Source organism: Paraburkholderia ribeironis (genome assembly GCF_900019265.1).
In the GTDB taxonomy this organism is placed as follows: Bacteria; Pseudomonadota; Gammaproteobacteria; order Burkholderiales; family Burkholderiaceae; genus Paraburkholderia; species Paraburkholderia ribeironis.
Map to the genome: position 1 here is coordinate 57,821 of NZ_CYGX02000015.1, position 112,869 is coordinate 170,689.

Sequence of the window (112,869 nt, forward strand, 5' to 3'; positions counted from 1 at the left end):
CCGTGGCGTCGTTGCAGACGATCACGCACTCCTGCCCCGCGATCCGGCCAATGCCCGTGATCACGCCCGCGCCGGGCGCGTCGTTGTCGTACATGTCATACGCCGCGAGTTGCGAGAACTCGAGAAACGGCGTGCCCGGATCGAGCAGTTGCGCGATCCGCTCGCGCGGCAGCAATTTGCCGCGCCCCGTGTGTTTGTCGCGCGCCGCCTGGCCGCCGCCCAGTGCGAGCTGCTCGACCTTCGCGCGAAGATCGGCGACCAGCGCTTCGAGCGCCGCCGCGTTGGCGCGAAAATCGTCCGAGCGCGGATTCAGCTTTGATTCGATGATCGGCATGGCGTTGCTTCTCCTGTTCGCCGCATTTTTATGGAGGCCGGTGCTCGACGCGCCGCGAGGCGGCGCGTGGAATGCTCATGTTGATGCGCATGGAGCGCGTCAAGCGCATGAAGCGCCACGCGCCGCCATCACGAGCCGTCAGGCCGTTTCGGCGAACAGTTCGCGGCCGATCAGCATGCGACGGATCTCGCTCGTGCCCGCGCCGATTTCATAGAGCTTTGCGTCGCGCCACAAACGCCCGACCGGATACTCGTTGATATAGCCGTTGCCGCCGAGAATCTGGATCGCTTCGCCGGCCATCCACGTGGCTTTTTCCGCGGTGTAGAGAATCACGCCGGCGCAGTCCTTGCGCACCTGGCGCACGTGCTGTGCGCCGAGCGTATCGAGCTGACGGCCCACCGCGTACAGATACGCGCGGCACGCCTGCAGTGTGGTATAGAGATCGGCCACCTTGCCCTGAATCAGCTGGAACTCGCCGATCGACTGGCCGAACTGCTTGCGGTCGTGGATATACGGCACGACCGCGTCCATCACCGCGACCATGATGCCGGTCGGGCCGCCCGCGAGCACCGCGCGCTCGTAGTCGAGGCCGCTCATCAGCACCTTCGCGCCGCCGTTGAGCTGGCCGAGAATATTTTCTTCCGGCACTTCGACGTTCTCGAACACCAGCTCGCCGGTATGCGAGCCGCGCATGCCGAGCTTGTCGAGCTTCTGCGCAACCGAAAAACCCTTCATGCCCTTCTCGACGATAAACGCGGTAATGCCGCGCGAATTCGCCTCGGGATCAGTCTTCGCGTAGACCACCAGCGTGTCGCAATCCGGGCCGTTCGTGATCCACATCTTGGTGCCGTTGAGCACGTAGCGATCGCCCTTTTTATCGGCACGCAGCTTCATGCTGACCACGTCCGAACCGGCGTTCGGCTCGCTCATCGCGAGCGCGCCGACGTGCTCGCCCGACACGAGTTTGGGCAGGTATTGGCGCTTTTGCGCGTCCGTGCCGTTGCGGTGAATCTGGTTGACGCACAGATTCGAATGCGCGCCGTAAGAGAGGCCGACCGACGCCGACGCACGCGAGATCTCTTCCATTGCGATCATGTGCGCGGTGTAGCCCATGTTCGCGCCGCCGTATTCCTCGGACACCGTCATGCCGAGCACGCCGAGATCGCCGAACTTGCGCCACAGGTCCATCGGGAACTGATCCGTGCGATCGATTTCCGCGGCGCGCGGGGCGATTTCTTTGGCAGCGAATCCCGCGATGCTGTCACGCAGCATTTCGATCTCTTCGCCGAGCGGGAACTGCAAACCGGGCAGGTTGCGCATTGCTGTGTCTCCAGAGTTCGTTGGCGTCCGGTCGGCCTGGATGGCGCCGGGCGGTCCTATCGGCTCGGGTGCGGGGTCGGCGCGGCCACCTCGGCCACCCACGATCCCGCACATGCACGATAGTTTCAACGCGCATTTCACGCCAGATTGACGTAAGCGTCAACAATTATTTTTGAGTATTACTCAGAATTTACACTTAGGCGCTCCAGACAGGCCGTTCCGTGATAGCATCGCCGACATCAGGCTCGACAAGCCCGATTCGCGTCACAAATCTGAACTGGACTCATATGACGGTTGCCGTGAAGGCCGGGTTACCTGTCTCGCGCCGCCAGCCGGCCGGGCGCAAGTCGCAGCAACGCGTGAGGGAGATTCTTCAGGCGGGCCGCGACGTCTTCTCCGAGAAGGGCTACGAGCGCGCGACCACCGCGGAGATCGCGCAACGCCTTGGCATTTCCGAGGCGACCGTGTTCAGCTATTTCCGCGGCAAGCGCGAGCTCTGCGCGCGCGTGATCGGCGACTGGTACGACGAGATCATCGAAGCCATCGAGTCCGGCTTGCCGCGCGATGGCAGCGTGCGCCAGCAGTTTGCGTTCATCGTGCGCACGCATTTGCGCTTGATGCTGGTGAACGGCACGGATCTGTGCGCGCTGGTGCTGTCCGAAGGCCGCGCCCGTCATCATGAGTTGAGCGAGGCGCTGACCGAACTGCAGCGGCGCTACACCGCACCATTGATGCGCGTGCTGGCGCAAGGCCAGCAAAGCGGCCAGATTCGCACCGACATGCCACTGCGCCTGTTGCGCTCGATGGTGTTCGGGCCCATGGAGCATGTGCTGTGGGACGCCACGCTGACCAACCGGCAGATCGACATCGACGCCACCGCGGACCAGTTGATCGACGTGTTGTGGACTGCACTCACACCGCCGGATCTGTCGGTGGCTGCGCTGCAGCAGTTCAGAGCGGAAGTGGCCGAGGCGAACCGGCGTTTCGAGCAAGCCGCGCGCCGCGCGCCGGGTCCGCTGAGCGACGAATAGCGAGCCGCGGCTCACCAGCGACGCACCCGCGGCTCACGATTGTGCGCGCCGCGATTCGGCTTTGCAGAACTCGATATATGTCGGGGCACCGCCGTGCGCCGCCAGGTGGCCCCCGGCGCATCTGCCTGCCGCTGCCTGCCGCCCGAAAAGAAGCTAATCTACGGCTTCCCCGACGCAGCCAGCAGGAGACTCCACGTGCCCGAAGCGAAACAGGCGAACCGCGCGACACCAGCGAAACTAGCGAAACCCGCGAAGTCCACTCCATCCACGAACCTGCGCATCGGCATCGGCGGCTGGACCTATGCGCCCTGGCGCGGCACCTTCTACCCGTCGGACCTTACCCAGAGCCGCGAACTCGAATACGCGAGCCGGCACCTCACGTCGATAGAAATCAACGGCACGTTTTACGGTTTGCAAAAACCGGCGAGCTACGAGAAGTGGTATCAGGAAACCCCGGAAGATTTCGTCTTCTCGCTGAAAGCGCCGCGCTATGCGACCAACAGAAAAGTGCTTGCCGATGCGGGCGAAACGATCGAACGCTTCTTCGCGAGCGGCGTGCTGCTGCTCAAACAGAAACTCGGCCCGATCAACTGGCAATTCGCGACCACCAAACAATTCGACCGTGAAGACTTCGAAGCCTTTCTGAAACTGCTGCCCGCCAGCATCGAAGGCCGGAAGCTCAGGCATGCGATCGAAGTTCGCCATGACACGTTCAGGAGCCCGGAATTCATCGCGCTTGCGCGGAAATACAAGGTTGCGGTCGTGCTGGCGGGCGACAGCGACTACCCGCAAATCGCCGACCTCACCGCGCCCTTCGTGTACGCGCGCATCATGGGCACCACCGACAAACAGGCCAAAGGCTATTCGACCAGCGCGCTCGACGCATGGGCCGCCCGCGTGCGCCAGCTCGCCGCGGGCACGACGCCGGACGACCTGGAAACGTCCGCCGCGCCACCTGCGAAAGCAACTGCGCGCGACGTCTACCTGTACGTGATCAGCGGCTTCAAGGAACGCAATCCGGCCGCCGCGATGGCGCTGATCGGAAGACTCTGACCTGCCGTACTGCCGACGGCGGCAGGGCGGTGTCATAATCGCGCCAACGCAGCGGCGCAACAATGACGCAACGAAGTGACGCAACGACGGCGCAAAAGTGACGCTACAGCAACTCAAAGGCGACGCAACAGCGCCCCCAACAGCAACCCAGAGTCCACGCGAAACCAGCGCAGCGGCACTCGCACATTCCAGGCGGCCAGGCCGCCTCATCATCCAGGTCCGGGAGAACATTTTGAGCGCCATCGACAATCCTTTGCACGATCAGGAAGTCGGCTCGGCCGACGCCACCCAGGACACCACGCGCATCGACGACGTTCGGATCGGCGCGGTGCGTCCGTTGATTTCCCCTGCGCTGCTGCAGGACGAATTGCCGGTGCCGCCCGCGGTGCAGACACTCGTCGAAAAAACGCGCGTGGAAATCGCCGACATTCTGCACGGCCGCGATGACCGGCTCGTGCTGATCGTCGGTCCGTGTTCGATTCACGACCACGACCAGGCGATCGAATACGCGCGCAAGCTGAAGGCCGCGGCCGATGCCCACAAGAACGATCTGCTGATCGTGATGCGCGTCTACTTCGAGAAGCCTCGCACCACGATCGGCTGGAAAGGTTATATCAACGACCCGCGTCTCGACGGCAGTTTCCGCATCAACGAAGGTCTGCGTCTCGCGCGGCAATTGCTGCTCGACATCAACGGTCTTGGTCTGCCCACGGCCACGGAATTCCTCGATCTGCTCAGCCCGCAATACATCGCCGATCTGATCGCATGGGGCGCCATCGGCGCACGCACGACAGAGAGTCAGAGCCATCGGCAACTCGCGTCGGGGCTGAGCTGCCCGATCGGTTTCAAGAACGGCACCGACGGCGGCGTGCAGATCGCCGCGGACGCGATTGTCGCCGCACGCGCGAGTCACGCGTTCATGGGCATGACGAAAATGGGCATGGCCGCGATCTTCGAAACGCGCGGCAACGACGACGCGCATGTGATCCTGCGCGGCGGCAAGAAGGGGCCGAACTATGACAGCGCGTCGGTGCAAGCCACCTGCGCGACGCTCGCATCAGCGGGTTTGCGCGAGCAGGTGATGATCGATTGTTCGCATGCGAACTCGGGCAAATCGCACTTGCGTCAACTGGAGGTGGTGCAGGATCTGGCGCAGCAACTCGCGCAGCGCGAGCGGCGCATTATCGGCGTGATGCTGGAGAGTCATCTGGAAGAAGGCCGACAGGACCTGAACGCCGGTGTGCCATTGCGTTATGGCGTCTCGATCACGGATGCCTGCGTGAGCTGGGCGCAAACCGAGCCGGCGCTCGACACCCTCGCCGACGCAACCCGCAAGCGTCGCGCGGGCTGAGCACGGCGCCGGTGCACACGCGCTGCACCAGCCGCCGATCAGCCTGGCTTACGGCGTTGCGGGGTTGGGCAGCGCGCGATTCTTCACGCCCGATGCATCGCTCGCCGTGCGCTTCGCAGCGCACCGTGGACGCTCCGGCGTGAAGCGCGTTGTCTTACGACGCGTTGACGGCTTCCTTGAAGGCCTTGCCGGCGGTGAACTTCACCGTCTTGGCTGCGGCGATCTGGATCTCGGCGCCCGTCGACGGATTGCGGCCCACGCGTGCTGCGCGCGCGCCGGTCGAGAAAGAACCGAAACCGACCAGTTGCACCGTATCGCCACCCACCACGGCCTTAGTCACCGCTTCGACGATCGCGTCGATGGTCTGGCCGGTGGCCGCTTTGCTTTCGCCCGTTGCTGCGGCGACTGCATCAATCAGTTCCTGTTTGTTCATAGCACTTCCCGTATGGTAATCATGGAACCGGCGCTACATCTGTCGCGCCGGGACCGACACACTAACGCATAGGCGCGCTTTCGCGCAAACCCCCGCTGCAAGGCTTGTATCACCCGCCCAGAGCCAATTTGACGATTTTTGGTAGCAAACTGCCAGCAGAATCGTGTGCTTACGCGTTTTACGCGCATTCGACGCGCTTGAGCCGGATCACAATCCGTTGCAATTTCATGCATTTAGCGTCGCGCCAAAGGCTGCCAGCCGGCTTTTTTACTATGTATGGCGGTTCGCGCGGCGGTCGCATGGCCGGTCCCAAGGCACGGCAAATTCAAAATCCGGGAGAGATAAAAAAATGAAATTTCGCCATATTGCAACAGGTGCACTGCTCGCCGCGCTGTCCTCGGCGGCCATGGCGGCCGAGGACGATAGCTGCGCCACCCTGGTCGGCGCGGCAAGTTCTGCTGCGCCGCAAGGCTTCCGGGTTCGCGATGGCGAACCGGTGGATCTGGTCAGTGGCGCGAAAAGCGACACGAAAACCGTGCATGGCAAGCTACTGGTATTCAGCGACGACGGCGTCTTTCGAGCCTACTGGCAGCCGGATAACAGCGCGGAAAAATACGTGCTGGCGAATGCGGGCGTCAATACGGTGCGCCTCGTGTCGACGCCCCCGCAAGGCACGCCGGCCACGAACGGCGAACCCGGCACGACGCTGCCGCCCCAGCACGTGCTCTCGTGCCCCGCGCTCTGAATCGATAAAGCACGCCGGATGCCACCTGCTGGCGCAGCACGACCGCTCCGTCATCCGTGTTGCCCGGTCGTACTTACCGATTCTTCGCCGCCCTATTCATTTCACGAAAAATCGATCTCAAGCTGCCACCAGCACAGCCGATATACAGAGTTACGCGTGCCGCGCAAACGTTGAAAGGAAGGGAATGGGTCGGCTAGCCAGATTGAGGGAAGGACTGTTGGTCGCGGAGGGCGATCCTGAACTGGTGCGCTCCAAGCTTCAGGCATTCAGCCGCCAGATACCCCTCCTCTATTTCATGCTGCTCGTCAACACGACGGCCGTCGCAATCACGCACCGGCACAGTGCGCCGGCGTGGTTGGCCTTGTATGTGCCCGCGGCGCTCTGCGCGCTGTGCATCGTGCGCTGCGTGCGATGGTGGCGCGTGCGCCAGCGCGTGCTGACCGACGACGATGCCGTGTCCGAGCTGCGCAAGCTGCTCTGGCTGGTCGGCGTCTTGGGCACCGCGTTCAGCCTCTGGTCGCGGCTGCTGTTCCCTTACGGCACCGTGTTCGAGCAGGCGCAGGTCGCGTTTTACATGGCGACCACGCTGGTCGGCTGCATGTTCTGCCTGATGCATATACGCGTGGCCGCCCTGCTTCTGCTTTCAATAGTTATCCTGAGTTTCTCCACTGTCCTCGTATTCACCCGTTGTCCGGTATTTATCGCGATGGCGATCGACATGACGCTGGTCGGTGTCGCGCTCGCCGTCATCATCCAGCTTTATTGCCAGACTTTTACCGGCGCGGTTGGCGCACAGCGCGAATTGCAGGCGAGCCAGCAGAATACGCAGCGGCTCAGCGACGACAACTTCCGGCTCGCGAACATCGACAGTCTCACCGACCTGCCGAACCGGCGCAGCTTCTTCGCGTCGCTGCGCGCGATGTCGGAACAGACGTTCGCGTCGAGCGGCGGCTTCAATGTCGGACTGATCGATCTCGACGGCTTCAAGCAGGTCAACGACATCTATGGCCACGCAAGCGGCGACCTCGTGCTTCAGGAAGTCGGCGCACGCCTGCTGGCGCTCGCCGAGCCGGGTCTGTTCTTCGCGCGTCTGGGCGGTGATGAATTCGGCGTGCTCGCGCAGCACAAATTCTCGAACGAAACGCTCGTCGAGTTGGGCGAGCGTATCTGCAATGCGCTCAGTCAACCGTACCTGGTGGCCGGTAATGTCGCCGAGCTGTCGGGAACGATCGGCTGGGCTGCGTTTCCCGACGCCGGCACGACGGTCACGCAACTGTTCGAACGCGCCGACGCCGCGTTGTACTTCGGCAAGGAGAGCCGCCGCGGCACGCCGGTAATCTTCTCGACGGAACATGAAACGCGTATCCGGCGCTCGAGTCTCGTGACCCAGGAACTGCGCCATGCCGATCTCGAAGCGGAGCTGTTCCTCGAGTTCCAGCCGATCTACGATCTGCTCACGCACCGCCCCATGGGCCTGGAAGCGCTCGGGCGCTGGCATAACCCGCGGCTCGGCATGGTCAGGCCGGAAGAATTCATTCGGATTGCTGAGCGTACCGAACTGATTCTGCGCATCACCGACGTGCTGCTGCGCAAGGCGCTCGACGAAGTTGCACGCTGGCCGAGCGAGCTGTTTCTGTCGTTCAATCTGCCCGCCATCGACATCTCCACGTCGGCGCGCGCCCGGCGGCTCATCGATATCGTGAGCGCGAGCGGTGTCCCGCCGCATCGCGTGTCGTTCGAGATCACCGAGACCGCCGTGACGCGCGATTTCGAACAGGCCCACAGCGCACTGACGATGATCAAGCAAGCCGGCTGCCGCGTTTCGCTCGACGACTTCGGCACCGGCTATTCGAGCCTGAGCTACGTGCATCGCCTGCCGTTCGATTCGATCAAGATCGACCGCAGCTTCGTGACCGACGTGGATTCGAACAGCGCGTCGAAGAAGATCGTCAAGTCGGTGCTCGACCTGTGCCGGAACCTCGGACTCGAATGCGTGGTGGAAGGGCTCGAAACGGCGCAGCAGGCCGAGGTCGTCAAGGCGCTCGGCGCACGCGCGGTGCAGGGCTATCTGTTCAGCCCGCCGCTGCGGGCAAACGCCGTCGATACCTATCTGCGGCCGGCGCCTGACCGGGGTCTTACGGTGGCTGAGGCGCAGGCGCAGTCGTAGCGCTACAGTGCGTGCGCGGCGCGGGTTCACGCCGCTGCGCCTGAACCGCCCCATCAGCCGCCCCATTAACCACCCCATCCACCGCCCCATCCACCGCCCCATCGTCCAGCACAGCGCGGCAACCGCCGGCTCAGCGCGGTGCCGCGCCGTATTCCAGCTTCGGGTACCAATCGCTGCCGCGGCCGCCGGGCGTCATGTCGAGCACGGTCCAGAGCGGCATCACATCGGGCGCGCCGCGCGGGTCCTGGCCAGGGTCGGCCGTCGACGGGCCCATTTCCGCGCCCCAGAAGTGCCGCACCGTGCCATCGCCACGCGTGAACACGTTGAACGCGGGTTGATCGTCGCCAGCGGGATCTTCACCTGCGTAGTCGCGATTGAACGTGTTGCCGCCCGACGAATACAGACGCAGATGCCGCCAGCCCCGCTCCTTGCCGAACGCCACGAGCCTGTCGATCGGAGAACGGCCGATCACCGCGAACGCCACGCGTTGCAGGATGTCGGGCATTTCGCCGTCGTAGGCGCTCAGCAGCGATGTGCACATCGGGCAGGGCCGTGCGCGTCGTGGGCCGAACATCCAGTTGTAGGTGACAAGCGTGTCGTGCTCGCCGAACATCTCCGATAGCGTCACCGGACCCGCCTCGCCGACGAAACGGTAATCCTCCGGCACCACGCCACCTGGCGGCAGCGCGCGACGCTGCTCGGCGACCCGTTCGATGTGACGGCGCAATTCGATTTCCTCGGCCAGCAGTTCGTTGCGCGAGCGCCGATAGGCGGCGCTTTCGCCGGGAAATCGTGACGGCAGATCGGCCAGTTGCCGGGCCGGTCTCAAGGTCTGGATGGATCCGTTGGCGTCAGTCATCAGCCGTCTCCTCTTGCGGAAAGGGAATTGGGAGAGCGCGTCGGCGCGCCTGACATCGCCGCGCTCCACATGCTCCATATAGCGACGACGAACGGGTCGGCGGCAAATCGACAGCGGCGGCGAAATTTTCTCTGCGCGCTCGCCAGCGTCTCACCGAACCCGAACCCGGCCACGCGAGCGCCGACGCCGACCACAACCGCAACCACAACCACAACCACCCGGCAAGGTATGCTTTCGCGTAACAGAACGCGCGCACCCGGCGCGCCAGAGCCATCGTCACGGCGCACCACGCGCCGTTCCTGGGGATGCAACATGCCGCTTCGTCTGCCACCTCTGCCCGCGCTTCGCTTCTTCGAAGCAGCCGGCAGGCATCAGAGCTTCAAACTCGCCGCCGAGGAACTGAACGTCACGCCGAGCGCGATCAGTCACGGCATCGTCGGCCTGGAACAGGCACTCGGTGTCGAGCTGTTCGTGCGCGAGCCGCGCGGCATTTCGCTGACCGCAACGGGCGCTGACTATCTCTCCTATGTCTCCGAAGCGTTTTCGCTGATCGCGATCGGCACGCAGCGCTTACCGAATCATCGCGCGGATCGCCCGATCGCGCTGAGTTGCGCGCCGACCCTCGCGTCGCGCTGGCTGCTACCGCGCCTCACCGGTTTTCGCACGCGCTGGCCGAAGGTGAACGTGAGCGTCGACACGTCGCATCGTCAGGTCGGCTTTCCGGTCGACGGTTTCGACTTCGCGATCCGTCTGAGCCGCGCGCCGGTTGCCGGCACCGCGTGGACGCGTCTGTTCGGCGAACGCCTCGTGCCGGTGTGCAGCCCTGCTTACCTGGCGAGTCTGCGCGACGAGCAGGGGAACATCGCGTTACGCCACGCGACGCTGATTCACGTGAATGCGGCGAGCGAGGACTGGCAGACATGGCTCGACGCGACCGGCGCCGACGGCATCGATACCGCCGGCGGCCTGCGCGTCGACACGATCCAGCTTGCGTTCGAGGCAGCCAGCTTGGGCCTTGGTGTCGCGCTCGGCCGACGGCCGCTGGTCGATGGCGATCTTTCGAGCGGCGCGCTCGTCGAGGCGTGCTCGGCGACAGTCGCCTCCGCCGGCGCGTATTGGCTGGTGAGTGCGGAAAGCTCGGACCGTCGACCGGAACTGATCGACTTCAAGCGCTGGCTCGTCAGCGAGGCCGAACCGTTCGACCTGCCATCCGAAACCACGTCGCCAGACTCACGGCGCGTCGAGTCGAGTTGAGTCGAGTTGAGTCGAGTTGAGTCGAGTTGAACCGCGTTGACTGGGGCAGCGCCGCATCGCGTTGCGCGGTCTGCGAAGCCACACAGATGAGCCGCGCTCACCTGTGCTCGAAATCTTTTCTTTTGCCGCTTCTGACGCTCGCTGCGACCATGGTGTCGAAGGAGATCAGAACCATGTCGACTGCCAACAGCAAACGCTTCACCCCCGCCTTCAACCCGAGCACGCTGATAATCCTCGCCGGCGCGCTGATTCTCAGCGCGGCGCTGGGCATTCGCCAGACCTTCGGGCTGTTCATCGGGCCGTTCTCGTTCGACCGCGGCTTGCCGGTCACACAAATCGCGTTCGCGATCGCGCTGCACAACCTGGTGTGGGGCTTCGCGCAACCGTTCGCGGGCGCCGCCGCGGATCGCTACGGTTCGGCTCCGGTGGTCGCGTTCGGCGCGACGACGTTCGCGGCCGGTCTCGGACTCGCGGCGGTCGCGCCCAACGGCGCGCTGCTGGTCGTCGGCATGGGACTGCTGGTCGGCATCGGCGTGAGCTGCACAACCTTCGGCGTGGTGTTGCCGGCAGTCGGGCGTACCGCGTCGCCGGAAAAACGCAGCGTCGCGATGGGGCTGGTGAGCGCGGGCGGATCGGCGGGTCAGGTGCTGATGGTTCCGCTCGTGCAAGGCATCCGGCTCAGCTCGGGCATCGTCGCGTCGCTCTTCGCGCTGGCTTTCCTGATGCTGTTGATCGCCCCGCTCGGCATCGTGCTCGACCGTCGCGGGCAGGCCGGCACGACCGTTGCACAGGCGGGCGCAGCGCCGCTTCGCCAGGTGCTTGCGCAGGCAAGCCGGCATCGCGGCTATCGGCTGCTGACGCTAGGCTTCTTCACGTGCGGGTTTCAGCTCGCCTTCATCGCGACGCACCTGCCCGAGTATCTGTCGCTCTGCCATATGCCGGTCGGGCTCGGCGCTACCGCGCTCGCGCTGATCGGCCTGTTCAACATGGCGGGCAGCTGGACATGCGGCTGGCTCGGCGGCCGGTTCCGGCAGCATCATGTGCTCGGCTGGCTCTATCTGATTCGCAGCGTGACGATCGGCGCGTTCTTCGTCTTGCCGAAAAGCGCGGCGTCAGTCGTGATGTTCGCGGCCGTGATGGGCCTCACGTGGCTCGGTACCGTGCCGCTCACGAGCGGACTGGTCGCGAAAGTGTTCGGTACGCGCCACCTCGGCACCCTGTTCGGCGTCTGCTTTCTGAGCCATCAGATCGGCTCGTTTCTCGGCGCATGGCTAGGCGGCCTGGTGTTCGATCTGACGGGATCGTATTCGTTGCTATGGGACGCCACAGTGGTCGCCGGGTTGATCGCCGCGATGCTGCATTTCCCGATCGATGACACCTCGGCGAACATGCCCGCGCTACGGTCCGAACCGGTGAATGCGTGAACATACGGTAGCGGGGAACGCGCGCTGACGCATTACATCGTCGCATTGCGTCCTCGCCTTGCATTCCTATGTCCGATTCGAACTGGTATGGAGCCCGAAATAATCTCCCATGATTATTCTATCGGCGCATCCGCCGCTGCTTTCGGCACACGTCCCATCAGATAGAACTCGTTGTTCGGACGCATCGAAATAACGTTGGCCATCCGGTTCGACAAGCCGAAAAACGCGGTAATCGCCGCGATATCCCAGATGTCCTCGTCGGTAAAGCCATGCTCGCGCAGGGTTTGAAAATCGTCGTCATCGACCGTGCCGGATGCGCGGCAAACTTTCAGCGCGAAGTCGAGCATGGCCTTCTGGCGCTCGGTGATATCCGCCTTACGATGATTGACCGCGACCTGATCGGCGAGCAACGGCGCCTTTTCGTAAATACGCAGAATCGCACCGTGCGCGACCACGCAATACAGGCAGTCGTTCACCGCGCTGGTGGCGACCACGATCATCTCGCGCTCGCCCTTGGTCAGGCCGCCCTCTTTCAGCATCAACGCGTCGTGATAGGCGAAGAATGCGCGGAATTCATCCGGACGATACGCGAGCGTCAGGAACACATTCGGAACGAAGCCTGCTTTCTCCTGCACCTCGAGGATGCGGGCACAGATGTCGTCCGGCCATTCGCTCGGCTCGGGCACAGGGTAGCGGCTGATGGGCTGAAGATTGGCCATGCTTTGCCTCCGTGATATCTGTATGCACACGACGCCGATTGTAGCAACAGGGCCAATACGCCGTGCGGCGAGCCCGTGGTCGCGACGCCAGTCACGTTGCAGTGCTCGCACCAGGCGCCGCAGCCGGTCTGCGGCAACTGACTGGCGGCAACCGGGCGAATGGACCCGCGCCGGCGGCGCTCGACAAGGTCCGATAGCGCCGCCACGATCGTCTAGACTTTCAGTCTCAGGGAGCGTGCGCCGAACCGTGGCGAGCGGCGTCAGCCGGATTGCAGAGAGCGGCGACCATGACAGGAGCGACTATGACAGACGTATTGCACGATGCGCGAGCACCCGTCATCAAGGTGCGCCCTGACCGGGAGATGGCGACGGCCCAGCGCTTGCCCTACTTCGTCGGCATTTCCGCCGGCACTGCGGGCGCGAGGGGTTTGTCGATGTACATGGTGGTGGTGCCGCCGGGCGGCCATGCCGAACCTCACTATCACGCCGACTACGAAACCGCGATCTACCAGCTCGAAGGCAGAATCGAGACGCGCTACGGTCCCGGTTTGCGCGAGTCGGTCATCACCGAGGCGGGCGACTTCCTGTTTATTCCGCCTGGCGTGCCGCATCAGCCATTCAATCTCGACGCGCTGAACGCCGCACGCGCCATCGTGGCGCGCAATCATGCGGACGAACACGAACGCGTAATCCCCTACGATCCGGCGACAGACGCATGAACTGACAGGGCGGGCGGCGCACCGCGCGGCGCCGCGCCACTAACAAGGACCATCGGACTCGAACCGACCGCGTAAGCCGCTTCGGCTTGCGCGCCACCACCCAATCCTGCGAGAATCCTCGCGCCCAGCGGGGCCCGCAGCGTCCGCGCGCCACCTGTGTTTAAATCCGCCTTCGCGCCAACGCGTGCGTGTGCGCCGGCCGACCTGCCGCCAACGTGATCCAGGTGCGGTCCAGGTGCGGAGCATGCGCCGCGTGTTCGCCGCGCGCCCGCTTGGCGCGAACCATTTCAATTCTCTTCATTGCATTCTCAGGAGCGCGGTTGTGTGGCATTTTCCGGTTGCGATTCCACCCTCGCTGAGCGTTTGGGCCGTTTTCATGAGCGTGCTCATCACACAGCTCGGTGTGCCGATTCCGGCCGCGCCGATGCTGGTTTTCGGTGGAACCATGGCCGCCATGGGACAAACCTCGTATGTCAATGTCGTATGCGCCGCGGTCGTCGCGACGCTGCTCGCCGACTCGTTGTGGTTCTTTACCGGACGCGCGTACGGCCGTCGTCTGCTGAACTATCTGGTGCGTTTCTCGCTGTCGCTGGACACCACCGTCCGCGTCGCACGCAATACCTACGAACGTTATGGCGCGCCGATTCTCACCGTCGCGAAGTTTCTGCCGGGCCTCGGTCTGATCTCTGCGCCGCTGCTCGGCACGACCGCGATCGGCGTCGGTGTGTTTCTGTGGTGGGATCTGGTCGGCGCGACGCTATGGGCTAGCGCATGGGTGATCGGCGGCGTGGCGTTGCACGATCAGATCGTGCAACTGGTGCTGCTCGTGCGGCAAAACGGCGGGACGATTTTCGATGCGTTCGCTGCGATCTTCATCGCCGCGCTGCTGTACCGCTGGGTGCGCCGTTTGCAGTTCCGGCGCTGGCTCGCGCATACGCGCATCACGCCGGATCAGCTCGACGCGTTGATGAAATCCAATGAGCCGCCGCTGATTCTCGATGCGCGGCCACACAGCGTGCGCGAAAAGGAGTCGCACCGCATTGCCGGCGCGCGGCCGCTGGATCTCGATTCACCCGAGCCGATTCATCCCGAACTGCTGAACCGGCCGATCGTCGTCTATTGCGTGTGTCCGAACGAAGCGACGGCCAAGCGTATCGTCAGTCAGTTGCATCGCAAGAATATTCACCATATCCGCGCGCTCAAAGGCGGCCTCGACGCGTGGGAGAAACGCGGCTATCCGGTCGAGCCGCTGCCGCCCGACTTCAATACGGCGATGGCGCACATGATCGAGGATCAAGGCAACGAAGGCGAATATACCGTGCGTGCGAGGCTGGCGAAACACGCGCGATGATCGGGCGACTTGCCGCGCTGTTCCTTCACGCTGTTCCTTCACGCTGTTCCTTCACGCTGTTCTTTTCGATAATGAGCAGACAGCGCGCGACTTTCTTTTAACAGATGTCTCAATGTCATACGCGCGACACAGACCAATGCTAATCGTTGCAATGCTGGAGCAATACCCAGCCGCGATGACCGGCTATGCATGCCGCAAAGATCTTCTTTTGATTGTCGCCGCATCGTTTTCGGGGAAGTTCGGCCCATCATTGTCGAAAATGATTTGACGGCGTTATTGGCTCGTATATGCTGCTCATAAGGCGGTCGTCGCGCCCGCGTCACGAGACATCACCGGTGTCTTGCCACGCGGCGAATTCAGTTCGCGCAGTTGCGAGACGATTCTCCTGACGTCCTGCTTCTTTAAGCGCCGCGTGCGGATTTTGAACAGGCCGTTCAATACGTTCAACGTTGCCAGTCGAGTGTAATCGTGAGAGTCCGATGCCCTTTGGTGAGATGGAATCGTAGTCAGGCGGGTTGTCCCCGCGCTGACGGCGTCATCACCGACGGCAGCAACGGCAGCCTTGCGTTCCGCCGCTTTCTGTCCGTCTTCACGATCCTGTCCCGCCGTTCAGTTCGACGTCACAACTCCATTTCCGCACGCGCCTTCATCGCGGTGCGTACAGACGAAGTCGCTTCGCTGCTGCCGTAGCGCCTCCTTCCTTTTCGCCGTTCGATTCGTCCGTTTGCGTGAGCGCGCCCTTGTGGGTCTGACACTGCGCAGGAGCGGTGCTGCCCGCCGTCGATGCGCTTCGTGCGGCCTGGATTGAGTCGCGCATCGCGGCGGATCGAACCGGACAGCGCACGCGATTGCGACGCGCGGCGAGTCCTTTCCGTCGACGACGACCGCCCGCATGACCCTGGCGGCCTGGCGCCTTGCGCCCGGCTGTGGAATCGTGCCGCGCCGTGTTCGACATGGTTCATACCGCGTCCCGCGGGGAACGCACCGAAGGAAGTTCCCTTGCGGGAACTTCGAAGGTAGTCCCTTCTGACCACCCACATCTATTCGTTATGCGAAATAAACCACTAGTCGGCATCAGCGCCGATAGAACGATGATCGGAGCCCACCCGTCGCACGTGGTGGGCGAGAAGTACATTGCCGCGATCGTGGACGGTTCGCAGGCGCTGGCCATGCTGCTGCCGGCACTCGGTGAACGCCAATCCGTCGAGGACGTGCTGGCGACGATCGACGGCCTGTTGTTGACCGGCAGCTATTCGAACGTCGAGCCGCATCGCTACGGCGGCAAGCCCAGTGCGCCAGACACCCCGCGCGACGCCGCACGCGATGCGACGACGCTGCCGCTTCTGCGCGCGGCAATCGTCGCCGGTGTGCCGGTGCTGGCCATATGCCGAGGCTTGCAGGAAATGAATGTTGTGTTCGGCGGGACATTGCATCAAAGCGTTCACGCGGTGGCAGGCCTGAACGACCATCGCGAGAACAGCCAGGACGACCTCGACGTGCAATACGCGCCGTCTCACGCGATCACGCTGACGCAAGGCGGCTTGTTGCAGCGCCTCGCAGGCGGCACGAATGAAGCGCGCGTGAATTCCCTGCATGGCCAGGGCATCGCGCGGCTGGGCGCGGGCCTCATGGCCGAAGCCATCGCGCCGGACGGCCTGATAGAAGCAGTCAGCGTGACGGGTGCGCGCGCTTTCGCGCTGGGTGTGCAGTGGCACCCGGAGTGGAAACATGCCGACGACGCGCTGTCCCGCGCGATCTTTCGCGCGTTCGGCGACGCCTGTCGCGTTCGGATGCGCGGCAAGCCAGGCTATGGCGCGGTATCCGCCGCTGTTACGCACGCCTGAGACGCTCACGCACCAAATCAGAGAGAACGACCATGCATGACATCGACGAATTTCTGAAGAAGCACCACATCACCGAAATCGAAGCGATCATTCCGGATATGGCCGGGATCGCACGCGGCAAGATCATTCCGCGCAGCAAGTTCGAATCCGGCGAGTCCATGCGCTTGCCGCAGGCGGTGATGATCCAGACCGTCACCGGCGACTATCCCGAGGACGGATCGCTGACCGGCGTCACCGACCCCGACATGATCTGCGTGCCCGATGCGAGCACGATCCGGATGATTCCGTGGGCAGTCGATCCGACCGCACAGGTGATTCACGATTGCGTTCACTTCGATGGCACGTCCGTCGAAATCTCGCCGCGCTTTGTATTGCGACGCGTGCTCGACCTCTATAAGGCCAAAGGCTGGAAGCCGGTCATCGCGCCCGAACTCGAGTTCTACCTGGTCGACATGAACCGCGACCCGGACCTGCCGCTGCAGCCGCCAATTGGTCGCACCGGTCGGGCTGAAACCGGACGTCAAGCGTACTCGATCGAAGCAGTCAACGAATTCGATCCGCTCTTCGAAGACATCTACGAGTACTGCGACGTGCAGGAACTGGAAGTCGACACGCTGATTCACGAAGTCGGCGCGGCGCAGATGGAAATCAACTTCATGCACGGCGATCCATTGAAGCTCGCCGACAGCGTATTCCTGTTCAAGCGGACGGTACGCGAAGCGGCGCTGCGCCACAAGATGTACGCGACCTTCATGGCCAAGCCGATGGAAGGCGAACCGGGCTCGGCGATGCACATGCATCAAAGCCTCATCGACGAAGAAACCGGCCGCAACATATTCACGGGTACGGACGGCAAGCCGACCTCGTTCTTCACGAGCCATATCGCCGGCCTGCAGAAATATACGCCGGCGCTGATGCCGATTTTCGCGCCGTACATCAACTCGTATCGCCGGTTATCGCGCTTCATGGCCGCGCCAATCAACGTCGCCTGGGGTTACGACAACCGCACGGTGGGTTTCCGCATTCCGCATTCAGGGCCGGCCGCGCGCCGCATCGAAAACCGCATTCCGGGCGTGGACTGCAATCCCTATCTGGCGATCGCCGCGACACTGGCCGCGGGCTATCTCGGCATGACGCAAAAACTCGATGCCACCGAGCCGCTGCTCAGCGACGGTTACGAATTGCCGTACCAGTTGCCGCGCAATCTTGAAGAAGGCCTGACGCTGATGAGCGCCTGCGAGCCGATCGCCGAGGTACTCGGCGAGAAGTTCGTCAAAGCTTACCTCGCGCTGAAAGAAACCGAATACGAGGCGTTTTTCCGCGTGATCAGTTCATGGGAACGCCGGCATTTGCTGCTGCACGTCTGAGAGCGCCGCCCGCAAACGCAGAACTATTGGAGGCAATATGAGCTACAGAACAGAAGAACTCGCTGATGCAAAACCGGCACTGCCCGCGCAACCGGCCGCAATCGCACTGGCCGCGCAGACAGCACCACGCAGCACCGCCGAATACCGCGCACTCGACGCCGCTCATCACATCCATCCGTTTTCGGATATGGGCTCGCTCAATCGCAGCGGCAGCCGCGTGATCGTGAAAGCTCAGGGCGTGTACCTGTGGGACTCGGAAGGCAACCAGATCGTCGACGGCATGGCGGGACTCTGGTGTGTGAACGTCGGCTACGGCCGCAAGGAACTCGCCGACGCCGCGTACCGGCAGATGCGGGAACTGCCCTACTACAACACTTTCTTCAAGACCACGCATCCGCCTGTGGTCGAACTGTCGGCGCTGCTAGCGGAGCTGGCGCCCGAGCCGTTCAATCACTTCTTCTATTGCAATAGCGGTTCCGAAGGCAACGACACAGTGCTGCGCATCGTCCATCGATACTGGGCGATACAGGGCAAGCCGGCGAAGAAAATCGTCATCTCGCGCAAAAACGGCTACCACGGTTCGACGATCGCGGGCGGCACACTGGGCGGCATGGGTTACATGCACGAACAGATGCCGTCGAAAGTCGAGAACATCGTGCATATCGACCAGCCGTATTTTTTTGGCGAAGCGCAACCCAATCAGACACCTGAAGAATTCGCGCTGGCTCGCGCGCAGCAACTGGAAGCGAAGATCCTCGAAATCGGCGCGCAGAATGTGGCCGCGTTCATCGGTGAGCCTTTCCAGGGAGCGGGCGGCGTGATCTTCCCGGCCTCGACCTACTGGCCGGAAATTCAACGCATCTGCCGCAAGTACGACATTCTGCTGGTCGCCGATGAAGTGATCGGCGGTTTCGGCCGCACCGGCGAATGGTTCGCGCATCAGCACTTTGGCTTCGAGCCGGATCTGATCACGCTCGCGAAGGGCCTCACGAGCGGCTATGTGCCGATGGGCGCGGTCGGCCTGCATGACCGCGTCGCCGAAGCGATCATCGAGAACGGCGACTTCAACCACGGCCTCACCTACTCGGGTCACCCGGTGGCGGCTGCCGTCGCGCTCGCCAACCTCAGGCTGTTGCGCGACGAAAAGATCGTCGAGCGCGTGAAGAACGACACTGGGCCGTACTTTCAGAAGACGTTGCGCGATACCTTCGCCAACCACCCGATCATCGGCGAGATCGCCGGCGCGGGGCTCGCGGCCGGTCTGCAACTCGCAGAAGACCCTCACACGCGCAAACGCTTCGCCAATAGCGACGTCGGCACGATCTGCCGCGACTTCTGCTTCAACGGCAACCTGATCATGCGCGCGAGCGGCGACCGGATGCTGCTGTCGCCGCCGCTCGTGATCAGCAGGCGGGAGATCGACGAAATCGTCTCGAAGGCGAAAATCGCCATCGACGCAACCGCACAGCAGCTCGGCATGTCGTGACGCCAGTCGATTTGCGACAACAATTCGCGACTGCTATCGGCGTTGCTTTGACGCCCCCCGTCGTCAGAGGCCATGCGCCTTGAGCCGCGCCGTGTACCAGTCGACGAACTGGTCGACATAGGTTTCCGTGAACTGAGAGTACGGTCCGGGAATGTAACCCGGGTCCTGCGCGCCGCGATGATTAACGGCAACGAGGCGAGCATCTTGCGCATTTGTGGCGACCCATACCTCAGTCAGTTTGTTGATGTCATAGTCCACTCCCTCGACCGCGTCAGCGTGAACGAGCCACTTCGTGCGCACCAACGTTTTTTCCGGGGTAAGCGGGATGATGTAGGAAATCATGGCGTGGTCACTCATCACATGGGTCCACGAGTTGTGAGTCCACATATGTGTGTCTCCCAGGTCACGCCGTGAAGAATTACCCAGCAGCTTTTGACACGCCACCCTGGTGTCCATGGTCTGGGATTCTCCGCATCCCGCAATGACCAGACGTTGAGTCCGGAAATGCGTAGCCACGTCCCCACTCAGTTCTTCCACCGGCGAGCACAGCAATCCCTCCTTTTCCCACCCATCCTGACTGGCAGCGTTGCGCTTGTGGTACTCGTCGAGGGCGCGCAGCGACTCTTCATTCATTTCGTCGGTGCTGAAGCCAAAATCCTCCGGCAGAAAAGATACCGTCAGTTCCGGGTGCCCCGCCTCGCAGTGATAGCACTCGCGATTGTTCTCCATGACGAGTTTCCAGTTACCGTCTTCGATAATCTCCGCTTCATACGCAATCCTCGTGTTCTGCAAATCGTACGGAGCAAAGCGCGGCGCCATCGTCGTTGCCAACTTCGCGATGTCAGCCGGCGGTTCGTCTGCGAGGCAGACAAAGACGTGTGTTCCAACGACCTTGATGTGAACCGGCAACAGGCTGCGGCACGTCGGGTCGAAATGCTTTCCCATGTGTTTCGTGTGACGCAGGCTTCCATCGAGGTCATACGTCCACTGATGATAGGGACATACGAGCATGCCAACCGTCGACTTTCCGGCCTCCTTCAATCGCGCTCCACGGTGACGACAGACGTTGCGATAGGCACGAATGTTTTCGCTGTCATCCCGCACGAGGATCACCGATGCTTTGCCGATATCGACAACGGAAACGTCGCCCGGTTCGGGTATGTCCGCGGTTACTCCGACCAGAATCCAGTGCTTGTGGAAGAAGATATCAACGTCCGTTTCGAAGACGTCTTGTCGGACAAAGGCCCCTCCGGGTAGTCCGCATCCTGGCTCACGGCTGCGGATAAGCTCACCAAGGGTCTTCAATGGAACTTCTGACATCGCTTTTCTCCAACGTTGACGGTGTACCGGGACTTCGAATGTTCCCGCGTTATCCCTGAGTATTGGATTGCTGAAAAACGGCGTCAATGCGCTTTATTTTCCCGGAAGTATTACTTTGAATCATGGGTGCGGCGCGTTGCCTGGAGGCACTACGAGGTGCATGAACGCGTGCTCGCTGCCGCGGGGGCGCGGCGTTTCATATGCTCAAGCCAACCGACGAGTATGACTACATGTTCAAGCAACACCCGCAGCGTTGCGGAGCAGTTCAATCAGCGTTTGAATCGTCGGGGACATGGTCTTACCGTGTGGCACGACGACGTAATAAGCGTCGCTCAGCGGTAGAGAAGCGCTTGTGAGACGAACAAGTTCGCCTGATGCCAGATGTTCGTGCAGCAGCCTTCCCCAACCAAGCGCGACTCCCTGACCAAGCCGTGCAGCCTGGATTGCATCTGTATAGAGACAGGTACGAACGCCATATTTGAGTTTGGTCGGACGTGCGCCAATGGCGCGAAACCATTCTTCCCAGGTCAACCAGCCCTCGGATGTCGGGTCATACGCAATGAGCGTCATGTTCGCCAATTCTTCCAGCGATCCCGGCGTGCCATACTCATTTTTCCAGCCAGGCGAGCAAACCGGAAACACCTGCTCATCAAACAGTAAGTACGATGTCCCATCACCCCACTTTCCGTTGCCCCAGCGAATCGCAGCGTCCACTTCGTTGTGACGAAGGTCCGCGGTGAACATCGTCGTCGTGAGTCGAAGGCGCAGATTGGGTTGAAGACGCGTGAGCCTCGCGAGACTGGGCATCAAGCGGAAATGCGAGAACGCCGCCGTCGTCGCGAGCACAAGCTCCTCGTCCTCAATTCCGGTCGACAGGCGGTCAAATACGCCGGCGATTTTCCCCATCGCCTCTGCAACGACCGCATACAACGCTTCGCCCTCGCGCGTCAGCGTGGTGGTACGGTGCAACCGGTCCAGCAGACGGACGTCGAGCATTTCCTCGAGAAGCCGAACCTGCCGACTAACCGCCGCCTGTGTGACGCCAAGCTCGGAGGCAGCTACCGTGAAGCTTCGTAGTCTCGCCACCGCTTCAAATTCGACCAACGCCGTTAGCGACGGAATGAGTCGACGGTAACCCTTCGCGCCATCAGTGACTGCTTTCATGGTGAGTTCGTGGAATTCTTTCGTACACGCTCCAAACACGGGCGGCAAGCAATACCGCCCGTTGGAGACTCGCCGCTCAAGCAGGAGCAGCGAGTCGAAACTGCTTCTGACCGCCTTTACAGCGACGCCTTGATTTTCTCCGCTGCGGCCGGCGTTACCCACTTGGTCCAGACATCCTGCTTCTCTTTGAGGAAGCGCTTTGCGCCATCCTCGCCGGTGGCCTGATTATCGGTCATCCAAACCATGACTTGCTGAAGGTCAGCGGTCTTGAACGTCCTCGTATTCAGATACTTCATGACATCTGGGCTCGCTTTGTCTGCAAACGGTTTTGCGAGCAACGTGTACAACCGTCCCACCGGCCACGCCGTTGGCTTCGGATCAGGGCAATTTGCCACCGTCGTGCACCGTTTCCATTCAGCCTCGTCGACAGGGACTCCAGCCTCGAGTCTCACCATCTTGTATTTGCCGAGAAGCGAGGTTGGAGACCAATAGACGCCTAGCCACCCCCGCTTGCGCTCATAGGCTTTCGCCATCGACCCGTCCAGACCTGCAGCGGAGCCTGTGTCGATAAGCCGGAACCCAGCCTGGTCAGCCTTGTACGCTTTGAACAGTGCTGCGGTAATGACCGTCACGCCCCATCCTTGCGGACCGTTATAAATCGCGCCTTTCCCCGGATTCTCCGGGTCGGGGAAAAGTTCCGGATGTTTCAGGGCATCGGGAATCGTCTTGATCTCAGGATGCGCATCCGCCACGTATTTGGGGATGAACCACCCAGAGATTGCACCTTCCTGAATGGTGTTTGCTCCCATGATGATTTTCTTCGAATCGATCCCCTGCTTTACGATTGCCGGCAGCAAATCGATGGCCCCCTCGGACACGATGTCGGGTTGGCCTTTGTTCACCATTGCGGTAATCGTCGGAACTGTATCGCCAATCACCATATTTACCTGACAGCCGTAACCCTCTCCAAGAATCACCTTGTCAACCGCGGATTCGAGCTCGGCACTCTGCCAGTTCATGCTCGCAATCGTCACGTTGCCGCAACCGGAGGCGTTGGCCTGTGTGCTGCCGCAGAAAATTCCAACTGCGACAACTGCCCCTAGAAATTTCAGTTTCATTGCAGTTCCTTAAAAGTTGCCGGAGCTTGCCCGGTATGCGTTGGCCTAAGACGCTCTTCACCTTCCGATTTGCATCGGATAACTAACTACATCATTGCGGTGACTACCCGCGATTTTTTGAGTCACCAGCTAAACAACCTCAAAACAACCGTCCATCTTTTCCGATAGCGAACTCCCAAAACTGGATACCGCATGGATAGTGCATCGACGGAATACTCGCTGCTGGCAAACGCTTCATACTTACCTCATGACTAGCCCGACACCTGTTGCGAACGGCTAGCGGTACACCGGGAAGCGCTTTGTCAGCTCCGAGACCTGAGCGCGCACACGTTCAATTGTGGCGACGTCCTCCGGGTTCTCAAGCACGTCAGCAATCAGATTGCCGACCAGTTCCGCTTCTTTCGTGCCAAAGCCGCGCGTGGTCATTGCCGGCGAGCCGAGGCGCACGCCGCTCGTGACGAACGGCTTCTCCGGGTCGTTCGGAATAGCATTCTTGTTGACCGTGATGTGTGCTGCGCCGAGTGCCGCTTCCGCTGCCTTGCCGGTGATCTTCTTCGCGCGCAGATCGACCAGCATCACGTGGCTTTCGGTGCGGCCCGAGACGATACGCAGACCGCGTTTGACCAGTGTTTCAGCCAGCACACGCGCGTTTTCGACAACCTGCTGCTGATACGCCTTGAATTCCGGCGACAGCGCTTCCTTGAAGGCGACGGCCTTGCCGGCGATCACGTGCATCAGCGGACCACCCTGGATGCCCGGGAAGATCGCCGAGTTGATCTGCTTTTCGAACTCGGCCTTCATCAGGATCACGCCGCCGCGCGGGCCGCGCAGGCTCTTGTGGGTCGTCGTGGTAACGAAGTCGGCGTGAGGCACCGGGTTCGGGTAGACGCCCGCGGCGATCAGACCGGCATAGTGCGCCATGTCGACCATGAAGTACGCACCAACACTCTTCGCAATCTTCGACAAGCGCTCGAAGTCGATTCGCAGGGCGAATGCCGACGCACCACCAATAATGAGCTTCGGTTTGTGCTCCCTGGCGAGCGCCTCGGTCTTCTCGTAGTCGATATCTTCCGCCTCGTTCAGCCCATAGCTGACGACGTTGAACCACTTGCCCGACATATTGACCGAAGAGCCGTGCGTCAGGTGACCACCTTCGGCGAGACTCATCCCCATGATCGTGTCGCCCGGCTTGAGCATCGCGAAGAACACGCCCTGGTTTGCCTGCGAGCCGGAGTTCGGCTGCACGTTGGCGGCTTCGGCGCCGAACAGTTGCTTGACGCGGTCGATTGCCAGCTGCTCGACGATATCCACGTACTCGCAGCCGCCGTAGTAGCGCTTGCCAGGGTAGCCTTCCGCGTACTTGTTTGTCAGTTGCGAACCTTGCGCTGCCATCACGGCGGGCGAGGTGTAGTTCTCCGACGCGATGAGCTCGATGTGCTCTTCCTGACGACGGTTTTCCTGTTTGATTGCCTTGAGCAAATCGGGGTCAACGGCTTCGAGAGTGTGTTCGATTCGGTTGAACATAACTATCCAGATTTTGAAAACGTCATTTATCCACGAGAAACGGCTACCGGAGCATCTACGCAAGCGCGCTCATCGGCTGACACACGAACCATGTCGCATCCTTCTTCGGTCGTAATCAGTGCACACGCCAACTGACGGAGACTCACGGTTCCAAGCGGCTGATTTCCTGCCCCAACAACAGTCAACTGATCGATTTCGGGGTTGCGTGTCAGCATCGAAATCGCTTCCTCATTTCCGTCGCGCAAAATGGCGATCTGGTCACCGAGTCGCAGTGCCTCATCCAGGTCGTGCGTAATGAAGACGATCGTCTTGCGGATTTCCTTCTGAAGGTCCAACAGGACTGTTTGCATATCCATACGGATCAGCGGATCAAGCGCCGAATACGCTTCGTCCATCAGAAGAACAGGCGCGTCCATCGCAAGAGCGCGTGCCAGACCCACACGTTGCTGCATGCCACCAGACAACTGATTTGGAAAGCGCTGCTCGAATCCCTTGAGGCCCACGCGCTCAATCCATCTCATCGCTGTCTCGACAGCGGCGTTGCGCGCGACACCGCAAATCTCGAGACCGTAGATGACGTTGTCGAGCACGTTGCGATGGGGAAGCAGCGCGAACTTCTGAAACACCATCGCGGTGTGGCGTCGGCGAAATTCGCGCAGGTCCTTTTCCTTCATCTTGCACACGTCGACGCCGCCAATCATCACCTCGCCGGCCGTCGGGTCGATCAATCGATTGATGTGCCGGATAAGCGTCGACTTGCCCGAGCCAGACAGTCCCATAATGACCTGGATGGAACCGGCAGGGATATCCAGATTGATGTCCCTCAATCCAAGCACGTGACCGTGCTGCTTGAGCAACTCGGCCTTGGACAGACCATTTTTGACGGCGCCAACATAGGATGCGGCTTTCGGCCCGAAAATCTTGTAGAGATTCTGGATTTTGATGCCGCCGGCTTTGATGTCAGCCATGGACCACCTCCTGGTGCTTTTGGAGCCGCTTGCCATATGCCTGACTGACGCGGTCAAAGATGACCGCGATGCCCACGATAGCAAGACCGTTGAAGATGCCGAGCGTGAAGTACTGGTTTGCGATGGCCTTCAGCACCGGTTGGCCGAGACCTTGAACGCCGATCATCGCAGCGACGACAACCATGGCCAGCGCCATCATGATGGTTTGGTTGACGCCTGCCATGATGGTCGGGAGCGCGAGCGGCAACTGGACTTTCACGAGTCGTTGCCAGCCCGAGGAACCGAAAGCGTCGGCGGCTTCAAGGATGTCCTTGTCAACCAGGCGGATGCCGAGATTGGTCAGTCGAATCATCGGCGGAATCGCGTAAATGACGACGGCGATAAGGCCGGGCACGCGTCCGATGCCAAGCAACATGACGACCGGAATCAGATAAACGAAGCTGGGCATGGTTTGCATCACGTCGAGTACCGGGTCGACCAGCCTGCGGACCCGGTCCGACTTTGCCATGAGAATGCCGATTGGCAAGCCGATGACGATTGACAGGAACGTGCAAACGAAAATCATCGACACGGTTCTCATCGTGTCCTGCCACATGTCGAGGTATCCAATCGCAGCAAGCGTGACGCAGCAGCCAACCACGATTTTCCAGTTCCTGCTTGCGGCCCACGCCACTGCAAGAATCAGCAGCATGATGATTGGCCACGGCGTGCGGGTCATGAAGTGCTCCGCTGCCGTCAGGAATTGCTGCAGCGGCTGGAACGCATTGTCGATGGGGTCGCCGTATGCTGCGGTGAAGGCGCGAAAGCTGTCATCGATTGAACGCTTCATGCCGAGAAGCGCGTCATCCTGCATATGTGGGAATCTTGTTAGCCAATCCATTTCTTCCTCCGTCATTCGGATGCTCGTCGGGAATCACTGCCGGTTTGCGCACGTGAAGATGCAGTTCCTTACTCCAAACCAGCCGACCATTCCTTGACGCTCAAATTCGCTGTTGCGCCTATCGTCAAGAAGGGCTGCGGCGGAAGTCGCTTAGGGGCGGCGAAGCCTCGAAAGACGTCTACCAACCATGAATCGACACCCAGTGCAGCCTCGGCGGCAGCAATCCCGGACGCGGTTGCCTTGGTGGCGCCGACTCCATTGCACGCAATTGCGGCGAAGATTCCGGGCTCAATCTCACCGAACGCCGGGACTCCATTCCATGTGAGTGCCATGGCGCCAGCCCATCGATATTGCATCTGCACACCCTTCAACATGGGAAAGCGTGCTTCAAACTTGCGGTCGTGTATCCGACCAGCCCGGGCAATCGCTCCATCACTCACCTGCATGCCCGGGTTGTAGGTATAGCGGGAGCGAATCAGAATCCGGTCGCCCGCCTCGCCCGGTACCCTGCGAACCGTTGTTCCCATCGGGAACGCAGGCGTTGCCGCCCACGAGCGGTGACCGCCCAGCCGCGCGGGGGTAAATGCCTCAGTCATCGACGCGTACGTATACACATGCAGGAGCACGCCCCGGAACAGACCAAAGCTCTGCGCCTGTCCGTTATTCGCAAGAATGATCTTTCCCGCGTTGATGACACCATTCGGCGTCTTGATACGCCACGATGTGCCCTGTCGCTCGAATGACAACGCCGGTGTATTCTCGAAAAGCTTGACCAGGTCGCCGAAAGAATCGGCCAGGCCTCTGATGTAAGCTGCGGGTTGGATGATGACGGTGCCGGGGGTATAAATCGCTGACGTGAACGAATTCGTCCCCGTTACGCTGGCAATCTCCTTTGCATCGAGAAGGCAATACTCCTCCCTTATCTTTTCCAACTGCTTTGCGTACGACACGACATGTTTGTCGCCTTGCGGACCCATCGCGACGTTGTACTTTCCGCAAGCGTCGAAGATGTCTTTGCCCCAGCCCTTTTCGGTGGCCAGCTCGCGTGCGAGAGCAATCGCCAAACGATGAACCTTGATATCGTGTCGCCGCTCGTCACCGTCCGAACCACTGTAGTCTTCGGATGAGACTTCGTGAGGCAAGTCGATAATGAAACCCGAGTTGCGCCCGGTGGCGCCCTCTGCAATTTCTCCGGCCTCCACGATGACAACTTTAAGTTTTGGGTCGAGTTGCGACAGACGCCGGGCTGCCGATAGTCCAGCGAAGCCCGCGCCAATGACGGCAATATCGGCGCTTATCGTGCCGTTCAACGACGGCCGCGGCGTCCGGGGAGGCAGCATGGCTACCCAACCTGATTGGCCAAGGTGCTGGGGAAGTTTGCTCGCTACGAACATGATATTTCGCCCAATTCCTTAAACCGCCAATCTTTCGCGCTCGACAAGGTCACCCAGGGCGTTCCTCAGGACGTCGATTTTCTGGGCCGACAGACGCGACAACGGACGTCGCGGATTTCCCGCTCCATAACCTGTCATTTCCGAAGCTGCGTACACCGACTGCACATAGTCCCCTTCCCAGATCAATGACATGGCGGGCTCCAGCAACCGCCAGATTTCTCTGGCGTCGTCCCACCAATGCGCCTGTGCAGCCGCGACGAGCTCGATGCATGTCTTCGGTGCAAAATTCGCTCCGCCCCAGATGAGGCCACGTGCGCCGGCATACATTGCGTACGGCACGAGCGGGTCCGCACCGTTCATCACGGGAAGGCCCGTTCGAACGAGAGCCGCTTGTCTGGACAAATCTCCACTACTGTCCTTTACAGCGAGGAACTCGGGAATCTCGCACAGTCGACGCAAAAGCGCTGGCGTGATTTCCACGCCGACAGCTTGCGGCACGTTGTAACCGATGATTGGCAGACCGGCGCGCGCAACAGCGGAATAGAATTCGAAGACACCGTCATCGTCCGTCGGTCCCTCGAAGAACGGCGGCAGCACCATCACAGCGCCCGCGCCACAGTCGGCCGCATGACGGGTTCGCTCCACGACATCTTCAACTAGCAGAGCGGACGTCTGGGCGACAATTCGGGCTCGCCCGTCAATAACCTTCGCCCCGAATGCCACCAGCGCTTTCGATTCCTCCTGCGACAGGTAGACGTGCATACCGGTGCCCGAGCTCAGCACGAAGCCGCGAACGCCCGCAGCAAGGTAACGCTCGATCAGCTGCTCCAGTCGATTGAAGTCCGGCTTACCGTGTTCATTGAAAGGAGTACTAATTGCCAGATTGATGCCAGTAAAAGAAAAGTCTTTCATGTCGTTACGCTTCTTCCATTTCGTTATCGTTCAGGTCGAGCCAGATAGTCTTCAGTTGCGTGTACTGGTCGTGCGCACTGAGAGAGTTATCGCGTCCACCGAAGCCCGATTGCTTGTATCCGCCAAACGGGGTGGTAATGTCACCTTCGCCAAACGAGTTCACCGTCACGGTGCCTGCCCGGATCGCACGCGCCGCACGCATCGCACGCTTGCCGTTGCCGGCGAACACGGAAGCAGCAAGGCCATAGTCGGTGTCGTTCGCGATGTCGATTGCCTCCTGCAGGCTGTCAACAGTGATCACCGACAGAATCGGTCCGAAGATTTCTTCTTGAGCATGCCTGGCGTCGTTGCTCCCCACGTCGATGATGGTCGGGTGAACGTAGCGCCCGTCGCTCGTCTGACCGCCATAGAGCACTGTGTTGTCGTCGGACAGATACGACTGCACCTTCTCGTAATGCTGTTGAGAAACCAGCGGCCCGATTCGGTGTGCGGGGTCAAGCGGGTCGCCGACGCGCCACTCCTCAGCGAGCGTCGTGATTTTGTCGAGCAGGGTCGCCTTGATATCGCGATGCACGATGAGCCTGGAAATGGCCGAGCAGTTTTCGCCCATGTTCCAGAACGCGCCGTTGACGATATGGCCGGCCACTGAGTCGACGTCGGTAATATCGGACATCACGATGCAAGGGTTCTTCCCGCCCATTTCGAGCACAATCTCCTTGAGATTGCTCTCGGCCGAATAGGAAAGGAATCGCCGCCCGGTATCAGTCGAACCGGTGAAAGACACCATGTCGATGTCGCGATGACGACCGATGGGTTCGCCGACCGAGGGTCCCGTACCCGTCACGACGTTGAAGATACCCGGAGGAATGCCTGCCTCGAGCGCAAGTTCAGCGACGCGCATGGTCGTCAATGAAGTTTCTTCAGCGGGCTTTACGACCAGCGAACAGCCTGCAGCAAGAGACGGTCCGATTTTCCATGCGAGCATCAGCAGCGGGAAGTTCCATGGCAACACCAGGCCGACGACGCCGACCGGCTCGCGCACAATCATCGCGATGTGGCTATCAGAAGCTGGCGATACCTGGTCGTAGATTTTGTCGATTGCCTCCGCGTGCCAGCGAAGTACGTTGATCGTTTCGGGAACGTCGACCGTCTGGCAGTCGAAGATGGTCTTGCCGCTGTCGAGGCTCTCCATGACCGACAGCTCGAGAGCATTCTTCTCGATGAGGTTTGCCAGCCGCAGAATCGCCTGCTTGCGCGCAGCGGGGTGCAGCCTGGACCAGCGTCCGTCAGCGAATGCGGCGCGTGCGCTGGCGACCGCAGCATCAACATCCTCCTGCGAGCAAGCCGGCACGTCTGCGAGGTGCTCGCCCGTTGCCGGATTGAACGTCGCGAACGTCTTGCCAGACGCTGCACCGCTAGCCTTGCCATCGATAATGGCGAGACTCGGCAGCTTCAACTCAAGAGCGATTTTTTTATATTCGCTTCTGGACAGCAAATCAGTCATATCAGTCTCTCATTGATGCGGGTTTTCATGAGGAACCGAACACGTCACTCGGTTCACGAAGCTAGAAGTCAATCGACACATTGACGCCTTCTGGTGTTACGTACGACGCCATGTTTCGCCGCGCCAGGTAAACATGCGCGCGCACGACTTCGCCAGCCGCTTCTGCGTCACGGCGCTGAATGGCATCGATGATGTCCTCATGCTGCTGAAGCGCTTGCGCGAGTTCAGCATCCATTCGCTCGTCGCGCGGCTGATAAAACGTCTTGCCTAACCGTGCATGGTCGATTAGCAGGCGGCACAAGCTTGGCAACAGATACGGGTTGTGAGCCATCTTGCCGATTGCAAGGTGAAACTGGTCGTTCTGCAAAACCCTCTCATCCACATCGACACCTTCCACCGCTGCGCGAAACCGCTCCTGGATTCGCTTCAGCCCGTCGATTTCCGCCTGTGTCGCGTGCGTTGCTGCGAGCTTGGTGGTCGCAACATAAATCAACGGAGCCGCCAGAAAATAGTTTCGCAGCGAGTCGTAGTTCATGGACGCAACGCGAGCGGCGCGATTCGCCTCGAGTTCGATATAGCCTTCAGCTGCCATCTGCCGCATGAGCTCCCGCACGGGTGGGCGGGACATCCCGAACTCCTCGCTCAGCGCGACCTCGTCCAGGGTCGAACCCGGCGCCAGTTCCATGCTGAGGATGCGGTGCCGTAAAGCCTGTCCCAAAGCTGCCTTGCGGTCCTGGGACGATGACTGTCCTTCCTCACGATCGATTTCAACGACGTTCGCTTTCATGTGTCCTCCGGTTGGAAATATCCTGTGTCTACAATTTGTCTTCGTCAAGAAGACAATGTGTCTAATAAGGGAAGTTACTGAGAAAAAGCCCCTTTGAGGCGGTGATATGTGGCCGTTGCCGACGATCCGCGCTGCGGCGAGGCATAGTAGTTTTATTTTATGAATTGTGCTCTTGCAAGATACTTACTACTCTTATTTTGCGATATAAGAGAATAAAACAAGTTAAAAACACCAGTGGCGGATTCGAAATAGTCCTTCCGCCAAACTTTCACCAGCGACGTGGGCGACAAAAAGCAGACCCAGGCGTCATGCACGCCAAATTGGCGGCGAGAACCTGAACCTCGTCAGAGCCAGCTGCGGCGTGCAGCTGTCCGCATGGACCACCTTCAACGAAGCGGAAGACTGCAACCATGTCGTCGTCATCGCTGCGCAAATCGGCAGCGTCGCGCAAGACGCCGGCTGGAATTCGTACGGCGCGTTTTCGCTAGCGCGCTCGACTTGTCATTCATCAGCGAGTCTGTATCAACTGGTTCCATTGTGAACCCTGAAGAGCTTGCGAGAAGACTTGCTATTTCCCCGCGCCAGGTCGACTCTGCGCGACGTATTACCCAATGTAATAGAGTCGGGAAAATAAAGCGCATTGACGCTGTCCTATCGCACACCAATACTCAAGGCACATCGAAGGCAGTCCGAACGAAGAGAGGCAACATCAGAAGAATGGAGTCCGGCATCGATGCTGAACGGCACTCTGCTTTCGCGACTCACGACAATGCACGTTGAGCAGTTCACGCGCTGGTAGGCAGCCGAATGAGCGCAAGGCGTCCCAACAGATTTGATGCTATGAACCTGGTAGAAAGAATGTTCGACCCTGCGCCGCAAGCAGAAGATAGACTTTCCAGCGCCGGCACATGGGAATGTGGTGGAACGCTTTGGGCGAGCAACGAGCAGCAGACTCTGACATGTTGCCGTGTGGTTGACGAGACCCACGATGTCAAAAGCTTCGAATTCCAGATTGGCGATGGCACTCCCGTCCGTTTCGAACCGGGTCAGTTCATGACCGTGTCGGCAAACGTGCAAGGGCAGTCGGTCGAGCGGTGCTACACGATTTCATCTCCACCGACGCGCCCCTATCTGCTGTCCATTACAGTCAAGCGAGTGCCGGGCGGCACCATGTCGAACTGGCTTCACGAGAACATGAAGCCCGGAAACCAGTTGCGCGCGTACGGCCCATCGGGCAGCTTCACCCCGGCATCTGGTCGCGCCGCAAAGTCGCTGTACCTATCCGCAGGCTCAGGAGTTACGCCGCTGATGTCGATGACGCGTGCAAGCATCGACCTCGGGTTGGATCGGGACATCGTGTTCGTTCATAGCGCGAGGACACCCGCAGATATCGTTTTCCGCAAAGAGCTGCAGAGACTCGTGGAGCTCTCTGGTGGCCTTCGCACGTTCTTCGTCTGTGAAGGCCTCGGAGATGAAGAGGATTGGTCGGGACCGACAGGCCGACTCAGTCTGCAACTGCTTTCCGAATGGGTGCCGGACTATGCCGAGCGCGAAGTCTTCACTTGCGGTCCCGCTGGCTACATGAGCGCAGTGCGCGAGTTGCTCCGCGAAGGCGGACATGACCCGGCACGCTACCACCAGGAAAGCTTTGATATCGCCGCCGGTGCCGCGCCAGAACCTGCTGCACCAGAGAACGACACCGCTCATGAGACCTTCACCGTGAAGCTCTCGCGCTCCTCGAAGACATTCACGACGCGTGCTTCGGAAACCGTGCTCTCCGCCGCAAGAAAAGCCGGCGTGCCTATCCCGTCGTCTTGCAGCCAGGGCATATGCGGTACATGCAAGACCAAGGTCCTCGAAGGCACGGTCGACATGAAGCACAACGGTGGGATTCGCGACAGAGAGGTCCAGAAGGGATTCCGACTGCTCTGCTGCAGCCGGCCGACGTCGGACCTGGTGCTGGAGCTATAGACCATTGGCAACGGCGCGCGACGCGCCCATCGAAAGCTTGCGCGCGGGCCCAGCGTCGATCAGCTACGCCAGGCCTCATTCGCTGCAAATTCACCACCCAAATATTCCCAGGAGCAGCAGTATGGCGGGCGACCAGCTCTTCGATACGGATAACGCAGTCGAACTGGATGGCAAAGATGTGATTTTGCGAGACGTACGGGCGTATCGGCTCGCGCGGGTGCAGCAGCAGTTACTCAGGCATAAGGTCCCGGCAATTCTGCTGTATGACCCGGTGAACATTCGCTATGCAACCGACACGTCCAACATGCAAGTGTGGGCCGGGCGCAATCCGTCGCGGTACGTGATGATTTTTGCCGACGGCCGTGTCGTCGCATGGGAGTTTCACAGCTGCGAGCATGTATGGGACGGCCTGGATCTCCATGTCGAACTACGCAGCGCCGTGAGCTGGACGTTCTTCAATGCCGGGCACGCGGCCGAGTCCCGCGCCGAAGTCTGGGGAGCGGAGGTGGTGGACGTGTTCAGGAAGCACGCGCCGAATGACTGCCGGTTGGCAGTCGACCGGCTCGACCCGATGGGGGCAGCGTATCTGCAGAAGAACGGACTGACTCTACTGGATGGGCAGGTCTTGATGGAAGAAGCCCGGGCCATCAAATCAGCCGGCGAACTCGTCCTGATCGGAGAATCGTTGCGCACGTGCGAGAAAGGCATCGAACGCATGCAACGCGAACTGCGTCCGGGCATAACCGAGCAGGACCTTTGGGCAAACCTTCATTTCGAGAACATCCGGCACGGCGGAGAGTGGATTGAAACAAGGCTTCTTGCTTCCGGAGACCGGACCAACCCGTGGATGCATGAATGCTCCGCGCGAACTTTGCAAGCCGGCGAGCTTCTGGCGTTCGACACAGATATGGTTGGGCCAAACGGCTACTGCTCAGACATTTCCCGCACCTGGCTCGTGGGTGGCGGTCGTCCGTCCGATGAGCAGCGCAGGCTCTATGAAACAGCCTATAAACAAGTCCATTTCAACATGGACCTTTTGCGGCCGGGCATGACATTCCGGGAGTTCTCCGATAAAGCTTGGAAGATTCCAGAGCAGTTCCTGAAAAACAGATATTGCTGCCTCGCCCACGGCATTGGAATGGTCGACGAATATCCGTCGATCGCTCACCAGGTAGATTGGGATAGCGCGGGCTACGACGGGCAATTCGAAACCGGAATGACGCTGTGCGTTGAAAGCTATATCGGTGCGGACGGAGGCACCCAAGGTGTCAAGCTCGAACAGCAAGTTGTGCTGACGGAGCACGGTTGCGTGCCACTCACCGCATGCAGCTTCGAGACCGACTGGCTGTGACACTTAGCGCATGGCCAGTTCCTGGTACAGATGACATGGCTTTGAAGCGCGTGGCCATGGCCACTCGGGTTCGCAAGTCGAGGCGCCGGCCGCCGTTTTGAACTCCCTGATGGAAATCAGGCGCGCTCCCGGCAAGATCGGCATCCCGGGCCTGTATGTGACTGATGACCCCAGCGCTGTCGATGCGGCTGCCAAACACGGAAGCCTCACCGTGCGCTTGGGCCTCGGCTGGTCGAAGTCACACGCTTTCATCACCGGCCAGACGCCGGTGATGAAGTACAACAAAAATCTCATGCAGGCGCAGCGCTGGCAGGAGTCAATGTAAAAAAGGCAGCCTTGGAGGGACCAAAGCTGCCTATGTTCGCTCACAGAATCGCCATCGATTCCGTCATGTTCTGTCTCATGTAATCGAGGAACCGCTTCTGGAACAGCATGGTGTGTTCGTGCGCGAGTCTCTCGGCGGCCTCAGCGTCTTTGCGCGCAATGGCGTCAATCATGTCCGCATGGTCACGCCCCAGCTTTGCCGCCGTCGGAGACGTCACCGTGAAATCAAAGTGAAGGTGCAAGAGGCGCTGACCTTCGCCCAGAAGCCGCTCGTAGTATCCGACGAAGTAAGGATTATTTGCAGCATGCGCAATCGCCATGTGCAATGCCTTGTTCGTTTCGGACATTGCATTGAAATCGCCGCTATCGACCGCCTGCATGTAGGTGTCGTCCGCTTTGCGGATGCGCGCGAGGTCGGCTTCCGTCCGGTGCAATGCGGCGAGGCGGGTAACGGCACGCTGGATAAGGTCGAGAGCCGACACATACTTCGGAAATTCTTCGATTTCAAACGGCGTAACAAGCGTCGTCCGGTTTGGAAGAATCGTCACCAGACCTTCGCTTATCAGCCGGGCGAGCGCGTCACGTACCGGAGAACGCGAAAGTCCGAATTGTGCGGCGAGCGACACCTCATCCAATGGCGCGCCCGGCTTCAGCTTTAGCGTCAGAATCTGCTTGCGCAGTTCCTCGTAGATATACCGTCCGCCGTGCCGCCGACCGTTGGTCTCCGTCTCGCTCGTACCTTTGCTCATGATTTCACCGCTGTCATTGTGGGCCCGAAAAGAGGGACGCGCTTTCAAGTTTATCACCGTCCCCACTCCCTTTCAGACCTTCGGGAAACCCGAGCCCCACGTATCGCTGAGCATGAATCCGGCGGCCAGCGGGTCATCGGGGTCGACGCCGATTTGCCGTATGCCATAGACCCATGCTCGCCCCTGAACGCGTGGCAGCACGGCTGGCCTGCCGCCCACCTCCGTCTTTGCGAGCAACTCAATGCTGAACTCACCGCCGATTGTCGAACGGGACGTCAACCTGCTACCGACGTCAGCCAGACCGCGGGCCGCCAGCGTCGCCAGATTGGCCGAGCTCCCCGTTCCGCACGGGGATCTGTCAACGCGACCGGGTGGGAGGGTTGTGCAGGTCTGGTACAGATCGTCACTGATGCGATTGCGAAACATCACATACGCGACTTCGTTGATTTGCGGGAAGAGAGGATGCTGTATCTGAATCTGCTGGTTGATGACACCCTTTAGCGAAACACCGAGTTCGGCCAGTTCGCGCGCATTCTCTGGCGCAATCTCCAACCCAACCTGGTCCACATCGATGAGTGCATAGTAGACGCCCCCGAAAGCGATATCCGCCTTTATTTTTCCGAACTTCGGTGTTTCGATGCTGACGTCAAGCTGTTCGACGAACGATGGCACCATATCGAGCGAAACGCCCGTGCAACGCCCCTCCCTGCAAGTCGCGCGAGCGGTCACAAGCCCCGCCGGTGTGTCCAGAACGACCGTCGTTTGCGGCTCCTGCATCTCGACCATGCCAAGCTCGAGCAACGCTGTGACCACGCAGATTGCATTGCTCCCTGACATCGGATGCGCCTTGTCCGCCTGCAACACAATGAAGCCCGCGTGTGCTTCGGGACGCGTTGGCGGCAACAGAAGATTGACCGACATCTGGAGACAACCACGCGGTTCAAGCACGACCAGTCGTCGCAGACTGTCGTCGACTTCGTTGATGTAGTTCATCTTGTCGAGCATGGTCTCACCGGGAATGCCGACCACCCCTGCTGTGATGACCTTGCCGATCTCACCTTCGCAGTGAACGTCGACGAGTTGAAGTGTCCTTTTCCAGCGCATGATCGACCTGCCTTACTTGATGTACCAGCCCCATGGCTTGTCGCTGTCGTACCTGGTAATCTGCTTCGTTTCCAGATAGTTATTCAGGCCCCACTCGCCCAGTTCACGGCCGATGCCGCTTTGCTTGTAGCCGCCCCAGGGCGCTTCGGTGAAGGTCGGCTGTGAGCAGTTGATCCAGACAATGCCTGCTCGCAAAGCACGCGCAACGCGGTCGCAACGTTCAAGGTCTTTTGACATGACGGCGGCAGCGAGACCGAAACGCGAATCGTTGGCCGACCGCAGTGCTTGCGCTTCGTCCTCAAACGGTCGGATGCAGACGACAGGGCCAAAAATTTCCTCCCGCCAGATCCAGCTGGTTTCAGCAACATCTGCAAACACGACCGGTTCCATGAAATAGCCGGTCTTGAGATGCGCGGGGCGACCGCCGCCTGTCACAAGACGTGCCCCCTCGAGCTTGCCACGCGCGAGCGCTTCCTGAACCTTGTCGTACTGTCCCCGGCTAACGATCGGGCCGAGCAGAACACCATCCTCGAGTCCGCTGCCGATGCGAATTTTGCGCACTTCATCCGTCAGTCGTTCAAGCAGACGTTCATAGATGCCACGCTGCACCAGGACGCGAGACGTCGCAGAGCAGACCTGCCCCTGGTTCCAGAAGATGCCAAACATAATCCACTCGACAGCCGCCTCAATGTCGCTGTCGTCGAAAACGATGAACGGTGACTTGCCGCCCAACTCGAGACTGACGTTCTTGATGTCGCGCGCCGCGGTCTGCATGATTTTGCTTCCAGTCGGAACGCTACCGGTGAAAGCCAGTTTATCGATGCCGGGATGCTCGCTCAGCGCAGCACCGGCATCCGTGCCAAAGCCAGTGACGATGTTCAGTACGCCAGCGGGAAGTTCAGCCGCAGCAGCAATGTTGCCGAGTTCAAGCGCTGTGAGAGGCGTAAGCTCCGACGGCTTGAGAACCATCGTGCAACCCGCTGCAAGCGCCGGTGCGACCTTCCACGCGGCCATCAGCATAGGAAAGTTCCACGGAATAATCGCACCTGCCACCCCAACTGGCTCTTTCCTTGCAATTGAACTGAAGCGGTCGTCGGGCAGCGCGACTGCATTTTCGGCCTTCCCGTCGAGTTCTTCTGCAAGTCCAGCGTAGAACTCGAAGCAGCCCGCGGCATCGCCCAGGTCCCACAGTGCTTCGGGCAACGGCTTGCCGTTATCGCGTACTTCGACTTCTGCCAGTTCGGGCAGCCGTGCGCGGATGCCGCTTGCGATTTTGCGCAGGACGGCGCCGCGTTCGGCCCCGCTCATGCGTGGCCATGGACCATGGTCGAATGCCTCTCGCGCCGCTTTCACGGCAAGGTCCACATCCTCCGCGGTCGCCGCCGCGACGCTCGCGATGACCCTTTCCGTGCAAGGGTCGATAGTCTCGAATGTTCCGCCCTTGACGGGCGATACCCAACGGCCATTGATGAAAAGTTGGTCGTATGATTTCATGAGTTGTCTCTGTCAGGCAAAGCGATAGGCACTAAAGGGCGCCAGGTTTTGTTTCGTCGTACGGCCGGCGACCATGTCGCCGATCAATCTCCCTGTGGTCGCGCCCAGTGTGAGTCCGAGCTGACCATGACCGAAAGCCATAAAGACGTTTTGCAACCGGTGCGAACGGTCGATGACCGGTTTGGTGTCCGGCAGGAACGGCCTGTAACCAACGCCAAATTCAATCTGGTCTGTCCGGAGTCCGGGCAGTATCCGTTGCGCTTTTTCCAGAATGATTTCGGCGCGCTTGAAGTTGGGCTGCGCGTCGCGACCCGCGAACTCGATGGTGCCGCCTATCTGCAAGCCACGAGTCATGGGGGTGAAGCAGAAGCCACCGTCGGCATAGATGATTGAATGCCGAATCTCAACTTGCGGGTTCGGCACAAGCACCTGGTAGCCAGCAACGCCTTCGAGCGGAACGCTCACGCCAAGCTGGCCAAAAAACTTTCGTGACCCCGTGCCGGCGGCAACGACCACATGTTTGGCCGCGATTTGCTGTCCGCTTGTGAGCGTGACACCGGTGGCCAGCCCCGACGCTTCATCGATCCGCGCGGCGCTCGAGCGCACCCGAGTGCCGCCATTGGCAACAAAGCTCGCGGTCAAGGCCGCGATGAAACCCTCGGTGTCGCTGACGAACCGCCAGTCCGGAAATAGCAGACCGTGTGAAAAGCGTCCCGCGAGTGCCGGTTCCAGGTCGGCGATATCTTTGGCGTTTAACCGCTGATAAGAGAAGCCGAGCGATTGCCGCAAGTCGAGATGCGCCTTGTCGCGTTCTATCGCGGTCGGGCTGTCGAAGAGCTCGAGGACGGGCAGCTGCCCGAGGAGTGTCTTGTCTTCGCACATCTGAAGCAGCGGCGCGTAATCCGCGTACACGTCGTGTGTGAGCGACGCCATCGATTGCGCGATGTCGACAATCTTCGCATGGCGCGCCGATGCTACGAAACGCAAGAACCATGGCAGAATGCGCGGCAGCGCTTGGGGACGTAAAGCCAGCGGTCCCTTCTGGTCGATGAGCCAGCCTGGTACTTTCATCAGGATGCCCGGCTTCGACAGCGGAATGACCTCGCTGACCGCCATCTGTCCGCAGCTCCACTTTGCCGTGCTATTGCCAGGCGCTTCCGGGTCTATGAGGGTGACCGCATAGCCATCGCGTTGCAGATAGAGCGCGCAACACACGCCGACAATGCCACCGCCAATCACCACTGCTTCTTCATGCACAGCAGGATGCGGCGTTCCGGCAATTCGTTCACGAGGCACGGCATTCACTTGACGAACTCCTGCAGACTGAATCCATGTGCGTAGGGCTGCGAGTCGTCGACATAATGTTCTCCACGACCCGTAATCCATGCGCGCCCTTCAATGCTCGGGTACACGGCGTCAAGACCGCTTTCGAGTCTGGTCGTCGCCTCGACGCGGCCGATGAAACGGCTGCCAATCAGGCTTTCATGCCTGAACGGCTGGCCTTCGGCCAGGAGACCGCGCGCAAACCGCTGCGCCACGCGCGCCGAACTGCCCGTTCCGCACGGCGACCGGTCGATGAGACTGTCACCTGCGATAACCACGGAGCGTCCATCGGCATCGTCGGCAAGCGGGCGGCCCGTCCACATGCAATGCTTCACTCCGCGAATGTGCGGATTGTCCGGGTGAACCACTTCGATAGTCTCGTTGACGAGCCGCTGCATGTCTCGCCCCCACTCGAGTAGTTGCTCAGGGGCAAAGTGTTCGCAGCCCGGATAGTTCGCCTGCATTTCAACAATCGGATAGAAGTTGCCGCCATAGGCAATGTCAACCGAAAGTTTCCCGAGTTGAGGCAACGTGACCTCGACGTCGCGATGGAGCAGGAAGCTGGCGACATTCGTAAAGCGAACCGACGAGACGCGCTCACCCGCCATTTCATAGCGTGCCGTCACCTGACCAGCCGGCACATCCACGACGACGGTCCCCGCTTGCTTCGGCGAGACAAGACCTGCTTGCAGCGCGAACGATATCGAGCCAATCGTCGCGTGACCGCACATGGGGAGGCACCCGGACGTTTCGATGAACAGCAGGCTGAAATCTGCGTTTGCGGTCAATGGCGGATAAAAAATCGTTCCGGACATGTGGGAATGACCACGCGGCTCCAGCATCAACGCGCGGCGAACCCAGTCGTAGTGCTCAACGAAATACTTGCGCCGGTCATTCATCGTCGCCCCCTGAAGTTCAGGGCCACCGTTGATGACCATACGGACCGGCATACCTTCGGTATGACCTTCGATGCAAGTAAAACTATGTCTGGACATTTGCTCGATCTCTTTGCAGAATCACCGCCCTCGAGCGAGGGCGGTGCGTGACGTGAATCAGCGCTGCGCCGCTTCGAACACCTTGCGGAATTCCGCCTTTTCCTCGTCGGTCAGTGGCTTGAGCGGCAAGCGTGCATTGCCGACATTGAAGCCCGCCAGTTCGCAACCGTACTTCACCTTCTGCACGAACTTGCCTGCTTCCATGATAGCCATCACCGGGAAGAGCGAGCGCATGACCGCCTGAGCGCCAAAAATGTCGCCGGCAGCGAACTTGTTGTAGATATCGACCGTCTGCTTTGCAAAGCAGTTAGCGGGTCCGCAGATCCAGCTTGTCGCCCCCCAGAGGAAGAAGTCGAGCGCCTGGTCATCGGAGCCGCAGGAAAGCTGATAGTCGTCCTTGTACTTCGAGCCGATTTCAATCGCGCGCAGCAGGTTGCCGCTGCTTTCCTTGATGCCGACAACGCGCGGGTGGTTCCTGAACGCTTCCAGGACGCCAAAGCCGACCTCGACGTTGGTGCGGACCGGATAGTTGTAAAGAACCAGATTGATGTCCGGTGCAGCTTCCAGGATAGCTTCATAGTGCCCGATGAGCTCTTCCTGCGACGGCAGAGCATAGTACGGCGGAGCGATGAGCAGATTCGTATAGCCTGCGTCACGCGTCTGCTTGACCTGTTCGATGACTTCACGCGTCGACGAACCATTCGCACCTGCAATCAGAATGCCACGCTCGCCCACCACTTCGCGGACCGTCTTCAGAACCGCACGGCGCTCGTCATTGTTCAGCGCATAGTATTCACCCGTCGACCCCAGCGGTACAAAGCCCTTGACGCCAGCTTTGAGTTGATACTCGATGATGTTCGCGAGCGTGTCGTGGTCGACAGCCCCCTTGCTGTCGAACGGCGTCACGAGGGCGGGCAGGATTCCTTTCATTTCCATGTGTATTCTCCAACTTTACAAGTGCTGGGGTTAGTAGGCAAAACGCCTGAGCAATCGCGTCTCAACCACGCCGACCAGACGCGTCAGCGGGAAAGCGACAAGGAAGTAAATCATCGCGACCGTGGTCAGAAACTCCACCGGTCGTGCTGTGCTGTTCGAAATGTTCTGACCAACGAACATCAGGTCGGCAACACCAACCGACGAGATGAGTGCGCTCTCCTTGAAAAGACTGACGATGTTGGACAGCAACGGCGGAATCGCTCGCAGCAGCGCCTGAGGAAAAATCACGTACAGAATCTTTGCCTGAGGCGAGAGACTCAACGCGGTGCACGCGTCATGTTGCTCGGCGGAAATCGATTTCAATGCCCCACGAAACGTCTCGCTGGTGATGGCCGCCATGTAGAGCGTCAGCGAAATAACGACCGAGAGATACGGTGGAATCGGCAGTCTGAAAACAACCGGAAAGCAGAAGAAGACCCAGAACAGTTGAATCAGCAGCGGTGTACCTCGAAAGAATTCGACGTAAAGAGTCGTCGCTGCCTTCATCCACCGCGACGGTGACATCCGCAGCAGGCTCAAGACGAATCCCGCGAGACTTCCAATGACTGCACAGCTGCTCGTAAATGCAATGGTGAGTCCGAGGCCTTTGAGCAAGACCATCCAGTAAGGCAATACAGACGAGAAATCCAGATGCATGGTGTTCTCCTCAGCGCTTGACTGCGAGGTCCTGACGACGCTCGATCACATGAACCAGTCTGGCAATCGGCAGCGAGAGCGCGAAGTAAATGAGCGCGACCACCGTGTAAGTTTCGAGCGGACGATATGCCTGCGTCGCGAGGCTCTTGCCGACATACATCAGGTCGGCAACCGCGACGATGGCAACTAGCGCGCTCTGCTGCAGGCTGCCGATGCCGTTGGTCATCAGCACCGGCATCGCACTGCGAAGCGCCTGGGGCAAAACCACATAGACGGTGCGTTGCCACGGCTTCAACCCAAGCGCTACGGATGCGTCGAGATGCTCTTTCGGGACTGCCTGGACACCCGCACGATAGGCTTCTGCGTTAAATGCCGTCAGATTCAGGCCGAGCGCCAGAACGCCCATCATGATGGGGTCGATGAAAACGTCGACCATCATCGGAATGCAGTAGAAGAACCAGACGATTTGCAGCAGCGCCGGCGTGCAGCGGAAAAATTCGATGAACAACTGCGCCGGCCAGCGAACGACTACCCAGCGGCTCATCGCCAGAAGACACAGCAGAAAGCCCAGCACCAGCCCCATGACGTTGGACGCAACCGCTAGCTCAACCGTGACCTTCAGCCCGTCGAGCAAGGAACCGAAGCTCCCGGCCAGGAAATTGAAATCAAAGTGGTAGTTCATGGCCGGCCTCAGTCGAGATGCAGAACCTTCTCGAGGAACTCGCGGGTGCGGGTTTCCTTCGGACACTTGAACATCTCGGTGGGCGCGCCCTGTTCCACGATTTTTCCGCTCGCGCAAAACACGACGCGTGTCGCGATGTCGCGGGCGAAATGCATGTCATGGGTCACGATAATCATCGCCATCTTCTGCTCGGCGAGCTGCAACATCACATTCTGCACCTCGATCACCATTTCAGGGTCGAGGGCCGAAGTGACTTCGTCGAACAGCATCAGCTTCGGTTCGAGCATCAGCGCACGGGCAATCGCAACGCGCTGCTTCTGGCCGCCGGAAAGCTGACTGGGATACGCGTGAAGTTTGCTTTCCAGACCCAGACGGGCGAGATACATGCGGGCCCGCCCCGTCGCTTCAGCCTTGGAGATGCCACCAACCTTGACTGGCGCAAGGATGAGGTTGCTCAGGACAGAGAGGTGGGGGAAAAGTGTGTAGTGCTGAAACACCATCCCGATCTGCTTCTGCAGTTTGGTGTCGATGCGTCTCGTTCGGCCTGAATCGGCGCCGTAGATGTACGGCTTGCCCTGGAACCCGATTTGACCGCCCTGGATGCCTTCCAATCCCATCATGACGCGCAGCAGCGAACTCTTGCCGCTTCCGCTCGGGCCGATGATGACGAGCCGGTCATCGGCGCGCATGTCGAGATTCATATGATCCATCACGACCAGGTTTTCGCCGTACGACTTGTAGACCTCGGTGAACTGCACGAAGTCGCCAGTCGTCGACGGCGAGAAATCCAGAACTGTCGACGGAATCGAAGATTGGGAAACCATGGTTTGCGTTGACAACATGAAATTTCTCCAGGGCAGCGCGCCTTGATGCACGCGATGTGTGATTCGAACGTGCGATTCGAACCCGGCTTTTCCCGATTGGCTGCTGCCCTTCTACCGGTCGGCCTCGACGAGCGGTCCAACGAGGCCGGTCGGCATAGAGACGCTCAGGCAGAGCGGCCTCGCTGGTTGCCGAGGGCAGCGTCTGGGATTGCGTCGAGACGGAGGGCGGGGGCGAACCCGGTCATGCGACCGGGCAGACGTTACTTGTTGGTGACGAGCATTGCCTGAACTGACGTCTTGATGAGTCGGTTGACTGCACCGGACTTCACCTGCTCATTCACATAGTTGTTGAGGACGGCGACATCGCTCGCGGGCGTCTCTTTCCTGAGGCCAAACGCAACTTCCTGTTGCGCGAGCGGAGGATTGGGCTGGATGGCCACTGCCCACTCCGGGTGCGCTTCGGTGAGCAGCATGTTGGTGATGTTTGCGTCGGCCAGCAGGTCTGCGCGTTTGGACATGAGCGCGAGGCGCGTTTCATCGTTGCCGGGCAGCCGCATGATCTGCGCCTGCTTGATGACGGCCGAGATTGCCTTGTCCTGCGCCGTGCCGGACATGACAGCAATGGTCACGCCCGGCTTGTCGATTTCCGCGACAGAGTGTGCGCTCTTCGGAATCTTGGGGTTGTTCTTGTTGTAGACGAACGAGACGTTGTAATCCGTGGCGGGTGCCGAGAAGCTTACCGCCTTCTCCCGCTCCGGCGTTTGATTGAGCGCCATCGACAAGTCCCATTTGTCCGATTGCAAGCCGGCGACGATGTTGTCCCAGGTGGTATCGACAAACTCGACCTTCACTTTCAGAACGTTTTGCCCGAAGTTACGGCAGAGTTCCGAGAAGAAGCCGCTGTACTCGCCGGTTTTCGGGTCACGCATCACATAGGGAGGCGCGACTGCAGCGCCACAACGAAGGACTCCAGCCTTCTTCACGCTCTCCCAGCCGGTGCCGTCGGCGCGCGAAGGCGCACTGGCCATGACGCAGCCAACCGCGAGAAAACACAGAAGAGCTTGACGGGTGAGACGAGACAGCCGAACCATGGTGACCTCTCCAATAAGGGTAATCCCGTATTAAACGCTCTACCACACAATCTTGTGTGCTTAATTGTGTGCAGCGTTGCATGCATATTAGGAAGCCAATATCTGGACTGTCAACTAGGCAATTGCCCCTGGTCGTAAAAAATGGTCGGGCAACCGGCATCGCTGGCGGGATTGAGAGGCAACGCAGCAAAGCTGAATCGGCGAACGCTCGATTTCGGCTCTGCTAATTCTGTCTATTGCGCGGGGACTCTCGACGAAGCGTTCCTCGCTGCGTGTCCCTGGAATAGGAGCGAGGTCGGTGCTCTGGGCAAGCAACCATGCGAGTACAAGTTGGGCGACTGTCGCGCCTTTGCTCTTCGGGGTTTTAGTGCGGGCGGTCGCTTCCTGGTCGAAGGCAGGATCGCCTACGGACCAGGCTATACCGCCGCCCTGGTCCATGGTCTTGATCGGGTTCATGTCTTCGTCGTCAATGGTGACCACGCTGCACCCTGACCGACGGTGAGTTGAGTCACGTGAAGGCGCTGCATCGCCATGCAGATTCGCCATCGCATTCGGATCGGCATCGCAGGACAGGTTTCGCAGATCCCGCTTCACGCCGCGCACTTCAATATCGCGCCCGCAGCGCTGCTGGAGCTGAAAGACCGCCACGGCGCGATCGAAGCGCAAATGGCCGGGCGCTTTACTATTGTTGATCGCCAACACCATACTGTCGTACCTGCTCGCATTGCGCATTTGAGGAGCCGATGATGATTGCCCAACTCACACGCGAATTCGCGTCCAAATTCGCCAATCTCGCGCTCGCCCACCTCACGCGCGAATATCCGAACAAGCTGACTCATTCGCTCGCCGGCCCGCAGGACGTGCAAAGCCCGCGCGCCCTGCATCCGATCTTCTACGGCAGCTACGACTGGCATTCGTGCGTGCACGGCTACTGGCTGATCCTGTATCTGCTCGACCGCTTTCCCGATCTGCCCGAGGCCGCACGCATCGTCGCAGTGGTCGACGAGCATTTCACCGACGCCAACGTGGCCGGCGAACTCGCCTATGTCAACCAGCCGCACAACCGCGGTTTCGAGCGGCCGTATGGCTGGGCCTGGCTGCTCACGCTCAGCGCGCAACTCGCATCGCTGAAGCTCGCGGACGCCGCGCGCTGGTCGAAGACTCTCGCACCGCTCACCAACACGTTCGTCGAACGCTTCGAGGAGTTTTTGCCGAAAGCGACCTATCCGCTGCGCGTGGGCACGCACTTCAACATGGCCTTCGCGCTCGCGCTTGCACTGGATTTCTCGCGACAGACTTCGCGCGAATCGCTGGAGGCGTTGCTCGTCAATACATCGGAGCGCTGGTTTCTCAACGACGTCGCGTGCCAGGCGTGGGAACCGGCCGGTGACGAATTCCTGTCGCCGTCGCTGATGGAAGCGGATTTGATGCGGCGCGTGTTGCCGCCCGGTCAATTCGTCGACTGGTTCGGGCGCTTTCTGCCGGACCTCGGCGCGAAAAAGCCCGAGACGCTGTTCGAACCCGTCATCGTCACCGATCGTAGCGACGGCAAGATCGCGCATCTGGACGGCCTCAATCTGAGCCGCGCGTGGTGCCAGCGGTCGCTCGCGCGTGCGCTGCCGGTGGGCGACATACGTCGGACGGTGCTGCTCGATGCGGCCGAGCGTCATTTGCACTGCGCGCTGCCACACGTGGCCGGTGACTATATGGGCGAGCACTGGTTGGCCACGTTTGCGACGCTGGCGTTGGATGCGTGATTCGATGCGTGATTCGATGCGTGATTCGATGCGTGATTCGATGCGTGATTCGATGCGTGATTCGATGCGTGATTCGATGCCTGATTCGAGGCCTGATTCGAGGCCCGATTTGAGGCCTGATTCTCAGGCCAAAAATTCAATATCCTCACTACCCGGATAGTCCGCGAGTAACGCGATAGCCGCGCCGTAAACACACCACGGTTTGCATCACACCCACCGTTGCGCACCACGTGCGCACACGTTCCGCTCGCCACCCCTCAACGCGCATGGCGGTAAAATCGCGCAAGGCGATCACGCCCGTTTAAAGGTGGAAGTTTGACTGAGCTTGAACAGGGTTTCATTTTGACCCGACATTGGCGGGACACGCCCGCCGGCACGGAAATCGATTTCTGGCTGGCGACAGACGGCGGGCCCCGGCACATCCGCCTGCGCCCTCAGCCGTCGGTCGCGTTCATTCCGACCGAACAACGCGAGCGCGCCGAAACCATCCTGCGCCGCGAAGCGCCGCTCGATCTGCGTGCGCTGGAGTTGTGCGACTTCCAGCATCGGCCGGTCATGGGGCTGTATTGCTCACAGTACCGGCAATTGACCGGCTTTGAAAAGCGCCTGAAGCAAGGCGGCGTCGACGTATACGAAGCCGACGTGTTCCCGCCCGAGCGCTACATGATGGAGCGCTTCATCACTGCGCCGGTATGGTTCGGTGGCGAGCCGCAAACTGGCGGCCCGTTGCTGAATGGCGAATTGAAGCCGGCCACCGGCTATCGTCCGCCGTTGCGGCCGGTCTCGCTCGACATCGAAACCAGCGCGCACGCCGAGCTCTATTCGATCGCGCTCGAAGGTTGCGGCGAGCGCCAGGTGTATATGCTGGGTCCGCCGAATGGCGCCGCGAGCGCGCTCGACTTCGATCTCGAATACTGTGAAACTCGCGCACAGTTGCTCGAAAAACTGAACGCGTGGATGGAGCTGCACGACCCCGACGCGATCATCGGCTGGAATCTCGTGCAGTTCGATCTGCGCGTGCTGCAGCAGCACGCCGAACAGTATCGCGTACCGCTGCGCCTCGGCCGCGGCGGTGCGGTGATGGAGTGGCGCGAGCACGGCCTCACGCGCAATCACTTCTTTGCCGGCGCTGCGGGGCGGCTGATCATCGACGGCATCGAGGCGCTGCGCTCGGCGACCTGGAGCTTCCCATCGTTCAGTCTCGAACACGTGGCGCGTGCGGTGTTGGGCGAAGGCAAGTCGATCGACAATCCGTATCAGCGCATGGATGAAATCCAGCGCCGCTTCGACGAGGACAAGCCCGCGCTCGCCCAATACAACCTGAAGGATTGCGAGCTGGTCACGCGCATCTTCGCGAAGACGGAGTTACTGCCGTTCCTGCTCGAACGCGCCAGCGTGACCGGCCTGCCCGCCGATCGCAGCGGCGGATCGGTCGCGGCGTTCACGCATCTGTATATGCCGCGCATGCATCGGCAAGGCTACGTCGCGCCTAATCTCGGCGAGGTGGCGGGCGCGGCGAGCCCCGGCGGCTTCGTGATGGACTCGCGCCCGGGCCTCTACGATTCCGTGCTGGTGCTCGACTACAAGAGCCTGTATCCGTCGATCATCCGCACCTTTCTGATCGACCCCGTCGGTCTGGTGGAAGGCATGCGCAATCCCACCGACGACCGCTCGGTGCCGGGCTTTCTCGGCGCGCGCTTCTCACGCACGCGCCATTGTCTGCCGTCGATCGTCGGGCAGGTCTGGCAGGGACGCGAGACGGCCAAACGCGAGCACAACAAGCCGCTTTCGCAGGCGTTGAAGATCATCATGAATGCCTTTTACGGCGTGCTCGGCTCGACCGGTTGCCGCTTCTTCGACCCGCGGCTCGCGTCGTCGATCACGATGCGCGGCCATGAAATCATGCACGCGACGCGTGAGCTGATAGAAGCTGAAGGCTACGAGGTGATCTACGGCGACACCGATTCGACGTTTGTCTGGCTGAAACACGCGCACGACGAAGCGCAAGCCGGCCGCATTGGCCGCGCGCTGGTCGAGCATATCAATGCATGGTGGCGCGCGAATCTGCAGACGCGGTTCGGGCTCGACAGCGCGCTCGAGCTGCAATTCGAGCGGCACTATCAGCGCTTCTTCATGCCGACGATTCGCGGCGCGGAGGAAGGCAGCAAGAAACGCTATGCCGGACTCACCGTGTTGCCGGACGGCAGCGAAGAGATCGTCTACAAAGGACTCGAAACGGTACGCACGGACTGGACGCCGCTCGCGCAGCAGTTTCAGCAGGAGCTTTACCGCCGCATTTTCAAGCAGCAGCCGTATCAGGACTACGTGCGCGACTATGTGCGCGATACGCTCGAAGGCAAGCTCGACGAACAGCTCGTGTATCGCAAGCGTCTGCGCAGACCGCTTGGCGACTACCAACGCAATGTACCGCCGCATGTGCGCGCGGCACGCGTCGCGGACGAGTTCAATCGTCGGCAGGGGCGCCCGCTGCAATACCAGAACGGCGGCTGGATCAGCTACGTGATGACGGTCGCCGGCCCCGAGCCGCTGGAGACGCTGCGCTCGGCGATCGACTACGAACACTATCTGACGCGGCAACTGCAACCCGTCGCCGATGCCATCCTGCCGCTGCTGCGCGACGACTTCACGACGCTGATGTCAGGGCAAAAGCAACTGTTCTGAGTGGGTTCCAACATCGGGCCGCTTGCAAATCGATGAAGCGGTTTCGTTCGGCGCGTGTCGCTATCGAGACTGCGACTGGCGCGCGGACGCCGCCATCACCTGCGACTTCATCGAACCGCGACGCGCCTGCGGCGATCCTCTCCACCATTGCCACCCCTGCCACCGCCAAACGACATCGGGCATGAACCGCACCACGAGCAACAACAGCGCGAACAGTGCAGGACACCAGCGCAAATCGGTCCGCACCGGTTCACGGTGAGCGAAGCGCGCGTCCAGCATCGCTTCGCCCAATGAGCTCGTGCTCACAAGGCGACGATAAGCGAGACCCGTTTGCCCGGCCACGGACTCCAGATACTGGCCTCGCAATTCGGAAAGCTCCTCATGCGTGACGACCGGCGCAGCGGAGCCCGGCGTAGGGGGAACCTGGATGACGTCCTCAGCCCGCCAGTATCCGATGCGATTGCCGTTGGCGTCGGTTTTCGGAATGGCCACGGGCTGGTCACCGCCCACACCGATCAACCAGCCTTTGATCCGCGCGGGGTTGATATCGCGCATCAGCGCTCGCGACGGCAGGACAGGCGGGGCCTCTTGCCCATCGGTGACGAACACGATGGCCGCGCCATGGCCGACGTCCTGCGCCACGCGCACCGCCGAGTAAACGCCGCCCTCGGCGATACGGCTCCAGTTGGTCCAACGCATGCGTCCGTCGATACCGTCAAGCGACACCAGCAGCGCGTCGTAGTTGCTGCACACCTCGACGGGCGACAGCAACAGCAAAGTCCGCTGCCCTGTAAACACACTCCAGCCGACCTTCGAGCCGCAAGGCAATTGTCCCAGCGCGTCGCGCATCGCAGCCTGCGCGAACTTCAACCGGCTCACCGGCGCGCCGTTCAGACCGACGTCCTCGACGTCCATGCTTTGCGTGATGTCGAATGTCACGATGTAGCTGAACGTATCGCGTGGCAGCGTCACCTCCGGCATGACGACGGCGGCGATCAACGCGAGGAACGCGACCGGCGTCATCCAATGGCGCATCCTGGAGAAGCCGCGTTCCCCGCTCCCCGCGCTCACGGCAAGTCCTTGCTTTGCGGGTCCCGCACTGTCACGTTGTGCTGCGACTTCACATTGGGCTCGACGGGCGCGCCATCTGTTTCTGGCGCGAGCCAAAGCGCTCGCTCGAGGTTATAGCGAGCGTCCCAATCGTCCGGCGCCGCGCGCAGCAGCCTGCGGTAGCCCGCTTTGGCCTCTCCGATCATATTGAGCGATTTGACGGTGCTCGCGGCGCCCTCTCCCGCGCCCTCGCGCAGATACATGTTGGCGAGATCGAACAGCGCTGTGCGGCCGAGATCGTCAAGACGGTCGTCATGGATCAAGCCAGCGTAGAGCCTGCCAGCCGCATCGTAGGCACCCGCTTTCGAGAGCGCCGTCGCGCGTGCGAGCCGGACCTGCGGCGCGTCGGCGGCGGCGGGGTCCTCGCCCGGCTTGCCGTTCGCGACGCTCGCAGCGCTCACGGCGGTCACAGCGGTCACAGCGGTCACAGCGGCAACGGCCTGATTGATCTGCCCGGCATCCTGAAGCTGTGTCCAGTCATACGCTGCCCAACCGGCGCAGCACAGCGCAATGGTCCCGAACATGCCATGCATGAGAGTGCGCGTCATGGCCAACTCCGTACCTGAAGCAAGCGCACCACGATCAGCATCACCACACCGAACAAAGCGATAGCGAAGCAATACGGACTCCAGTCCTGCCGAGGCAAATGCTCGACAAACGAGGTCAACGCGTTTTGCTGCCGGTTGATCTCGGTGACGGCCGCCATCATCGCCTTTGCGTCGCCCGCCTGGAAAAGCCGGTAAGGCGTCTTCAGCGTCAGAAAATAGCGATGCAATTCGGCTTCGGCCGAAGACTCGCCGGCGGAGGGCGCGGCATTCAGATCCGGGCTATAGATGCTGCTGCGCAAGTAAATGAAGTACAGCGCGATCTGGTTGCGCTGCAGCCCCTGCTGAATGCGTCGCTGCACGGCTTCGTCGAGCCTCGCGCCGCCATCGGAGACGAGCACGATGGCGCGGCGGCCCGACGAGGCGCGGCCATCGAACTGGTCGATCGCGGCCAGCATGCCCCGGTCGAGTTGCGTGTCCGGCATGCCGCGGCCGATTGCCGTGGCGGCGATCGTCTCTTCGATCACCCGATGGTTGTACGTGAACGGCATCGCCAGCAAGGCGCTGGTGCCGAACATCATGAACGCGAGCCGGTCGTTGGGCCGCTGCGTGACGAAGCTCGTCAACGAAGCGCGAGCCACCGTGTTCTTCGCCACGCCACGCGCCGACTCGACGCCCTTGCTGCCCATCGGCTCATCCATGCTCGCGCTGCGATCCATCAGGATCAGGATCTGTGCGCCGCTGCCCATGCGCACCACCTGCAGTTGCGCACGCCCCGGCCCGGCCAGTCCGACGATGATCGCCGCCATCGCCAGCACGCCGCTGCCGCGTGCGAGCCAGCCGGCCCACTGGCCGAAGCGATCGGCTGGCAGCCAGGCGACACTGGAAAACACCAGCGTATCGCCGCGCCGCGCCAGCAAGGGCAGCGCGGCCAGCGGCAACAAGGCCAGCAGCCACGGAGCGGCGAAATCGACAGGCGTGGTCATCGCTGCCGACCCCGTTCAGCCCGATACAGCGCACGGCACAGCGCCTTGAGCGGAAACTCGGTAGCGCTCGGCGCGGGCTCGAAGAAGCGCTCGGACGACGCCTGATAAAAGCGCTCGAGTTGCACGCGCAGCGGTTGCAGATGCGGAGCGCGCGTGAACAGACTGGACAGCGAACCTGAATGGACGACCTGGCCCGCGGTCTCGTTCAGCGCCTGATGCATCCAGAACCAGGCGTCGGTGGACGCAGCGGCTTGCTCACCTTGTAGCCGCTGCATCTGCCGCCATGCGCGCGCAAACGGCAACCGGACCGACTCGCGCCAGTTGCGCCACCGCCACCAGGCCGCCCACACCAGCAACGTAGCGATCAACAGACCGAGCGCCCACGCGATCTGGCGGCGCAGCCCGGCGGTGGCCAGCGCCGCAGCCTCGCGATCCGGCCGCAACGGCTGCAGGTCGCCCGCAGCAAAGGCATTCGGCGGGGTCAGCGGCCCGACGCTCGCCGGCCATTCGGGCACCTGCAATTGCACACCTGCGGCCGACGTCAAGGTCAGCGCAGGCAACGCGATTTTCGTGAGCGTCTGCGGCGCGTTGACGACCTGGTAGCCGATCACCATCCACCGACGACCTCGCGCATCGGTTTCGAACGACGCGGGCCGGCGTTCGAGCCAGACGCCGGTGCGGCCGACTGAAGGTGGCGTGATGCCGCTCACGTCGTTGTCGCCGGCCTGCAGAAGCACGCGTTGCGTGAGGACATCGCCGAGCACGTAGCCGAATGCGCGCGGCTGTTGAACGACCGCGGGCACGACCGTGGCAGCGTCGCTGCCAGCCGCGTGTGCCGCAGCGACCAGCAGCGACGCGATCAGCGCATGTCTGCGCAAACCATCGCGCGTGAAGCCAACCCGGAGCGCCGGCAGTCTCATACCGTCGTCTCCAGAAAGTAGCGCGACATGGCTTCCGGATCAAAGGCGCTTTCGACATGGAACGGCCGGATGCCACGCGCGCCGAAGACGCTGGCGAGCTCCGCGCGACGGTGTGCGACGCCCTCGCGCCAGCTCCGCCGGATGCCGCCGCGCAGCCACACCATGCGTTCTTCACCCGACTCGGCGTCGTTGACGGCCAGCAGCGGACCGTTGCGAGGCGGCGAAATTTCAGCCTCATCCCAAACGACTATCGGCACCACGCACGCGTGGACCAGCATGTCGAGCACGGCCGGCAGTTGCGCGAGCGGCCAGTGAAAGTCGGAGACGACGAAGACGAGCGCCTGCCGCCCGGCGAGGCGCGTCGCGCAGCGCCGCAGCCCTTCGATGCCGCCGCTTCCGCCCGAGCTGCTGACGCACTCGCGCAGCATGGTCGCCAGCAGATTGCCGGTGCCTCGGCCATTTCGCACCGGCATGAAGAGATCGTCGCGTTGGTCCGCATCGAATGCCAGCATGCCCAGCCGATCGCCGACGCGAAACGCACTGTAGCCTAGCGCCTCGACAAAGTCGGCGGCGACCTGCAGCTTCGTTTGACGCGTGCCGAAGTGCATGGACGCCGAGACGTCGACGATCGCCACCACCGGCACCGCCACGCGCTGCAGGTGAACCCGCACGAGCCATTCCGAGCGCGCCGCGCGCACACTCGCCCGCAGATCCAGACGACGCGGGTCCGGGTAGTCGAACAGGCGGCCGTGCATCGCAAACTGCTGGCCGGAGCCGAAACTGGAGCCAGGATGCGAACCCGGTCGAGCCCCGCCCGCGCGCATCGACAAACGGTAGTGAAATTCCGCTGTGCCGTTCATGATTCAGCGCGCCTCATGGCACGGCAACCCTCACCATGATCTGCGCGATCAGCGCCTCGGACAGCTCCTGGCGGCGCAGTTCATAGATCGGCGTGAAGAACACGCGATGACCGAGCGCGGGCATCAGCACGGCATGGATGTCCTCTGGAATCAGATGCGAGCGGCCCGCGAGCCAGGCGACCACGCGGGCGGCCCGCAACAGCGCACTCATGCCGCGGGGGCTCGCGCCCGCGAGTATCAGTTGCTGCATATCGACGCCGTCGAGCGCAATTCCAAAACGCTGCGGCGTTTCCGTTGCCTGCCAGATATCCAGCGCATAGCGCTGGATCGTTTCGCTCGCTTGCACGCCCTGCTGAATCGCCGCACCGACCCGGTTCAATTGCTCCCACGGCACCATGGCCGGCGTCAGTTGGGCGAGCAGTCTGTCGACGTCATGGAACGTCGTATCGAATACCAGCGTGCGCCGTATCTCCGCCTCGGTGGGCGTGGGCATGTTCAGCTCGAACAGGAAGCGGTCGCGCGCCGCCGATGCCAGCTCGAAGGTTTCTTCTTTCTCGACCTTGTTGCGATCGGCGAACACGGTCATATGCGGGAACCGGTATTCGCGGTCGAAACCCCACACCGAGCGCTCGGCCATCGCGCGCAGCAGCAACGACTGGACCTGTGGCCGGGCGCGATTGATTTCGTTGAAGAAGAAAGTGGTCAACTGCTCGCCGTGGCGCAGCAGCGGGCCGGGATCGATACGCGGCTTGCCGTCGGCATCGACATACGTGTGATAGACGAGGTCGCCGGGCATCAGGTCGATGGTGCCCTCGACACGCTCGAACTCTCCCCCGACCACGCGCGCAAACGCGCGCAAAACAGTCGTCTTGCCAACGCCGACCCCGCCTTCGAGCAACACGTGACCCCGGGCGAACAGTGCGACGTTGATGAGCCTTAGAGTCTGCTGCTGGCCTATGACGGCCTTGGCGACTTCCTTTTCGATTTCCAGTGCGCGAAAACGCCAGTCCTGAAGCTGTTCGCCAGAACTCATCGATGCGATCCCCTTCCTGTAGCCGGCCTGAAGCGGTGCCGTCAAAGCTTCATTCCGAAGCGGCGCCACGCGCGTGCTTTTTTGCTTGTACCGGCATGATCTTCGGCGTGAGCGCTTCTGCACCCGCCAGCATCTGTTCAAGCACGGTCTGTGCCGGTCACGCCGAACGAGCGTATCGGCCCACATCGCATCGGGCGCGTTGTCATCCCTTGTCATCCGTTGTCAGCCTGTCACGACATCGGGGTACACACTGTGTCATCGGTCGCGACGTACAACGCACGAATGCCGCGCGAGGACGTCTGCTTCATCTCACGTCCCGGCGTCGGCCGGAAAGCTCGTAAATGCCGCGTACTCGCGCTCCAGATGAGCCGCTGCATGTTCGAGCAGAAACTGGCGAAATATGACGCTGGTCGGCGATAGCTGCTTCGAGCGCAGATGCACGATCTGCCATGTGCGCTCGATCGGCGTGCCGTTCACGTCGAGCAACGCGATCTCTCCAGTGCGCAGTTCCAGCAGCAGCGTATGCAGCGAGATCAGGCTCACTCCCATGCCTGCCATCACCGCCTGCTTGATGGTTTCGTTGCTGCCGAGCGTAATGGTCTTGGCGGGCGTGAACAGATGCTGGCGGAACATCGTCTCGGCAGCCATGCGCGTGCCCGAGCCGGGTTCGCGCAACAGGAACGTATCGCCGCGCAGCTCCTGCAGATCGAAGCGGCGCGCGCCGCGCAGCGGATGATTCAACGGTGCGATCAGCACTTGAGGATGGCGCGCCAACGGCTCGGCCAATGTGTCGAGTTCGGGCGGCGGGCGTCCCATGATCGCAAGATCGATCGCGTTGTCCTGCAGGAGCCGCAGCAGCGCATCGCGATTGCCGACCGAAAAGTGCACATCCACCTTAGGGTACAGATGCGAGTAGAGCGCCAGCAGTTTGGGCGCGAAGTAGGTCGCGGAACTGACGATGCCCACGTCGATCGAGCCGCTGTCGGCCTGCTTGAGCGACATCATCGCATCTTCGGCATCCTTGATCTCACCGAGAATGCGGCTCGCGTGATGCGTCAGCATCTCGCCCGCTTCGGTCAGCGTGAGCCTGCGCGCGACGCGCTCGAACAGACGCAGGCCGACCGCATCTTCCAGCTGATGGATCTGCATCGAAACCGCCGGCTGGGTCAGATGCAGTTCCTCCGCCGCGCGTGCGAAACTCGTATAGCGGCTCGCCACGACGAAGATCTGCAACTGCCGCAGGGTCAATGAGCGGATGAAATTCAGGTTGACCCGATTCGTCGCGAAGCGCCCAGTCTGCATGTGAACTAACCGCTTTGCTGACCGAATGCATCGAGCGCGCGTGCCGAATAGACCAGCGCCGCGCCAGCGTTCAACGCAATCGCCACCGACAACGCCTCCGCCACCTCTTCCTGGCTCGCCCCAGCTTTTGCGGCGGCAGCGCTATGCAGCGCAATGCAACCGTCGCAACGGGTGGTGACGGCGACCGCGAGTGCGATCAGCTCACGCGTGCGCGCGTCCAGCTTGCCAGTGCGGGCAGCGGCGCCGTCTAGCGCCTGGAAACCCGCCAGCGTGGCCGGTGCGACGGCGCCCAGTTTGCCGATGGCCTCCAGCAGTTTCGGCGCGTAGTCTTGTGTGTCGATCAACATGCATGAACCCCATACGGAAGTTAAATGATGGCAGAACGAACGATCTGGATGCGCGCGGGCGGGCTGCGCCCGTCCAGCAGCGTGCGCTAACGGCTGGCCCTCGGCGCGTTGGACGGCTTCAGGGGCGCTTTGGCCGGTGGCGACAGTTTGCGCACGGCGGCCTGGAAGCTCAGCGTCTCCGAGTGCGCCGGATGCGCGAAGTCGTTGTTCGCGCCGGGCACGTCGGTGCGAATCAGCACGACCTGGCCCGGTACGTCATCGGCCAGCACAAAGGTGTAACGCTTGGCCGTGTATTGCGCGAAGCGCGCCGCATTCGGATCGTTCAGGTAAGGCTGCACGACGATACGCCGGGCGCTGACTGACTTGCCGCCGACCTCGCTCGCCACGGTCTCGATGCGCGGCCCGGCCGCGAGCGCGAGGCGCAGGCGCTGCTGAAAATAGCGGCGCTGCCCGCCCGTCAGACCCTGCATCTGCGTGATGTCGTGCTCCAGAAAATAGATGATCACCGGATTGCACTGCAGCCCGCCATTCGGCAACGGCACATTGCCGCTATGGTCCGACACCTGGGCGTCGCCTTTCGCGTTGTCCGCACTGACCACCAGCACCTTGACGAGGTCGGCGCTGTGCGACGGCTGTTCGGAGTTGAGCATCGCGTAGTCGAGCTCGGTTTGCGCCTCAACGCCGTGCAAATGGTCCGTCGTGAAGATGAGCTGTTCAGCCGGTGTGATCTCATCGCTCGCCGACGTTTGCGCCGAATGCGTGGCGAGCGGCACCACGCACATCGTCCACATCATCCATGCGCAAGCCGCGCGAAGCCAGGCGCTTCGTGCACCTCTCATGGCGATGTATCGCCGGGCTTGGGCGCCGGCAGGTCGACCGGTTTGAGCATCGGCACCTGGTAGGTGGTCAGGATACTGTCGATCTTGTCGTGGTTCGCGCCGATCCATTGATCCACCTTGTCTTTCCACGCCTTCTCGCCATAACGGACGCCCATCGAAATCGTATAGTCGAAGCGGATGCCGGGCCCTGCCGGAAACGGCACGAGCCTGACCGTATCGCCGGCGCGTTTGGCGAAGTAACCCGCGATCGGCCCCCACAGAAACACCACGTCGACGTTGCCCGCGTGCAGGTCCCGCTCGATCATCTGGCCTGGATATTCCTGTGGATCGCCGCTTTGCACCTTGTACGAGACCGCCTGATCGATCAGGCCGTGGCCGAGCAGCCAGTCCACCGCCGGGGTCTGCGAAAAGATGCCGAAGCGCAGTTTGTGCAACTGTTCGGGCGGCAGCTTGAGCAGGTCGTCAGGCGTTTTGATGCTGGCGAACTCGGGACGATTCGGTAACACCATCGCGTAGGTCGAGCGCAGATACGGCTGCGTCGTCGAGGTCATGTCATAACCTTTCGGCACCCCGATGATCAGGTCGCAGCGGAAGCGCTCGGTGCCTTCCTCTTTCTCACGCAACGTGTGGCGCACGAAGCCCATGCGTTGCGGGAAATAGGTGTACTCGAGCTTGTAGCCGAAATCTTTCGCCATCTGGCTGGCGATCTGGTTCTCGAACCCTTCGCCCTTGCTGTTGGACAACGGCATGTTGTTCGGATCCGCACACACTCTCAGTATGCCGTCCGCGCCGTCGTTATTGGGCAGCTCCGGGCCGTCCGCCCTGACCGCGGCGCTCGCGAGCGCCGCGCAGCACAGCGCGGCCGCGCTGAGCGCGGCGTGCGCGGACATGCCTCTTTTATGACGCATCGTCACTCCTTGGAAACAATAGCCGCGCCGGCCTTATTTAGCGTCGATGGCCTGCAGATCGCCTGGCTTGATCTGTCCATCAGAGCGCCCCTTCAGAAACGCATAGAGGTTTTCCCAATTCTTCTGCATCATCTGGCTCGAGCTGAAGTCGGGCATACCCTTCTCCACCCTTCCGCCGAACACGGTTCGATGAAACTCAGTCTTGTCCAGGGTCTTGAAGGCCTCGACCAGCGACGGTCCAACCATGCCCTGCTGCTGCGCTCCGTGGCAGCGCTCGCAAGCGAGCGCGCGCCATGTTTTCCACCCTTGCAGCGTATTGCTGTCGACCTTGTTACCGTCGACCACCTTGTATGCGACCTGCGCAACCGCGGGATTGGTCTGCGCGTATCCGACGGGGACCAGGACGAGCGCTGCGGGCAGCGCCGCGAGCAACAAGATTGATCGGCCTTTCATGCACGTGTCTCCTTCAATTTCGATGTGAGCCGCACCCCCGATACGCTTCACGAGCGCATCGGCAAAACGGGCGCCTGCGGATAATTCATCCAGTCAGACTGAGACGGCCGCCGCGCCCTCGTGCAACAGACGCGCCGGCCGTATGGTTCAGTCCTTCCCGGTCATTCAGCTTTTCTCGCCGGGAATCGCGAACACGAAGAGCGTGCCGCCGAGCGCGGTGTACTTCGCCAGTTCACGATAGCCGCCAACTGCGCCCAGACCCTCGGTCGACTTTTCGAGCCCAGCCGCCATGCCGATGCCGGCCCAGCCGCCAATACCCGAGTAGACGCCGATGTACTGCTTGCCGGCATGCTCGTACGTGAAGACGTTGCCGATAATGCCCGACGGCGTCTTGAAGCGCCACAGTTCCTTGCCGTCCTTGATCCGGACTGCCTTGATGTAGCCTTCGAGCGTGCCGTAGAACGCGACGCCGCCAGCGGTAGCAAGCGCACCCGACCAGACCGAGAACTTCTCCGGCTTCGACCAGACGATCTTGCCCTTGGACGCATCCCACGCGATGAAGTTACCCATCGAGTTGTTGTCGTTCGGCCCCGGGTACATCGACAGCGTGGCGCCGACATAAGGCTGTCCCGACACATAGTCGACATCGAACGGTTCGTAGTCCATACAGACGTGGTTGGTCGGCACGAGGAAGAGGTTCGAGTTCGGATCGAACGCCGCCGGTTGCTGGTCTTTCGAGCCGAGCGCCGCCGGGCAGATGCCCTTCACGTTGTGATCGGAGCCTGCTGCCTGGGTCGAGTACGCCGCGTTGCGGATCGGCAGGCCGCTCTTCATGTCGACGCGATCAGCCCAGTTCACCGCCGGGTCGAACTTCTGCGCGACGAGCAGTTGTCCGGTCTCACGATTGAGCGTGTAGCCGAAACCGTTACGATCGAAGTGAACGATCGAGGGCACCTTCTTGCCGTCGATGTTCAGGTCGGACAGGATCATTTCGTTGACGCCGTCATAATCCCATTCGTCGTGCGGCGTCATCTGGTAGACCCATTTCGCCACGCCGGTATTCAGGTCACGCGCGAAGATCGACAGCGACCACTTGTTGTCGCCCGGACGTTGCGTCGGGTTCCATGTACCCGGATTGCCGGTGCCGTAATAGACCAGGTTGAGTTTTGGATCCCACGCATACCAGCCCCACGTGGTCCCGCCGCCCAGCTTCCACTGATCGCCCTTCCACGACTTGAGCGACGAATCCGCGCCCACCGGCACCATCTTGCCGTCGGCATACGTCATCGTCTTCTCGGGGTCGAGCAGCATTTCTTTGTCAGGCCCCGTGCTGTAGGCCGTCCAGACCGGCTTGCCGGTCTTGATGTCATAGGCAATGACGCGCCCACGCACACCGAACTCACCGCCCGAGATACCGGTCAGCACCTTGTCGCCGAATACGTGCGGCGCGTTGGTGTTGGTTTCACCGGCTTTCGGATTGCCGTTCTGCGCGGTCCAGACCACATCGCCTGTCTTCGCGTTCAGTGCCACGAGCTTGGTGTCGGCCTGTTGCAGGAAGATCTTGCCGTCACCGTAAGCGAGACCGCGGTTGACGGTGTCGCAACACATCACGGAGACGACCTGGTCGTCCTGTTTCGGTTGATACTGCCAGAGGAACGTCTGATCCTTCAGGTTGACCGCGATAACCTTGTTAGGAAACGGCGAATGAATATACATCGTGTCGCCGATCACGAGCGGCGCGCCTTCATGGCCGCGCAGCACGCCGGTCGACATGGTCCATGCCACCTGCAACTTGCCAACGTTGTTTTCGTTAATCTGCTTGAGCGGGCTGTAGCGGTGATTCGCGTAATCGCCCGCCTGGGCCGCCCAGTTAGATGGATTTTTCATCAGGCCGTCGAGCTGCGAATCGGCCTGTGCCACGATAGAGCTAAAGGCTGCCGATGCGACGATCGCGAGCCCAAGAACCATAGTGCGTAAGTTCATGTCTCCTCCAGAATTGTCCTGCGGTTCAACTCACGAATGACCCACGCTACCTCGTCGCATCGTGCGCGCCTTCTCGAATGCAGGTAACGATCAACGCCCTATCCCGATCGTTGCCAGGCTTCGCGACGCATGAAGGGCCAACGCATATTCCATGCCGGGACGTAGCGGCGAGCGTCGGCATCGCTCACGCGCGCCCTTGCGCCGCTCGCTGCGCGCGCCGTACTGCGGCCGTGGACCCTTCACAATCGAAGTCACGGTGTGGCAACCTTGAAGCGCTGCGCGAGGCAACGCGGCACATACTGTGTCACCCGAGTGATACGAACCGTGTACTTTGCGATTCATGTCTCGCGCATCAACTGGCGCATCACTTGCGGCAATTGTTAGTTCGGCGGGCGGTTCCCGCATCCGAGGAGCAACAGTCATGGCAAAAGCAGAGCAGGTCTATTCCGACGACGAGATCCAGCAACGCCTCGTCGGTCCGCTGCAGCACTGGTATCTCGAAGATGGCTGGCTGCGGCGCAAGTACAGGACAGAAGGCTGGAAGGGCACGCTGATGGTGGTCAACACGGTGGGACATCTCGCGGAAGCCGCCTGGCATCACCCTGATCTGACGGTGTCCTACGCATTCGTGATCGTGAAGCTCAAGACGCATAGCGCAAAGGGCATCACCGACAAGGACTTCGCGCTCGCGACGAAAATGGAATCGGTGATCCAGTGGCAACCCGGCCTCGAAGACGGCCCGCTCGAAGGCACACCATCCGACGACCAGCGCTTTCGCTACATCAAGTACGACGCGCCGAAAACCGCCCAAGGCAGCTGAGCAGCTGAGGCCCGTGCCGCCCTGCCGCCGCGGTGCTTTGGCGGCTACCGGCTAAGGCTGCCCGAAGCCTCGGGCGAGGTGAAACGCCAAGTGAAACAGCGCGTGACACAGTGCGCCTTCGACGTCACACAGCGTCCATGCGCATGCGGGACACCGAGGCACCCGGCGCGTCTCGCGGCCACTTCATACCGCGGCGGCAAGCGTGATCGGCGTGCCTGGTACGGCTTCTGCTTGAAGACGCCCGGCGCACTGCCGCTATGGCCCGCGATGCATTGACGGGCGCCCTTCGGCCAAACCCTGCCCAGCGCACACACAAGGACACTTGCGATGCCGCTTCAGTTTCGCCGCCTCCCGCCGCATACGGCCGTCACGATCGATGCGCCCGCGCGCCTGCATCTGGGTTTTCTCGACCCGAACGCATCGCTCGGACGCGCGTTCGGCAGCCTGGGACTCGTCATCGACGCACACGGCACACGGCTCGAAGCGCGTGTCGCGCAGCGCGAAGAGATCGACGGCGCAGTGACCGATACGGAACGCGAGCGCATTGCGCTTTGTCTGGCAAAGTTGCAGGCAGCTTACGGACCGGTAACGGTTGCTATCCATGTCGCCCATGCGCCGCGTGCGCACACCGGCCTCGGCTCGGGCACGCAACTGGCGCTGGCCGTCGGCACGGCGTTCGTGCGGCTGCTCGGCCATACGGCGAGCAGCGCCGAGCTCGCCAGCCTGCTCGGACGCGGTGCCCGCTCCGGCGTCGGCATTCTCGGTTTCGATTGCGGCGGACTGCTGCTGGACGGCGGACCGGCCGGCGATCTGCGCCAGAGCGTGCCGCCGCTGCTCGCGCGCCAGGCGTTTCCGGATGAGTGGCGAGTGCTCCTCGTGAGCGACCACGCCCGCGAGGGTTTGCACGGCGCACAGGAACGCCGCGCCCTCGCTTCGCTCGCGCCGTTCCCGCAGCGACTCGCCGCGCACCTGTGCCATCTGGTGCTGATGCGGATCCTGCCGGGCGCCGCCGAGCACGACTTCGCGCCGTTCGCAGAAGGCCTCACCGAGATGCAGCAGATCATCGGCGAATACTTCGCCAGCGCGCAAGGCGGCGTATTCGCGAGCCCCGACGTCGAGCGCGTGCTGCGCGCGGTCGCGGCTGAACGAACCGCGGGCATCGGTCAGACCTCGTGGGGCCCGACGGGCTTTGCGATCGTCGCGAGTGCGCGCGAGGCCGACCGCGCGCTCGCCACGGCGCGTGAAGCGGCACGCGCGATGCCGCATATCGAATGCGCGATCGTCGCGGGACGAAATAACGGTGCGGCCATCCGCTGCGCCGAGTCACGCACGCGGCGCAGCGACGCCGCATGATGCAGCGCCGTTCGAACCGCTGCCGGCATCGCGTCCGGCACCCCCACAGTCACCCATCCCGGCGCATTGCCATGCGCCCTTGCCCTTCCCTTGCGCTGTCCACGAGAGCGCCACTGAAACGAGCCTGCCGCCATGTCCGAACCCATTGAAAGGCCCTATATCCTGCACATGTTCACGGCCACGCCGCAGATGAGTCCGTTCGACGTCAACATGGCGGCCGACGCCGGCTACCAGGTGATCGTGCCGTATTGCGGCGTCGAAGCCGGCATGGTCGCGAACCTGACTCAGGACGCGATTTTTTCCCGCGGTCCCAAAGGCGTGTCGCGCACCGGCATCTTCATCGGCGGACGCGACGTGATGCAGGCCGCCGACATGCTCGACATCGCGCGCAAAGCGATGGTCCCGCCATTCGAAGTCTCGGTGTTCGCCGATCCGAGCGGCTCGTATACGACGGCGGCCGCGCTCGTCGCGCTGGTCGAACGGCATCTGGGCAAACAGCACGGCATGGAATTGGGCGGCAAGCGCGTGCTGATTCTTGGCGGGACTGGCGCGGTCGGGCGCATCGCGGCCGCGATGGCCGCCTCGTGCGGCGCCGACGTGACCATTGCAAGTCATCACGACCGCGCTCGCGCGCTTGCCGTCGCGGCCGAAATCAACCAGCGCTTCGGGATCGTGACCAACGGCATCAGCACGGCGACACCGGGCGAGCTGCGTGGCGCGCTGGCCGATGCGGAGATCGTGCTCGCCACCGCCGTGGCTGGCGTTCAGGTCATCAGCAGCGAAGATCTGGCGTATGCCAGGCGTCTGCTGATCGCCGCGGACGTCAACGCCGTGCCGCCGGAAGGCATTGCCGGCGTCAACGTGATGAACGACGGCAAACCGATCGACGGCGTGCCGAATGCAGGCGCGATCGGCATCGGCGCGCTGGCGATCGGCAACGTCAAGTATCAGGTCGAACACCGGCTGTTCATGCAGATGCGCACGGGTGGCAAACCGGTCTACCTGGGCTTTCCGCAAGCGTTCGACGAAGCCCGCGCGGTCGCCGCCGGTCTTGGCTGAGCCAGCCGTCATGAGGTCGCGCCCGCCACTCTCGCACGCGCCGTTCGTGGCAGTGGCCGGACTGTCCGCGCGCCTGCTCGCGCAGTCCGCGGCGCACGCGGGCCTGCGCGTCGCGGCGCTCGACATCTTTGGCGACCGCGATACGCGCGAGACAGCCGAGCTGTGGTGCGATATCGGCGGCGGCGGCGGGCTGACGATCGACGGCGAACGGCTCACTCACGCGCTCGCCCGCGTCGCGCGCCTGCCGCATTTTCTTGGCTGGATCGGCGGCAGCGGGCTCGAGCCGTTGATGGCGCAACTATGCCGCGCGCCGGGTTTGCCCAGATTGATCGGCAACGATGCACAAGCGAGCGCTGCGGTACGCGAGCCACGGCGTTTCTTCGCACTGCTCGACGCGCTGCAGATCGCGCATCCGGCGGTGTCGTTCGCACGGCCCGCGACGCCCCAGGGCTGGCTGTTCAAACACGCCGACGGTTGCGGCGGCACGCACATCAAAGCGGCATCGGCGCTCGGCACAGAGCCATTGTCCGCGCAGGGCTATTTCCAGCGCATCAGCAACGGCCGTTCGCTTTCGGCGTTATTCATCGGCGCGCGAGGCCGCGCGCACCTGATCGGTTTCGCTGAGCAACTCACCTGCACAGCGGGCAATCTGGCGTTCGTGCATGCCGGCTCGATCGGTCCGATCGATCTGCCGCCAGCGGTCGCGGCGCGCGTGCAGGAAGCCCTCGATGCCCTGTGCGCGCGAACCGGTCTGGTCGGCATCAACAGTTGTGACTTCCTGCTCGACGGCGATGCGTTCGAAGTGCTCGAAATCAACGCGCGGCCGTCGTCCACGATGGCGCTTTACGAAACCGCGTCGCCCGATGCGTGGCCGAACGGACTGCTCGCGTGCCACCTCGATGCGTGCCGTTTTGGCCGCCTGCCATCAACCGCGAGCGCAGCCCCGTCCGTTCAGCCGCGCTGGTGCGCCGGACAGCGCGTGCTCTTCGCACCAAAGCCGTTCACCGTGTCAGCCGGCTTTTCCGATGCCTGCCTGCGCGATCCCCACTGCTGCGATGTGCCGATGCCCGGTACGCGCGTCGAGCCGGGGCAGCCTGTCTGCACGCTGCTCGTGCGCGCGGCGTCGGTGGACGCGGTGCGGCGCGCGCTCGACGCGCAGCGTGCGCTCGTTCTGCAACGAATCGAAACCTGTGACGAACCCGACTATGCCTTCATCCAATGCCACTCCTGAGGCTTCGCAACACCGCACCGCACCCAGCGTCAACGCGCTCGCCGAGCGCCCGGTCGCGCGGCTGATCGACGAGGCGGCGCGCCTCGGCGTCGCACTTACCCGCACGGCCAACGGGACGGTCATCGCCGACGCCGGCGTCGACGCACCCGGCAGCGTCGACGCCGGCGTGCTGATCGCGCGCATCTGCATGGGCGGACTCGGCCGCGTCGCGGTGCGCGCCAACTTCGACGCCGCGCCGCTCTGGCCCACCATGATCGAAGTGCACACATCGTCACCCGTGCTGGCCTGTCTCGGCAGCCAGTACGCTGGCTGGAGCCTCGCGGCGAGCAAGGAGCAGACCGGCGGCAAGAAGTTCTTTTCGCTGGGCTCCGGTCCCGCACGCGCACTGGCCGTCAAGGAGCCGCTGTTCGCCGAACTCGGCTATCGCGACCGTCACGATCGCGGGGTGCTGGTGCTCGAAGTGGACCGTCTGCCGCCACCGGTCATCATCGACAAGGTGTTGCAGGATTGCGGCCTCGCGCCCGACCGGCTCACGCTGATCGTCACGCCGACACACTCTGTCGCAGGAACGGTACAGGTCGTGGCGCGCGTGGTCGAAGTTGCATTGCACAAAGTGCACGTGCTCGGCGTGCCGTTGGACGAGGTCGTAGAAGGCGCAGGCTCGGCGCCGTTGCCGCCGCCCGCGCCAGACGGCATTCAGGCAATGGGCCGCACCAACGACGCGATCCTCTATGGCGGCCGCGTCCATCTGACCGTGAAGCACGACGAGGTCGCGAGGCGCCTCGCCGACACCTTGCCCGCCGCGAATTCGCGCGATTACGGCCGGCCGTTCGCGGACATCTTCACGTCGTTCAACTTCGACTTCTACCAGATCGATCCGGCGCTGTTCGCGCCTGCCGAGGTGTGGGTGAGCAGCCTCGAAAGCGGCGCAACCTATCATGGCGGCCGCCTCGAAGGCGCGTTGCTTCAGGATCAGTGGGGCGGCAAGTCCGTCGCGCCATGACGCTCGCTCGAACGCACCTGAGTCCGCACATGAGTTCGCACATGAGTTCGCACATGAATCCAGACACGAAACCGCAAGGACTTCGCAGCGCGACGTACGCGGGTGTGCGCATCGCGATCATGACCGATGAAACCGGCTGGCACACCGGACGTCTCAAGAAGGCGTTTCGCGCTCGCGGCGCCGAAGCGCGCTGCGTCGATCTCGCGGATTGCCGCATCGACACCACGTGGCAGCCCCACGGGCTGGTGGTGCCGGGCTTCGGCCACGCGCTGCCGGATGCGGTCTTCGTGCGCGGCATCGCCGGCGGCACGTTCGAGCAGGTGACGTTGCGCCTGGGCGTGCTGCACGCGCTGCGCGAATCGGGCGTGCCGGTGTACAACGATGCACGCGCGATCGAGCGCAGCGTCGACAAATCGATGACCAGCTTCCTGCTGCACCGCGCCGGCGTGCCGACACCGGCGACCTGGGCCGTCGAATCCGCGGCGTTCGCCCAACGCGTACTGATGCGCGAAGCGACCGCCGGCCGTCAGGTCGTGCTCAAGCCGCTATTTGGCTCGCAAGGCCACGGACTCAAACGGCTCGGCGCACGCCGCGGCGAGCTCGCGCCATTGCCGTCGCTGGCACGTTACCAGCAGGTCGCTTATCTGCAGCGCTATGTCGCCGGCGGGCGGCCCGGCTTCGACTGGCGCGTGCTGGTGATCGGCGGCCGTGCGGTTGCCGCGATGCGGCGCGTCGGCGGCAAGGGCTGGATTCACAACTTCGCGCAAGGCGCCGTCTGCGAGCCGGCCGAACTCGATCTGCCGCTCGCGCAAACCGCCGTGCAGGCCGCCGCCGCGCTCGGGCTCGACTATGCCGGCGTGGACCTGATCCCCAATCCGGACGATGCCGCGCGTCCGCTCGTGCTCGAAGTCAACGGCGTGGCCGCATGGCGCGGCTTGCAATCGGTCACGCCGGTCGACCTCGCGGCAGCGCTCGCCGACGACCTGCTCGAACGCAGGCTCGCGGCGCAGCGGCGCAGCCGCGAGCAGACTGGCGAACCTGCAGTCGTCGCGCTGCCCGGACGTCATGCGTGAGACCGCCGTAATCCCGCTCGAACAGGTTCGCGCGGCGTTCCTCAAAGCCTGTGCACTCGACGTCGTCACCCCCAAACCCGGCAACGTCAGCGCGCAAAGCCCCGGGCACGGAATGAGCGCGGCGCAGTTCCTCGTCAGCGCGAACGCCGCCATCGACGCACTGTTCGCGAGCGGCGCGTCGGTCGGCCAGCGCATTCTCGATGCCGTCACCCGCACGCACGAGGCGGTCGGCTGCAACACGAATCTCGGCATCGTGCTGCTCGTCGCACCGCTCGCCGCGGCCCTGGAGGAAACCGGGCCAGCGCCCTCGGCGCAAGCCTGGCGCGACGCTGCCTCACGCGTGCTGGCGGGTCTCGATGTCGAGGACGCGTGCCTTGCCTACCGCGCCATCGCACTCGCCAGCCCAGGCGGTCTCGGCGACGCTCCCGAGCAATCGGTCCACGCGCCGCCGACGGTCGGCTTGCGCGACGCGATGCAGCTCGCGAGCGAGCGCGACAGCATCGCCCGCCAATACGCGAACGGCTTCCAGGACATCTTCGACACCGGTCTCGCGGCGTGTCGCGAAGCGCCGGCCGATGCACCCGAAATGGCGATGCTCAACGTGTTTCTCGCCTTTCTCGGCGGCTGGCCCGACTCTCACATTGTGCGCAAGCACGGCATGACGCTGGCGCAGAGTGTCACGCTTGCGGCACGCGAACAGCACCTGCGATGGCAGCACATGCCGCTCCAGTTGCGACGCGCGCTGGCGACTCCCCGGCTCGATGCATGGGACGCCGAACTGAAGGCGCGCGGAATCAATCCCGGCACCAGTGCGGATCTGGCGGTGGCCACGCTGTTCGTCGCCGGCTGTCTCGAAACCGGCCGCTGAGCTCGCGCTTTACTACCCGCAGTGAGCACTGGCACGGAACATGTTAGTTAGTACCGCCGTACATCAAAACGCCGCTACGCAATGCAGGTTCAGGACGACCGCAGGCGGCTCGTCAGCAGACCGTACCCACTCATCGGAGGAACAGAATGGCCAAGATCAACCGCGTCATGATCGGAGAGTCGCTCGTCGGCGACGGCAACGAGGTCGCGCACATCGACTTGCTGATCGGACCGCGAGGTTCGGCCGCGGAAACCGCGTTCTGCAATGCGCTCACGAACAATAAGGATGGCTTCACATCTTTGCTGGCCGTCGTCGCGCCCAATCTACTCGCCAAGCCGAACACAATCCTGTTCAACAAGGTAACGATCAAAGGCGCAAAGCAGGCCGTCCAGATGTTCGGACCTGCCCAGCACGCGGTTGCTCTCGCGGTCGCCGACAGCGTTGAAGACGGCACCATCCCCAAGGAGGAGGCTGACGATCTGTTCCTGTGCGTCGGCGTCTTCATTCACTGGCAAGCGGAGGACGACAAGAAGATCCAGAGTTTCAACTACCAGGCGACGCGCGAGGCAATCAAACGCGCCGTCAATGGCGAACCGACTGCGGCGGAAGTGGTGGCGAAGAAGAGCAGTGTCGCCCACCCGTTCGCGCCTAACTGACAACACACGGGACGCAAGAAGACGCGGCGCCTTCGCACGGGCCCGCGTCTTCGCGCATCCAGTTCAGTCGTTGACAGCACACCGGTTCGTGAAGCAGGTTCATTGCTCTCACAGAGGCATCAAATGATCATCAGATGTCGCGCGCTTCTCGCATTCTTTCTCACATGCTTTCTCGCCTTCACCGGCATGGCGCTGGCAGGACCGCTCGCCTGGGCGGACGGCGCTGCGCCCAGGTCGTCCGCCCAGGCGGGAGGCTACGACTATCCGACCCAAGGCCGTGTCGAATACGTGCTGACCTGCATGGATGACAACGGTCACGATTTCGCCAACGTCTATAAGTGCTCGTGCGTGATAGACAAGATGGCCGCAGCACTGCCGTACGACGAGTTCGTCGACCAGTCGACCTCCTCGAAGTACGCGACGCTCGGCGGCGAAGGCGGCTCCGAGTTCCGCGTCGATCAGGCGAAATCGCAAACGAAGAAATTCCGCGCGCTGCAGAGCACTGCATATCAGGCGTGCGGACTGGGGCCACGGAAAACGCCCACTGCCGCGAAATGATGCGGCGCACGTGACGGTGACGCCGCGTGCCATGCGGCGCCCCGTTGTCGTGCTGCCGTGCTGCCGTGCGTGCTGCTCAGTTCGGCACCAGCCCTTCTCCGAGCGACGCATAGCTGACCAGGCCGGCGCCGTTTGCCGGCAGGTCGCCGCGCCGCCGTTCGATCTGCACGCCGACGGCTGCCACGTCGTCGAATTTGGCCGGCTTCGCGAGCGATACGCGCACCCAGTGAGCGCCGAAGTCGGCAATCAGCAGTTGCGCGACGGTCTCGGCAAGCGCCTCGAGCAGGCGGACGCGATGCGACGCGAACAGGGCAAGCAGCGCATTGCGAACCGCGGCATAGTTGACCGTGTCTTCGATCCGATCCGTCGTGCACGCGCGGATCGCAGGTACGCCGATCGCGAGGTTCATGCGCACGGGTTGCGGAACATGCAGCTCACTGGAGTCGATACCGATGACCGTCTGACCTGTGAAGTTTTCGATGAACACGATGTCCATGCGCTCAGGCAACGCGCTGGTATCGGCGCTGTTGTCGGCGCTGTTGTCGGCGCTGTTGTCGGAGTTGATGCTGGGAAAAGCGGCAAGGCGAACGGTATCGATACGATCCATGGTGTACTCCGCCGCGACGCGGCCAAATGTTAAAACAACAACAAATCCGGAACAGCTGAAGCGGCGAACTGCACACTCTGTGCCGAACCTGCAACACCCGCATCGCATGAGGTCAGTCAACGATGCAACGAACGGACCAAAGCAAATATCGGGCACGGCACGTAGGGATAACGCGACTTCTTATTGAACCAAAACGACATCGGGCGTAGAGTTTTGACTGGCCGCCGGATCACAAGGGTGGTCGCGCGGGGCATGCGAGCGCACGAATCCGCAGCGCCAGGGCAACACAGAATTGAAAAGCGGCATTCGTGGCATGCCTGATGGCATGTCTGAAATGGACGCAACGGAGACAAAACCCATGTCGTTGCTCGCTGACAGCAGTACGCACGTCCGAGAAGTATTGAACGTCGTCAATCATCAATTGACAACGCGACCAACGAGCGAATCCGTCGCCCAATCATGGGCGCGCTGCATCAACGAATTCAAGCTTGACCCCTCCCGTTTCGTCACTCCACCAGTCCTCACGCAGTACGAACTAAGCGCACGCCGCGAAGCGGTCGGCGATCTGATCGCCTGTTCGAAGCTCGAGATGACGACGCTCTATCAGCAACTGGCCGACCCCGAACTCGCGGTCGTGCTCGTCGATTCGGGCGGCGTGATCGTTCATCAGGTGTCCTCCGTACCGTTTGCCGAGGCGGTCGCCAACGACGGCTTCCGGGTCGGCGCGCTGTGGAGCGAGCGCGAGGCCGGCACCAACGGCATGGGCACCTGTCTTGCCGAGCGCGACTGCATCGCCGTCTGTCAGCACGAGCATTTTTATCCGCGCTATACGTCGCTCACCTGTTCGGCCGCGCCGATCTTCGACGATAGCGGCGAGATCGCCGGCGTGCTCGACGTCACGAGCCGCTCGAAGCTGCTGCAGCAGCACTCGCTGGTACTCGTCGGCATGTCGCGGCAGATGATCGAAAACCGTTTGCTGGATGCGCGTTACCGCCATGCGAACATGATTCACTTCCACAGCCGCCCGGAATTCGTCGGTACGCTCCATGGCGGCAAGCTCGCGGTCGCGGACGACAGCACCGTGCTCGCGGCGAATCGCAGCGCGCTGTTCCAGCTCGGCTTTCGCTCGCTCAGCGAACTGCGAGGCCGGCGCATCGACGAAGCCTTCAACGCTTCGCTCGAAGACATGATCGCGCGCAGCATTCGCGGATCGTTCCATCCAATCACCGTCTACAGTGCGAACGCGACGAACCGCTTCTTCCTCGTCGCGCAGACCCCGCAGAACAGCGCCGAGCGCGCCACGCGGGTGCTCGTGACCGATCAGCCCGCACGCAGCAGCGTGCCCGACAAACGCCCGCCGCCGCCGAAGCTCGACGAAATCGCGCACCTGGAGTTCGGCGACCCGCGCATGGCTTCGCAAATCCAGTTGGCCGCGCGTGTGATCCAACGCAAGATTCCGATCGTGCTGAGGGGGCAAACCGGCACGGGCAAGGAAGTCTTCGCACAGGCGCTGCATAGCATCAGCCCGCACTCTGACGGTCCGTTCGTCCCCGTCAACTGTGCGTCGCTGCCCGAGAACCTGATCGAAAGCGAACTGTTCGGCTATCGCGCTGGCGCGTTCACCGGCGCGCAACGCGAAGGACGGCGCGGCAAGATCGTGCAGGCGAATGGCGGAACACTCTTTCTCGACGAAATCGGCGACATGCCTCTCGCACTGCAGGCGCGCTTGCTGCGGGTCATCGAAGAACACGAGGTCACGCCGCTCGGCGCTGAAACCACCGTCAAGGTCGATTTCCAGCTGATCAGCGCGAGCCATCGCAACCTGCTCGAACTCGTGCATAGCGGGGAATTCCGCGAAGACCTGTATTACCGGCTCAAGGGTGTCGAACTGAATCTGCCGGCACTTCGCGAGCGGCTCGACAAGCTCCCGCTGATTCACCACCTGCTCGCGAACGAGACCGACGATCCGCCCGAACTGAGCCCGGAAGCCGAACATGCATTGCTGACTTACGAGTGGCCGGGCAATATCCGTCAACTGCGCCACGTGCTGCAAATGGCGCTCGCGCTGTCCGACGGCGAACCGATCCGTTGCGAGGACTTGCCACCCGAGATCACGCAACGCGCACCGGCGGTCGACATGCCGACCGCGCTGCGCCTCGCCAGCGCGGACGTGGACGCGCATCTGACCGACGACGCCGACATCTCCGCGCTCAACGCGATCCAGTTGAACGAGCGTGAAACCGTGCTGTCGCTGCTCGACGAGCACCGCTGGAACGTCAGCAACGTCGCCAAGGCGCTCGGCATCAGCCGCAACACGCTGTACCGGAAGATGCGCCGGCTGCATATCCGGCTATCGCATGAGGCCTCGTCCGACGGCATGCCGCTCGACCTCGACGCATGACCCCGGTGCCCGCACGCGACCTCGCCGACTTCAAGCCGGACGCGCGCTTCGCGTGGTGCGTGACCGGCTCCGGCCATCTGCTTGAAGAGAGCATCGCGCTGGCGCTGCAATTGCCGCGCGTGGACCTGTTCCTGTCCGCCGCCGCGGAGGAAGTGCTGCCGCTGTATGGCTGGCCGCTCGAGAAGCTGCGCGCACACTTTCGCGTGCGGCGCGACAACAGCGCGAGCGGCGTGCCGGTCGGGATGCTCTATCACGGCGTCTATCACACCGTCGTGATCGCGCCCGCCACCAGCAACACCGTTGCCAAATGCGCGTACGGCATCTCGGATACGCTGCCGACCAACATGTACGCGCAGGCCGGCAAGCAATGCATCCCAGGCATCGTCTTTGCGTGCGACACCGAACCGACCGTGATCACGCACAGCCCGGACCAATGGGTCGAACTGCGGCCGCGGACGATCGAACTCGACAACGTTGAGCGCCTGTCGCGCTTCGAATATACGACGCTCGTCCGCTCGCTCGACGAACTCAAAGCGGCGCTCGATCAACGCCTGTCGACCCTCGATCTCGCATGGACCACATCCTCTTCCTGACCGGCCGGCTTGCCGAACCGAGCCTGCTGCGCGTGCTCGACGGCATGGCGCCGACACCGTTCAGCTGGGAGGTCCGCGAAATCGGCCTGCAGGTCGCCGCATTGATGACGGCCGATCTGATTGTGCGCAGAGTGCCCGCCCCGCTGAACGCGCAGCGGGTAATCGTGCCCGGGCGCTGCCGCGGCGATCTCGACGCGCTCTCCGATCACTATGGCGTGCCGTTCGAGCGCGGTCCCGAAGAGGTCAAGGACCTGCCGCAATTTTTCGGCCGCAAGGCGCAGCCGTTCGACCTGAGCCGCTACGAGACGGAGATCTTCGCGGAAATCGTCGACGCACCGCGGCTCGAGCTGGACGCCATTGCCGCGCGGGCGCGCGAGTATGTTGCCCAGGGCGCCGACGTCATCGATATCGGCTGCCTGCCTGAAACACCGTTCCCCCATCTCGAAGACGCGGTCCGGCGGCTGAAGGCCGAAGGCTACCGTGTGAGCGTCGATTCGATGCGCACCGACGAACTGTTGCGCGGCGGCCGCGCGGGCGCCGACTACCTGATGAGCCTGAACCTCGATACGCTGTGGATCGCCGACGAGGTGCCAGCGACGCCGATCCTCGTCGCCCGCGAACCAGGCGACCCTGCCTCGCTCGACGCCGCGATCGACCTGCTATCGGCGCGCGGCCGTGCGTTCCTCGCCGACCCGATTCTCGATCCGATTCCGTTCGGGCTCGCCGCGTCGATTGCGCGCTATGTCCGGTTACGCGAGCGTTATCCCGACGTCGCCATCATGATGGGCATCGGCAACGTGACCGAGTTGACCGAAGCCGATACGAGCGGAATCAACGCGGTGCTGCTTGGGATGGCCGCCGAGCTGCGGATCGGCGCGGTGCTCACGACGTCGGTAAGCCTGCATGCGCGCCGCGCGCTGCGCGAAGCCGACGTCGCGCGCCGCGTCATGCATGCCGCGCGTAACGCCCAGGTGCTGCCGAAAGGAATCAGCAGCGATCTCGCGACCGTCCACGCGAAACGCCCGTTTCCGTATAGCGCCGACGAGATCGACGAGTTGGCCCGCGGCGTGCGCGATCCGAATTTTCGCGTGCAGGTCAGCGCCGACGGCATTCATGTCTATAACCGCGACGGACACCGGCGCGCCGACGATCCGTTCGCGCTCTATCCGCAATTGAACCTCGCGAGCGACGGCGGCCACGCGTTCTATATGGGCGTGCAACTTGCTCGCGCGGAGATCGCGTGGCGGCTCGGCAAGCGTTTCGATCAGGACCAGCCACTCGACTGGGGCTGCGCGGTCGACCGGCCCGAACAAGATCTGCTCGCCTGGCGGGCGCCCGGTGAGACGATGAAGAAAGGCTGACGGACACTGAATGGCCGGCGGGCCATCATTTCATCGCTGCAGTGCTGGCGCTTTCCTTCACCTTCACCGTATCCAGTTCGTCGCGCATCCGCCCGATCGCCTGCGCGCGATCGGCGGCACCGAACACGGCCGAACCGGCCACCAGCACATCAGCGCCCGCCGCGGCGATCTGCGCGATGTTCGATGCCTTCACACCGCCGTCCACTTCGATCAGTAGCGGCCGACCGGTACGCTGCATCGTCGCATCGACCCGTTCGCGCAACAGCCGCAGCTTGTCGAGCGTTTCCGGAATGAACGCCTGCCCGCCGAACCCAGGATTGACCGACATCAGCAGCACGAAGTCGAGCATGTCCATCACATGATCGAGCACTGCGAGCGGCGTGGCCGGGTTGAGCGCCAGGCCCGCTTGCGCTCCATGGGACTTGATCAGTTCGATGGTCCGGTGCACATGCAGCGACGCCTCCGGATGAAAGCTGATCGAGTTCGCGCCCGCCTCGGCAAAGGTGGCAACGAGCGGATCGACCGGCATGGTCATCAGATGCACATCGATCGGCACCGATGTATGCGGCCGGATCGCCGCGCACACCAGCGGTCCGACCGTGAGATTCGGCACGTAGTGGTTGTCCATCACATCCAGATGGATCCAGTCCGCGCCGGCCGCCGTCACATCGCGAATCTCGTCGGCGAGACGGGCAAAGTCCGCCGACAACAACGACGGGGCAAGCAGAAATTCGCGCATCGTCTTCTCCCTGCCTTTGACCTAGTGGTAACGGCGCGCCATCGCGTCGAGCGGCAGCGGCTTGATACGCGCCGCCTGGCCCGCGCAACCGAACGCCTCGAAGCGCTCGACGCAGATCGCGCTGGCGGCCGCCGTGGCAGCCTTGAGTGCCGCGCGTGGATCGAACTCGGAGCGCTCGTTCGCGAGCGACTTGCGGATCGCACCGCTCATCGCGAGCCGGATGTCGGTGTCGATGTTGACCTTGCGCACGCCATGCGCGATGCCGCGCCGGATCTCTTCGACCGGTACGCCGAACGTCGTCGGAATCTCGCCGCCATATTCGCGGATCACCGCGAGCCATTCCTGCGGCACCGACGACGAGCCATGCATCACCAGATGCGCGTTCGGAATCCGTTTGTGGATGTCGATGATGCGGTCGATCGCGAGAATGTCACCGGTCGGCTCGCGGCTGAACTTGTACGCGCCGTGCGAGGTGCCGATCGCGATCGCGAGCGCGTCGACGCCCGTCGCTTCGACGAAACGCTGCGCTTCATCCGGGTCGGTGAGCAAGTCCTCGTGCGCGAGCTTGCCTTGCGCGCCGACGCCATCCTCCTCGCCCGCCGTGCCGGTTTCGAGCGACCCGAGGCAGCCCAGTTCGCCCTCGACCGACACGCCGACCGCATGCGCGGCCTCCACCACGCGGCGGCTCACGTCGACGTTGTAGTCATAGGCCGCGGGCGTCTTCTGGTCCGGCAGCAGCGAGCCATCCATCATCACCGACGTGAAGCCCGAGCGGATCGCCTGCTGGCAAACCGCGGGGCTCGCGCCGTGATCCTGATGCAGCACCAGCGGAATATCGGGGTGTGCCTCGACTGCGGCGAGCACGAGATGGCGCAGGTAGGGCTCGCCGGCGTACTTGCGCGCACCGGCCGACGCCTGCAGGATCACCGGGCTGTCGGTGGCCTCGGCGGCGCGCATGATCGCGTGGATCTGCTCCATGTTGTTGACGTTGAACGCGGGCACGCCGTAGCCGTGTTCGGCCGCGTGATCCAGCAATTGCCGCAGTGTTATGAAGGCCATTGCACACTCCTCGAGATGGGAAAACGTTTGAAACGGATCGAACCGGCTCAGCGCACGACGTGCGCGACGTGCGTGACGCGGCGTGCCTCATCCACCAGCGCCTGCGTGGTCAGCTTGAAGTGCTCGAACAACGCCGCGGCCGGCGCTGATTCACCGAACGAATCGATGCCCACCACGCCACCGTCCAGCCCGACGTATTGCCGCCAGAATGCGCTCACGCCGGCCTCGATCGCGACGCGCGGCACGCCCGGTGGCAGCACCGCATCGCGCCACGCTGGCGCTTGCCGGTCGAACGCCGTCGTGGACGGCATCGACACGACGCGCGCCGCGATGCCGGCCGCCGCGAGCGGCGCGATAGCGGCGAGTGCGAGCGCGACCTCGGAGCCGGTTGCGATAAGCACGACGCGCACGACGCGCGCACCCGGCACCTGCGCCGATTCGGCCGGCCAGTCGCGCAACACATAGCCACCGCTGCGGATTGCGGCGATCTGCTCGGCGGTGCGCGTGGCGAACGGCAGGTTCTGCCGGCTCAGCAACAGGCATGTCGGCCCGTCCCGTTCGACGGCGCAGGCCCACGCCTGCGCGGTCTCGACCGTGTCGCACGGACGCCAGACGTCCAGCCCCGGAATCAGCCTGAGGCTCGCCGCATGTTCCACCGCCTGATGGGTCGGGCCGTCTTCGCCGAGCCCGATCGAATCGTGCGTGAAGACGAAGATCGCGCGTGTCTTCATCAGCGCGGCCATGCGCAGCGCGTTGCGCGAATAGTCGGAGAAGGTCAGGAACGTGCCGCCGAACGGCAGGTAGCCGCGATGCAGCGCGATGCCGTTCATCACCGCGCTCATGCCGAACTCGCGCACGCCGTAGTGCACATAGTTGCCGCCTTGCAGGCCGCTGTGGTCGGTGCGGACATCGACCGCGCCCTTCCAGTCCGTCAGGTTCGAGCCGGTCAGATCGGCCGAGCCGCCGAGCAGCTCCGGCAAGTTGCGCGCGAGCGCGGCGATTGCCTGCTGCGATGCCTTGCGCGTTGCAATCGATTCGCCCGCGCAGTCGGTATCTCGCACCATCGCGCGTGCCGCATCGTGCCAATGCGCGGGCAGCTTGCCCTGCATCCTTCGTTCGAACTCGGCGGCATCGAGCGGATAGTGCTTGCGATACGCGTTGAAACGCTCGCTCCAGTCGGCTTCGGCGGCATGGCCACGCGCGCTCGCGTCCCATCGCCCGCGGATCTCGGCCGGAATCTCGAATGGCGGATGCGGCCAGCCGAGCGCGCGACGCGTCTGTGCAATCTCGTCGGCGCCGAGCGGCGCGCCGTGCACGTCGTGGGTCCCGGCCTTCGACGGCGAACCCTGGCCGATCACCGTCTTGCAGCAGATCAGCGTCGGCCGGCCCGCGGTGTGCGCGGCCTGCAACGCGCGATCAACCGCATCGACGTCGTGTCCGTCCACTTCGCGCACCACGTGCCAGCCATACGCCGCGAAGCGCGCCGGCGTATCGTCGGCGAACCACTGCTGGACGTGACCGTCGATCGAAATGCCGTTGTCGTCGTAGAGCACGGTCAGCTTGTCGAGCTTGAGCGTGCCCGCGAGTGAAGCGGCCTCGTGCGAGATCCCTTCCATCAGGCAGCCATCGCCAGCGAACACATACGTGCGATGATCGACGATCCGATGCCCCGGCCGATTGAATTCACGCGCGAGCAGCGCCTCGGCGAGCGCCATGCCGACGCCGTTCGCCAGACCCTGGCCGAGCGGCCCGGTGGTCGTCTCCACGCCCGGTGTGACGCCCACTTCGGGATGCCCAGGCGTTCTGCTATGCATCTGGCGAAAGCGCTTCAGTTCGTCGATCGGCAGATCGTAGCCGGTGAGATGCAGCAGTCCATACAGCAGCATCGAGCCGTGTCCGTTGGACAGGATGAAACGGTCGCGGTCCGGCCACGCCGGGTTGCGCGGATTGTGCTTCAGATGCCGGTCCCACAACGCGACGGCAATCTCGGCCATCCCTAACGGCATGCCCGGATGCCCGGACTTCGCCGCTTCCACCGCGTCGATCGCGAGCATGCGCAGCGCGTCGGCCATCGAGCGGGTGACGGATGCGGTCACAGATTCTGCAACAGCGCTCATTGGAAGTCTCCTTGCAAGATGAACCCGGGCATCGTCGGCCGGTGTCCGGCGCGCGTCAGGCGCGCGAGCGCCGGTCGACCAGTTGAAGAACCATCGGCGTGAAGATCAGCTGCATCGCGAGCCCCATCTTGCCGCCCGGCACGACGATCACGTTCGGGCGCGACATGAACGAGTCGTGCAGCATCGTCAGCAGATACTGGAAGTCGATACCCTTCGGCCGCGCGAAGCGGATCACCACGAAGCTCTCGTCCGGCTGCGGAATTTCGCGGGCAGTGAACGGATTCGAGGTGTCCACGGTCGGCACGCGCTGAAAATTCACATGGGTGCGCGAGAACTGCGGGCAGATGTAATTGACGTAGTCGGGCATGCGCCGCAAGATCGTGTCGACCACTGCCTCATGCGAGTACCCGCGCATCGTCTGATCGCGGTGCAGCTTCTGGATCCATTCGAGGTTGATGATCGGCACGACACCGATCAGCAGATCCGCGTGCCGCGCAATGTCGACCTTGTCGGTCACGGCCGCGCCATGCAGTCCCTCGTAGAACATCAGATCGCTGCCGGGCGCGAGGTCCTCCCACGGCGTGAAGGTCCCGCTGTCCTGTTTGTAGAGCTGCGCCTCGCCTGCGTCGTGCACATAGTGGCGCAACTGGCCGGTACCGCTTTCGCCGTAGCTCGTGAAGAGCGTCTCGAGCTCTTCGAGCAGATTCGCCTCCGGGCCGAAGTGACTGAAGTTGGGGGCGCCGTCGCGTTCATGCTCCTTCATGGCCGCACGCATGCCCATGCGGTCGTAGCGATGGAACGCATCGCCTTCGACGATCTGCGCGCTGATGTGCTCGCGTCTGAAAATATGGGTGAAGCTCTTCATGACGGTCGTGGTGCCCGCGCCGCTCGAGCCGGTCACCGCGATGATCGGGTGTTTGACTGACATGCGTGTGTCTCCGGATAACTATGTTCTGGTCAGCTTTGCGACGGGCCGTCTGCCCGGCCCGTCGGCCGCGCGTCAAGCCGAGAAGTCCGGCAGGAACAGCGAGCGCGGGCTGAAAAGCGGCGACGTGTAAGGCTTGTCCTCGCCGCGATCGTATTCGCCGTGATAGCGCGCGATGCGTTCGACCTCGTTCTTCGAGCCGAGAATCACCGGCACACGTCCATGCAGCGCGTGTGGACGGACATCGAGAATGCGCTCGCGCCCGGTCGTCGCGAGGCCGCCCGCCTGCTCGACCAGAAAGCTCATCGGGTTCGCCTCGTACAGGAGACGCAGGCGCCCTTCCATGGCGGGCGTTTTCGAATCGCGCGGATACATGAAGACGCCGCCGCGCATCAGGATGCGATGCACTTCCGCGACCATCGATGCGATCCAGCGCATGTTGAAGTCCTGCTCCCGGCAGCCGGTGCGCCCGTCCTTGCACTCCTGAACGTAGCGGCGCACGGGCGGCTCCCAGAAACGCTCGTTGGAAGCATTGATCGCAAATTCGACGGTATCTTCAGGAATCCGGATATTCGAATGCGTGAGCACGAAATTGCCGATGTCGCGCTCGAGCGTGAAGCCATGCGTGCCGTTGCCGACCGACAGCACGAGCATCGTCGACGGCCCGTAGACCGCGTAGCCGGCCGCGACCTGCTCGTAGCCCGGCCGCAGAAACGCGGCCTCGCCCACCGCGTCCTGCGCCTCGCCCTGCGGCGTGCGCAGCACCGAGAAAATCGAGCCCACTACGCCATTGATGTCGATGTTCGACGAGCCGTCGAGCGGGTCGAAGGCAAGCAGATAGTCGCCGCGCGGATAGTCCGACGGAATCGCGTAGACGTCCTCCATTTCCTCGGACACCATCGCCGCCAGCAGGCCGTCCCACTCGCATTGCTGCACGAAGACCTCGTTGGTCGCGACGTCGAGCTTCTTCTGTTCTTCGCCATGCGTGTTGATGGTCTGCGCGGACCCGTAGTTGCCGCCCAGCGAGCCTTTCGTGAGCATCGCCGAGATCGACTTGATCGCGGCGGCCACATCGATCAGCAGTGCCGAGAGTCCCGCCGTCGCCGCTGCATTCCCGGAAGACGGCTGGCGGTCGAGTGTGTCGATCAGGAACTTCGAAAGTGTCGTACGTCCGTCTTGCATGGCGTTCTCCCTGGAGGATGTCGAATGTCGTGACTCAGCCCGATGACGCCGTGACGGCGCGCGATGTAGGTGGGGACGGCGGCTCGTCGAACACGCGGCTCGCGCGGACGTCGATGGCCTCGATCAGCGTGAGCGCAGCCGCGTCGAGCGGCACGCCGCCTTGCAGTGCGGTCGCAAACAGCCGGTTGGCCTGGCGCAGCCGCGCACGGTCGAGCGCATTGCGCACCGAGCGGGCATTGGCGAAATTCGGCTGACGGATGCGCCGCGCCAGATAGTCGGCGAAGGCATGCCGCGAGGCGGCGTCGAAGCGGTAATGCATGGTCCCGAGCATCCGCTCGGCAATGTCGAGCAGTTCCGTTTCGGCGTAATCGGGAAACGTGATGTGATGCGCGATGCGCGAACGGAAACCCGGATTGCTTTCGAAGAAGACTTCCATCCGCGACGCGTAGCCGGCCAGAATCACCACCAGATCGCTGCGCTGGTTCTCCATGGTCTGCAACAAAATTTCGATTGCTTCCTGTCCATAGTCGCGCTCGTTTTCCGGGCGATACAGGTAGTACGCTTCATCGATGAACAGCACGCCGCCCATCGCCCGCTTCAGCACGTCGCGCGTTTTCGGTGCGGTATGGCCGATGTACTGCCCGACCAGATCGTCGCGCGTCACCGAGACCAGATGATTGCGGCGAATGTAGCCAAGCCGGTGCAGCACCTCGGCCATGCGCAGCGCGACGGTCGTCTTGCCGGTGCCGGGATTGCCGGAGAAGCACATGTGCAAGGTCGGCGCGCCGCCGGCAAGGCCGAGCGAATCGCGGGCGCGCTCGACCAGCAGATGCGCGGCGACCTCGCGGATGCGGGTCTTCACCGGCGCGAGCCCGACCAGGTCGCGATCGAGTTCGGCCAGTACATCGCCGATGCCGGAGTCGCGATACAGCGCCCCGAGATCGACCTGGCTGGCTTCGCGGCGCGCATCCTGGCCGTCAGTGGTGGCGTTGGACGACGGGTTCGCATCCACGATCGCAGTGTCGGCTGTCATTGCTCCTCCTTGCAGCGGTTCTTCGAAGCTCACCTGGCGTTGCGGGCCGCGCGGGTATCAGCGCGGCGGCTCATAGCGCTCGCCGGCTGGCCGGTCGGCCGCATAGCTCGACATGCCGTAGCGCTGCATCCGCCCGTGCACTTCCTGACGTTCGAGACGGAAGCCCGGTTCGTGATCCGGCCGGTTGACGATGAACGACAGCCGCATGGTCTCGAAGGTGCGCTCCGAATCGAACGCGTTGACCTTGATGTAGTGTTGCGGCCGTGCCGCCCGGCATGCTTTCACTTCCTGCAGCACACCGGCCGCATCGCGCAGATCGAACATCGGCAATCCCCACATTTCCCAGTAGGTGTTGCGCGGATGCGGGTCATCGGTGAATTCGACCGAACATGCCCAGCCCTGACGCAATGCGTAGTCGATCTGCAAGCTGATCTCCTCATCGGTCAGCTCGGGCAGGAAGGAAAACGTTCCTTGTGTAATGCGCATGACGAACCTCGTTGTTTGATGTCACGTTCAGAACGGCGCCAGCAGTCTCCCGCGCGGTGCCACGGCACCGCCTTGCGGACCAGCCTGTGAACCGGCAACCGGCGCTGATTGACTGCTTGGGCCACCGCTTAGGCCACCGCTTACGCCACCTGCACCATCTACACCGCTGTCGGCGTGGCAGCGAAATCGGGCGTGTCGGTCGACGCGTAGTTGAAGGTCACGTCGCGCCACGTGTCGAGCGCCTGCTTGAGCGGCGTGCACCAGCGAGCGGCGGCTTCGAGCACCTCCGGTCCCTCGTTCAGAATGTCGCGGCCCTCGTTGCGCGCCTTCACCATGGCTTCGAGCGCCACGCGGTTCGCCACCGCGCCGGCCTGAATCCCGGCCGGATGGCCGATCGTGCCGCCGCCGAACTGCAGGATCGCGTCGTCGCCGAACAGGTCGAGCAACTGGTGCATCTGGCCCGCGTGAATCCCGCCCGACGCCACCGGCATGATCTTGCGCAAACCGGCCCATGGCTGATCGAAGAAGATGCCGCGCGACAGATCGACGGCATTGTGGGCGTCGCGGCATACGTTGTAGTAGCCCTGCACCGACAGCGGATCGCCTTCGAGCTTGCCGACCGCCGTACCCGCGTGCGCGTGATCGACGCCCGCCATGCGCAGCCATTTCGCGATCACGCGAAACGAGATGCCGTGGTTGCGTTGCCGCGTGTAAGTGCTGTGACCGGCGCGATGCAGATGCAGGATCATGTCGTTCTTGCGGGCCCAGCGCGACATCGACTGAATCGCGGTCCAGCCGATCACGAGGTCGATCATCACGATGCACGAGCCGAGTTCCTTCGCGAATTCGGCACGCTCATACATGTCCTCCATCGTGCCGGCCGTTACGTTCAGATAGTGACCCTTGACCTCGCCCGTTTCCGCTTGCGCGCGGTTCACCGCGTCCATCGAAAACAGAAAGCGGTCGCGCCAGTGCATGAACGCCTGCGAGTTGATGTTCTCGTCGTCCTTCAGGAAGTCCAGTCCACCGCGCAGGCCTTCGTACACCACCCGTCCATAGTTCTTGCCCGACAGACCCAGCTTCGGCTTGACCGTTGCGCCGAGCAGAGGGCGTCCATATTTGTCGAGCCGCTCGCGCTCGACGACGATGCCGGTCGGCGGCCCCTGAAAAGTCTTCAGGTAAGCAACAGGTATGCGCATGTCTTCGAGACGCAGCGCCTTGAGCGGCTTGAAGCCGAACACGTTGCCGATGATCGATGCGGTGAGGTTCGCCACTGAGCCCTCTTCGAACAGATCGAGCTCATAGGCGATATACGCGAAGTACTGCGGCTCGGCGGAGGACGAGGCCGGCACCGGCTCGACGCGATAGGCCTTGGCGCGATACATGTCGCAGGCGGTCAGCCGGTCGGTCCACACCACGGTCCACGTCGCCGTCGACGATTCGCCGGCCACGGCGGCCGCCGCTTCCTCCGGGTCGACGCCGGGTTGCGGCGTGATGCGAAACAGTGCGATGACATCGGTTTCTTTCGGCTGGTAGTCCGGCTGCCAGTAACCCATTTCGCGGTATTTCATGACACCTGCTGCATACCGCTCGCGTGGGTTGCGCGGATTATTTTCCGGATCGATCACCGGTCGACTGAAATCGTTCATGACGTGTCCTCGATTGTGGCCAGCGCGTTGCCGGAAGAACGAAGCGCTTGAGTTGCACTGTAGGCATGAACGTCGCTGAGAGGAATTCACGATTTTATTTGGCAGAGTTAACTGATCCGTTATCGATTGCATATCGCGAAGCGCAATATCAGGAGCCGCACGAAAATTCGGTGCAGAATGTCTCGTGCGGCGATGCGCACGACGACGTGACAGCGCGATGGAATCCATCACACCGCGATGGCACACTTTGCTTCGTTTTCGCCACACCGCGCGGCGACCTTGCCAGGCAGGCTGCGTGGCCGTCGTACCGACGCAATTCGGCGAACGCTGTAATGCCGGTCCGGTGTACGCCGGTTCTCCTTGCAGCATGACGCTTGGGCATAAAGCTTGCGTCGTGCCGGATGCCGATCGAGTCCGGCATCACGCCGGGCTGACGGCGCAACGCTGTGTCAACCCATGGAGGAAGCACGTATGCAATGGACGACTCCGAGCTACACCGATGTGCGTCTCGGCTTTGAAATCGTGATGTATGTCGCTACGCGTTAAGCCCGCAGAAGGGCCGCACATCGCGGCCCTTCTACGGCTCGTGTTTTTGATGAGCTAACCGGCCGGCCTTCCGGCGTTGTCTGGACACGCGTTCCCATCCATGATCCACGAAACGATCGTCACCACGGCAGCGTGCGATGGCCGTCCTCACATCGCCCCGATGGGGGTCCGGTACGAGGGTGACCGGATCATCCTTTCCCCTTTTCGTCCGTCCACGACGCTCGACAATATCGTCGCGTCGCGTGCGGCAGTTCTCAACTTCACCACGGACGTGCGGGTCTTCGCGGGCTGTGTCACACACTGCGCAACCGATTGGCCGACCGTCAGCGCGAGCCGCGTTGCCAGTGTGCGTCTCGCGCAATCGCTCGCGCACGCCGAACTCGAACTCGACGAATTGCGCGACGACGCGCAGCGTCCCGTGCTGTTGATGAAATGCGTCCACCGCGAAAACCACGCGCCGTTTGCGGGCTTCAACCGCGCGCAGTCGGCCGTGATCGAAGGCGCGATTCTGGTGAGCCGGCTCTTCATGCTGCCGGCCGACAAGGTCGACCACGAGATGGCGTACCTGCAGATCGCAATCGACAAGACTGCCGGCGACAACGAGCGTACGGCATGGGGCTGGCTCGTCGCCGCGGTTGCGCGGCATCGGGCGACCCTCGAATTTGCCGGTGGCCAGAGCACCGCTACCGTACGCCACTAATTTCCCCGGAGAAGACCGATGACCGCATTGCTCGCGAGCGTCCGCTCGGATGACGAAGCATTCGACGCCGCTCGCGCCGGCGCCGAACTGATCGACCTGAAGGAGCCGAATGCCGGCGCGCTCGGCGGTCTGGCGATCAGCGAGATCACGCGCATCGCCAGCCTGCTGCGCGCCCGCTATCCGGTCAGGCCGATCAGTGCGGCCATCGGCGACGTGCCGGCCGACGCGCTCGATGAGATCGCCACACGCGTGATCGAAGTCAGCGACGCCGGCATCGATTATGTGAAAGTCGGCGTGGCGGGTGGACCGGCCGCGCGACGCTGCATCGACCAGCTGGCTGGTCTGCCGGCCACCGTGGTGCCGGTGCTGCTATGCGACAGCGGTATCGACGACGAACTGGTTAGCCACACCGCCGCGCTTGGATTCGCCGGCGTGATGTTCGATACCGCCAGCAAGGACGGCAGCACGCTGTTCGATCACGTGGATGTCGAAACGCTCGGCCGCTGGCTGCGGCTCACGCGTGAGCGCGGCGCGATGGGCGGCATCGCCGGCGCGCTCGGTTGGGCGCAGCTGGAGCAGATTCGCGCGCTCGCGCCGGACGTGGCGGGTTTTCGCACCGCGTTGTGCAGCGACGGGCGCCGCTCCAGACTTGATCCGCAACGCGTCGCGCAATGGGCCGACGCATTGCACCGTGGCAGTGGCCGCGCGAGCGCCGGCGCTGCCGCCTCTGTGCCGGGAACCGCGAACGCAGCGCACCGCCTGTAGCGACTGTAGCGCCATTCAGCAGGGCGGGACGCGAGCGACGCGTCCCCGTTCACAAGACGAATGAACCGTGATTCAGGTGACCGGGATGTTGAGCAGCCGGTCGCGCATCAACGCAACATTGTTCTTGTCGAACAGTTCGACCACGTAGTTCGCGTCATGCACGTATTCGACGAAACGGCGGTCGACCACACCCGCTGCGGCCAGCGTCTCGAGCTGGGCATCCGCGGCGATCGGGCAGGATTTCACCACGATCAGCCGCTCCGCGTTGAGCATCGTCGAGAGCCAGGCGGCGAGGCTGTCCGAGGTCGTGTCCCAGTTGCTCATCGGATCGGGCGTGTCGCGCATCAACGCGGTCGGCACCCACACCGCCACATGCCCATCGCGCAAGGTGCGGCGAATCTTGGCCTCGCTCGACGCCAGCACGAGTTCGGGCAACACACCTTGCATCAGCAGCGCGTATTGCGTCATCGCGAGCAGACACATATTGTGCGCGGCGAGATCGTCGAAACACCACTCGCTCTGGTATTGCCGCACCTTGTCCGCGAAATCGCCGCCACCCGGCACGATGACGACGCGTCCGCCCCCAACTTCGCATAACTCCGTGAGCCAGTGGCGCAGCGTCGGCTCGTGACTCAGACTGCCTCCGATCTTGACCACCCACATGACTATCGTCCTCGCTTCCGTTGAGTGCCCGTTGGTGTTCCGTCATGTTTCAAACCACGCTCATCACTACGCTCAGTGCTACCCTCATCACTACCCTTTGCAGCCTGTACGCCACATCGCCAGACGGCGCTTCGCGCCGCCGTTTTCACATCACACATCACGCAGCGCGCGACACCCCATGACACCCGGATTGCTGGCGGCTTGACGGATCGCCAAGCGCGAGCAGCGCAACCGCCACACTCGGCGCGCAAGTCGCCGCCCACGCCGAGCAGCGCTCCGGCACGCCGGCAATCGCGCCGAAGTCGAGATAGCCGCGCACCGCTTCGCACGCCAATGCGGCGACAAGAAACCGGCCGCACCCTGCGCCCACCAGCGGCGCGGCGTCCAGCTCCGGATGCGCCGCGATCACACGCGCCAGATTCACACCGATTTCGCGCAACTGCAGCGCGCGCCAACGCTGCGCAAAGCGGCGCCATTCGACAGCGTCCGCCTCGTGTGCATCGCGCCCGATCATGCGCGCGAGCCGCGCCCGGCTCGCCGCTTCCGTCTTCGGCCCCTGGTCGGCGCTCGGATGCACGTCGTGGAGCAGGTCCAGTTCACCGGTCAGCCGATAGATGTCAGCGGTGGTCGCAAACCATTCGTTCATCACGTTGACCGTGACGCCGGCGAATTCGATGCGATGCGCGACCCCGCACAACGGCGTGCGTACGACACCCTGATAGACGAGTTCGCCGGTGGCGAGCCGGCCGGCATCGGTCGTGGCGCACGCAACCACCCGGCCGCCGACGATCGGAATGATGTCGGTGGTCGTGCTGCCGATATCGATAAGCACGGCATTCGCCACGCGGGTCGAAACCCAGCGCGCGGTGGCGAGCCAGTTCGCCGACGCGACATGGCGCCAGCCAGCCGCGCAGGCATGAGGAGCGAGCCAGCCGGCGTCGCCGGCGTAAAAGCGCAGCCGCGCGCCGAGCCGGTACGCGAGGGTGGCCACGATCATGCGCACGCCTTCGGCGCGGTCTGCGAACAGGTCGACCATCTCACCCGTCATCGTCACCGCGTGCTGCGCGGCGGCCATGCGTGCGTGCGGCCAGCGCTCGAAAACGAGGTCGATGGTGCGCTCCAGATGGTCGAGTCCCTGCCACAACGGACAGGCCCATTGGGCGACATCGAGCACGGCGCCGCTGCTATCGGCCATCGACACCTTGACATGCGCGCCGCCGACATCCCAGCCGAACACCGCCGCGCCCGCCGCCGCATCTTTTGTATAAGGCGCGTTCAAGGCCGCACCCCGAGAGATGACTCCGATGGGGTCGTGCGTGCCGCCATGGATCTCCCGATGCGCGCCCCATGCGCCGTCAGCAAAGCGCGCGCAAGGTTGGAGCCGCGTGCCGCGGACAGCCCCGCATAGGCAACCGTGAGACGCGGATTCACCTCGATCACGACCGGTCCGCGCTGCGGATGCCATACCACGTCGATGCCGACAAAGCCGCGCAAGCCGGGCAGCGCCCGCGCGACGCGTTGCGCGAGCGCGTCGAGCGCGCGACCGTCGTCGCTGAGACGATCGATCTGATCGACCAGCACGCCGTCGAATTCGACGATCCGCGCATGCTGGCCATGCGCGTCGCCGCCGCTCAAACCGATCTGCTGGCGGTTGATGCTGACCAGCTCGGCGTCCTTGTCGCGGCAGATCAGCGACAGGCTCAACGGTTCGCCGTCGACCCATGCCTGCAGCACCGGATTGCGCGCCGCAGCCGCGCGCCCATCGTATTCGGCACAGGCATCGGCGAAGCGATCGAAGACGACGGTGTCGAGGCCACCGGCACCATCGTCCGGTTTGACAACCCAACGGCCTTCCCTATGTTCGCCCGCATTGCCGGGTTCGAGGGCGGGCGTCGTGGCGATGCCATGCGCGGCCAGACAGGTCGCGGTCGCGCTCTTGCTCGAGGCCACGCGGATCGCTTCCTTGGCGCAGCCCAGCCAGCGGGCCGAACCGACCGCATCGTACATGCGCAGGAGCAGCCCGTCGCATTCCGGTGCGATGATCCACGCGTAGTCGTGTTCGCGCGCCGCACGCGCGACAAATGCCGTCATCGATTCGCCGTGCACGGCCATACAATGACTCTGCCCTAGGTCGACCGATTCGAAGCGCGAAGTCGCGAACGTGACGCGCACACCGTCGAGTTCGCGCAGATCGGCAACCAGCGCGTCACGCATCACACGCCCTTCGACGATCAGCGCACTCAGGTCGGCAAGGCTGCCTTCACCGGCCAGCGCCGGATCGATGCCGCCGCCGGTAAGATACTCATAGACAAAGATCTTGGTCAAAGGAACACGCCCCTATGCAGGTGATACCGGTTCTCGATCTGCTCGACGGCCATGTCGTGCGCGCAGTGCGCGGCGAGCGGACAGCCTATCGGCCCATCCAGTCCCGCCTCGCCGCCGCCAGCGAGCCGCTTACCATCGCCCGCGCGCTGCTCGCCGCAAGCGGCGCGCGCACGCTCTATATCGCCGACCTCGGCGCCATCCTGCAACGCGGCGCGCATGCATCGACGCTCGCCGCGTTACGTGCCGCGCTGCCCGGCATCGACCTCTGGCTCGATGCGGGCTATACGGACTACGCGTCGATGCTCGAGCTGTTCAACCACATCGACGCCATCGACCAACGCAACGGCGATACTGCTCAACACAAGCTCGCGACCCTCGTGCCGGTGTTCGGCACCGAGTCGCTGCGCGACCGCCACGCTCTGCACTCGGCAGAGACCGCTGGCCTCGCGCCGATCCTCTCGCTCGATCATCGGGCGGGCCAGTTACTGACGGCCGTCGAACTCGAGCGCACATCCGCATGGTGGCCGTCGCGCGTGATCGCGATGACGCTCGATCAAGTGGGCAGTTATGCGGGACCCGACCTGACCACGTTCGAACGCATTCGCGCCAGCGCCGCGGCGCATACCACGGTGATCGGCGCAGGCGGCGTCCGCAATCGCGCCGATATGACGGCTGCGGCCAGCACTGGCGCGACAGCATGGCTGGTAGCCTCCGCACTTCACGACCGACAGATCGGCGCCATGCAAGCCGAATCCTTGTAGGCTTTCCATACAATTTCCATGCCACGCGGGAAGCAAGCCGCGAATGTAAGCGAACGGCAAGCCAGGGCGGCTTTGCGTGACACTCTGCTCCAGTGCGGCACACAACCTGTGCGCCGCACTCGCGCTTGAACCTGTCCACTGCGTCACGATTCATGCGGTGCTGCTAAACGCGTATCCACCCTGCCGGCCCCTCTGAACACTGAGCGGCACGATCGTGCGCGTCATACGGTTGGCGGTCGCGCCATCATGTCGTCATATCAATCGGCATAGAGCTTGCTAAAAGTGGGCCATGCACCTCTCGCCCACCGATCCATTGAGCAACAGCACGCACGCATCGGGCGCACCCGGCGCGTGCCCTCCGGCAATCACACGCGACTGGACATGCCCGTTCTGCCCATTGCTGTGTGACGACCTCGTCGTCAACGCATACAGCGACGGCACCCTCAATGTGCCGGACACCGAATGTCCGCGGCTGAGCCAGGCACTCACGCAGTACGGTGCTGCCAACGCGCAATGTCGCAGCGTGGTCGACGGAAACGATGCGGATCTCGATACCGCGTTGACGCGCGCCGCGCAGATGCTCGCGAACGCGCGCCGTCCGTTGTTTGGCGCGCTCGCCACCGACGTCGCCGGCGCCCGCGCGCTCTACACGCTCGCGGCCAGTTGCGGAGCGATCCTCGACCATCTGCACGGTGACGCGCTGACTCCGGCGACCCTCGCATTGCAGGATCGCGGTTCGTTCTTCACGACGCTTTCCGAAGTGCGATCACGCGCTGACTTGCTGGTGTTCTTCGGCTGCCAGCCGTCACGGCGTTATCCGCGATTTTTCACGCGAACACTGGCGGGCACGGAGATCGCGCGTGAGCTGATATTCGTCGGCTGTGCAGTGGACCCGGCCGCGGCCGGCCTCGCGCATACGCAAACGCAAACACTGCTGCCCCACGCCGATCCCTTCGACACCCTCGCGCTGTGGTCCGCGCTTGGCGAAGGTCGCGCACCGGGCGCGTTGCACAACGACACCAGCAACGCCGCCGACACCAGCACGGCAGCAACGCTCGCGTCGCTGCAGGAGCGGATCGCCGCGGCGCGCTACGCGGTGATCGTCTATGAGCCCGGCGCGTTGCCCAGCCCGCATGCGGCGCTGCTCATCGAAGCGCTGAACCGGATCGTCAAGACTGCGAACCGCACGACCCGTGCCGCGTGCCTCGCGCTCGGCGGCGACGACGGCGCGCTGAGCGTCAACCAGACGGTGACCTGGCTGTCCGGCATGCCGCTGCGTACGCGCCTGTCGACGCCTGCGCGAATCGCCGGCACCGCGCCGCTCGATCACGACCCGTACCGCTATCGCACCAGCAGGCTGCTCGCCAGCGGCGAAGTGGATGCGCTGCTGTGGACCACAAGCTTCGCGCCGCATGCGTGGCCGGCGTCGTTGGATCGCGCGGCCCCTTTGATCGTGCTCGGCCATCCGGCGCTCGCGGACGCGGCGAAGGCGCGCGGCGCGAACACGGTGTTCATTCCCGTCGCGACACCGGGTATCGACTCCGGCGGGCATCTGTTTCGCGTCGACAGCTCGGTCGTGATGCCGCTTGCCGCAGCGCGCGGCGACGCGCTCGCCTCGGTGGCGTCGATTGCCGCGCAGTTGACGGAGCGCCTGAATGCACGGTTGATGGTGCGGTTAACTGAGCGGTCAACTGAGCAGCTCAATGCGCAGTCGAGCGCGCGCCTGCACGAGCAGCGCACCGGTGAGGAGCAGCGATGAGCCTCGTCCGACTGAAAGGCGGCACGATCTACGACCCGACTCACGGCGTGAACGGCGAGCGCCGCGACCTGACCTTCCGCGACGGACGCATCGTCGATGTTCCGGCCAATCTGCCGGCCGATCACGAATACGACGCCACCGGCATGATCGTGATGGCGGGCGGCATCGACATGCATTCGCATATTGGTGGCGGCAAGACCAACCTGTCGCGGCTGCTGCTCCCGGAGGACCATCGCGCCGATCCGATCCGGGACGCCGCGTACGAATCGGTACAGGACGGCGCGGGCCGCTATCTGCGTCTGCCGTCATGCGGCGTCTGCACGCCGGGGACGCTCGCGACCGGCTACCGCTACGCCGAAATGGGCTACACCGCTGCGTTCGAGCCGGCGATGATGCGGTCCAACGCGCGCCACACGCACCTCGAAATGGGCGACACGCCGATCATCGACCACGGCGCCTACGTGATGCTCGGCAACGACGAACTGTTCCTGCAGTTGCTCGCGGCACGCGACGACTTCGCGCGCCTGCGCGATTACGTCGGCTGGACGATTCACGCGAGCAAGGCGCTCGGCGTCAAAGTGGTCAACCCGGGCGGCATCTCCGCATTCAAGTTCAACCAGCGTTCGCTCAACGTCGACGAACCGCACACGCACTACGGCATCACGCCGCGCGAAGTGCTGCACACGCTGTCACGCGCGTTGACCGAGCTGCGCGTGCCGCATCCTCTGCATGTGCACGCGAGCAATCTCGGCGTGCCCGGCAACATCGATTCGACGATCGCGACCATGGATGCCGCCGACGGCCTGCCGATCCATCTCACGCATATCCAGTTCCACAGCTATGGCGTCGAAGGGCCGCAAAAGTTTTCGTCGGGCGCGCGACATATCGCCGAGGCGGTGAACGCGCGGCCGAATGTCTCGATCGATGTCGGCCAGATCATCTTTGGACAGACCGTCACGGCCTCGGGTGACACGATGATGCAGTTCCGCAACACACCGCTCGCGCGGCCGCACAAGTGGGTGGTCGGCGACATCGAATGCGATGCGGGCTGTGGCGTCGTGCCGTTCCGCTATCGCGAGCAAAGCTATGTGAACGCGCTGCAATGGATCATCGGTCTGGAAATTTTCCTGCTGGTCAACGATCCCTGGCGCGTCGCGATGACCACCGATCATCCGAACGGCGGCCCGTTCACCAGCTATCCGCATCTGATCCGCCTGCTGATGGACAAGTCGTTTCGCGACGAGCAGCTCGCGAAGCTCAATCCCGACGCGCAGATCGCCAGCGCATTGCCGCAGTTGCAGCGCGAGTTCTCGCTGTACGAGATCGCCATCATCACGCGCGCCGGTCCGGCGCGGCTGCTGGGTCTGCGCGACCGTGGCCATCTCGGCGCAGGCGCGGCGGCGGACATCGCTGTCTATCGCGACGAGCCGGACCGCGAGCGGATGTTCACGTCGCCGGCCTATGTGTTCAAGGACGGCGAGCTGGTCGCACGCGACGGCACACTCGTCGCCACGCCGACGGGCGGCATCCATTTCGTATCGCCGGAGTTCGATCGCGGCATCGAGAAGACGCTGCGCGCCTATAGCGATGCCAGGCTCGCGAACAACTTCGCGCATGCCGCGATCAGCGACGACGAAGTCTGCAACTGCTGCCGGGGCGGGCGCCTGTTGCCCGTCGAATGTCTGGCTAACCGCTGATCCAGGCTGATCGAGCCCAACGACTGCAGACCGATACCAAGCGAACCGCACACGATGAACGCCGAGGCCACGCTCGAAATCAACGGCACCACAATCGACCCGACCTTCGCGGAAGCGTTTCCGATGAAGGCGACCCGGCTCATCATCACCGCCCATACGCCCACTTGGGCGATGAACGCGGCGAATTCGCTGGCGGGGTTCGCCACGTCGGTGATCGGCTGCGGCTGCGAGGCCGGCGTCGAGCGCATGCTGACGCCCGACGAAACGCCGGATGGCCGCCCTGGCGTCGCGGTGTTGCTGTTCGCGGTGTCGTCGAAGGAGCTGGTCAAACAGATCGGGCGGCGCGTCGGACAATGCGTGCTGACCTGCCCCACGACTGCCGTGTTCAGCGGCATCGATCCCGCCACGAGCCGCGCGCCGCTGTCGGACCGCGCAGCGCTCGGCAGCGGATTGCGCTATTTCGGCGACGGCTGGCAGATCTCGAAGATGATCGGCACGACCCGTTACTGGCGTGTGCCGGTGATGGACGGCGAGTTCGTCTGCGAAGACACGGCGGCGACGGTCAAAGCCGTCGGCGGCGGCAACCTGCTGTTTCTCGCACGCGACATGGATGCCGCGCTCGCCGCCGCCGAAGCCGCCGTCGCGGCCATGCGCCGGCTGCCGAACGTGATCATGCCGTTTCCCGGCGGCGTGGTCCGCTCGGGCTCGAAAGTCGGTTCCAGATACCAGGGCGCGAGCGCCTCCACCAACGACGCGTTCTGCCCAAGCCTCATCGGTCTGTCGGCGCGCAGCGAACTGAGCGCGGAAGTCGGTAGTGTGCTGGAGATCGTGATCGACGGTCTCACCGATGCCGATGTCGGCGCGGCGATGACAGCCGGCATCGCCGCGGCCACCGGGCTCGGCCGCGCGGCCGGCGTGCTGCGGATCTCGGCGGGCAACTACGGCGGCAAGCTCGGCCCGTACCACTTCCATCTGCATGAGCTTGCGGCAGGTCTGAACGGGAGCCGCGCATGAGCACGACGACTTTGCGCGTGACAACGCCGCCCGGGTTTCGCGTGGATGCCGCGGCGCTGCGACCGGCATCGCTGGCGGGCATGAGCGTGGCCGAGATCGAGCGCATCGTTCTCGCGTCGGGCAACGATCGCTGTGTCGTCGGTGACCTGTTCCAGGTGTTGCGAAATGGAGCAGCTGGAACACCGGCAGGCGTCGCCCGGGACGATACGGCCGCGCTGGTCATCGACGGCGCCGCACCATGGCTCGACCGGCTCGGCGCGCAGATGGACGGCGGACGCCTCGTCGTGCATGGGTCGGTGGGCGACTACAGCGGCTTTCAGATGACGGGCGGCGTGCTGTATATCGACGGCAACGCCGGGCACTTCACCGCATGCGAAATGCGCGGCGGCCAGCTGACGGTGAGCGGCGACAGCGGCGACTTCGCCGCCGGCGCGCTGACAGGCGACATGGAAGGCATGACCGGCGGCACGCTGACGATCCACGGCAATGCCGGCGCGCGACTGGCCGACCGGATGCGCCGCGGCCTGGTGCTGGTCGGTGGCAATGCGGGCGAGTTTGCGGCTTCACGGCTGGTGGCCGGAACCGTGGGCGTCGCGGGTCAAGTAGGCCCGCATTATGCCTATGGTATGAGACGCGGCACGCTGCTGCTCGCGCAGCGGCCCACGCATCTGCCGCCGACATTCAGCGGCGGCGGCCGCGGTTTCAACGTATTCTGGTCGTTGCTCGTGCGCAGTCTGGCCGATCAGATCGCGCCGTTTTCGCAGTGGCGCGCTGACTGCTTGCCGGCCCGCTATACGGGCGATCTCGCGGTCGACGGTAGAGGCGAAATACTGATCGCCGGATGATCGCCGGATGATCGCGAGGCAATCGCGGGGTAATCGCCGAATGAAGCCGCGCGGCCGTCGATCAGACTGAATCAGACTGAAACGGTGTCCAACAGGAGACAAGGAAGGAGACAGGCATGACGACAGCACCTTCGCCGCACGCGAAGCCGGGTCTCGACACGGGCGCCGACGCCCGCGCGCCGCGCTATGCCGGCTTGCTGATCGCGCTGCATTGGCTGATCGCATTCGGCATCATCGGCCTGCTTGCCGTCGGACTCTATATGGTCGGATTGCCGAAGGGATTGCCTGTCAAAGCGGCACTGATCAACGTGCACAAGTCGCTCGGACTCACGGTTTTCCTGCTGGTGCTTTTACGTATCGTGGCGCGGGCGGTGCTTCACCGGCCGCCCCTGCCACCGATGCGACCGTGGCAACGCGCCGCCGCGCGCACTACGCAGGGTTTTTTATACGTCTGCATGGTCGTGATGCCGCTGGCCGGCTATCTCGGCTCGTCGTTCAATCGCTACGGCATACGCTTCTGGGGCATCCCGCTGCCCAGATGGGGCTGGGACGATGCGCATTTGCGCGAGCTTTTCTACGGCGTTCACCAGGCCGTGGGATACCTGCTGATCGCACTGATCGTGCTGCATGTAGCGGGCGCGCTCAAGCATCAATGGCTCGATCGCGACAACCTGCTCGCGAGGATGCTGCCATGACGATCCGCACCTCGCCGCGCGCTGCACGGCAAGCATGGCCGCCGCTCGAAGTCGATACATTGCGCACGCGCGACGGTCATCGCGTGTCGTTCGCGGTGGCCGGCGCGCTCGACGGGGTGCCGGTGGCCGTGCTGCATGGCGGCCCCGGCAGCGGCAGCCAGCCGGGCGCGCTGCGCCTGTTCGATCTGCAGCGCTTCCGGGTCGTGCTGATCGATCAACGCGGCACCGGTGCATCCACGCCGCACGGCAGCGTGCGCCACAACCGCACCGACTATCTGATCGCCGATCTCGAAGCGATCCGCGTGCGGCTCGGCTTCGAGCGCTGGGGCGTGCTCGGCGGATCGTGGGGCGCGGCGCTCGCGCTCGCCTACGCCGGGCAGTGTCCGCAAGCGGTCACGGGCGTCGTGATGCGCGGGCTATTTCTCACGTCCGGGCGGGAGGTTCGCGGTTTGTTCATGACGTCGCGAAGACGTGCGCCGCGCGCATGGGCCAGGCTGCGCGACGCGGCCCGGTGCGAACGGCCTGCCGGGTTGGCAAGCGGGTTTGTAGCGCGCTGCGCGGCCAGTCTGCAATCCGGTGCGGACCCAGCGCGGCAACGCGCGCTCGCGCTGGCATGGCGCGGCTATGAAGACGCGGTGCTGGCGAGCGCCACCGCACGCCGCGCCGCGCCGCCACGCGCCAGAGACTCGCGACGCCACGCTCGCAAGCTGATCGGCAAATACCGGATCCAGGCGCACTACCTCGCACATCGCTGCTGGCTCGGCGAAACCCGTCTGCTGGCGCTCGCGCGCCGCGCGGCATCGGCCGGCGTGCCACTTGCCGCGGTGCATGGCTCGCGTGATCCAGTCTGTCCGCCCGGCAATCTGCGGCGCCTGGTGCGCGCGGCCCCTGGGGCACATGTCGAGTGCGTTCGCGCCGGTCATCTGGCGAGCGACCCGGCGCTTCATGAACGCGTCGCGCACGCGCTCGCCGCGATGTTCATCTCAACCGCTCAGGAGGGGTGCAGCATGCGCCACGCGGCATGAAGATCAAGGTACTCGGTTCATCGGCTGGCGGTGGCTTTCCGCAGTGGAACTGCAACTGCCGCAATTGCGACGGCGTGCGCCGTGGCACGCTGAAAGCGACGCGTCGCACGCAGTCGTCGATCGCGGTGAGCGCGAACGGCGAGGACTGGTTGCTCGTCAATGCATCGCCCGACCTGCTCACGCAGATCGCGGCGAATCCCGAGCTTCAGCCCGCTCGCCGTGCACGCGATAGCGGCATTGCCGCCGTGCTCGTAATCGACGCGCAGATCGACCATGTCACCGGCCTGCTGATGCTGCGCGAGCGCGACACACCGCTGCCGCTCTACGCCACCGATGCCGTGTGGCAAGACCTCCGCGCCGGCTTTCCGATCGCGCCGATCCTTTCGCACTATTGTGGCGTCGAGCATCATCGCATCGCGCTCGACGGCGCGCCGCTCGTGGTCGATGGCTTGAACGGCTTGCGGATCGACGCACTGCCGCTGTCGAGCAAGGCGCCACCCTACTCGCCGCACCGCGACGCGCCCGAGCGGGGCGACAACATCGGACTCCTATTGACGGACCTGCAATCGGGCAAGCGCGTGTTCTACGCGCCGGGGCTCGGCGTGATCGAAGAACATGTGCTGGCGGCCATGCGCGAGGCCGATCTGCTGCTGGTGGACGGCACGTTGTGGACCGGCGATGAAATGATTCGCCTCGGCCTGTCGAAAAAGACCTCCGCCGACATGGGACATCTGCCGCAGACAGGTTCGGGCGGCATGATCGAAACGCTGGACTCGCTCGATGTGGATCGCACCGGCAACGCAGGCCGTGTCCGCAAGGTGCTGATCCATATCAACAACACTAACCCGATCCTGGTCGAGGATGGCCCCGAACGGCGCGTGCTCGCTGAGCATGGGATCGAAGTGGCATACGATGGGATGGCATTCGAACTGTGAACATTGAACGTTGAATGTCGAACTGCAGTGACGAGGCGCGCGGCTGTGATGGATAAAAAAACGGAGACGGTATGAACGCAACAGATACCTATGGCACGGCGCCGGTGCGCGACGCGCGTGCCCGAACGTCAGGGACACCAGGAGCCTCGGACGCCGATCAACCCGCCTGGAGCCGCGACGAATTCGAAGCACAGTTGCGCGCCAAAGGCACCGCCTATCACATCCATCACCCCTTCAACGTGAAGATGAATAGCGGCGGCTGCTCGCGCGAACAGATTCGCGGCTGGGTCGCGAACCGCTTCTACTATCAGATCAACATTCCGCTGAAGGACGCGGCGGTACTGTCGAACTGTCCGGATCGCGAGACGCGCCGCCGCTGGGTGCAGCGCATTCTTGACCACGATGGCTACGATGGCGCGGAAGGCGGCATCGAAACATGGGCGCGTCTCGCCAATGCGGTCGGCCTGTCGCGCGACGAACTCTGGTCGCTCGAACACGTGACGCCGGGCGTGCGCTTCGCGGTCGATGCCTACGTGAATTTCGCGCGCCGCGCGCCGTGGCAGGAATCGGTCTGCTCGTCGCTGACCGAGATGTTCGCGCCGCAGGTGCATCGCGACCGGCTTGCGAGCTGGCCGGAACATTATCCGTGGATCGACCCTGCGGGCCTCGCTTATTTCCGCTCGCGCATTTCGCTCGCACAGCGCGACGTGGAGCACGGACTCGAAGTGACACTGGCGTATTTCACGCGGCGCGATCAGCAGGAACGGGCGCTCGAGATCCTGCAGTTCAAGCTCGACATTCTGTGGACCATGCTGGACTCGATCGAAAAGGCCTTCCCGCAATGAACGTTCTGACACGCGCCGGCGGCGCCACACAACCCGCCACCCGACTGACGATCGCCAGGCCGTTTCGCCTGCAGTGGGAACCCGCGCAGAACGCACATGTGCTGCTCTACCCCGAGGGGATGGTGAAGCTCAATCAAAGCGCGGGAGAAATTCTCAAGCGTTGCGATGGCACACGCGACATCGACACGCTGATCGCCGAACTGGAACAGGCGTTCAACACCACCGAGCTCGGCACCGAGGTGCGGGCCTTCATTGCCGAAGCGCACACGCGCGGCTGGCTGGAGTAGCGCGATGACCGATCTCTCGCAACCCGCTGCCGGCGCGCAGTCCGAGGACCCGAGCGCCGGCGTGCCGCCGCCGCTCTGGCTGCTCGCGGAGCTGACCTATCGCTGTCCGCTGCACTGCGCGTTCTGCTACAACCCACTCGACTATACCGATCTCAGCCGCGAACTGACTACCGAGCAATGGATCGGAGTACTACGCGAAGCGCGTGCGCTCGGCGCGGTGCAGCTCGGCTTTTCGGGCGGCGAGCCGCTGGTGCGCGACGACGTCGAAGTGCTGGTGGAGGAGGCGCACAAACTCGGCTTCTACACGAATCTGATCACCTCCGGCGTTGGCCTGACCGACAAGCGGCTCGGCGACCTGAAGGCCGCAGGCCTCGACCACATCCAGTTGTCGTTTCAGGACTCGACGCAGGAGTTGAACGACTTCCTGAGCAGCACGCGTACCTTCGATCTGAAACAGCGCGTCGCGACTTCGATCAAACGGCACGGCTTTCCGATGGTGCTCAACTGCGTGCTGCATCGCTATAACCTGCCGCACGTCGACAAGATCATCGAGATGGCGCTCGCGATGGGCGCCGAATACCTCGAACTCGCCAACACACAGTATTACGGCTGGGCACACGTGAACGAGGCGCAGTTGATGCCGACGCGCGAGCAGCTCGTCGAAGCCGAAGCGGTCGTCGAGCGCTACCGCCGCACGCACGGCGAGCGCTGCAAGATTTTCTTCGTCGTGCCCGATTACTTCGAAAGCCGCCCAAAACGCTGCATGAACGGCTGGGGCGCGGTCTTTCTCGGCGTCGCGCCAGACGGCGCCGCGCTGCCCTGTCACGCGGCGCGCGGCCTGCCGGGCCTGACGTTGCCGAACGTGAAAGAGACGCCGTTGCGCGAGATCTGGTACGACAGCGATGCGTTCAATCGTTTTCGCGGTCTGCACTGGCTCAAGGAACCGTGCCGGAGTTGCGACGAAAAGGAACGCGACCTGGGTGGTTGCCGCTGCCAGGCGTATCTGCTCACGGGCGACGCGGCCAACGCCGACCCCGTCTGCGACAAGTCGCCGTTTCACGACACCGTGGTCAAGGTGGTGCAACGCGCGGCTTCGACATCGACAGCGGCAAACGTGGCGCGCGAGCAGCCCATCGTGTTCCGTAACGACGCCAATTCGCGCAAGCTCGCGGCCGCCGCCCGCGAGCCGGACCTCACCGGCGGCAGTGGAGCATTGCCATGACTGGGGGAACCATCTCCGTGCTGCTCGTCGACGACCACGCGGTCGTGCGCGAAGGCTACCGGCGTCTGCTCGAACTGAATTCCGACGTAACGGTGTGCGGCGAAGCCGGCGATGCCGCCCAGGCCTACCAGCGCTTTTGCGCGCTACGGCCCGATGTGGTCGTGATGGATGTGTCGCTGCCGGGGGCGAGCGGCATCGAAGCGATGCGGCGCATGCTCGCGCGAGAGCCTGATGCGCGCGTGCTGATCTTCAGCGTCCATGAGGAATCGATTTTTGTGCGCCGTGCGCTCGATGCCGGCGCACTCGGTTATGTCACCAAGGCCAGCGCGCCCGATGTGCTGGTGGAAGCGGTGCGCTCCATCGCGCGGCGCGCCGGCTATCTGAGTCCGGACGTCTCGCAGGCGCTCGCGATGCGCACGGCCTTCAACGAAGGACCGCCCGGGCGTCAGTTGTCGGCCCGCGAGTTCGAGGTGCTGCGTCTGCTCGTGCAGGGTTATACGCTGCCGAGCATCGCCGAGAAGCTCGGACTGAGTCAGAAGACTGTGGCCAACCATCAATCCGTGATCCGGCAGAAGTTCGGCGCCGACAACGGCGTGCAGCTTGCGCAAATGGCAAGCCGGCTCGGACTTCAGTTCACGGGTTCGGCAAGCCCCGCATGAGCAGGCACGCGTGCGCAGAACAGAAAGCCGCCCTGCGGTGTGCTTGCAACGTGAAATTCGCCGCCGAGGGCCTCGACGCGCTCGCGCATGCCGATCAACCCGAGTCCTTTGCGCGGCTTCGTGAGATCCGTGCCGGGGCCGTCGTCGGCCATGGTCACGACGATTTCATCGATAGGCGCGCCGGCCGCGTCCGCGCTTTGCGTCTCGCGCGGCGCGCGCACCATGAACACTTCCACGCGCGAGTGGCGGGCGAACTTCGACACGTTGGTCAGCCCTTCCTGCACGAGACGGTAGAGCGTGATGGTCAGCGTATCGCTCAGGCCGCTGAAATCCCCTTCAATCGTCAAGGAAAACGAAGCATCGGGCAGCCGCTCGCGCCAGCCGTCGACGCAATGTTCAAGCGCACTCGGCAAGCCGAACTCGTCCAGACCAATCGGCCGCAACCGACGGATCATGTCGCCGATCTCCCGGTAGACGTGGCTCGCACTCTGGATCAGACCGAGCGCTATTCGATGAATCTCCGGCTCGCGCTGGCTGGATAGATCGCGGATGCGTGCGGCGTCGAGCGCAATGGCGTTCAGGTACTGGCCCAGTTCATCGTGCAGTTCGCGCGCCAGATGACGGCGTTCGAGTTCCTGCGCCTGCAGCGCCTGGTTGGCGAGGCGCCGGTTGTCGGCGAGCAGTCGTTCGGCCTGCTCCTCCAGCATGCGGCGATGGCTCAACTCGCGGCGCGCGTCGCGGTAGCGGCGCCACGCGAACCACACGAGACCGATCGAAAGCACGAACAGCGTGCCCGGCAATTCGTCGAGCTGGAAGCGTTCCATGCCACGCGTGAACCGGTACGCGCGTTCGCTGAGATCGAACGTGGCGCTGAGCAGCGCCGCCAGCGCGGTCACGGCGAACACCCACGCGAGATCGCGCCATATCGTCGGATGTGGCGGCGGGCGGCCAGCGGGGGATGAGTGCATCGGGTCGCTTGACATGACATTTGCATTCTACCCAGCACAGTCGCGCGCAGCGGACTTTTGCAACGCTTTTGGGAACGCCTCCCTGACAGATCGGGAAAAGCTCCCGCGCGGCTTACAGCCACGTATGCGAAGCTTGCGCACACCTCGAAGAATGCGCCAGGCGCGAAGGCGTCGAGCGGCAGGAGACAAACATTGAGCATGCGACGACCAACACGCCGCAGACTGCGCCTTCAGCGGCGAGCCGGCATCACACTCTGTTTCGGCAGCACCCTCGCGAGCCTGTGCGCGGCCGCATGGGCGCAGACCGAACCGCCTGTTGCGGCGTCGGCGCCCGCATCCGCGTCCGCACCCGTGGTGCCGGATACCGGCGCCGCTAACGCGAGCCCGGTCACGACGCTCGCGCCGATCGTCGTGGTGGGCACCACACCGCTGCTCGGGATCGGCACACCGCTTTCGCAGGTGCCGGCCAACGTCCAGACGGTCCACGCACACGATATCGAACAGCAGCATCGCAGCACGCTGACCGACTACCTGGCGAAGAATTTGCCGAGCGTCGATATCGCCGACGCGCAGGGCAACCCGTATCAGATGAACCTCAATTATCGCGGCTTCACTGCGTCGCCGTTGCTGGGCACGCCGCAGGGCCTGTCCGTGTTCGTCGACGGCGTGCGGGTGAACGAACCGTTCGGCGACGTGGTGAATTGGGACCTGCTGCCGCAGCAGGCCTTCGACACGATCCAGCTGATTCCCGGCTCCAATCCGACCTATGGACTGAACACGCTCGGCGGCGCCATCTCGATCACCACCAAGAACGGCAAGACCAGCCCCGGCGGCGAAGCCGAGGTGAGCCTCGGATCGTGGGGCCGCAAGACCGCGCAGGTCGAACAGGGCGGCACCATCGGCCACAACCTCGACTACTACTTCACCGCCAACGCCGCGAACGACAATGGCTGGGCCGAGCAGAACTCGAGCCGCGTACGGCAGGCGTTCGGCAAACTGCGCTATACCGACGCCGATACCACGCTGTCGTTGTCCGCGGGCGGTGCGGACAACGATCTGCACGGCACACAAACCATTCCGCGCTCGTTCCTCGACAACCCCAGGCAGCCCTACACATATCCGGACCAGAATCAGAACAGCGTCGGCTACGTGACGCTCTCGGGCGATCACTACTTCAACGATCATGTCGAACTGAGCGGCAACGCCTATTACCGGCACTTCCTCAACACCAACACCAGCAGTAACGTCAATAACAATTTCGGCTCGGTAGACGCGAACGGCAATATCGACACATTGCAGGCGACCAACCAGAGATCGATCGTGATGACCGACAGCTATGGTGCGAGCCTGCAACTGACGCTGCTCGGCAAACTCGGTGGCATGGAAAACCAGTTGATTGCGGGCATGTCCGCCGATCTCGCCAATTCGCACTACACCCAGTCGTTGCAGGACGCGGCTTTCACCGATTCGCGCGCAACGGTCGGCCTCGGCGATTTCGAACAGCAGACCGCGGCCAGAACGCACAGCGGCAACTATGGGCTCTATCTCGCGGACACGCTGTCGCTGACGCCTCACTGGTCTTTGACGCTCGCGGGGCGCTACAACTGGGCCGAGGCGACGATCGGCGATTCGAGCGGCCTGCAGCCGCAGCTCGACGGCCACCATACGTTTTCGCGTTTCAATCCGGCCGTTGGCATCAACTGGAATCCGACGCCGGCTCTCACGGCCTACGCCACCTACAACGAAGGCATGCGTTCACCGACCGCGATCGAACTGGCCTGTGCCGATCCGGCCGCGCCGTGTTCGCTGCCAAACGAATTCATCTCCGACCCGGCCCTCAAGCCGGTGATCTCGAAGACCTACGAAATAGGCGCGCGTGGCCGGATCGGCGCGGCCACGACCTGGAGCGCCGCCGCGTACAGCACGACACTCGACGACGATATTCAGTTCATCAGCAGCAATGGCGCGGGAAGCTCGCAAGGATTTTTCCAGAACGTCGGCCGCACGCGCCGGCAAGGCGTCGAACTGGCCGGCCAAAGCAAGTTCGGTCCGCTCGCCGTGAGCGCGAGCTACAGCTACGTGGATGCGACCTACCAGTCCACCTGGACCGAAAGCAGCCCCAGCAATTCCAGCGCCGACGCCAACGGCAATATCACCGTCAAGCCGGGCAATCATATTCCGGGGATTCCGGCGACTACCGTGAAGCTGCGGCTCGACTATTCGGCGACGTCGAAATGGAACATCGGCACGAACCTCACGTGGCGCGGCAGCATCTACGCTCAGGGCGACGAAAACAACCAGGATGTGAACGGCAAGATCGCCGGTTATCTGCTGATCGATCTGGACACGACTTACCAGGTGACGAAGCAGTTGCAGGTCTTCGCCTCCGTGACGAACCTGCTCGACAAGCAGTACGCCAGCTTCGGCGCACTCGGCCAGAACTTCTTCACCGGACCGAACCGCACGTTCGACGGCGCGAACCCGGTCAGCGAGCAATTCGTCGGGCCGGGTGCGCCGAGGGGCGTGTGGGTCGGCTTGCGCTATGCGTGGAAATAACGCCGTCGCGCAAGACACGCGCGGCTCAGTGCGATTCGATCGAGCCGTCGCTGCGTGGATACGTGACGATGCCCCATGCGAGCGGTAACTCGCCGATCTGCTTGATCGGCTGGTAGCTCTTCGCGTCCAGCACATAGACCGAATCGGAGCGCCCGCACGCCACCATCAGCTTCGCGCCATCCGGCGTGAAGCTGAAGTGCCAGCAACGCTGCCCGACGGGCACGTCGGCAACATGTTCATAGCTGTGGCCGTCGAACACCTGCACCGTCTTGTCGCGCGCCGCGGCAACGAAAAGCCGCTGCCCGTCGGGACCGAACGCAATGCCGTATGGTCCGAGTTTGGTATCGACGGTCTTGACCACGTCGAAACTGTGCGCGTCGAGCACGACGAACTTGCTGAGCGACTCCAGCGTGACCACATAGTGCTTGCCATCGGGCGACAGGCGGATGCCGCGCGGCCGGCCGCCGGCAGCGAGCTTCACCGTCCTGATGGGCGCACCGGTGCGCGCGTGATAGATCGATATCGTATCGTCGCCTTCATTGGCGACGAGCATCGTCTGGCCGTCGCGCGAGAATTCGATACCTTCCGTTTCGTGACCGCTCGTCACCGAGCGAATCACGCGCCACGTATTCATATCGACGATCGCGATTTCCGCCGGCGGCTTGTTGGCGTCGTCGTCATCCGCGCCGGGTTTGCCATCCGGTTTGCCGCCCGGCTTGGCCCCCGGCGGCCCGCTGACGTCGCCGGGTTCGTACGTCACATAGGCGTAGCCGTTGTGCACCCGCACATACTCGGGGTTCTTGCCGATCTTCACGCGCTGGACGACCTCGCCCGACGCCGTGTCGATCACTGCCAGATCGCCCGTGTTCTTGTTGGCGACCAGGAGGCGTGTGCCATCCGCGTTCAGGCCCAAGCCACGCGGGCCGTCCGCGCCTACCGGGAATGTTTTGGCGAGCGTCATCTGATCGAGATCGATCACGCCGACACCGGCCTTCTCGCTCGTCACATAGGCGAGCGGCGCGGCGGCTGCATGCGCCGCGCACGCGGCCACGACGAGCGCGGCCGCCAGCGCGATGGAGCGGCGTGGTCTTCGGTTGGGAATGCGTGTCTCCAGCATTGTTGTACTCCGTTGTGAAATCGCTGCGCCGCGATGGTTCGCGTCATTGGTTCAAAGTATCCCACTGGGCGATTGTTTGACAACGAACATCGGACGGGAGAATTTCCCGAATTGACCCACGGCGCGAGCCGCTGGTTCTAAAACCCTGGGTGCGGGAGGACAATGAACGTGGAGGTGGCCGTCGGTTGCGAACCAAACGGATGCCGCGAATAGTGCTGGCGATTGATGCTGGCGATTAGTGCTGGCTAATGATGCTGGCGATTAGTGCCGGCTAATGATGCTGGCAAATGACGCCGGCGAATGACGCCGGCAAATGAGCCCAAGCCTGGCCGCGATATCGATGCTGCAAGTTGCCATAGCGAACCCCGCAAACCCTATGATCTCCGCGACGCGGTATCGTCGGGTTCTGCTCGTGCTGGGCGCCGTGATCGGCGCGCATCTGGCTTTGCTGGTCGTGACGCTCGCGACACGCGACAGAACTGTCGAGCGGCCAGTCGAACCGCCCACGATCACCGCCGTGCTGCTGAGCCCGGAACCCCAACCGCCGATACCCGCCGCGCCTGCTGCGGTGGTCCCACCAACGCCGCCTGCCGCCGCGCATCCTGTGGTTCGCGCCAGACCCGTGCCGCAGCCGCAGCCGAGCCCACACGTAACGCACAGCGTGCAAACGCCAGCACAAACACCCGCGCAAATAGCACCAACGGCACCGGTAGCGCCAGCCCAGCATGTCGCGCCGTCTCCCACCGCGCAGCCGGCCCCCGTCGCAGCGCCACCCATGCCCGCAGCGCCCGCCACCGCTTCCGCGCCCGCTGTCGAACGCACGGTGCCCGCATCGACTGCGCCGAAGAACGTCTCGCATGTCGATTGCACGATCCCGAAGCCGGACTATCCCGACATATCCAGGCGCCGTGGCGAGAACGGCACCACCGTCGTGCGATTCGTCGTGGGCCTCACGGGCCGTATCGAAACGGTGCAACTGCAAACGAGCAGCGGCTCTCAGCGCCTGGACGATGCCGCGCTCGCCGCGGTCCACGGGGGCGTCTGCCAGCCCTATAGCGAAAACGGCGCCGCGATTCGCGCCGCATGCTCGCAGTCGTTCGTCTTCGGAATGAGCGACTAACTCCGCCAACGAGTCGAAGGACTAAGGAAACCACCATGCAACATTACGGACTCGCGAACGTCTGGGAAACCGGAGATGTCGTCACGCGCTGCATTCTGAGCGTGTTGCTGATCATGTCGGTCATGTCGTGGACGGTGATCATCGTCAAGCTATTGCAGCTGATGCTGCTCAGACGCGTGACCCGCCAGAGCGACGCGCGCTTCTGGAACGCGGACCGGTTCGAGGACGGGTTGAGCAGTCTCGGTCACCCCCGCTCCACTGCGCGCGACAATCCGCTGCTCGCACTCGCGCTTGCGGGCCACGAAGCCGCGACGCACCATCGGCAAACCCAGCAGCATCTGCGCGACCGGATCGACGTATCGGACTGGATCACGCGGCGCCTGCAGGACACGATGGACGATACGATCGCGCGCCTGCAAAGCGGGCTGGCGGCCCTCGCGTCGATCGGCAGCACGGCGCCCTTCGTGGGGTTGTTCGGCACCGTCTGGGGTATCTACCATGCGCTGATCGTGATCGGCGAGACTGGCCAGACGTCCATCGACCACGTGGCCGGCCCGGTTGGCGAGTCGCTGATCATGACCGCCTTCGGGCTCTTCGTGGCGATTCCCGCCGTGCTCGGCTACAACGGCCTGACTCGCGCAAACCGCACGATCGTCGCCCGCCTGAAGCGCTTTGCGCATGGACTGCACGCGTACTTCGTGACCGGCTCGCAATTGCCTTCGAGTGCCGGTCCGGAGTTGCACGCCGTGCCGCGCAGCGAGAGCGCAACCCGTGACGGAGCCTTCAGATGGCAATGAGCCCATTCTCCGACGACGACGAAGGCGGCCTGATGAACGAGATCAACATGACGCCGCTGGTGGACGTCATGCTGGTCTTGCTGATCATTTTTCTCGTCACGATTCCCGCCATGCAACACGCGGTCAGGATCGATCTGCCGCGGGCGAGCAGTCAACCGGAAGCCGTCAAACCCGCGCACGTGGACCTCGCCGTGCAGGCGGACGGTTCGATTCTGTGGGACGGTCATGCGGTGACCGACGACGCCTTGCGCACGCGCATCGCACAGGCAGCGCACACCACGCCTCAACCGGAACTGCATGTGCGGGCCGACCGGAAAGTGCCGTATGAACGGGTTGCCGATGTGATGTCGGCCGCCCAGGCAGGCGGTCTGACGAAGCTCGGCTTCGTGACCGACCCGCGGCCTGGTAAATAGCGCAGCGCCTCGCACGCTCGAATCGGCGTGGACACCTAAGGAGTGGCTTATCGGAGGCGAAAGAATCTCTGAATTCAAATCGGCCTGTGGCTCCGCTATCGTGGTGCGTGTCTGAACGGCATATCACCCTGACGAGGACCGGACGATGCAAGCCCTTATCTTCGACGTCGATGGCACGCTAGCCGATACCGAGACCGCTCATCGGCATGCCTTCAACGCCGCTTTCGCGGAGGTGGGTCTCGACTGGTTCTGGGACGAGGCGCTCTATGCACGCCTTCTCAAGGTGGCCGGCGGCAAGGAACGCCTGCTGCATTACTGGCGCATGGTCGAGGGCGAAGAAGCCGACGGTGCGAAGGCGCTGGAAGTCGTCGCGGCGATCCATGCGATCAAGACCCGCCACTACACCGAGCGGGTGCGTGGCAACGGCTTGCCGCTGCGCCCCGGCATTGCGCGTCTGATGGCGGAGGCGCAAGAGGCCGGCATGCGTGTGGCGATCGCGACGACCACGACACCCGCCAATCTGGACGCACTGCTGCAGGTCCATTTCGGCGCAGCCTGGCGTACGCGCTTCGCGGCGATTGGCGATGCCGGCACCACGCGTGCGAAAAAGCCCGCCCCCGACGTCTACCACCATGTGCTCGACCAGCTCGGTCTGCAAGCCGCGGCCTGCCTTGCCTTCGAGGACTCCCGCAACGGTTTGCTTGCGGCACGCGCGGCGGGTGTCCCGACCGTCGTTACGCCGACCGGGTACACCTCGCAGGACCGCTTCGATGGCGCGCTGGCCGTGCTGCCTCACCTCGGCGATCCGCAGACGCCGATCCTCCAGCCGGTGGATGGCGAACAGCATCGCTGGGTGGATCTGCCGACCCTGCGCCGCTGGCATCACGACGCCGCGTCGCCCCTTGATCCGACTCCGTTCGTAGTGCCAGGCATAGATCAATCACGCACGAGCTCACCATGGTAGCAAGCAATCACTGCAACGCAGTACTGATCGACCTGGACGGCACGATGGTCGACACGGCGCCGGACATCGCGGCCGCGGTCACCTGCATGCTCGCGGACTTCGGAGTAGCGCCGCTGTCGTTCGACAGGGTGACTGGATTTATCGGCAATGGGGTCCCCAACCTCGTGCGACGCTCGCTGGAAGCAGCCGGCATCGAGAAGCGCGTCGCCATCGAGCGAGCCCTGCTGGTGTTTGAACAGCACTATGCGAATACAAACGGACGCGTGGGCCGGGTGTTTCCCGGTGTCATGGACGGACTGCGCGAATTGCGAAAGAGAGGTTACCGGAGCGCCTGCGTGACCAACAAACCTCATGCGCTGGCTGCGCCGCTACTGACCAACACAGGCCTCGCCGCGTATCTGGACGTGCTGGTCGCGGGCGACACGATAGCCAGCATGAAGCCCTCCCCCGAGCCGCTCTGGCACGCCTGCCGCCTGCTCGATGCCGACCCCGGACGCTGCGCGCTGGTCGGCGATTCGCCCGTCGATGTCGCAGCGGCACGCGCGGCCGGCCTGCCTGTCTTCATCGTCAAGTATGGCTATGCCGGACAAGGCGGCGCCGACGCATTGCACTGCGATGGACTGATCGACTCGTTCGAAGCCCTGCCGGCGATTCTCGCGGCGCGCGGGCTCATGACTCACGCGTAGTGACGGCCGGGTTGCAACGCGGTGTCGCGACTAGCCGGCAGACAGCAGGCTCGCCACCCGAGCCGATTTGGTCTGGACGGCGATATCTTTTGCCGTCATGCCGCGGTTGTCCTTCAACGACGGATTGGCGCCGCGTGCGAGCAGCAGTTGAGCGGTATCCGCGCGATCGTATCCCGCGGCCCACATCAGCGCAGTGAGATCGTTCTTGTAGGTGCGATTCACGTCGATTCCGGCATCGAGCAACTGACTCACCACTCTCGATTGCCCCTGGCCTGCCGCGTACTCCATCGCGGTCTTGCCGACGCGATCCGTAGCTAGAGGATCCGCACCGTGCGCCAGCAGGAGTGCAACGATCTCATCGAAGCCGCCGTATGCCGCGGCCATCAATGGCGTGACGCCGGGCGCACTCGCGTGCTGGACGTTCGCGCCGTGTTCGATCAGCGTGCGCGCCATGGCCACATCGCCTTTTTTGCATGCGGTGATCAGCGCCGTGTCGCCGATGCGGTTCATTGCGTCGACGGCTCCGCCGCGCTGCAGTGCTGCGAGAAGCGACTGTTGGTCACCGTCTTTTGCGGCTACCAGCACTTGCCGGTTGGTTTCTCCGTCGCCCTGCGCGGACGCGGGCTGGCACGCACCGAATGCACCGGCAAGCAGGATGGCAGTTGCGAGGTAGCGGGTGAGCTCTTTCATGGTGTCTCCGGTGTCGACCAGAGTTGGCGCTTTAGCGCGTTACTCTGGTCCCATGCAAACCACTAACTCCGGTCCCACGCAATTCAATTGCGCTACTACTGCAGATTATTGACATACGCGGCCAGATTCCGGATATCGTCGTCGGTCAGATTGCGCGTCACACTGGCCATGTTGCCCGCATCGTTGGTCCGCGTGTGCGAACGGAAGTCCTGCAATTGCTTGACGATATACGGATACAACTGACCGGCGACGCGCGGAATCTCGTTCTGGCCGGAAAAACCACCCAGGTGGCACATCGTGCATAGCACTTCGGCGGATTTCTTCCTTCCCGCTTCGATCCTCGCGCCATCCGGTTTGATCGTAACGGGCACGAGCTTTTGCGCGGCAAAGTAGTCGGCAAGATCCTGCATGTCCTCGCGCGACAGGTTGTCCACCATTGGCGACATAGGCGGGTGGTTGCGGCGTCCTTCCTTGAAGTCCCGCAGTTGCAGGTAGATGTAGCGCGCGGTTTGACCGGCCAGAATCGGATAGTCCGGCGTGGTCGAGTTGCCCATCGGCCCATGACAGGCCACACACACTTGCGCTTTCGCCTTGCCCGCCTCTGCATCGGCTCGCGCATTGGACGGCAGCCATGCGGCGGCGAACCAGCCGCACAGCAGGGCTGCCCATGCGCGGTCCATCGAACGAGGCGCTCCCCGCAACGTCGGCATCGTCATGGCAACGCGAAGACGAGCACGGTGTTGCCGCGCTTCATGTCGATCTGCGTATTGCCGCCCGCCGCAACCGCGACGTACTGCTTGCCGTTCAACGTGTACGACACCGCGGGCGCATTGACGCCGGCGCCGCACTGGTACTCCCAAAGCTTCTTGCCGGTGGAGGCGTCGAACGCACGGAACAGGCCGTTGCCCTCGCCGTTGAACACGAGGCCTCCCGCCGTCGCGAGCACGCCGCCGATGAGCGGCTGGTCGGTCTTGTAGCCCCACGCGACCTTACCGGTATCGACGTTCACGGCGGCCAGCTTGCCCCATTGCTGCTCGGACGGAATCACCTTGAACGCCCCGCCCAGCCACAGCTTGCTGCCGCCCGGATAGGCCGCTTCCTCGACCTGATAAGTCATCGGTTGATGCAGATTGGCCGCATAGACGAGGCGCGTTTGCGGATCGAACGCGATCGGCGACCACTCGACTCCGCCGTTCGCGCCCGGCAACATGCGCGCGCCATCGGCGGTCGGCAACGTCCACATGTTCTCTTGCGGAATCATCGCCTCCGAATAGCGGATCAGCCGTCCCGTGGCGCGATCGTGAACGTACACGTGGCCGGTCTCGCCGGCATGCACGATGCCGGGAATCATCTTGCCATTGTTGTCGCGCACGTCGATCAGAACCGGCGGACTCACTGCATCCAGGTCCCACACGTCATGCGGCACGTACTGGTAGTGCCATTTGTACTTGCCGGTGTCCAGATCGATCGCGACGAGCGAGTCGGTATAGAGATTGTCTCCCGGCCGGATCGCGCCATACAGGTCCGGCGACGGATTGCCCACCACGAAATACACCGTATGCGTTTGCCGATCGATTGCAGGCGTCATCCAGACTCCGCCGCCGAGTGTCTTGTAGAAGTCGCCGCCCTTGTCCGCCAGCTGCTTTTTCTCCGCAGCGATGTCGCGCTTCTCGTCGCGGCCGGTCGCGTCTTTGGTGGCCCACACGCCTTCCTGACCGGTGTCCGGAATCGTGTAGAACGTCCAGAGCAATTGGCCGGAATTTGCATCGAACGCTTTCACGAAACCGCGAATACCGTATTCGCCGCCGTTCGTGCCGATCAGCACCTTGCCGTCGACGACCGCCGGCGCCATCGTTTCCGAGTAGCCCTGATCGGGATCGGCGATCTGGCTTTGCCACAACACGCCGCCGGTTTTCGCGTCGAGCGCGACGAGCTTCGAATCGAGGGTGCCCATATAGAGCCGGTCACCTGCTATGGCCACGCCGCGATTGTTCGGCCCGCAACAGAACGTCGTGACCGGACCCATCTTGTGCTTGTAATGCCAGAACTCCTTGCCGGTTGCCGCATCGAGCGCGTATACATGGTTGAACGACGTGGTAATGAACATCACACCGTTCGATACGATCGGCGCCGTTTCCATCGACTCGTTGACGGCCGTCTGGAATATAAACGCCGGTCTGAGCTTCGACACGTTCGTCTTGTTGATTTGCGCACCGGGGTAGTAGCGCGTCTGCGCATACGAGCCGTTCGAATGCAGCCAGGCGGTCGTCGTGGTGGCGGCCCTGTCGAGTTGCTCCTGGCTCACGGGTTGAAGCGTCGAGGGCACGGGTGCGGACGTCGTCGTTGCACTGTTCTGGACTTCTTCCGCGGCATAAGCGGCTGGCAAGCCGAATGCGATGGCAAGCAGAGGCAGGCCGAAGGCACCTGAAAGTCGGTTGATTGGCATGAGTGTCTCCTTGGCTTTTTATTGTTCAAGATTTTCAGCGCAGGAGTGCGGCATTCCTCCACACGGCCGACGACGTGGAAAAGCAGGATGGCGCAACCCTCTCAAACAACAAAAGCGTACGATTTTGAACCGTTGATTGCTTTGTCAGGATGGGTCGGCTGCGCATTGGGAAAGCGGTGATACAGAGGTCCCCAAAAGGCCGGCTCGCTTAAGCGTAGGCCATGCGCTTCTGATTTTCTAGACTCGCAGCACGTTTCATGAGGCGCGGCCCCATACGTAAGACGAATTTGCGGCGCTGGATTTTGCCGCTCGGGCCGGACGATTGCGCGCAATGAGAATGACGACGCGGATTATCGTTTGGCATGACTGCTCGCTGGTTAAGGCCTGAAGCATGGGCTGCAGCCAGTTGCGCGATTGTGCTTGTGCTTGCGCTCGCAGTCCGTCGCGCCTTGTGAACGGCTCCGGGCTTTGACGTAGCGGGTGTCGACCCATTGCGTTCGCTCCGGCGCGCATGCGCGATCACCGTCCTATGTCACCGGCTCCCCTCTATCTGCGGCGTTTCTTTCATGTCCTTTGCGTCCCGCGTATCCGCTATATAGACATGCTATGGTGCACTCCGACTTGAAAAATGCGTCTTTGAAACTGATAAAAATAACGATGGAGCAGTTCTTTATGCGGCGCGCCAGCGCCGTGATTTTTTTGCTCAATCGCCGTCACGCGTGGCGTGAAAAGATCACGGCCATATCGTGCGGCAACGTTGAATGGGAAACGCGGGAAATCGAGTCGATTGAGCGACTGGTACTCGACGTCCGCGCGGGCCGCGTTCATACATTCGAATTGGCTCATCCAGCAACCGTTGTAATCGTCACAGACTAAGGCCCAGTTCGCCTCCAGTTATTTTCAACGCTTTAGCCCCATCCAGTTGTGCTGCCGAACTTGCGTGCTTACCTCCGGTGGCATGCCCGCCGTTTTCGCGTCTCGCGCAAACGGGCCCAGGCTGTGCTGACGACTACTGGCCGCCGCAAGATGCGAGACCCTGCGTGCACGGTCGGCCAGTTGCAGACACCTATCAGGCGGATGGTCCACACTGCGTTGAGCAGTGTGGAGCCGCATTAGAACCGATACCCGACAGAAACATACGAAATGATCGGATCAAGCTTGAGCTTCGTGCTACTGGTCACGGTTCCGAGCTTGGACTGAGTCGTCAGCGTGGCCTTCGTCGACAGCCACATATACGACAGCGAGACATCGACCGACCAATGCTTGTCGATGTTATAGGCAAACCCGGCATTGATGACCGGCG

110 protein-coding genes and 2 pseudogenes (2 of these 112 only partly in view) are annotated in these 112,869 nt (G+C 63.0%); 54 read left to right on the plus strand and 58 right to left on the minus strand.

Going from position 1 to position 112,869, the window contains the following annotated elements:
• Together BN2475_RS07955 and BN2475_RS07960 are read right to left on the minus strand one after the other, a co-directional pair.
• A protein-coding gene (locus tag BN2475_RS07955; protein WP_094778997.1) for a carboxyl transferase domain-containing protein crosses the window boundary here: on the minus strand, nt 1-334 show its start. Its footprint begins 1,274 nt before the window's first position; 334 of the gene's 1,608 nt are visible here — the first part of the coding sequence; its start codon is at nt 332-334; its stop codon lies off the left edge, out of view.
• A 138-nt stretch (nt 335-472) separates the two neighbouring features.
• Nucleotides 473-1,654, minus strand: a complete 1,182-nt coding sequence (locus tag BN2475_RS07960) for an isovaleryl-CoA dehydrogenase (RefSeq protein ID WP_094778998.1) — start codon at nt 1,652-1,654, stop codon at nt 473-475.
• A 287-nt stretch (nt 1,655-1,941) separates the two neighbouring features.
• Between BN2475_RS07960 and BN2475_RS07965 the strand changes: the two genes are divergently transcribed.
• From BN2475_RS07965 to BN2475_RS07975, 3 genes are all read left to right on the plus strand, one after another.
• Nucleotides 1,942-2,685, plus strand: coding sequence for a TetR/AcrR family transcriptional regulator (locus BN2475_RS07965; RefSeq protein WP_094778999.1), 744 nt, complete (start codon nt 1,942-1,944; stop codon nt 2,683-2,685).
• 273 nt (nt 2,686-2,958) lie between these two features.
• Nucleotides 2,959-3,738 (plus strand): DUF72 domain-containing protein, encoded by a 780-nt coding sequence (locus BN2475_RS07970; protein WP_094779100.1) that lies wholly within the window; start codon nt 2,959-2,961, stop codon nt 3,736-3,738.
• Nucleotides 3,739-3,970: 232 nt separating this feature from the next.
• Nucleotides 3,971-5,089 (plus strand): 3-deoxy-7-phosphoheptulonate synthase, encoded by a 1,119-nt coding sequence (locus tag BN2475_RS07975; protein WP_094779000.1) that lies wholly within the window; start codon nt 3,971-3,973, stop codon nt 5,087-5,089.
• Between the two features lie 154 nt (nt 5,090-5,243).
• Here the strand turns inward: BN2475_RS07975 and BN2475_RS07980 are convergent, their stop codons facing one another.
• Nucleotides 5,244-5,522, minus strand: coding sequence for an HU family DNA-binding protein (locus tag BN2475_RS07980; RefSeq protein ID WP_006049832.1), 279 nt, complete (start codon nt 5,520-5,522; stop codon nt 5,244-5,246).
• Between the two features lie 349 nt (nt 5,523-5,871).
• Between BN2475_RS07980 and BN2475_RS07985 the strand changes: the two genes are divergently transcribed.
• The gene (locus BN2475_RS07985) at nt 5,872-6,267 is read left to right on the plus strand and encodes a hypothetical protein (protein ID WP_174641896.1); all 396 of its coding nucleotides are present in this window, start codon (nt 5,872-5,874) and stop codon (nt 6,265-6,267) included.
• Nucleotides 6,268-6,451: 184 nt separating this feature from the next.
• A complete protein-coding gene (locus BN2475_RS07990) occupies nt 6,452-8,434 on the plus strand; it encodes a putative bifunctional diguanylate cyclase/phosphodiesterase (protein ID WP_094779001.1) in 1,983 nt (660 codons plus the stop codon).
• Between the two features lie 130 nt (nt 8,435-8,564).
• Here the strand turns inward: BN2475_RS07990 and BN2475_RS07995 are convergent, their stop codons facing one another.
• Nucleotides 8,565-9,293 carry a DUF899 family protein gene (locus BN2475_RS07995; RefSeq protein WP_094779002.1) on the minus strand — a complete coding sequence of 243 codons (729 nt, stop codon included), beginning with the start codon at nt 9,291-9,293 and terminating at the stop codon, nt 8,565-8,567.
• Nucleotides 9,293-9,607: a hypothetical protein gene (locus tag BN2475_RS33465; protein WP_143325747.1), complete on the minus strand. Its 315-nt coding sequence runs from the start codon at nt 9,605-9,607 to the stop codon at nt 9,293-9,295. Before BN2475_RS33465 ends, BN2475_RS07995 begins: the two co-directional genes overlap by 1 nt.
• Between BN2475_RS33465 and BN2475_RS08000 the strand changes: the two genes are divergently transcribed.
• Both BN2475_RS08000 and BN2475_RS08005 read left to right on the plus strand, forming a co-directional pair.
• Nucleotides 9,606-10,547 (plus strand): LysR substrate-binding domain-containing protein, encoded by a 942-nt coding sequence (locus tag BN2475_RS08000; RefSeq protein WP_094779003.1) that lies wholly within the window; start codon nt 9,606-9,608, stop codon nt 10,545-10,547. The genes BN2475_RS33465 and BN2475_RS08000 overlap by 2 nt on opposite strands.
• Nucleotides 10,548-10,720: 173 nt before the next feature.
• On the plus strand, nt 10,721-11,971 hold the full coding sequence (locus BN2475_RS08005) for an MFS transporter (protein WP_094779102.1): 1,251 nt from the start codon (nt 10,721-10,723) through the stop codon (nt 11,969-11,971).
• Nucleotides 11,972-12,084: 113 nt separating this feature from the next.
• On the opposite strand, the gene BN2475_RS08010 is transcribed toward BN2475_RS08005, so the two are convergent.
• Entirely contained in the window at nt 12,085-12,690 is a 606-nt protein-coding gene (locus BN2475_RS08010) for a peroxidase-related enzyme (RefSeq protein WP_094779004.1), read from the minus strand.
• Nucleotides 12,691-12,992: 302 nt separating this feature from the next.
• Here BN2475_RS08010 and BN2475_RS08015 point away from each other — a divergent pair, with 302 nt between their 5' ends.
• The gene (locus BN2475_RS08015; protein ID WP_094779005.1) at nt 12,993-13,409 is read left to right on the plus strand and encodes a cupin domain-containing protein; all 417 of its coding nucleotides are present in this window, start codon (nt 12,993-12,995) and stop codon (nt 13,407-13,409) included.
• A gap of 322 nt (nt 13,410-13,731) precedes the next feature.
• Nucleotides 13,732-14,760 carry a VTT domain-containing protein gene (locus BN2475_RS08020; RefSeq protein WP_094779103.1) on the plus strand — a complete coding sequence of 343 codons (1,029 nt, stop codon included), beginning with the start codon at nt 13,732-13,734 and terminating at the stop codon, nt 14,758-14,760.
• 294 nt (nt 14,761-15,054) lie between these two features.
• On the opposite strand, the gene BN2475_RS34215 is transcribed toward BN2475_RS08020, so the two are convergent.
• Complete coding sequence (locus tag BN2475_RS34215) at nt 15,055-15,207, minus strand: hypothetical protein (protein WP_159444537.1); 153 nt, start codon at nt 15,205-15,207, stop codon at nt 15,055-15,057.
• Nucleotides 15,208-15,228: 21 nt separating this feature from the next.
• Here BN2475_RS34215 and BN2475_RS35375 point away from each other — a divergent pair, with 21 nt between their 5' ends.
• The 4 genes from BN2475_RS35375 (at nt 15,229) to BN2475_RS08040 (ending at nt 19,457) form a co-directional block, all read left to right on the plus strand.
• Nucleotides 15,229-15,450, plus strand: coding sequence for a hypothetical protein (locus BN2475_RS35375; protein WP_425435487.1), 222 nt, complete (start codon nt 15,229-15,231; stop codon nt 15,448-15,450).
• Nucleotides 15,451-15,809: 359 nt separating this feature from the next.
• On the plus strand, nt 15,810-16,604 hold the full coding sequence (locus BN2475_RS08030; RefSeq protein ID WP_094779007.1) for a gamma-glutamyl-gamma-aminobutyrate hydrolase family protein: 795 nt from the start codon (nt 15,810-15,812) through the stop codon (nt 16,602-16,604).
• Between the two features lie 32 nt (nt 16,605-16,636).
• Entirely contained in the window at nt 16,637-17,971 is a 1,335-nt protein-coding gene (locus BN2475_RS08035; RefSeq protein ID WP_094779008.1) for a glutamine synthetase family protein, read from the plus strand.
• Nucleotides 17,972-18,008: 37 nt separating this feature from the next.
• Complete coding sequence (locus BN2475_RS08040; RefSeq protein WP_094779009.1) at nt 18,009-19,457, plus strand: aspartate aminotransferase family protein; 1,449 nt, start codon at nt 18,009-18,011, stop codon at nt 19,455-19,457.
• Nucleotides 19,458-19,520: 63 nt separating this feature from the next.
• Here BN2475_RS08040 and BN2475_RS08045 read toward each other — a convergent pair whose 3' ends face one another.
• The 10 genes and pseudogenes from BN2475_RS08045 to BN2475_RS08090 all read right to left on the minus strand — a co-directional run bounded on the left by BN2475_RS08045 (nt 19,521) and on the right by BN2475_RS08090 (nt 31,028).
• The gene (locus BN2475_RS08045) at nt 19,521-20,777 is read right to left on the minus strand and encodes an aromatic ring-hydroxylating oxygenase subunit alpha (RefSeq protein ID WP_094779010.1); all 1,257 of its coding nucleotides are present in this window, start codon (nt 20,775-20,777) and stop codon (nt 19,521-19,523) included.
• A 234-nt stretch (nt 20,778-21,011) separates the two neighbouring features.
• Nucleotides 21,012-21,941 (minus strand): LysR substrate-binding domain-containing protein, encoded by a 930-nt coding sequence (locus BN2475_RS08050; protein WP_094779011.1) that lies wholly within the window; start codon nt 21,939-21,941, stop codon nt 21,012-21,014.
• A 116-nt stretch (nt 21,942-22,057) separates the two neighbouring features.
• Nucleotides 22,058-23,059, minus strand: a complete 1,002-nt coding sequence (locus tag BN2475_RS08055) for a glycine betaine ABC transporter substrate-binding protein (RefSeq protein ID WP_094779012.1) — start codon at nt 23,057-23,059, stop codon at nt 22,058-22,060.
• Nucleotides 23,060-23,335: 276 nt separating this feature from the next.
• Nucleotides 23,336-24,583 (minus strand): serine hydroxymethyltransferase, encoded by a 1,248-nt coding sequence (gene glyA, locus BN2475_RS08060; protein WP_094779013.1) that lies wholly within the window; start codon nt 24,581-24,583, stop codon nt 23,336-23,338.
• 233 nt (nt 24,584-24,816) lie between these two features.
• A pseudogene (locus BN2475_RS08065) lies at nt 24,817-25,551 on the minus strand (ATP-binding cassette domain-containing protein); the annotation flags it as partial.
• Nucleotides 25,544-26,446 (minus strand): ABC transporter permease, encoded by a 903-nt coding sequence (locus BN2475_RS08070; RefSeq protein ID WP_218023685.1) that lies wholly within the window; start codon nt 26,444-26,446, stop codon nt 25,544-25,546. The pseudogene BN2475_RS08065 and the gene BN2475_RS08070, both read right to left, overlap by 8 nt.
• Before the next feature lie 53 nt (nt 26,447-26,499).
• The gene (locus BN2475_RS08075) at nt 26,500-27,825 is read right to left on the minus strand and encodes an NAD(P)/FAD-dependent oxidoreductase (protein ID WP_094779015.1); all 1,326 of its coding nucleotides are present in this window, start codon (nt 27,823-27,825) and stop codon (nt 26,500-26,502) included.
• 18 nt (nt 27,826-27,843) lie between these two features.
• Complete coding sequence (locus BN2475_RS08080; protein WP_094779016.1) at nt 27,844-28,737, minus strand: dihydrodipicolinate synthase family protein; 894 nt, start codon at nt 28,735-28,737, stop codon at nt 27,844-27,846.
• Between the two features lie 4 nt (nt 28,738-28,741).
• Nucleotides 28,742-30,241, minus strand: a complete 1,500-nt coding sequence (locus tag BN2475_RS08085) for an aldehyde dehydrogenase (RefSeq protein WP_094779017.1) — start codon at nt 30,239-30,241, stop codon at nt 28,742-28,744.
• Between the two features lie 61 nt (nt 30,242-30,302).
• Nucleotides 30,303-31,028: a GntR family transcriptional regulator gene (locus BN2475_RS08090; RefSeq protein WP_094779018.1), complete on the minus strand. Its 726-nt coding sequence runs from the start codon at nt 31,026-31,028 to the stop codon at nt 30,303-30,305.
• A gap of 361 nt (nt 31,029-31,389) precedes the next feature.
• On the opposite strand from BN2475_RS08090, the gene BN2475_RS08095 reads away from it, so the two are divergent.
• The 4 genes and pseudogenes from BN2475_RS08095 to BN2475_RS08110 all read left to right on the plus strand — a co-directional run.
• Nucleotides 31,390-31,569, plus strand: a complete 180-nt coding sequence (locus tag BN2475_RS08095; protein ID WP_094779019.1) for a hypothetical protein — start codon at nt 31,390-31,392, stop codon at nt 31,567-31,569.
• A 299-nt stretch (nt 31,570-31,868) separates the two neighbouring features.
• Entirely contained in the window at nt 31,869-32,999 is a 1,131-nt protein-coding gene (locus BN2475_RS08100) for an FAD-binding oxidoreductase (protein ID WP_094779020.1), read from the plus strand.
• Between the two features lie 121 nt (nt 33,000-33,120).
• Nucleotides 33,121-34,350, plus strand: coding sequence for a M24 family metallopeptidase (locus tag BN2475_RS08105; RefSeq protein ID WP_094779021.1), 1,230 nt, complete (start codon nt 33,121-33,123; stop codon nt 34,348-34,350).
• 37 nt (nt 34,351-34,387) lie between these two features.
• A pseudogene (locus tag BN2475_RS08110) lies at nt 34,388-34,660 on the plus strand (formaldehyde dehydrogenase, glutathione-independent); the annotation flags it as partial.
• Between the two features lie 55 nt (nt 34,661-34,715).
• Here BN2475_RS08110 and BN2475_RS08115 read toward each other — a convergent pair.
• The 11 genes from BN2475_RS08115 to BN2475_RS36485 all read right to left on the minus strand — a co-directional run bounded on the left by BN2475_RS08115 (nt 34,716) and on the right by BN2475_RS36485 (nt 45,024).
• Nucleotides 34,716-35,423 carry a GntR family transcriptional regulator gene (locus tag BN2475_RS08115; RefSeq protein ID WP_174641898.1) on the minus strand — a complete coding sequence of 236 codons (708 nt, stop codon included), beginning with the start codon at nt 35,421-35,423 and terminating at the stop codon, nt 34,716-34,718.
• A gap of 72 nt (nt 35,424-35,495) precedes the next feature.
• Nucleotides 35,496-36,527: a proline racemase family protein gene (locus BN2475_RS08120; RefSeq protein WP_094779022.1), complete on the minus strand. Its 1,032-nt coding sequence runs from the start codon at nt 36,525-36,527 to the stop codon at nt 35,496-35,498.
• 12 nt (nt 36,528-36,539) lie between these two features.
• On the minus strand, nt 36,540-38,021 hold the full coding sequence (locus tag BN2475_RS08125; protein WP_094779023.1) for an aldehyde dehydrogenase family protein: 1,482 nt from the start codon (nt 38,019-38,021) through the stop codon (nt 36,540-36,542).
• Between the two features lie 12 nt (nt 38,022-38,033).
• Nucleotides 38,034-39,326 (minus strand): NAD(P)/FAD-dependent oxidoreductase, encoded by a 1,293-nt coding sequence (locus BN2475_RS08130; RefSeq protein WP_245841186.1) that lies wholly within the window; start codon nt 39,324-39,326, stop codon nt 38,034-38,036.
• Nucleotides 39,323-40,339 (minus strand): 4-hydroxyproline epimerase, encoded by a 1,017-nt coding sequence (locus BN2475_RS08135; RefSeq protein ID WP_094779025.1) that lies wholly within the window; start codon nt 40,337-40,339, stop codon nt 39,323-39,325. The genes BN2475_RS08130 and BN2475_RS08135 overlap by 4 nt, the downstream gene beginning before the upstream one ends.
• Before the next feature lie 57 nt (nt 40,340-40,396).
• Nucleotides 40,397-41,275, minus strand: coding sequence for a 4-hydroxy-tetrahydrodipicolinate synthase (gene dapA, locus BN2475_RS08140; RefSeq protein WP_094779026.1), 879 nt, complete (start codon nt 41,273-41,275; stop codon nt 40,397-40,399).
• 30 nt (nt 41,276-41,305) lie between these two features.
• Nucleotides 41,306-41,971 carry an amino acid ABC transporter permease gene (locus BN2475_RS08145; RefSeq protein ID WP_094779027.1) on the minus strand — a complete coding sequence of 222 codons (666 nt, stop codon included), beginning with the start codon at nt 41,969-41,971 and terminating at the stop codon, nt 41,306-41,308.
• Between the two features lie 10 nt (nt 41,972-41,981).
• Nucleotides 41,982-42,719, minus strand: a complete 738-nt coding sequence (locus tag BN2475_RS08150; RefSeq protein ID WP_245841188.1) for an amino acid ABC transporter permease — start codon at nt 42,717-42,719, stop codon at nt 41,982-41,984.
• Complete coding sequence (locus BN2475_RS08155) at nt 42,662-43,495, minus strand: amino acid ABC transporter ATP-binding protein (protein ID WP_094779029.1); 834 nt, start codon at nt 43,493-43,495, stop codon at nt 42,662-42,664. The genes BN2475_RS08150 and BN2475_RS08155 overlap by 58 nt, the downstream gene beginning before the upstream one ends.
• Nucleotides 43,496-43,737: 242 nt before the next feature.
• Nucleotides 43,738-44,505 (minus strand): substrate-binding periplasmic protein, encoded by a 768-nt coding sequence (locus BN2475_RS08160; protein WP_245841192.1) that lies wholly within the window; start codon nt 44,503-44,505, stop codon nt 43,738-43,740.
• Nucleotides 44,506-44,682: 177 nt separating this feature from the next.
• Entirely contained in the window at nt 44,683-45,024 is a 342-nt protein-coding gene (locus BN2475_RS36485) for a hypothetical protein (protein WP_143325748.1), read from the minus strand.
• A 75-nt stretch (nt 45,025-45,099) separates the two neighbouring features.
• Here BN2475_RS36485 and BN2475_RS36490 point away from each other — a divergent pair, with 75 nt between their 5' ends.
• From BN2475_RS36490 to BN2475_RS08175, 3 genes are all read left to right on the plus strand, one after another.
• Nucleotides 45,100-45,315 (plus strand): 5-oxoproline transporter, DUF979 family subunit, encoded by a 216-nt coding sequence (locus BN2475_RS36490; protein ID WP_425435490.1) that lies wholly within the window; start codon nt 45,100-45,102, stop codon nt 45,313-45,315.
• The gene (locus BN2475_RS08170) at nt 45,315-46,325 is read left to right on the plus strand and encodes a DUF2891 domain-containing protein (RefSeq protein WP_094779106.1); all 1,011 of its coding nucleotides are present in this window, start codon (nt 45,315-45,317) and stop codon (nt 46,323-46,325) included. Before BN2475_RS36490 ends, BN2475_RS08170 begins: the two co-directional genes overlap by 1 nt.
• Nucleotides 46,326-46,640: 315 nt before the next feature.
• Complete coding sequence (locus BN2475_RS08175; protein WP_094779032.1) at nt 46,641-49,007, plus strand: DNA polymerase II; 2,367 nt, start codon at nt 46,641-46,643, stop codon at nt 49,005-49,007.
• Nucleotides 49,008-49,067: 60 nt separating this feature from the next.
• Here BN2475_RS08175 and BN2475_RS08180 read toward each other — a convergent pair whose 3' ends face one another.
• From BN2475_RS08180 to BN2475_RS08235, 12 genes are all read right to left on the minus strand, one after another.
• Nucleotides 49,068-50,042, minus strand: a complete 975-nt coding sequence (locus BN2475_RS08180; protein WP_245841196.1) for a vWA domain-containing protein — start codon at nt 50,040-50,042, stop codon at nt 49,068-49,070.
• 32 nt (nt 50,043-50,074) lie between these two features.
• Entirely contained in the window at nt 50,075-50,665 is a 591-nt protein-coding gene (locus BN2475_RS08185; RefSeq protein WP_094779034.1) for an MxaK protein, read from the minus strand.
• Nucleotides 50,662-51,648, minus strand: a complete 987-nt coding sequence (locus BN2475_RS08190; RefSeq protein ID WP_094779035.1) for a vWA domain-containing protein — start codon at nt 51,646-51,648, stop codon at nt 50,662-50,664. Before BN2475_RS08190 ends, BN2475_RS08185 begins: the two co-directional genes overlap by 4 nt.
• Nucleotides 51,645-52,568 carry a calcium incorporation protein MxaA gene (locus BN2475_RS08195; RefSeq protein WP_094779036.1) on the minus strand — a complete coding sequence of 308 codons (924 nt, stop codon included), beginning with the start codon at nt 52,566-52,568 and terminating at the stop codon, nt 51,645-51,647. The genes BN2475_RS08190 and BN2475_RS08195 overlap by 4 nt, the downstream gene beginning before the upstream one ends.
• Nucleotides 52,565-53,428, minus strand: coding sequence for a DUF58 domain-containing protein (locus BN2475_RS08200; RefSeq protein WP_094779037.1), 864 nt, complete (start codon nt 53,426-53,428; stop codon nt 52,565-52,567). The genes BN2475_RS08195 and BN2475_RS08200 overlap by 4 nt, the downstream gene beginning before the upstream one ends.
• A 13-nt stretch (nt 53,429-53,441) precedes the next feature.
• Nucleotides 53,442-54,461 carry an AAA family ATPase gene (locus tag BN2475_RS08205; protein WP_094779038.1) on the minus strand — a complete coding sequence of 340 codons (1,020 nt, stop codon included), beginning with the start codon at nt 54,459-54,461 and terminating at the stop codon, nt 53,442-53,444.
• 309 nt (nt 54,462-54,770) lie between these two features.
• Nucleotides 54,771-55,763 carry a LysR family transcriptional regulator gene (locus BN2475_RS08210; RefSeq protein WP_094779039.1) on the minus strand — a complete coding sequence of 331 codons (993 nt, stop codon included), beginning with the start codon at nt 55,761-55,763 and terminating at the stop codon, nt 54,771-54,773.
• Nucleotides 55,764-55,768: 5 nt separating this feature from the next.
• A complete protein-coding gene (locus BN2475_RS08215; protein ID WP_425435491.1) occupies nt 55,769-56,110 on the minus strand; it encodes a carboxymuconolactone decarboxylase family protein in 342 nt (113 codons plus the stop codon).
• A gap of 86 nt (nt 56,111-56,196) precedes the next feature.
• Complete coding sequence (locus BN2475_RS08220) at nt 56,197-56,901, minus strand: hypothetical protein (protein WP_425435496.1); 705 nt, start codon at nt 56,899-56,901, stop codon at nt 56,197-56,199.
• Nucleotides 56,902-56,945: 44 nt separating this feature from the next.
• Complete coding sequence (locus BN2475_RS08225; protein WP_094779041.1) at nt 56,946-57,857, minus strand: substrate-binding domain-containing protein; 912 nt, start codon at nt 57,855-57,857, stop codon at nt 56,946-56,948.
• A gap of 33 nt (nt 57,858-57,890) precedes the next feature.
• Entirely contained in the window at nt 57,891-58,310 is a 420-nt protein-coding gene (locus tag BN2475_RS08230; protein ID WP_094779042.1) for a c-type cytochrome, read from the minus strand.
• Between the two features lie 165 nt (nt 58,311-58,475).
• Nucleotides 58,476-60,293, minus strand: a complete 1,818-nt coding sequence (locus BN2475_RS08235; protein ID WP_094779043.1) for a methanol/ethanol family PQQ-dependent dehydrogenase — start codon at nt 60,291-60,293, stop codon at nt 58,476-58,478.
• Between the two features lie 421 nt (nt 60,294-60,714).
• Here BN2475_RS08235 and BN2475_RS08240 point away from each other — a divergent pair, with 421 nt between their 5' ends.
• From BN2475_RS08240 to BN2475_RS08280, 9 genes are all read left to right on the plus strand, one after another.
• Nucleotides 60,715-61,113, plus strand: coding sequence for a 4a-hydroxytetrahydrobiopterin dehydratase (locus BN2475_RS08240; RefSeq protein WP_094779044.1), 399 nt, complete (start codon nt 60,715-60,717; stop codon nt 61,111-61,113).
• A 327-nt stretch (nt 61,114-61,440) separates the two neighbouring features.
• Nucleotides 61,441-62,466, plus strand: coding sequence for a beta-ribofuranosylaminobenzene 5'-phosphate synthase family protein (locus tag BN2475_RS08245; RefSeq protein WP_094779045.1), 1,026 nt, complete (start codon nt 61,441-61,443; stop codon nt 62,464-62,466).
• A 132-nt stretch (nt 62,467-62,598) separates the two neighbouring features.
• Nucleotides 62,599-63,525, plus strand: coding sequence for an NAD(P)-dependent methylenetetrahydromethanopterin dehydrogenase (locus BN2475_RS08250; protein WP_094779046.1), 927 nt, complete (start codon nt 62,599-62,601; stop codon nt 63,523-63,525).
• Between the two features lie 10 nt (nt 63,526-63,535).
• Nucleotides 63,536-64,756 carry an ATP-grasp domain-containing protein gene (locus BN2475_RS08255; RefSeq protein WP_094779108.1) on the plus strand — a complete coding sequence of 407 codons (1,221 nt, stop codon included), beginning with the start codon at nt 63,536-63,538 and terminating at the stop codon, nt 64,754-64,756.
• A complete protein-coding gene (gene mch / locus BN2475_RS08260; RefSeq protein WP_094779047.1) occupies nt 64,731-65,759 on the plus strand; it encodes a methenyltetrahydromethanopterin cyclohydrolase in 1,029 nt (342 codons plus the stop codon). The genes BN2475_RS08255 and mch overlap by 26 nt, the downstream gene beginning before the upstream one ends.
• Before the next feature lie 53 nt (nt 65,760-65,812).
• On the plus strand, nt 65,813-66,832 hold the full coding sequence (locus BN2475_RS08265) for an ATP-grasp domain-containing protein (protein ID WP_094779109.1): 1,020 nt from the start codon (nt 65,813-65,815) through the stop codon (nt 66,830-66,832).
• Nucleotides 66,825-67,700 carry a triphosphoribosyl-dephospho-CoA synthase gene (locus tag BN2475_RS08270; protein ID WP_094779048.1) on the plus strand — a complete coding sequence of 292 codons (876 nt, stop codon included), beginning with the start codon at nt 66,825-66,827 and terminating at the stop codon, nt 67,698-67,700. The genes BN2475_RS08265 and BN2475_RS08270 overlap by 8 nt, the downstream gene beginning before the upstream one ends.
• A gap of 146 nt (nt 67,701-67,846) precedes the next feature.
• A complete protein-coding gene (gene fae / locus BN2475_RS08275) occupies nt 67,847-68,356 on the plus strand; it encodes a formaldehyde-activating enzyme (RefSeq protein WP_094779049.1) in 510 nt (169 codons plus the stop codon).
• A gap of 123 nt (nt 68,357-68,479) precedes the next feature.
• On the plus strand, nt 68,480-68,914 hold the full coding sequence (locus BN2475_RS08280; RefSeq protein WP_094779050.1) for a hypothetical protein: 435 nt from the start codon (nt 68,480-68,482) through the stop codon (nt 68,912-68,914).
• 76 nt (nt 68,915-68,990) lie between these two features.
• Here BN2475_RS08280 and BN2475_RS08285 read toward each other — a convergent pair whose 3' ends face one another.
• Nucleotides 68,991-69,521 carry a dihydroneopterin aldolase gene (locus BN2475_RS08285; RefSeq protein ID WP_094779051.1) on the minus strand — a complete coding sequence of 177 codons (531 nt, stop codon included), beginning with the start codon at nt 69,519-69,521 and terminating at the stop codon, nt 68,991-68,993.
• 358 nt (nt 69,522-69,879) lie between these two features.
• Here BN2475_RS08285 and BN2475_RS08290 point away from each other — a divergent pair, with 358 nt between their 5' ends.
• From BN2475_RS08290 to BN2475_RS08300, 3 genes are read left to right on the plus strand one after another with little or no spacing between them, the layout of a single operon-like run.
• Nucleotides 69,880-71,922 (plus strand): sigma-54-dependent Fis family transcriptional regulator, encoded by a 2,043-nt coding sequence (locus BN2475_RS08290; protein WP_094779110.1) that lies wholly within the window; start codon nt 69,880-69,882, stop codon nt 71,920-71,922.
• On the plus strand, nt 71,919-72,515 hold the full coding sequence (locus BN2475_RS08295) for a flavoprotein (RefSeq protein ID WP_094779052.1): 597 nt from the start codon (nt 71,919-71,921) through the stop codon (nt 72,513-72,515). Before BN2475_RS08290 ends, BN2475_RS08295 begins: the two co-directional genes overlap by 4 nt.
• The gene (locus tag BN2475_RS08300; RefSeq protein WP_094779053.1) at nt 72,494-73,876 is read left to right on the plus strand and encodes a DUF6513 domain-containing protein; all 1,383 of its coding nucleotides are present in this window, start codon (nt 72,494-72,496) and stop codon (nt 73,874-73,876) included. Before BN2475_RS08295 ends, BN2475_RS08300 begins: the two co-directional genes overlap by 22 nt.
• 25 nt (nt 73,877-73,901) lie before the next feature.
• On the opposite strand, the gene rpe is transcribed toward BN2475_RS08300, so the two are convergent.
• The 8 genes from rpe to BN2475_RS08340 all read right to left on the minus strand — a co-directional run bounded on the left by rpe (nt 73,902) and on the right by BN2475_RS08340 (nt 83,066).
• A complete protein-coding gene (rpe, locus tag BN2475_RS08305) occupies nt 73,902-74,615 on the minus strand; it encodes a ribulose-phosphate 3-epimerase (RefSeq protein ID WP_094779054.1) in 714 nt (237 codons plus the stop codon).
• A 21-nt stretch (nt 74,616-74,636) separates the two neighbouring features.
• Nucleotides 74,637-75,674, minus strand: a complete 1,038-nt coding sequence (fba, locus tag BN2475_RS08310; protein WP_094779055.1) for a class II fructose-bisphosphate aldolase — start codon at nt 75,672-75,674, stop codon at nt 74,637-74,639.
• Between the two features lie 47 nt (nt 75,675-75,721).
• Nucleotides 75,722-77,791 (minus strand): transketolase, encoded by a 2,070-nt coding sequence (gene tkt, locus BN2475_RS08315; protein ID WP_094779056.1) that lies wholly within the window; start codon nt 77,789-77,791, stop codon nt 75,722-75,724.
• Nucleotides 77,792-77,846: 55 nt separating this feature from the next.
• Nucleotides 77,847-78,719: a phosphoribulokinase gene (locus BN2475_RS08320; RefSeq protein WP_094779057.1), complete on the minus strand. Its 873-nt coding sequence runs from the start codon at nt 78,717-78,719 to the stop codon at nt 77,847-77,849.
• Nucleotides 78,720-78,791: 72 nt separating this feature from the next.
• Complete coding sequence (locus tag BN2475_RS08325) at nt 78,792-79,898, minus strand: class 1 fructose-bisphosphatase (RefSeq protein ID WP_094779058.1); 1,107 nt, start codon at nt 79,896-79,898, stop codon at nt 78,792-78,794.
• A gap of 34 nt (nt 79,899-79,932) precedes the next feature.
• A complete protein-coding gene (gene cbbX / locus BN2475_RS08330) occupies nt 79,933-80,931 on the minus strand; it encodes a CbbX protein (protein ID WP_094779059.1) in 999 nt (332 codons plus the stop codon).
• A 57-nt stretch (nt 80,932-80,988) separates the two neighbouring features.
• Nucleotides 80,989-81,417 (minus strand): ribulose bisphosphate carboxylase small subunit, encoded by a 429-nt coding sequence (locus BN2475_RS08335; RefSeq protein ID WP_094779060.1) that lies wholly within the window; start codon nt 81,415-81,417, stop codon nt 80,989-80,991.
• A gap of 158 nt (nt 81,418-81,575) precedes the next feature.
• Nucleotides 81,576-83,066 carry a form I ribulose bisphosphate carboxylase large subunit gene (locus BN2475_RS08340; protein WP_094779061.1) on the minus strand — a complete coding sequence of 497 codons (1,491 nt, stop codon included), beginning with the start codon at nt 83,064-83,066 and terminating at the stop codon, nt 81,576-81,578.
• Nucleotides 83,067-83,537: 471 nt separating this feature from the next.
• Here BN2475_RS08340 and pqqA point away from each other — a divergent pair, with 471 nt between their 5' ends.
• From pqqA to BN2475_RS08355, 3 genes are all read left to right on the plus strand, one after another.
• The gene (gene pqqA / locus BN2475_RS08345) at nt 83,538-83,612 is read left to right on the plus strand and encodes a pyrroloquinoline quinone precursor peptide PqqA (protein WP_113062024.1); all 75 of its coding nucleotides are present in this window, start codon (nt 83,538-83,540) and stop codon (nt 83,610-83,612) included.
• Nucleotides 83,613-83,712: 100 nt separating this feature from the next.
• A complete protein-coding gene (locus BN2475_RS08350) occupies nt 83,713-84,312 on the plus strand; it encodes a DUF447 domain-containing protein (protein ID WP_094779062.1) in 600 nt (199 codons plus the stop codon).
• 18 nt (nt 84,313-84,330) lie between these two features.
• Nucleotides 84,331-85,077 (plus strand): (5-formylfuran-3-yl)methyl phosphate synthase, encoded by a 747-nt coding sequence (locus BN2475_RS08355; RefSeq protein WP_094779063.1) that lies wholly within the window; start codon nt 84,331-84,333, stop codon nt 85,075-85,077.
• Between the two features lie 72 nt (nt 85,078-85,149).
• On the opposite strand, the gene BN2475_RS08360 is transcribed toward BN2475_RS08355, so the two are convergent.
• From BN2475_RS08360 to BN2475_RS08370, 3 genes are all read right to left on the minus strand, one after another.
• A complete protein-coding gene (locus BN2475_RS08360) occupies nt 85,150-85,740 on the minus strand; it encodes an amino acid kinase family protein (RefSeq protein ID WP_094779064.1) in 591 nt (196 codons plus the stop codon).
• A 157-nt stretch (nt 85,741-85,897) separates the two neighbouring features.
• Nucleotides 85,898-87,019: a hydantoinase/oxoprolinase family protein gene (locus tag BN2475_RS08365; RefSeq protein WP_094779065.1), complete on the minus strand. Its 1,122-nt coding sequence runs from the start codon at nt 87,017-87,019 to the stop codon at nt 85,898-85,900.
• Complete coding sequence (locus BN2475_RS08370) at nt 87,016-88,065, minus strand: ATP-grasp domain-containing protein (RefSeq protein WP_094779066.1); 1,050 nt, start codon at nt 88,063-88,065, stop codon at nt 87,016-87,018. The genes BN2475_RS08365 and BN2475_RS08370 overlap by 4 nt, the downstream gene beginning before the upstream one ends.
• Nucleotides 88,066-88,079: 14 nt before the next feature.
• On the opposite strand from BN2475_RS08370, the gene BN2475_RS08375 reads away from it, so the two are divergent.
• The 12 genes from BN2475_RS08375 to BN2475_RS08430 all read left to right on the plus strand — a co-directional run bounded on the left by BN2475_RS08375 (nt 88,080) and on the right by BN2475_RS08430 (nt 99,809).
• Entirely contained in the window at nt 88,080-88,826 is a 747-nt protein-coding gene (locus BN2475_RS08375; RefSeq protein ID WP_094779067.1) for a HisA/HisF-related TIM barrel protein, read from the plus strand.
• A 289-nt stretch (nt 88,827-89,115) separates the two neighbouring features.
• On the plus strand, nt 89,116-90,585 hold the full coding sequence (locus BN2475_RS08380; RefSeq protein WP_094779068.1) for a molybdopterin-binding domain-containing protein: 1,470 nt from the start codon (nt 89,116-89,118) through the stop codon (nt 90,583-90,585).
• Nucleotides 90,582-92,282 (plus strand): formylmethanofuran dehydrogenase subunit A, encoded by a 1,701-nt coding sequence (locus tag BN2475_RS08385; RefSeq protein ID WP_094779069.1) that lies wholly within the window; start codon nt 90,582-90,584, stop codon nt 92,280-92,282. Before BN2475_RS08380 ends, BN2475_RS08385 begins: the two co-directional genes overlap by 4 nt.
• A 54-nt stretch (nt 92,283-92,336) precedes the next feature.
• Nucleotides 92,337-93,296 (plus strand): formylmethanofuran--tetrahydromethanopterin N-formyltransferase, encoded by a 960-nt coding sequence (gene fhcD / locus BN2475_RS08390; protein ID WP_094779070.1) that lies wholly within the window; start codon nt 92,337-92,339, stop codon nt 93,294-93,296.
• Nucleotides 93,293-94,141 (plus strand): formylmethanofuran dehydrogenase subunit C, encoded by an 849-nt coding sequence (locus BN2475_RS08395; protein ID WP_094779071.1) that lies wholly within the window; start codon nt 93,293-93,295, stop codon nt 94,139-94,141. The genes fhcD and BN2475_RS08395 overlap by 4 nt, the downstream gene beginning before the upstream one ends.
• Nucleotides 94,142-94,257: 116 nt before the next feature.
• Nucleotides 94,258-94,836: a cytochrome b gene (locus tag BN2475_RS08400; protein WP_094779072.1), complete on the plus strand. Its 579-nt coding sequence runs from the start codon at nt 94,258-94,260 to the stop codon at nt 94,834-94,836.
• A complete protein-coding gene (locus BN2475_RS08405) occupies nt 94,833-95,861 on the plus strand; it encodes an alpha/beta fold hydrolase (RefSeq protein WP_094779073.1) in 1,029 nt (342 codons plus the stop codon). Before BN2475_RS08400 ends, BN2475_RS08405 begins: the two co-directional genes overlap by 4 nt.
• The gene (gene pqqB / locus BN2475_RS08410; RefSeq protein ID WP_094779111.1) at nt 95,858-96,796 is read left to right on the plus strand and encodes a pyrroloquinoline quinone biosynthesis protein PqqB; all 939 of its coding nucleotides are present in this window, start codon (nt 95,858-95,860) and stop codon (nt 96,794-96,796) included. The genes BN2475_RS08405 and pqqB overlap by 4 nt, the downstream gene beginning before the upstream one ends.
• Nucleotides 96,797-96,867: 71 nt before the next feature.
• A complete protein-coding gene (pqqC, locus tag BN2475_RS08415; protein ID WP_174641900.1) occupies nt 96,868-97,641 on the plus strand; it encodes a pyrroloquinoline-quinone synthase PqqC in 774 nt (257 codons plus the stop codon).
• Nucleotides 97,638-97,928, plus strand: a complete 291-nt coding sequence (gene pqqD / locus BN2475_RS08420) for a pyrroloquinoline quinone biosynthesis peptide chaperone PqqD (RefSeq protein WP_094779074.1) — start codon at nt 97,638-97,640, stop codon at nt 97,926-97,928. The genes pqqC and pqqD overlap by 4 nt, the downstream gene beginning before the upstream one ends.
• A 4-nt stretch (nt 97,929-97,932) precedes the next feature.
• Nucleotides 97,933-99,150, plus strand: coding sequence for a pyrroloquinoline quinone biosynthesis protein PqqE (pqqE, locus tag BN2475_RS08425; RefSeq protein WP_094779075.1), 1,218 nt, complete (start codon nt 97,933-97,935; stop codon nt 99,148-99,150).
• Nucleotides 99,147-99,809 carry a response regulator transcription factor gene (locus tag BN2475_RS08430; RefSeq protein WP_094779076.1) on the plus strand — a complete coding sequence of 221 codons (663 nt, stop codon included), beginning with the start codon at nt 99,147-99,149 and terminating at the stop codon, nt 99,807-99,809. Before pqqE ends, BN2475_RS08430 begins: the two co-directional genes overlap by 4 nt.
• Here BN2475_RS08430 and BN2475_RS08435 read toward each other — a convergent pair.
• A complete protein-coding gene (locus tag BN2475_RS08435) occupies nt 99,779-100,792 on the minus strand; it encodes a histidine kinase (RefSeq protein WP_094779077.1) in 1,014 nt (337 codons plus the stop codon). The two genes, BN2475_RS08430 and BN2475_RS08435, sit on opposite strands and share 31 nt — an antisense overlap.
• A gap of 183 nt (nt 100,793-100,975) precedes the next feature.
• On the opposite strand from BN2475_RS08435, the gene BN2475_RS08440 reads away from it, so the two are divergent.
• Nucleotides 100,976-103,333: a TonB-dependent receptor gene (locus BN2475_RS08440; RefSeq protein ID WP_094779078.1), complete on the plus strand. Its 2,358-nt coding sequence runs from the start codon at nt 100,976-100,978 to the stop codon at nt 103,331-103,333.
• A gap of 25 nt (nt 103,334-103,358) precedes the next feature.
• Here the strand turns inward: BN2475_RS08440 and BN2475_RS08445 are convergent, their stop codons facing one another.
• Nucleotides 103,359-104,450, minus strand: a complete 1,092-nt coding sequence (locus BN2475_RS08445) for a YVTN family beta-propeller repeat protein (RefSeq protein WP_094779079.1) — start codon at nt 104,448-104,450, stop codon at nt 103,359-103,361.
• Between the two features lie 376 nt (nt 104,451-104,826).
• On the opposite strand from BN2475_RS08445, the gene BN2475_RS08450 reads away from it, so the two are divergent.
• From BN2475_RS08450 to gph, 5 genes are all read left to right on the plus strand, one after another.
• Nucleotides 104,827-105,570, plus strand: coding sequence for an energy transducer TonB (locus BN2475_RS08450; RefSeq protein ID WP_245841198.1), 744 nt, complete (start codon nt 104,827-104,829; stop codon nt 105,568-105,570).
• 35 nt (nt 105,571-105,605) lie between these two features.
• The gene (locus BN2475_RS08455) at nt 105,606-106,367 is read left to right on the plus strand and encodes a MotA/TolQ/ExbB proton channel family protein (RefSeq protein WP_094779081.1); all 762 of its coding nucleotides are present in this window, start codon (nt 105,606-105,608) and stop codon (nt 106,365-106,367) included.
• Nucleotides 106,358-106,780: an ExbD/TolR family protein gene (locus tag BN2475_RS08460; RefSeq protein WP_094779082.1), complete on the plus strand. Its 423-nt coding sequence runs from the start codon at nt 106,358-106,360 to the stop codon at nt 106,778-106,780. Before BN2475_RS08455 ends, BN2475_RS08460 begins: the two co-directional genes overlap by 10 nt.
• A 145-nt stretch (nt 106,781-106,925) precedes the next feature.
• Nucleotides 106,926-107,744, plus strand: a complete 819-nt coding sequence (locus BN2475_RS08465; RefSeq protein WP_094779083.1) for an HAD family hydrolase — start codon at nt 106,926-106,928, stop codon at nt 107,742-107,744.
• Nucleotides 107,738-108,430: a phosphoglycolate phosphatase gene (gene gph, locus BN2475_RS08470; RefSeq protein WP_094779084.1), complete on the plus strand. Its 693-nt coding sequence runs from the start codon at nt 107,738-107,740 to the stop codon at nt 108,428-108,430. Before BN2475_RS08465 ends, gph begins: the two co-directional genes overlap by 7 nt.
• Before the next feature lie 30 nt (nt 108,431-108,460).
• On the opposite strand, the gene BN2475_RS08475 is transcribed toward gph, so the two are convergent.
• From BN2475_RS08475 to BN2475_RS08485, 3 genes are all read right to left on the minus strand, one after another.
• Entirely contained in the window at nt 108,461-109,120 is a 660-nt protein-coding gene (locus BN2475_RS08475) for an ankyrin repeat domain-containing protein (protein ID WP_094779085.1), read from the minus strand.
• Between the two features lie 95 nt (nt 109,121-109,215).
• A complete protein-coding gene (locus tag BN2475_RS08480) occupies nt 109,216-109,836 on the minus strand; it encodes a c-type cytochrome (RefSeq protein ID WP_094779086.1) in 621 nt (206 codons plus the stop codon).
• Complete coding sequence (locus BN2475_RS08485; protein ID WP_094779087.1) at nt 109,833-111,566, minus strand: pyrroloquinoline quinone-dependent dehydrogenase; 1,734 nt, start codon at nt 111,564-111,566, stop codon at nt 109,833-109,835. Before BN2475_RS08485 ends, BN2475_RS08480 begins: the two co-directional genes overlap by 4 nt.
• Before the next feature lie 606 nt (nt 111,567-112,172).
• On the opposite strand from BN2475_RS08485, the gene BN2475_RS08490 reads away from it, so the two are divergent.
• Nucleotides 112,173-112,442 (plus strand): hypothetical protein, encoded by a 270-nt coding sequence (locus BN2475_RS08490; protein ID WP_245841199.1) that lies wholly within the window; start codon nt 112,173-112,175, stop codon nt 112,440-112,442.
• 236 nt (nt 112,443-112,678) lie between these two features.
• Here the strand turns inward: BN2475_RS08490 and BN2475_RS08495 are convergent, their stop codons facing one another.
• Nucleotides 112,679-112,869 carry the 3' end of an OmpW/AlkL family protein gene (locus BN2475_RS08495; RefSeq protein WP_094779088.1) on the minus strand. It continues 535 nt past the right edge of the window, so 191 of the gene's 726 nt are visible here — the last part of the coding sequence; its start codon lies beyond the right edge, outside the window — the gene reads right to left on this strand; its stop codon occupies nt 112,679-112,681.

Bases quoted from the DNA above. Each gene is read 5' to 3' on its own strand.
- BN2475_RS07960 (WP_094778998.1), bottom strand. From the start codon at position 1,654: ATGCGCAACCTGCCCGGTTTGCAGTTCCCGCTCGGCGAAGAGATCGAA.
- BN2475_RS07965 (WP_094778999.1), top strand. From the start codon at position 1,942: ATGACGGTTGCCGTGAAGGCCGGGTTACCTGTCTCGCGCCGCCAGCCG.
- BN2475_RS07980 (WP_006049832.1), bottom strand. From the start codon at position 5,522: ATGAACAAACAGGAACTGATTGATGCAGTCGCCGCAGCAACGGGCGAA.
- BN2475_RS07985 (WP_174641896.1), top strand. From the start codon at position 5,872: ATGAAATTTCGCCATATTGCAACAGGTGCACTGCTCGCCGCGCTGTCC.
- BN2475_RS07990 (WP_094779001.1), top strand. From the start codon at position 6,452: ATGGGTCGGCTAGCCAGATTGAGGGAAGGACTGTTGGTCGCGGAGGGC.
- BN2475_RS07995 (WP_094779002.1), bottom strand. From the start codon at position 9,293: ATGACTGACGCCAACGGATCCATCCAGACCTTGAGACCGGCCCGGCAA.
- BN2475_RS08000 (WP_094779003.1), top strand. From the start codon at position 9,606: ATGCCGCTTCGTCTGCCACCTCTGCCCGCGCTTCGCTTCTTCGAAGCA.
- BN2475_RS33465 (WP_143325747.1), bottom strand. From the start codon at position 9,607: ATGTTGCATCCCCAGGAACGGCGCGTGGTGCGCCGTGACGATGGCTCT.
- BN2475_RS08005 (WP_094779102.1), top strand. From the start codon at position 10,721: ATGTCGACTGCCAACAGCAAACGCTTCACCCCCGCCTTCAACCCGAGC.
- BN2475_RS08010 (WP_094779004.1), bottom strand. From the start codon at position 12,690: ATGGCCAATCTTCAGCCCATCAGCCGCTACCCTGTGCCCGAGCCGAGC.
- BN2475_RS08015 (WP_094779005.1), top strand. From the start codon at position 12,993: ATGACAGACGTATTGCACGATGCGCGAGCACCCGTCATCAAGGTGCGC.
- BN2475_RS08030 (WP_094779007.1), top strand. From the start codon at position 15,810: ATGCGAAATAAACCACTAGTCGGCATCAGCGCCGATAGAACGATGATC.
- BN2475_RS08035 (WP_094779008.1), top strand. From the start codon at position 16,637: ATGCATGACATCGACGAATTTCTGAAGAAGCACCACATCACCGAAATC.
- BN2475_RS08040 (WP_094779009.1), top strand. From the start codon at position 18,009: ATGAGCTACAGAACAGAAGAACTCGCTGATGCAAAACCGGCACTGCCC.
- BN2475_RS08045 (WP_094779010.1), bottom strand. From the start codon at position 20,777: ATGTCAGAAGTTCCATTGAAGACCCTTGGTGAGCTTATCCGCAGCCGT.
- BN2475_RS08050 (WP_094779011.1), bottom strand. From the start codon at position 21,941: ATGAAAGCAGTCACTGATGGCGCGAAGGGTTACCGTCGACTCATTCCG.
- BN2475_RS08055 (WP_094779012.1), bottom strand. From the start codon at position 23,059: ATGAAACTGAAATTTCTAGGGGCAGTTGTCGCAGTTGGAATTTTCTGC.
- glyA (WP_094779013.1), bottom strand. From the start codon at position 24,583: ATGTTCAACCGAATCGAACACACTCTCGAAGCCGTTGACCCCGATTTG.
- BN2475_RS08070 (WP_218023685.1), bottom strand. From the start codon at position 26,446: ATGACGGAGGAAGAAATGGATTGGCTAACAAGATTCCCACATATGCAG.
- BN2475_RS08075 (WP_094779015.1), bottom strand. From the start codon at position 27,825: ATGTTCGTAGCGAGCAAACTTCCCCAGCACCTTGGCCAATCAGGTTGG.
- BN2475_RS08080 (WP_094779016.1), bottom strand. From the start codon at position 28,737: ATGAAAGACTTTTCTTTTACTGGCATCAATCTGGCAATTAGTACTCCT.
- BN2475_RS08085 (WP_094779017.1), bottom strand. From the start codon at position 30,241: ATGACTGATTTGCTGTCCAGAAGCGAATATAAAAAAATCGCTCTTGAG.
- BN2475_RS08090 (WP_094779018.1), bottom strand. From the start codon at position 31,028: ATGAAAGCGAACGTCGTTGAAATCGATCGTGAGGAAGGACAGTCATCG.
- BN2475_RS08100 (WP_094779020.1), top strand. From the start codon at position 31,869: ATGAACCTGGTAGAAAGAATGTTCGACCCTGCGCCGCAAGCAGAAGAT.
- BN2475_RS08105 (WP_094779021.1), top strand. From the start codon at position 33,121: ATGGCGGGCGACCAGCTCTTCGATACGGATAACGCAGTCGAACTGGAT.
- BN2475_RS08115 (WP_174641898.1), bottom strand. From the start codon at position 35,423: ATGAGCAAAGGTACGAGCGAGACGGAGACCAACGGTCGGCGGCACGGC.
- BN2475_RS08120 (WP_094779022.1), bottom strand. From the start codon at position 36,527: ATGCGCTGGAAAAGGACACTTCAACTCGTCGACGTTCACTGCGAAGGT.
- BN2475_RS08125 (WP_094779023.1), bottom strand. From the start codon at position 38,021: ATGAAATCATACGACCAACTTTTCATCAATGGCCGTTGGGTATCGCCC.
- BN2475_RS08135 (WP_094779025.1), bottom strand. From the start codon at position 40,339: ATGTCCAGACATAGTTTTACTTGCATCGAAGGTCATACCGAAGGTATG.
- dapA (WP_094779026.1), bottom strand. From the start codon at position 41,275: ATGGAAATGAAAGGAATCCTGCCCGCCCTCGTGACGCCGTTCGACAGC.
- BN2475_RS08145 (WP_094779027.1), bottom strand. From the start codon at position 41,971: ATGCATCTGGATTTCTCGTCTGTATTGCCTTACTGGATGGTCTTGCTC.
- BN2475_RS08155 (WP_094779029.1), bottom strand. From the start codon at position 43,495: ATGTTGTCAACGCAAACCATGGTTTCCCAATCTTCGATTCCGTCGACA.
- BN2475_RS08160 (WP_245841192.1), bottom strand. From the start codon at position 44,505: ATGGCCAGTGCGCCTTCGCGCGCCGACGGCACCGGCTGGGAGAGCGTG.
- BN2475_RS36485 (WP_143325748.1), bottom strand. From the start codon at position 45,024: ATGAACCCGATCAAGACCATGGACCAGGGCGGCGGTATAGCCTGGTCC.
- BN2475_RS36490 (WP_425435490.1), top strand. From the start codon at position 45,100: ATGCAGATTCGCCATCGCATTCGGATCGGCATCGCAGGACAGGTTTCG.
- BN2475_RS08170 (WP_094779106.1), top strand. From the start codon at position 45,315: ATGATTGCCCAACTCACACGCGAATTCGCGTCCAAATTCGCCAATCTC.
- BN2475_RS08180 (WP_245841196.1), bottom strand. From the start codon at position 50,042: ATGCGCCATTGGATGACGCCGGTCGCGTTCCTCGCGTTGATCGCCGCC.
- BN2475_RS08185 (WP_094779034.1), bottom strand. From the start codon at position 50,665: ATGACGCGCACTCTCATGCATGGCATGTTCGGGACCATTGCGCTGTGC.
- BN2475_RS08190 (WP_094779035.1), bottom strand. From the start codon at position 51,648: ATGACCACGCCTGTCGATTTCGCCGCTCCGTGGCTGCTGGCCTTGTTG.
- BN2475_RS08195 (WP_094779036.1), bottom strand. From the start codon at position 52,568: ATGAGACTGCCGGCGCTCCGGGTTGGCTTCACGCGCGATGGTTTGCGC.
- BN2475_RS08200 (WP_094779037.1), bottom strand. From the start codon at position 53,428: ATGAACGGCACAGCGGAATTTCACTACCGTTTGTCGATGCGCGCGGGC.
- BN2475_RS08205 (WP_094779038.1), bottom strand. From the start codon at position 54,461: ATGAGTTCTGGCGAACAGCTTCAGGACTGGCGTTTTCGCGCACTGGAA.
- BN2475_RS08210 (WP_094779039.1), bottom strand. From the start codon at position 55,763: ATGCAGACTGGGCGCTTCGCGACGAATCGGGTCAACCTGAATTTCATC.
- BN2475_RS08215 (WP_425435491.1), bottom strand. From the start codon at position 56,110: ATGTTGATCGACACACAAGACTACGCGCCGAAACTGCTGGAGGCCATC.
- BN2475_RS08220 (WP_425435496.1), bottom strand. From the start codon at position 56,901: ATGTGGACGATGTGCGTGGTGCCGCTCGCCACGCATTCGGCGCAAACG.
- BN2475_RS08225 (WP_094779041.1), bottom strand. From the start codon at position 57,857: ATGCGTCATAAAAGAGGCATGTCCGCGCACGCCGCGCTCAGCGCGGCC.
- BN2475_RS08230 (WP_094779042.1), bottom strand. From the start codon at position 58,310: ATGAAAGGCCGATCAATCTTGTTGCTCGCGGCGCTGCCCGCAGCGCTC.
- BN2475_RS08235 (WP_094779043.1), bottom strand. From the start codon at position 60,293: ATGAACTTACGCACTATGGTTCTTGGGCTCGCGATCGTCGCATCGGCA.
- BN2475_RS08240 (WP_094779044.1), top strand. From the start codon at position 60,715: ATGGCAAAAGCAGAGCAGGTCTATTCCGACGACGAGATCCAGCAACGC.
- BN2475_RS08245 (WP_094779045.1), top strand. From the start codon at position 61,441: ATGCCGCTTCAGTTTCGCCGCCTCCCGCCGCATACGGCCGTCACGATC.
- BN2475_RS08250 (WP_094779046.1), top strand. From the start codon at position 62,599: ATGTCCGAACCCATTGAAAGGCCCTATATCCTGCACATGTTCACGGCC.
- BN2475_RS08255 (WP_094779108.1), top strand. From the start codon at position 63,536: ATGAGGTCGCGCCCGCCACTCTCGCACGCGCCGTTCGTGGCAGTGGCC.
- mch (WP_094779047.1), top strand. From the start codon at position 64,731: ATGCCTTCATCCAATGCCACTCCTGAGGCTTCGCAACACCGCACCGCA.
- BN2475_RS08265 (WP_094779109.1), top strand. From the start codon at position 65,813: ATGAATCCAGACACGAAACCGCAAGGACTTCGCAGCGCGACGTACGCG.
- BN2475_RS08270 (WP_094779048.1), top strand. From the start codon at position 66,825: ATGCGTGAGACCGCCGTAATCCCGCTCGAACAGGTTCGCGCGGCGTTC.
- fae (WP_094779049.1), top strand. From the start codon at position 67,847: ATGGCCAAGATCAACCGCGTCATGATCGGAGAGTCGCTCGTCGGCGAC.
- BN2475_RS08280 (WP_094779050.1), top strand. From the start codon at position 68,480: ATGATCATCAGATGTCGCGCGCTTCTCGCATTCTTTCTCACATGCTTT.
- BN2475_RS08285 (WP_094779051.1), bottom strand. From the start codon at position 69,521: ATGGATCGTATCGATACCGTTCGCCTTGCCGCTTTTCCCAGCATCAAC.
- BN2475_RS08290 (WP_094779110.1), top strand. From the start codon at position 69,880: ATGTCGTTGCTCGCTGACAGCAGTACGCACGTCCGAGAAGTATTGAAC.
- BN2475_RS08295 (WP_094779052.1), top strand. From the start codon at position 71,919: ATGACCCCGGTGCCCGCACGCGACCTCGCCGACTTCAAGCCGGACGCG.
- BN2475_RS08300 (WP_094779053.1), top strand. From the start codon at position 72,494: ATGGACCACATCCTCTTCCTGACCGGCCGGCTTGCCGAACCGAGCCTG.
- rpe (WP_094779054.1), bottom strand. From the start codon at position 74,615: ATGCGCGAATTTCTGCTTGCCCCGTCGTTGTTGTCGGCGGACTTTGCC.
- fba (WP_094779055.1), bottom strand. From the start codon at position 75,674: ATGGCCTTCATAACACTGCGGCAATTGCTGGATCACGCGGCCGAACAC.
- tkt (WP_094779056.1), bottom strand. From the start codon at position 77,791: ATGAGCGCTGTTGCAGAATCTGTGACCGCATCCGTCACCCGCTCGATG.
- BN2475_RS08320 (WP_094779057.1), bottom strand. From the start codon at position 78,719: ATGTCAGTCAAACACCCGATCATCGCGGTGACCGGCTCGAGCGGCGCG.
- BN2475_RS08325 (WP_094779058.1), bottom strand. From the start codon at position 79,898: ATGCAAGACGGACGTACGACACTTTCGAAGTTCCTGATCGACACACTC.
- cbbX (WP_094779059.1), bottom strand. From the start codon at position 80,931: ATGACAGCCGACACTGCGATCGTGGATGCGAACCCGTCGTCCAACGCC.
- BN2475_RS08335 (WP_094779060.1), bottom strand. From the start codon at position 81,417: ATGCGCATTACACAAGGAACGTTTTCCTTCCTGCCCGAGCTGACCGAT.
- BN2475_RS08340 (WP_094779061.1), bottom strand. From the start codon at position 83,066: ATGAACGATTTCAGTCGACCGGTGATCGATCCGGAAAATAATCCGCGC.
- BN2475_RS08350 (WP_094779062.1), top strand. From the start codon at position 83,713: ATGATCCACGAAACGATCGTCACCACGGCAGCGTGCGATGGCCGTCCT.
- BN2475_RS08355 (WP_094779063.1), top strand. From the start codon at position 84,331: ATGACCGCATTGCTCGCGAGCGTCCGCTCGGATGACGAAGCATTCGAC.
- BN2475_RS08360 (WP_094779064.1), bottom strand. From the start codon at position 85,740: ATGTGGGTGGTCAAGATCGGAGGCAGTCTGAGTCACGAGCCGACGCTG.
- BN2475_RS08375 (WP_094779067.1), top strand. From the start codon at position 88,080: ATGCAGGTGATACCGGTTCTCGATCTGCTCGACGGCCATGTCGTGCGC.
- BN2475_RS08380 (WP_094779068.1), top strand. From the start codon at position 89,116: ATGCACCTCTCGCCCACCGATCCATTGAGCAACAGCACGCACGCATCG.
- BN2475_RS08385 (WP_094779069.1), top strand. From the start codon at position 90,582: ATGAGCCTCGTCCGACTGAAAGGCGGCACGATCTACGACCCGACTCAC.
- fhcD (WP_094779070.1), top strand. From the start codon at position 92,337: ATGAACGCCGAGGCCACGCTCGAAATCAACGGCACCACAATCGACCCG.
- BN2475_RS08395 (WP_094779071.1), top strand. From the start codon at position 93,293: ATGAGCACGACGACTTTGCGCGTGACAACGCCGCCCGGGTTTCGCGTG.
- BN2475_RS08400 (WP_094779072.1), top strand. From the start codon at position 94,258: ATGACGACAGCACCTTCGCCGCACGCGAAGCCGGGTCTCGACACGGGC.
- BN2475_RS08405 (WP_094779073.1), top strand. From the start codon at position 94,833: ATGACGATCCGCACCTCGCCGCGCGCTGCACGGCAAGCATGGCCGCCG.
- pqqB (WP_094779111.1), top strand. From the start codon at position 95,858: ATGAAGATCAAGGTACTCGGTTCATCGGCTGGCGGTGGCTTTCCGCAG.
- pqqC (WP_174641900.1), top strand. From the start codon at position 96,868: ATGAACGCAACAGATACCTATGGCACGGCGCCGGTGCGCGACGCGCGT.
- pqqD (WP_094779074.1), top strand. From the start codon at position 97,638: ATGAACGTTCTGACACGCGCCGGCGGCGCCACACAACCCGCCACCCGA.
- pqqE (WP_094779075.1), top strand. From the start codon at position 97,933: ATGACCGATCTCTCGCAACCCGCTGCCGGCGCGCAGTCCGAGGACCCG.
- BN2475_RS08430 (WP_094779076.1), top strand. From the start codon at position 99,147: ATGACTGGGGGAACCATCTCCGTGCTGCTCGTCGACGACCACGCGGTC.
- BN2475_RS08435 (WP_094779077.1), bottom strand. From the start codon at position 100,792: ATGTCAAGCGACCCGATGCACTCATCCCCCGCTGGCCGCCCGCCGCCA.
- BN2475_RS08440 (WP_094779078.1), top strand. From the start codon at position 100,976: ATGCGACGACCAACACGCCGCAGACTGCGCCTTCAGCGGCGAGCCGGC.
- BN2475_RS08445 (WP_094779079.1), bottom strand. From the start codon at position 104,450: ATGCTGGAGACACGCATTCCCAACCGAAGACCACGCCGCTCCATCGCG.
- BN2475_RS08450 (WP_245841198.1), top strand. From the start codon at position 104,827: ATGATCTCCGCGACGCGGTATCGTCGGGTTCTGCTCGTGCTGGGCGCC.
- BN2475_RS08455 (WP_094779081.1), top strand. From the start codon at position 105,606: ATGCAACATTACGGACTCGCGAACGTCTGGGAAACCGGAGATGTCGTC.
- BN2475_RS08460 (WP_094779082.1), top strand. From the start codon at position 106,358: ATGGCAATGAGCCCATTCTCCGACGACGACGAAGGCGGCCTGATGAAC.
- BN2475_RS08465 (WP_094779083.1), top strand. From the start codon at position 106,926: ATGCAAGCCCTTATCTTCGACGTCGATGGCACGCTAGCCGATACCGAG.
- gph (WP_094779084.1), top strand. From the start codon at position 107,738: ATGGTAGCAAGCAATCACTGCAACGCAGTACTGATCGACCTGGACGGC.
- BN2475_RS08475 (WP_094779085.1), bottom strand. From the start codon at position 109,120: ATGAAAGAGCTCACCCGCTACCTCGCAACTGCCATCCTGCTTGCCGGT.
- BN2475_RS08480 (WP_094779086.1), bottom strand. From the start codon at position 109,836: ATGACGATGCCGACGTTGCGGGGAGCGCCTCGTTCGATGGACCGCGCA.
- BN2475_RS08485 (WP_094779087.1), bottom strand. From the start codon at position 111,566: ATGCCAATCAACCGACTTTCAGGTGCCTTCGGCCTGCCTCTGCTTGCC.
- BN2475_RS08490 (WP_245841199.1), top strand. From the start codon at position 112,173: ATGGTGCACTCCGACTTGAAAAATGCGTCTTTGAAACTGATAAAAATA.